103 protein-coding genes, 1 tRNA gene, 2 pseudogenes and 1 riboswitch (2 of these 107 cut by a window edge) are annotated in these 113,944 nt (G+C 68.3%); of the genes and pseudogenes, 50 read left to right on the top strand and 56 right to left on the bottom strand.

Going from position 1 to position 113,944, the window contains the following annotated elements:
• Positions 1-528, top strand: partial view of a LysR family transcriptional regulator gene (locus DIE16_RS10775; protein WP_124522973.1) — the 3' portion only. Its footprint begins 357 nt before the window's first position; the window shows 528 of its 885 coding nt (coding positions 358-885); its start codon lies off the left edge, out of view; the stop codon is at positions 526-528.
• A 13-nt stretch (positions 529-541) separates the two neighbouring features.
• Here DIE16_RS10775 and DIE16_RS10770 read toward each other — a convergent pair whose 3' ends face one another.
• The 8 genes from DIE16_RS10770 to DIE16_RS10735 form a co-directional block, all read right to left on the bottom strand.
• Positions 542-1,651, bottom strand: coding sequence for an ABC transporter ATP-binding protein (locus tag DIE16_RS10770; RefSeq protein WP_124570672.1), 1,110 nt, complete (start codon positions 1,649-1,651; stop codon positions 542-544).
• A gap of 62 nt (positions 1,652-1,713) precedes the next feature.
• On the bottom strand, positions 1,714-2,442 hold the full coding sequence (locus DIE16_RS10765) for an HAD family phosphatase (RefSeq protein ID WP_124522969.1): 729 nt from the start codon (positions 2,440-2,442) through the stop codon (positions 1,714-1,716).
• On the bottom strand, positions 2,439-3,290 hold the full coding sequence (locus DIE16_RS10760; protein WP_124486945.1) for a carbohydrate ABC transporter permease: 852 nt from the start codon (positions 3,288-3,290) through the stop codon (positions 2,439-2,441). The genes DIE16_RS10765 and DIE16_RS10760 overlap by 4 nt, the downstream gene beginning before the upstream one ends.
• Positions 3,287-4,234 carry a carbohydrate ABC transporter permease gene (locus DIE16_RS10755; protein ID WP_044844473.1) on the bottom strand — a complete coding sequence of 316 codons (948 nt, stop codon included), beginning with the start codon at positions 4,232-4,234 and terminating at the stop codon, positions 3,287-3,289. The genes DIE16_RS10760 and DIE16_RS10755 overlap by 4 nt, the downstream gene beginning before the upstream one ends.
• 102 nt (positions 4,235-4,336) lie before the next feature.
• The gene (locus DIE16_RS10750) at positions 4,337-5,662 is read right to left on the bottom strand and encodes a sugar ABC transporter substrate-binding protein (protein WP_124892261.1); all 1,326 of its coding nucleotides are present in this window, start codon (positions 5,660-5,662) and stop codon (positions 4,337-4,339) included.
• 89 nt (positions 5,663-5,751) lie between these two features.
• Positions 5,752-7,104: a D-tagatose-bisphosphate aldolase, class II, non-catalytic subunit gene (locus DIE16_RS10745; protein WP_124892260.1), complete on the bottom strand. Its 1,353-nt coding sequence runs from the start codon at positions 7,102-7,104 to the stop codon at positions 5,752-5,754.
• Positions 7,092-8,048, bottom strand: a complete 957-nt coding sequence (locus DIE16_RS10740) for a sugar kinase (protein WP_185733728.1) — start codon at positions 8,046-8,048, stop codon at positions 7,092-7,094. The genes DIE16_RS10745 and DIE16_RS10740 overlap by 13 nt, the downstream gene beginning before the upstream one ends.
• A gap of 72 nt (positions 8,049-8,120) precedes the next feature.
• Entirely contained in the window at positions 8,121-8,897 is a 777-nt protein-coding gene (locus DIE16_RS10735; RefSeq protein ID WP_124486942.1) for an L-iditol 2-dehydrogenase, read from the bottom strand.
• A gap of 328 nt (positions 8,898-9,225) precedes the next feature.
• Between DIE16_RS10735 and DIE16_RS10730 the strand changes: the two genes are divergently transcribed.
• The 5 genes from DIE16_RS10730 to DIE16_RS10705 all read left to right on the top strand — a co-directional run bounded on the left by DIE16_RS10730 (position 9,226) and on the right by DIE16_RS10705 (position 12,809).
• The gene (locus DIE16_RS10730; protein ID WP_014896195.1) at positions 9,226-9,687 is read left to right on the top strand and encodes a Fur family transcriptional regulator; all 462 of its coding nucleotides are present in this window, start codon (positions 9,226-9,228) and stop codon (positions 9,685-9,687) included.
• A 48-nt stretch (positions 9,688-9,735) separates the two neighbouring features.
• Positions 9,736-10,650 (top strand): metal ABC transporter solute-binding protein, Zn/Mn family, encoded by a 915-nt coding sequence (locus tag DIE16_RS10725; RefSeq protein WP_124892259.1) that lies wholly within the window; start codon positions 9,736-9,738, stop codon positions 10,648-10,650.
• Between the two features lie 13 nt (positions 10,651-10,663).
• Positions 10,664-11,557, top strand: coding sequence for an ABC transporter ATP-binding protein (locus DIE16_RS10720; protein ID WP_124892258.1), 894 nt, complete (start codon positions 10,664-10,666; stop codon positions 11,555-11,557).
• Positions 11,550-12,335: a metal ABC transporter permease gene (locus tag DIE16_RS10715; RefSeq protein WP_044844479.1), complete on the top strand. Its 786-nt coding sequence runs from the start codon at positions 11,550-11,552 to the stop codon at positions 12,333-12,335. The genes DIE16_RS10720 and DIE16_RS10715 overlap by 8 nt, the downstream gene beginning before the upstream one ends.
• Before the next feature lie 195 nt (positions 12,336-12,530).
• Complete coding sequence (locus DIE16_RS10705) at positions 12,531-12,809, top strand: hypothetical protein (RefSeq protein WP_124892257.1); 279 nt, start codon at positions 12,531-12,533, stop codon at positions 12,807-12,809.
• A gap of 28 nt (positions 12,810-12,837) precedes the next feature.
• Here DIE16_RS10705 and fghA read toward each other — a convergent pair whose 3' ends face one another.
• Positions 12,838-13,686, bottom strand: coding sequence for an S-formylglutathione hydrolase (fghA, locus tag DIE16_RS10700; protein ID WP_124892256.1), 849 nt, complete (start codon positions 13,684-13,686; stop codon positions 12,838-12,840).
• Positions 13,687-13,943: 257 nt separating this feature from the next.
• The gene (locus DIE16_RS10690) at positions 13,944-15,395 is read right to left on the bottom strand and encodes a xylulokinase (protein ID WP_124892255.1); all 1,452 of its coding nucleotides are present in this window, start codon (positions 15,393-15,395) and stop codon (positions 13,944-13,946) included.
• Positions 15,396-15,844: 449 nt separating this feature from the next.
• Here DIE16_RS10690 and DIE16_RS10685 point away from each other — a divergent pair, with 449 nt between their 5' ends.
• Positions 15,845-17,221 carry a nucleobase:cation symporter-2 family protein gene (locus tag DIE16_RS10685; protein WP_185500334.1) on the top strand — a complete coding sequence of 459 codons (1,377 nt, stop codon included), beginning with the start codon at positions 15,845-15,847 and terminating at the stop codon, positions 17,219-17,221.
• A gap of 258 nt (positions 17,222-17,479) precedes the next feature.
• On the opposite strand, the gene DIE16_RS10680 is transcribed toward DIE16_RS10685, so the two are convergent.
• Genes DIE16_RS10680 through DIE16_RS10670 form a run of 3 tightly spaced genes read right to left on the bottom strand, consistent with a single transcriptional unit; the run spans position 17,480 to position 23,496 of the window.
• On the bottom strand, positions 17,480-19,003 hold the full coding sequence (locus tag DIE16_RS10680) for an efflux transporter outer membrane subunit (protein WP_044844485.1): 1,524 nt from the start codon (positions 19,001-19,003) through the stop codon (positions 17,480-17,482).
• The gene (gene bpeB, locus DIE16_RS10675) at positions 19,003-22,203 is read right to left on the bottom strand and encodes an efflux RND transporter permease BpeB (RefSeq protein WP_044844486.1); all 3,201 of its coding nucleotides are present in this window, start codon (positions 22,201-22,203) and stop codon (positions 19,003-19,005) included. Before bpeB ends, DIE16_RS10680 begins: the two co-directional genes overlap by 1 nt.
• A gap of 15 nt (positions 22,204-22,218) precedes the next feature.
• The gene (locus tag DIE16_RS10670; protein ID WP_124486935.1) at positions 22,219-23,496 is read right to left on the bottom strand and encodes an efflux RND transporter periplasmic adaptor subunit; all 1,278 of its coding nucleotides are present in this window, start codon (positions 23,494-23,496) and stop codon (positions 22,219-22,221) included.
• A 398-nt stretch (positions 23,497-23,894) separates the two neighbouring features.
• Here DIE16_RS10670 and DIE16_RS10665 point away from each other — a divergent pair, with 398 nt between their 5' ends.
• Positions 23,895-24,536 (top strand): TetR family transcriptional regulator, encoded by a 642-nt coding sequence (locus DIE16_RS10665; protein WP_124486934.1) that lies wholly within the window; start codon positions 23,895-23,897, stop codon positions 24,534-24,536.
• A 5-nt stretch (positions 24,537-24,541) separates the two neighbouring features.
• Here the strand turns inward: DIE16_RS10665 and DIE16_RS10660 are convergent, their stop codons facing one another.
• Positions 24,542-25,195 (bottom strand): cysteine hydrolase family protein, encoded by a 654-nt coding sequence (locus DIE16_RS10660; RefSeq protein ID WP_124666045.1) that lies wholly within the window; start codon positions 25,193-25,195, stop codon positions 24,542-24,544.
• 152 nt (positions 25,196-25,347) lie between these two features.
• On the opposite strand from DIE16_RS10660, the gene DIE16_RS10655 reads away from it, so the two are divergent.
• Entirely contained in the window at positions 25,348-26,349 is a 1,002-nt protein-coding gene (locus tag DIE16_RS10655) for a helix-turn-helix domain-containing protein (protein ID WP_124521101.1), read from the top strand.
• Between the two features lie 62 nt (positions 26,350-26,411).
• On the opposite strand, the gene DIE16_RS10650 is transcribed toward DIE16_RS10655, so the two are convergent.
• The 6 genes from DIE16_RS10650 to DIE16_RS10625 all read right to left on the bottom strand — a co-directional run bounded on the left by DIE16_RS10650 (position 26,412) and on the right by DIE16_RS10625 (position 31,797).
• A complete protein-coding gene (locus DIE16_RS10650; RefSeq protein WP_124892254.1) occupies positions 26,412-27,122 on the bottom strand; it encodes a CoxG family protein in 711 nt (236 codons plus the stop codon).
• A gap of 28 nt (positions 27,123-27,150) precedes the next feature.
• On the bottom strand, positions 27,151-27,510 hold the full coding sequence (locus DIE16_RS10645; protein WP_044844491.1) for a DUF427 domain-containing protein: 360 nt from the start codon (positions 27,508-27,510) through the stop codon (positions 27,151-27,153).
• Positions 27,511-27,648: 138 nt separating this feature from the next.
• Positions 27,649-28,086: a carboxypeptidase-like regulatory domain-containing protein gene (locus tag DIE16_RS10640; protein WP_124521097.1), complete on the bottom strand. Its 438-nt coding sequence runs from the start codon at positions 28,084-28,086 to the stop codon at positions 27,649-27,651.
• Between the two features lie 93 nt (positions 28,087-28,179).
• Positions 28,180-29,664 (bottom strand): DegQ family serine endoprotease, encoded by a 1,485-nt coding sequence (locus DIE16_RS10635; RefSeq protein ID WP_044844493.1) that lies wholly within the window; start codon positions 29,662-29,664, stop codon positions 28,180-28,182.
• Between the two features lie 120 nt (positions 29,665-29,784).
• On the bottom strand, positions 29,785-31,131 hold the full coding sequence (locus DIE16_RS10630) for an ATP-binding protein (protein WP_124570686.1): 1,347 nt from the start codon (positions 31,129-31,131) through the stop codon (positions 29,785-29,787).
• Positions 31,132-31,134: 3 nt separating this feature from the next.
• Positions 31,135-31,797: a response regulator gene (locus tag DIE16_RS10625; RefSeq protein WP_044844495.1), complete on the bottom strand. Its 663-nt coding sequence runs from the start codon at positions 31,795-31,797 to the stop codon at positions 31,135-31,137.
• A 183-nt stretch (positions 31,798-31,980) separates the two neighbouring features.
• Between DIE16_RS10625 and dacB the strand changes: the two genes are divergently transcribed.
• The 3 genes from dacB to DIE16_RS10610 all read left to right on the top strand — a co-directional run bounded on the left by dacB (position 31,981) and on the right by DIE16_RS10610 (position 36,113).
• Entirely contained in the window at positions 31,981-33,516 is a 1,536-nt protein-coding gene (dacB, locus tag DIE16_RS10620) for a D-alanyl-D-alanine carboxypeptidase/D-alanyl-D-alanine-endopeptidase (protein ID WP_124892253.1), read from the top strand.
• A gap of 441 nt (positions 33,517-33,957) precedes the next feature.
• Positions 33,958-34,872: a sterol desaturase family protein gene (locus DIE16_RS10615; RefSeq protein ID WP_124892252.1), complete on the top strand. Its 915-nt coding sequence runs from the start codon at positions 33,958-33,960 to the stop codon at positions 34,870-34,872.
• A gap of 95 nt (positions 34,873-34,967) precedes the next feature.
• The gene (locus DIE16_RS10610) at positions 34,968-36,113 is read left to right on the top strand and encodes an SGNH/GDSL hydrolase family protein (RefSeq protein WP_124892251.1); all 1,146 of its coding nucleotides are present in this window, start codon (positions 34,968-34,970) and stop codon (positions 36,111-36,113) included.
• A 91-nt stretch (positions 36,114-36,204) separates the two neighbouring features.
• Here DIE16_RS10610 and DIE16_RS10605 read toward each other — a convergent pair whose 3' ends face one another.
• The 6 genes from DIE16_RS10605 to pyk all read right to left on the bottom strand — a co-directional run bounded on the left by DIE16_RS10605 (position 36,205) and on the right by pyk (position 43,001).
• Positions 36,205-37,233: an L-threonylcarbamoyladenylate synthase gene (locus tag DIE16_RS10605; RefSeq protein WP_044844499.1), complete on the bottom strand. Its 1,029-nt coding sequence runs from the start codon at positions 37,231-37,233 to the stop codon at positions 36,205-36,207.
• Positions 37,234-37,244: 11 nt separating this feature from the next.
• Positions 37,245-38,438 (bottom strand): 5-(carboxyamino)imidazole ribonucleotide synthase, encoded by a 1,194-nt coding sequence (locus DIE16_RS10600; protein ID WP_044844500.1) that lies wholly within the window; start codon positions 38,436-38,438, stop codon positions 37,245-37,247.
• Between the two features lie 88 nt (positions 38,439-38,526).
• Positions 38,527-39,048 (bottom strand): 5-(carboxyamino)imidazole ribonucleotide mutase, encoded by a 522-nt coding sequence (gene purE / locus DIE16_RS10595; protein WP_044844501.1) that lies wholly within the window; start codon positions 39,046-39,048, stop codon positions 38,527-38,529.
• 17 nt (positions 39,049-39,065) lie between these two features.
• A complete protein-coding gene (locus DIE16_RS10590; RefSeq protein ID WP_124521093.1) occupies positions 39,066-39,956 on the bottom strand; it encodes a phosphoribosylaminoimidazolesuccinocarboxamide synthase in 891 nt (296 codons plus the stop codon).
• Between the two features lie 231 nt (positions 39,957-40,187).
• Complete coding sequence (gene fba / locus DIE16_RS10585) at positions 40,188-41,252, bottom strand: class II fructose-bisphosphate aldolase (protein ID WP_044844503.1); 1,065 nt, start codon at positions 41,250-41,252, stop codon at positions 40,188-40,190.
• A gap of 312 nt (positions 41,253-41,564) precedes the next feature.
• Positions 41,565-43,001 carry a pyruvate kinase gene (gene pyk, locus DIE16_RS10580; protein ID WP_044844504.1) on the bottom strand — a complete coding sequence of 479 codons (1,437 nt, stop codon included), beginning with the start codon at positions 42,999-43,001 and terminating at the stop codon, positions 41,565-41,567.
• Here pyk and DIE16_RS37060 point away from each other — a divergent pair.
• Positions 43,000-43,128: a hypothetical protein gene (locus tag DIE16_RS37060; RefSeq protein WP_257773798.1), complete on the top strand. Its 129-nt coding sequence runs from the start codon at positions 43,000-43,002 to the stop codon at positions 43,126-43,128. The two genes, pyk and DIE16_RS37060, sit on opposite strands and share 2 nt — an antisense overlap.
• 157 nt (positions 43,129-43,285) lie before the next feature.
• Here the strand turns inward: DIE16_RS37060 and DIE16_RS10575 are convergent, their stop codons facing one another.
• The 3 genes from DIE16_RS10575 to DIE16_RS10565 form a co-directional block, all read right to left on the bottom strand.
• On the bottom strand, positions 43,286-44,482 hold the full coding sequence (locus DIE16_RS10575) for a phosphoglycerate kinase (protein WP_124521091.1): 1,197 nt from the start codon (positions 44,480-44,482) through the stop codon (positions 43,286-43,288).
• 289 nt (positions 44,483-44,771) lie between these two features.
• The gene (locus DIE16_RS10570; protein ID WP_124486924.1) at positions 44,772-45,095 is read right to left on the bottom strand and encodes an AzlD domain-containing protein; all 324 of its coding nucleotides are present in this window, start codon (positions 45,093-45,095) and stop codon (positions 44,772-44,774) included.
• Positions 45,092-45,847 carry an AzlC family ABC transporter permease gene (locus tag DIE16_RS10565; RefSeq protein WP_124486923.1) on the bottom strand — a complete coding sequence of 252 codons (756 nt, stop codon included), beginning with the start codon at positions 45,845-45,847 and terminating at the stop codon, positions 45,092-45,094. The genes DIE16_RS10570 and DIE16_RS10565 overlap by 4 nt, the downstream gene beginning before the upstream one ends.
• 207 nt (positions 45,848-46,054) lie before the next feature.
• Between DIE16_RS10565 and DIE16_RS10560 the strand changes: the two genes are divergently transcribed.
• The 6 genes from DIE16_RS10560 to DIE16_RS10535 all read left to right on the top strand — a co-directional run bounded on the left by DIE16_RS10560 (position 46,055) and on the right by DIE16_RS10535 (position 50,633).
• Positions 46,055-46,978 (top strand): branched-chain amino acid transaminase, encoded by a 924-nt coding sequence (locus tag DIE16_RS10560; protein WP_047898927.1) that lies wholly within the window; start codon positions 46,055-46,057, stop codon positions 46,976-46,978.
• A gap of 50 nt (positions 46,979-47,028) precedes the next feature.
• Positions 47,029-47,223: a zinc-finger domain-containing protein gene (locus DIE16_RS10555; protein ID WP_006749970.1), complete on the top strand. Its 195-nt coding sequence runs from the start codon at positions 47,029-47,031 to the stop codon at positions 47,221-47,223.
• Positions 47,224-47,364: 141 nt separating this feature from the next.
• Positions 47,365-48,402 (top strand): lipopolysaccharide heptosyltransferase II, encoded by a 1,038-nt coding sequence (waaF, locus tag DIE16_RS10550; protein ID WP_044844509.1) that lies wholly within the window; start codon positions 47,365-47,367, stop codon positions 48,400-48,402.
• 115 nt (positions 48,403-48,517) lie between these two features.
• Positions 48,518-48,964, top strand: a complete 447-nt coding sequence (locus tag DIE16_RS10545) for a nuclear transport factor 2 family protein (protein WP_006749968.1) — start codon at positions 48,518-48,520, stop codon at positions 48,962-48,964.
• Between the two features lie 33 nt (positions 48,965-48,997).
• Entirely contained in the window at positions 48,998-50,035 is a 1,038-nt protein-coding gene (locus tag DIE16_RS10540; protein ID WP_044844510.1) for a hydrolase, read from the top strand.
• Positions 50,028-50,633 carry a DUF2946 family protein gene (locus tag DIE16_RS10535; RefSeq protein WP_044844511.1) on the top strand — a complete coding sequence of 202 codons (606 nt, stop codon included), beginning with the start codon at positions 50,028-50,030 and terminating at the stop codon, positions 50,631-50,633. The genes DIE16_RS10540 and DIE16_RS10535 overlap by 8 nt, the downstream gene beginning before the upstream one ends.
• Positions 50,634-50,663: 30 nt before the next feature.
• On the opposite strand, the gene DIE16_RS10530 is transcribed toward DIE16_RS10535, so the two are convergent.
• On the bottom strand, positions 50,664-52,364 hold the full coding sequence (locus tag DIE16_RS10530; protein ID WP_124892250.1) for a M48 family metalloprotease: 1,701 nt from the start codon (positions 52,362-52,364) through the stop codon (positions 50,664-50,666).
• Positions 52,365-52,639: 275 nt separating this feature from the next.
• On the opposite strand from DIE16_RS10530, the gene moaC reads away from it, so the two are divergent.
• The 4 genes from moaC to DIE16_RS10510 all read left to right on the top strand — a co-directional run bounded on the left by moaC (position 52,640) and on the right by DIE16_RS10510 (position 58,268).
• Positions 52,640-53,128, top strand: coding sequence for a cyclic pyranopterin monophosphate synthase MoaC (moaC, locus tag DIE16_RS10525; RefSeq protein WP_044844513.1), 489 nt, complete (start codon positions 52,640-52,642; stop codon positions 53,126-53,128).
• A 215-nt stretch (positions 53,129-53,343) separates the two neighbouring features.
• Positions 53,344-56,031: a type VI secretion system Vgr family protein gene (locus tag DIE16_RS10520; protein ID WP_124892249.1), complete on the top strand. Its 2,688-nt coding sequence runs from the start codon at positions 53,344-53,346 to the stop codon at positions 56,029-56,031.
• Positions 56,024-57,004: a hypothetical protein gene (locus DIE16_RS10515; protein ID WP_044844515.1), complete on the top strand. Its 981-nt coding sequence runs from the start codon at positions 56,024-56,026 to the stop codon at positions 57,002-57,004. The genes DIE16_RS10520 and DIE16_RS10515 overlap by 8 nt, the downstream gene beginning before the upstream one ends.
• Positions 57,005-57,083: 79 nt before the next feature.
• Positions 57,084-58,268: a glycosyl hydrolase gene (locus DIE16_RS10510; protein WP_124570717.1), complete on the top strand. Its 1,185-nt coding sequence runs from the start codon at positions 57,084-57,086 to the stop codon at positions 58,266-58,268.
• 122 nt (positions 58,269-58,390) lie between these two features.
• Here DIE16_RS10510 and DIE16_RS37055 read toward each other — a convergent pair whose 3' ends face one another.
• The 9 genes from DIE16_RS37055 to recA all read right to left on the bottom strand — a co-directional run bounded on the left by DIE16_RS37055 (position 58,391) and on the right by recA (position 67,552).
• Complete coding sequence (locus DIE16_RS37055; RefSeq protein ID WP_260434371.1) at positions 58,391-59,161, bottom strand: TonB family protein; 771 nt, start codon at positions 59,159-59,161, stop codon at positions 58,391-58,393.
• Entirely contained in the window at positions 59,158-60,936 is a 1,779-nt protein-coding gene (locus tag DIE16_RS10500) for a Wzy polymerase domain-containing protein (protein ID WP_124521083.1), read from the bottom strand. The genes DIE16_RS37055 and DIE16_RS10500 overlap by 4 nt, the downstream gene beginning before the upstream one ends.
• A gap of 171 nt (positions 60,937-61,107) precedes the next feature.
• Positions 61,108-61,704, bottom strand: a complete 597-nt coding sequence (locus DIE16_RS10495; RefSeq protein WP_044844519.1) for a pilin — start codon at positions 61,702-61,704, stop codon at positions 61,108-61,110.
• Positions 61,705-61,801: 97 nt separating this feature from the next.
• Complete coding sequence (locus DIE16_RS10490; RefSeq protein WP_044844520.1) at positions 61,802-62,506, bottom strand: TerC family protein; 705 nt, start codon at positions 62,504-62,506, stop codon at positions 61,802-61,804.
• Between the two features lie 166 nt (positions 62,507-62,672).
• Entirely contained in the window at positions 62,673-63,554 is an 882-nt protein-coding gene (gene sucD, locus DIE16_RS10485; protein WP_006477916.1) for a succinate--CoA ligase subunit alpha, read from the bottom strand.
• A gap of 68 nt (positions 63,555-63,622) precedes the next feature.
• Positions 63,623-64,789, bottom strand: a complete 1,167-nt coding sequence (sucC, locus tag DIE16_RS10480) for an ADP-forming succinate--CoA ligase subunit beta (protein ID WP_006755512.1) — start codon at positions 64,787-64,789, stop codon at positions 63,623-63,625.
• A gap of 68 nt (positions 64,790-64,857) precedes the next feature.
• A complete protein-coding gene (locus DIE16_RS10475) occupies positions 64,858-65,466 on the bottom strand; it encodes a DUF2889 domain-containing protein (RefSeq protein ID WP_044844521.1) in 609 nt (202 codons plus the stop codon).
• Between the two features lie 146 nt (positions 65,467-65,612).
• Positions 65,613-66,482: a recombination regulator RecX gene (recX, locus tag DIE16_RS10470; protein WP_124486917.1), complete on the bottom strand. Its 870-nt coding sequence runs from the start codon at positions 66,480-66,482 to the stop codon at positions 65,613-65,615.
• Positions 66,482-67,552, bottom strand: coding sequence for a recombinase RecA (gene recA / locus DIE16_RS10465; protein WP_044844523.1), 1,071 nt, complete (start codon positions 67,550-67,552; stop codon positions 66,482-66,484). The genes recX and recA overlap by 1 nt, the downstream gene beginning before the upstream one ends.
• A gap of 190 nt (positions 67,553-67,742) precedes the next feature.
• On the opposite strand from recA, the gene DIE16_RS10460 reads away from it, so the two are divergent.
• The 5 genes from DIE16_RS10460 (at position 67,743) to DIE16_RS10440 (ending at position 73,268) form a co-directional block, all read left to right on the top strand.
• A complete protein-coding gene (locus tag DIE16_RS10460) occupies positions 67,743-68,471 on the top strand; it encodes a response regulator transcription factor (protein WP_124486916.1) in 729 nt (242 codons plus the stop codon).
• Positions 68,472-68,488: 17 nt separating this feature from the next.
• Complete coding sequence (locus tag DIE16_RS10455; RefSeq protein WP_124486915.1) at positions 68,489-70,042, top strand: sensor histidine kinase; 1,554 nt, start codon at positions 68,489-68,491, stop codon at positions 70,040-70,042.
• 238 nt (positions 70,043-70,280) lie between these two features.
• A complete protein-coding gene (locus tag DIE16_RS10450; protein ID WP_124486914.1) occupies positions 70,281-71,939 on the top strand; it encodes an MFS transporter in 1,659 nt (552 codons plus the stop codon).
• A 124-nt stretch (positions 71,940-72,063) separates the two neighbouring features.
• Positions 72,064-72,140: transfer RNA gene (locus DIE16_RS10445), tRNA-Met, on the top strand.
• 417 nt (positions 72,141-72,557) lie between these two features.
• Positions 72,558-73,268 carry a hypothetical protein gene (locus tag DIE16_RS10440; RefSeq protein ID WP_124522792.1) on the top strand — a complete coding sequence of 237 codons (711 nt, stop codon included), beginning with the start codon at positions 72,558-72,560 and terminating at the stop codon, positions 73,266-73,268.
• Between the two features lie 110 nt (positions 73,269-73,378).
• Here DIE16_RS10440 and DIE16_RS10435 read toward each other — a convergent pair whose 3' ends face one another.
• Together DIE16_RS10435 and DIE16_RS10430 are read right to left on the bottom strand one after the other, a co-directional pair.
• A complete protein-coding gene (locus tag DIE16_RS10435) occupies positions 73,379-74,353 on the bottom strand; it encodes a LysR family transcriptional regulator (protein ID WP_044844527.1) in 975 nt (324 codons plus the stop codon).
• Between the two features lie 197 nt (positions 74,354-74,550).
• Positions 74,551-75,519, bottom strand: coding sequence for a GlxA family transcriptional regulator (locus DIE16_RS10430; protein ID WP_124892248.1), 969 nt, complete (start codon positions 75,517-75,519; stop codon positions 74,551-74,553).
• Positions 75,520-75,635: 116 nt separating this feature from the next.
• Here DIE16_RS10430 and DIE16_RS10425 point away from each other — a divergent pair, with 116 nt between their 5' ends.
• Positions 75,636-76,319, top strand: coding sequence for a DJ-1/PfpI family protein (locus DIE16_RS10425; RefSeq protein WP_124521073.1), 684 nt, complete (start codon positions 75,636-75,638; stop codon positions 76,317-76,319).
• Positions 76,320-76,401: 82 nt separating this feature from the next.
• Positions 76,402-76,713, top strand: a complete 312-nt coding sequence (locus DIE16_RS10420) for a cupin (protein WP_124486910.1) — start codon at positions 76,402-76,404, stop codon at positions 76,711-76,713.
• Between the two features lie 43 nt (positions 76,714-76,756).
• On the opposite strand, the gene DIE16_RS10415 is transcribed toward DIE16_RS10420, so the two are convergent.
• From DIE16_RS10415 to DIE16_RS10400, 4 genes are all read right to left on the bottom strand, one after another.
• A complete protein-coding gene (locus tag DIE16_RS10415; protein ID WP_044844531.1) occupies positions 76,757-77,041 on the bottom strand; it encodes a PAAR domain-containing protein in 285 nt (94 codons plus the stop codon).
• Between the two features lie 127 nt (positions 77,042-77,168).
• A complete protein-coding gene (locus DIE16_RS10410) occupies positions 77,169-78,371 on the bottom strand; it encodes a porin (protein WP_124570694.1) in 1,203 nt (400 codons plus the stop codon).
• A 114-nt stretch (positions 78,372-78,485) separates the two neighbouring features.
• A complete protein-coding gene (locus DIE16_RS10405; RefSeq protein ID WP_124892247.1) occupies positions 78,486-79,958 on the bottom strand; it encodes an amidase in 1,473 nt (490 codons plus the stop codon).
• 28 nt (positions 79,959-79,986) lie between these two features.
• On the bottom strand, positions 79,987-81,303 hold the full coding sequence (locus tag DIE16_RS10400) for an MFS transporter (protein WP_124892246.1): 1,317 nt from the start codon (positions 81,301-81,303) through the stop codon (positions 79,987-79,989).
• Positions 81,304-81,502: 199 nt separating this feature from the next.
• On the opposite strand from DIE16_RS10400, the gene DIE16_RS10395 reads away from it, so the two are divergent.
• Both DIE16_RS10395 and DIE16_RS10390 read left to right on the top strand, forming a co-directional pair.
• On the top strand, positions 81,503-82,420 hold the full coding sequence (locus tag DIE16_RS10395) for a LysR substrate-binding domain-containing protein (RefSeq protein ID WP_124486906.1): 918 nt from the start codon (positions 81,503-81,505) through the stop codon (positions 82,418-82,420).
• Positions 82,419-82,739 (top strand): annotated as a pseudogene (locus DIE16_RS10390) (LysR substrate-binding domain-containing protein); the annotation flags it as partial. The gene DIE16_RS10395 and the pseudogene DIE16_RS10390, both read left to right, overlap by 2 nt.
• A gap of 225 nt (positions 82,740-82,964) precedes the next feature.
• Here the strand turns inward: DIE16_RS10390 and DIE16_RS10385 are convergent.
• Positions 82,965-83,357, bottom strand: a complete 393-nt coding sequence (locus tag DIE16_RS10385) for an MAPEG family protein (protein ID WP_124521067.1) — start codon at positions 83,355-83,357, stop codon at positions 82,965-82,967.
• A 420-nt stretch (positions 83,358-83,777) separates the two neighbouring features.
• Between DIE16_RS10385 and DIE16_RS10380 the strand changes: the two genes are divergently transcribed.
• Positions 83,778-86,876 carry a transglycosylase domain-containing protein gene (locus DIE16_RS10380; protein WP_124486904.1) on the top strand — a complete coding sequence of 1,033 codons (3,099 nt, stop codon included), beginning with the start codon at positions 83,778-83,780 and terminating at the stop codon, positions 86,874-86,876.
• Between the two features lie 34 nt (positions 86,877-86,910).
• Here DIE16_RS10380 and DIE16_RS10375 read toward each other — a convergent pair whose 3' ends face one another.
• A complete protein-coding gene (locus tag DIE16_RS10375) occupies positions 86,911-87,258 on the bottom strand; it encodes a GFA family protein (protein ID WP_124486903.1) in 348 nt (115 codons plus the stop codon).
• 152 nt (positions 87,259-87,410) lie between these two features.
• Here DIE16_RS10375 and DIE16_RS10370 point away from each other — a divergent pair, with 152 nt between their 5' ends.
• Positions 87,411-87,656: a DUF1272 domain-containing protein gene (locus tag DIE16_RS10370; RefSeq protein ID WP_044844539.1), complete on the top strand. Its 246-nt coding sequence runs from the start codon at positions 87,411-87,413 to the stop codon at positions 87,654-87,656.
• Between the two features lie 27 nt (positions 87,657-87,683).
• Here the strand turns inward: DIE16_RS10370 and DIE16_RS10365 are convergent, their stop codons facing one another.
• Complete coding sequence (locus DIE16_RS10365; RefSeq protein ID WP_260426203.1) at positions 87,684-88,403, bottom strand: FadR/GntR family transcriptional regulator; 720 nt, start codon at positions 88,401-88,403, stop codon at positions 87,684-87,686.
• Positions 88,404-88,522: 119 nt separating this feature from the next.
• Here DIE16_RS10365 and dgoD point away from each other — a divergent pair, with 119 nt between their 5' ends.
• Complete coding sequence (gene dgoD / locus DIE16_RS10360; RefSeq protein ID WP_044844540.1) at positions 88,523-89,671, top strand: galactonate dehydratase; 1,149 nt, start codon at positions 88,523-88,525, stop codon at positions 89,669-89,671.
• Between the two features lie 139 nt (positions 89,672-89,810).
• Here the strand turns inward: dgoD and DIE16_RS10355 are convergent, their stop codons facing one another.
• Positions 89,811-90,743 (bottom strand): CopD family protein, encoded by a 933-nt coding sequence (locus DIE16_RS10355; RefSeq protein ID WP_124486900.1) that lies wholly within the window; start codon positions 90,741-90,743, stop codon positions 89,811-89,813.
• 377 nt (positions 90,744-91,120) lie between these two features.
• Here DIE16_RS10355 and DIE16_RS10350 point away from each other — a divergent pair, with 377 nt between their 5' ends.
• The 3 genes and pseudogenes from DIE16_RS10350 to DIE16_RS10340 all read left to right on the top strand — a co-directional run bounded on the left by DIE16_RS10350 (position 91,121) and on the right by DIE16_RS10340 (position 94,726).
• Positions 91,121-91,885, top strand: a complete 765-nt coding sequence (locus DIE16_RS10350; protein WP_044844542.1) for a c-type cytochrome — start codon at positions 91,121-91,123, stop codon at positions 91,883-91,885.
• Between the two features lie 19 nt (positions 91,886-91,904).
• Positions 91,905-93,197, top strand: a pseudogene (locus DIE16_RS10345) (c-type cytochrome); the annotation flags it as partial.
• 74 nt (positions 93,198-93,271) lie between these two features.
• Positions 93,272-94,726: a DEAD/DEAH box helicase gene (locus DIE16_RS10340; protein WP_124892245.1), complete on the top strand. Its 1,455-nt coding sequence runs from the start codon at positions 93,272-93,274 to the stop codon at positions 94,724-94,726.
• Here DIE16_RS10340 and DIE16_RS10335 read toward each other — a convergent pair.
• The 3 genes from DIE16_RS10335 to DIE16_RS10325 form a co-directional block, all read right to left on the bottom strand.
• Positions 94,720-95,229 (bottom strand): hypothetical protein, encoded by a 510-nt coding sequence (locus DIE16_RS10335; protein WP_044846780.1) that lies wholly within the window; start codon positions 95,227-95,229, stop codon positions 94,720-94,722. The genes DIE16_RS10340 and DIE16_RS10335 overlap by 7 nt on opposite strands.
• A 68-nt stretch (positions 95,230-95,297) precedes the next feature.
• Complete coding sequence (locus DIE16_RS10330) at positions 95,298-96,125, bottom strand: ferritin-like domain-containing protein (protein WP_044846781.1); 828 nt, start codon at positions 96,123-96,125, stop codon at positions 95,298-95,300.
• A 314-nt stretch (positions 96,126-96,439) separates the two neighbouring features.
• The gene (locus tag DIE16_RS10325) at positions 96,440-98,080 is read right to left on the bottom strand and encodes a gamma-glutamyltransferase family protein (protein ID WP_124892244.1); all 1,641 of its coding nucleotides are present in this window, start codon (positions 98,078-98,080) and stop codon (positions 96,440-96,442) included.
• A gap of 223 nt (positions 98,081-98,303) precedes the next feature.
• On the opposite strand from DIE16_RS10325, the gene DIE16_RS10320 reads away from it, so the two are divergent.
• Together DIE16_RS10320 and DIE16_RS10315 are read left to right on the top strand one after the other, a co-directional pair.
• A complete protein-coding gene (locus DIE16_RS10320; RefSeq protein ID WP_044846783.1) occupies positions 98,304-99,083 on the top strand; it encodes a DeoR/GlpR family DNA-binding transcription regulator in 780 nt (259 codons plus the stop codon).
• A 315-nt stretch (positions 99,084-99,398) separates the two neighbouring features.
• The gene (locus DIE16_RS10315) at positions 99,399-99,596 is read left to right on the top strand and encodes a hypothetical protein (protein WP_044846784.1); all 198 of its coding nucleotides are present in this window, start codon (positions 99,399-99,401) and stop codon (positions 99,594-99,596) included.
• Positions 99,597-99,687: 91 nt separating this feature from the next.
• Here the strand turns inward: DIE16_RS10315 and DIE16_RS10310 are convergent, their stop codons facing one another.
• Positions 99,688-100,056 (bottom strand): hypothetical protein, encoded by a 369-nt coding sequence (locus DIE16_RS10310; RefSeq protein ID WP_044846785.1) that lies wholly within the window; start codon positions 100,054-100,056, stop codon positions 99,688-99,690.
• 162 nt (positions 100,057-100,218) lie between these two features.
• Here DIE16_RS10310 and glpD point away from each other — a divergent pair, with 162 nt between their 5' ends.
• From glpD to DIE16_RS10290, 4 genes are all read left to right on the top strand, one after another.
• Entirely contained in the window at positions 100,219-101,742 is a 1,524-nt protein-coding gene (gene glpD / locus DIE16_RS10305; RefSeq protein ID WP_124892243.1) for a glycerol-3-phosphate dehydrogenase, read from the top strand.
• Positions 101,743-101,847: 105 nt separating this feature from the next.
• Positions 101,848-103,350 carry a glycerol kinase GlpK gene (gene glpK / locus DIE16_RS10300; RefSeq protein ID WP_124486895.1) on the top strand — a complete coding sequence of 501 codons (1,503 nt, stop codon included), beginning with the start codon at positions 101,848-101,850 and terminating at the stop codon, positions 103,348-103,350.
• A gap of 96 nt (positions 103,351-103,446) precedes the next feature.
• Positions 103,447-104,163 carry an MIP/aquaporin family protein gene (locus tag DIE16_RS10295; protein ID WP_044846788.1) on the top strand — a complete coding sequence of 239 codons (717 nt, stop codon included), beginning with the start codon at positions 103,447-103,449 and terminating at the stop codon, positions 104,161-104,163.
• A gap of 283 nt (positions 104,164-104,446) precedes the next feature.
• Complete coding sequence (locus DIE16_RS10290; RefSeq protein WP_124488633.1) at positions 104,447-105,133, top strand: HAD family phosphatase; 687 nt, start codon at positions 104,447-104,449, stop codon at positions 105,131-105,133.
• A 90-nt stretch (positions 105,134-105,223) separates the two neighbouring features.
• On the opposite strand, the gene ribB is transcribed toward DIE16_RS10290, so the two are convergent.
• The 3 genes from ribB to DIE16_RS10275 form a co-directional block, all read right to left on the bottom strand.
• Positions 105,224-105,934 carry a 3,4-dihydroxy-2-butanone-4-phosphate synthase gene (gene ribB, locus DIE16_RS10285; RefSeq protein ID WP_124488632.1) on the bottom strand — a complete coding sequence of 237 codons (711 nt, stop codon included), beginning with the start codon at positions 105,932-105,934 and terminating at the stop codon, positions 105,224-105,226.
• Between the two features lie 118 nt (positions 105,935-106,052).
• Positions 106,053-106,201, bottom strand: a riboswitch (FMN riboswitch).
• A 188-nt stretch (positions 106,202-106,389) separates the two neighbouring features.
• Complete coding sequence (locus tag DIE16_RS10280) at positions 106,390-107,073, bottom strand: helix-turn-helix domain-containing protein (protein WP_044846799.1); 684 nt, start codon at positions 107,071-107,073, stop codon at positions 106,390-106,392.
• A gap of 217 nt (positions 107,074-107,290) precedes the next feature.
• Positions 107,291-108,466, bottom strand: a complete 1,176-nt coding sequence (locus DIE16_RS10275; RefSeq protein ID WP_124488631.1) for an MFS transporter — start codon at positions 108,464-108,466, stop codon at positions 107,291-107,293.
• Between the two features lie 147 nt (positions 108,467-108,613).
• Here DIE16_RS10275 and DIE16_RS10270 point away from each other — a divergent pair, with 147 nt between their 5' ends.
• The 6 genes from DIE16_RS10270 to DIE16_RS36570 all read left to right on the top strand — a co-directional run.
• Positions 108,614-109,546 (top strand): LysR family transcriptional regulator, encoded by a 933-nt coding sequence (locus tag DIE16_RS10270; RefSeq protein ID WP_044846801.1) that lies wholly within the window; start codon positions 108,614-108,616, stop codon positions 109,544-109,546.
• 273 nt (positions 109,547-109,819) lie between these two features.
• Positions 109,820-111,193: a tRNA (N6-isopentenyl adenosine(37)-C2)-methylthiotransferase MiaB gene (gene miaB / locus DIE16_RS10265; RefSeq protein WP_124488630.1), complete on the top strand. Its 1,374-nt coding sequence runs from the start codon at positions 109,820-109,822 to the stop codon at positions 111,191-111,193.
• A gap of 33 nt (positions 111,194-111,226) precedes the next feature.
• Positions 111,227-112,273, top strand: coding sequence for a PhoH family protein (locus DIE16_RS10260; protein ID WP_124488629.1), 1,047 nt, complete (start codon positions 111,227-111,229; stop codon positions 112,271-112,273).
• Between the two features lie 152 nt (positions 112,274-112,425).
• On the top strand, positions 112,426-113,211 hold the full coding sequence (gene ybeY / locus DIE16_RS10255; protein ID WP_124892242.1) for an rRNA maturation RNase YbeY: 786 nt from the start codon (positions 112,426-112,428) through the stop codon (positions 113,209-113,211).
• A 14-nt stretch (positions 113,212-113,225) separates the two neighbouring features.
• Complete coding sequence (locus DIE16_RS10250; RefSeq protein ID WP_124488627.1) at positions 113,226-113,858, top strand: gamma-glutamylcyclotransferase; 633 nt, start codon at positions 113,226-113,228, stop codon at positions 113,856-113,858.
• 67 nt (positions 113,859-113,925) lie between these two features.
• A protein-coding gene (locus DIE16_RS36570) for a hypothetical protein (protein WP_185735459.1) crosses the window boundary here: on the top strand, positions 113,926-113,944 show its start. Its footprint extends 131 nt past the window's final position; only the first 19 of its 150 coding nucleotides appear in the window; the start codon lies at positions 113,926-113,928; the stop codon falls past the right edge of the window.

Below are 113,944 nucleotides of genomic sequence, written 5' to 3'. Positions count from 1 at the left end.
GAACTCGACATCGATTTCAGCGACCGCCTCGTCGACGTCGTCGAGGAAGGCTTCGACGCCGTGCTGCGCACCGGCCAGCCGACGGATTCACGGCTGTCGTCGCGGCTGCTCCGCCATTTCCGCCAGCACCTCGTCGCGTCGCCCGACTACCTCGCGCGGCACGGCACGCCGCGCACGCCGGCCGATCTCGCGCAGCATCGCTGCCTGCACTACCGCTTTCCGAGCAGCGGCAAGCTCGAGACCTGGCCGCTGCGCGTGCCGCATGCGAGTACGCCGCCCGAGGTGCCGGTCGCGATGGTCAGCAACAGCGCGGAAGCGCGCCTGTGCTTCACGCTGCGCGGGCTCGGCATCGCGTGCCTGCCCGAGTTCTTCGTGCGCGACGCGCTCGACGACGGCACGTTGTGCGCGGTGCTCGACGAACACGTCGCGAGCTGCACGCCGATCTACGTCCTGTGGCCGTCAGGCCGCCATCCGACGCCGAAACTGCGCGCCTTCGTCGATTACATGGCCGACCACCTGCGGCTCTGACCGGCGCGCGCCCTCACGCCGCCTTCGCGTGCGCGCTCAAGCGCCGGAACGCCTGGCCTTGCTCGTCGAACAGGTGGCAGTGCTCGGCCTGCGCATGCACGTGCAGCGCCTCGCCGGTGCGGTACGTGTCGAGCGGCGGAATCCGCGCGATCAGCCCGTCCGGCGCGACCGCCGACTCCGCATACAGGTACGCGGCATCGCCGAGCGATTCGACGGCCATCGTCCGCGCGGCCACGCCGGTCTCCGCCTGCCCCACCATCAGATGCTCGGGCCGCACGCCGACGGTCACCGCCGCGCCGCGCAGCAGTCCGGCCGCCTCGACCGCGACGCGCTGCGTCTCGCCGCTGCCGAAGCGCACCAGCACGCCGGCCGCGTCGACCGACTCGACGGTGCCTTTCAGGAAGTTCATCTTCGGCGAGCCGATGAAGCCCGCGACGAACTGGTTGGCCGGCGCGTGGTACAGCGCGTTCGGCGTGCCGACCTGCTGCACCGCGCCGCCCGACAGCACGACGATCTTGTCGGCGAGCGTCATCGCCTCGACCTGGTCGTGCGTCACGTAGATCATCGTGGTCTTCAGCTCGTCGTGCAGCCGCGCGAATTCCAGCCGCATCTTCACGCGCAGCGCCGCGTCGAGGTTCGACAACGGCTCGTCGAACAGGAACACCTTCGGCTTGCGCGTGATCGCGCGGCCGATCGCGACGCGCTGCCGCTGGCCGCCCGACAGCTGCTTCGGCTTGCGGTCGAGCAGGTGGTCGATGTGCAGGATCTTCGCGGCCTGCTTCACCGCCTGGTCGATCTCGGGCTTCTTCGCGCCGGCGAGCTTCAGGCCGAACGCCATGTTGTCGTACAGCGTCATGTGCGGGTACAGCGCATACGACTGGAACACCATCGCGATGCCGCGCTTCGCGCTCGGCACGTCGTTGACCTTCGCGCCGTCGATCAGCAGTTCGCCGCTCGAGATGTCCTCGAGCCCGGCGATCATCCGCATCAGCGTGGATTTGCCGCAGCCGCTCGGCCCGACGAACACGACGAATTCGCCGTCGGCGATGTCGAGGTTCACGTTGCGCAGCACTTCGGTGTCGTCGTAGCGCTTCGCGATGTTGCGCAGGAGCACGCTTGCCATGGTCTGTCTCCGTTCGTTCGTGATGCGCCGCGTTGAAGGCGGCGCGCATTCGTTCCTGGTTGCTAGCCCGGCAGCACCGCGCCAGTCGCCTGCCAGCGCGCGACGTAGCCGGGCAGCTCGTGCATGTCGTCGAATACGTGACGCGCGCCGATCCCGCGCAACGCGTCGATCTGCGCGGCCGACGCATGCCCGCCGCCGACGAAGCCGAGCACGGTCATGCCGGCCGCGGCGGCCGCGGTGATGCCGGTCACGCTGTCCTCGACGACGAGGCACTGCGCGGGCACCGCGCCGAGCGCACGCGCGGCCGCGAGATACACGTCGGGCGCCGGCTTCGGCCTCGCCACGGCGTCCGCGCAGAACAGCCGGTCGCCGAAGAAGCGCGCGAGGCCGGTGCGCGCGAGCGCCGCCTCGACGTACGCGCGGTAGCTGTTGCTCGCGCACGCGGTCGTCAGGTTGAGCGCCGCGAGGGCCTTGTCGATGCCGTCGACCATCGGCGCGTTGACGGCCGCCGCCTCGACCGCGCGGCGGATCGCGTCGACGTCGCCGGCCGACAGCGTGCGGCCGACGGCCTCGCCCGCGCCGGCCAGCACGCGCTCGATGCGCAGCCCGAGCAGCGGCATCACCGCCGGCCGCGCGTCGACACCCGGCCAGCGCGCATCGAGCTCGCGCACGATCACGTCGGCGGCGACGGCCTCGCTGTCGATCAGCACGCCGTCGCAGTCGCAGATCAGCACGTTCATCCCGTGACCGAACGCGCGTTCGCCGGCCGCACCTTCGCCGGTAGCGCTCATTTGACCGCCCCGAACGTGAGCCCGCGCACGAGCTGCTTCTGCGACAGCCAGCCGACGATCAGGATCGGCGCGACCGCGAGCAGGGAAGCCGCGGACAGCTTCGCCCAGAACAGCCCCTCGGGGCTCGAGTACGACGCGATGAACACGGTCAGCGGCGCGGCGTTCGAGCTCGACAGGTTGATGCTCCAGAACGCCTCGTTCCACGACAGGATCACGAGCAGCAGCGCGGTGGACGCGAGCCCCGGCAGCGCCATCGGCATCAGCAGGTAGACGATCTCCTGCCACGTCGACGCGCCGTCGATGCGCCCCGCTTCGAGGATGTCCTTCGGGATCTCGTTGAAGTACGTGAAGGTCATCCACACCGCGATCGGCAGGTTGATCAGCGTGTACACGATCACGAGGCCCGACACGGTATCGAGCAGCCCCGCGTTCTTCCACAGCAGGTAGATCGGCACGAGCACGCCGACCGACGGCATCATCTTGGTCGACAGCATCCACAGCAGCACCTTCTGCGTGCGGTGGTTCGGGAAGAACGCCATGGCGTAGGCCGCCGGCACCGCGAGCAGCAGCGAGATCACCGTGACGCCGGCCGAGATCAGCACCGAGTTCCACGCGAACGAGAAGTAGTTGCTGCGCGCGAACACCTCGCGGAAGCTGTCGAGCGTCGGCATGAAGAACAGCGTCGACGCATACGCCTGCTGCTCGGTCTTGAACGCGGTGATCGCCATCCAGAAGATCGGGAAGAACAGCAGCAGCGCGAGCAGCCACGCGAGCGCACCGGGCAGCGCGCGCCGCACGAGGTCGAATGCAGCCGGCGCGCGCCGGCCTTCCAAAGTCAGGTCGCTCATTTCTCGTACTCCCCCTTCAGGTTGCGCGCGAGCATCCGCACCAGGAAGAACGACACGACGTTCGCGACCACGACGGCGATGATCCCGCCCGCGGATGCGAGGCCGACGTCGAACTGCTGCAGGCCGAGCGCATAGATCAGGTACGACAGGTTGGTCGTCGCATCGCCCGGGCCGCCGCCCGTCGTCGTGTAGATCTCCGCGAAGATCGACAGCAGGAAGATCGTCTCCATCATCACGACCACGGCGATCGCGCGCTTCAGGTGCGGCAGCGTGATGTAGAAGAACATCGCGATCGGGCCCGCGCCGTCGATGCGCGCGGCTTCCTTCTGCTCCTGGTCGAGCGACTGGATCGCGGTGAACAGGATCAGGAACGCGAACGGCAGCCACTGCCACGCGACGATGATGATCACGGCGGTGAGCGGATAATCGGCGAACCAGTCGATCGGCGTCATCCCGAGCGCGCGCATCGCGTTCGCGACGAGCCCGTACACCGGATGCAGGATCATGTTCTTCCAGATCAGCGCGGCGACCGTCGGCATCACGAAGAACGGCGCGATCGCGAGCAGGCGGGCCACGCCTTGCCCGTAGAATTTGCGGTCGAACAGCACGGCCATCAGCACGCCGCCGACCACGGTGATCGCGAGCACCGCGCCGATCAGCACGAGCGTGTGCCAGATCGCGGGCAGGAACGACGGATCGGTCGCGAGGAAGCGGTAGTTATCGATCCCGGCGAAGCCCTTCACGTCCGGGTTCAGCAGGTTGTAGCGCGAGAACGAATACCAGATCGTCATCGCGAGCGGGATCGACATCCACAGCAGCAGCACCGCGACGGACGGCGACACGAGCCAGCTGGCGCCGCCGCGCGCGCGGCGCGGCGCGCCCGGCGGCGACGATGCGTCGCCGACCGGCGACGCGTGGCTCAGGGGAAGACGCAAATGACGCATGATCGGAGTCCCTCCGGTTGAGACGCGGGCACGAACGGCCGGCCCGCCTTGCTGCATCGGCGACGCGCACCGTGCGCGGCGGCGCGCACGGTGCCAGCCGCGTTACTTCTTGTAGCCGGCCTGCCGGACCGCGCGGTCGGCCGCCGCCTGCCCGGCGGCGAGCGCCTGGTCGACCGTCATCTGGCCGGCCACCGCACCCGCGATCGCCTGCCCGACCACCGTGCCGAACGACTGGAATTCAGGAATCCCGACGTACTGCACACCCGTGTACGGCACCTTCTTCAGCGACGGATCGCTCGGGTCGGCCGTCTCGATCGCCTTCAGCACGAAGTCCGAGAACGGCGCGGCGGCCTTGTACTCGGCGCGCTGGTAGGTCGACGTGCGGGTGCCCGGCGGCACCGACGCCCAGCCTTCGTCCTTGCCGACCATCTCGATGTACTGCTTCGACGTCGCCCATGCGATGAACTTGCGCGCGGCGTCCTGTTGCTTCGACGTCTTCGGCACGGCCAGCGCCCACGCCCACAGCCAGTGCGAGCCCTTCGGCGTGGCGGCGACCGGCGCGGCGGCGAAGCCGATCCGGTCGGCGACCTGCGACTGCTGTTTGTTATAGAGCATCCCGGCCGCGACCGTCGCGTCGATCCACATCGCGCACTTGCCCGACGCGGTCAGGGTCAGGTTCTCGTTGAAGCCGTTCGAGCTCGCTCCCGGCGGGCCGTCCTTCTTCAGCAGGTTCACGTAGAAGCCGATCGCCTTCTTCCATTCCGGCGACGTGAGCTGCGCGTTCCAGTTGTCGTCGAACCAGCGCCCGCCGAACGTGTTCACGACCGTCGACACGTACGCCATGTTCTCGCCCCAGCCGGCCTTGCCGCGCAGGCAGATGCCGTAGGTGCCCTTCGCCTTGTCGGTGAGCTTGTCCGCGAACTCGGCGATCTGGTCGTAGGTCGGCTGGTCGGGCATCTTGAGCCCCTTCGCCGCGAACAGGTCCTTGCGGTAGAACGTCATCGAGCTCTCGACGTAGAACGGCAGCGCATACAGCTGGCCGTTGTACGACAGGCTGTCGCGCGCGGTCTTCACGATGTCGTTCAGGTCGTAGTCGGCGGGCAGCCCCGTGATCGGCGCGAGCCAGCCGCGCTTGCCCCACTGCGGCGTCTCGTAGGTGCCGATCGCCATCACGTCGAACTGGCCGCTGCCGGTCGTGATGTCGGTGGTCGCGCGCTGGCGCAGCACGTTCTCCTCGAGGATCACCCAGTTCAGCTTGATATCCGGGTTCGCCTTCTCGAACGCCGGCGACAGCTTCTTCAACTCGATCATGTCCGGGTTGTTCAGCGTCGCGATCGTCAGCGTGCCGGCGGACGCCGCGCACGCGGCCGTCGCGAGCGCGGCCCCGGCGAAGCAGCGTACGGCGGCATCGAGCATCTTTCGTTGCATGGCATGTCTCCTGTGATTGTTCGAACTGTCGTCGGTGTTGCGTATTGCGTATTGCGTGTGTCGCGTTGCTGCACTTCCTTCGCGGCCCGTCACGCCGGCCGCTGCATCCCGCACGCGCGCGCATAGTGCGCGATCACGTCGCGTATCCGGTGGCGCACCCAGGCGCGCGGCTCCTTCGCGAGGCCGCCCGCGCGGCACGCCGCGTACACGTCCGGCAGCCACTGCGCGACGAGCGTTTCGGGCACCGGCTGGCGAGCGAGGTTGTCGAACAACTGCTCGACCGCCGCCGCGACGGCCGGCTGCAGCCAGTAGTAGCGGATCCGGTCGCTGTAGCTGAACTGGCGCGCGAGCCGCTGCTCGGTCTCGTCGCCGCGGTAATACGGCGCCCAGTGCTCGGGCTGCGCGCGCATCGCGGCGTCGACCACGTCGCGCAACCGCGAGCGCTGCGCGCCGTCGCCGATCAGCGCGTCCTCGATGAAGGTGAGCGCGAACAGCGCCTCGCGCAGCGCGAAGGTCAGCGCGGGGCCGACCTTCAGCACCGCGAAGTGGTCGCGCACGAGCTCGGCGAGCGCGCCTTCGGTCTGGTAGTCGGTCGAATGCGCTTCGAACACGAGGCGCGGCGTGCGCAGGATGCTTGCACCGAGCGATGCGGCCTTCGCGCTGTCGTAGTCGAGCACGTGGCGATCGTCGAAATCGACGCCCGGCTGCGCGACGATCGCGACCACGCGCGTCCATGCGTCGTCGAGCCCGGCCGCCGCGAATGCGCTGCGATGCGCGTCGAGCGTCGCCGCGATGCTGTCGCTGCGCGTGACCGCGATCCGCGCGATCGCATCGCCGGCTGCGTCGCCGGCCACTTCGCCGCCCGGCGTCGGCACCTCGGTGCCGATCACGTAGACGGGCGCGACGCCGGCGCGCGCCGCCGCGTCTTCGGCCGCGCGGCACAGCCCGGCCGCGCGCGCGGCGATCGTCCGGTCGTCGAGCCGCGCCGGATCGTCCGCGCACGCCATGCTCGCATCGAGGTGGATCTTCTCGAACCCGGCTTCGACATACGCGGCGACCATCGCCGCCGCTTCGCGCATCGCGTCGGCCGCGCGGCGGTGCCGCCACGGGTTCGGTCCCAGATGGTCGCCGCCGAGCACCAGCGCCGACGGCGCGAGCCCGCAGCGCTGCGCGATCGCATCGACGTCGCGCCGGAAATCGGCGGGCGTCATGCCCGTATAGCCGCCGAGATGGTTCACCTGGTTGCAGGTCGCCTCGATCAGGAGCGGCGAGCCGTCCGTGCGCGCGGCCTCGCACGCGGCCTCCAGCACGAGCCGGTGCGCGCTGCAGACCGAATAGATGCCGCGCTGCGCCTGCGCGCGGTTCGCGTCGAAGATCATCCGCAGCACGGCGCCGGCGTGCGCGCTGCGCGGGCGTTCGGCAGTGGAAGTCAGGCCGGGCATGCGACACCTCGTTCGGTCAGGAAGCGGTCGATCTCGGCCGCGCTGCTGTTGCCCTCCATCGGGCCGCGCCGCGTGACCGCGATCGCGCCGGCCGCGTTCGCGCGGCGCAGTGCGACGTCGATCGGCAGGCCGGTGACGAGACTCGCGACCAGCGTGCCGCCGAAGCAGTCGCCGGCGCCGGTCGGGTCGCGTTCGTCGACGGGATAAGCCGGCGCGTCGACGCGGCTCGCGCGGTCGAACGCCACGCTGCCGGCCGCGCCGCGCTTGAGCACGACGCGTTCGAGCAGCGGATGCGTCGCGAGCAGCCCGGCGATCGCGCGCTCGGCCGGCTGCGGCCCGCAGAAGAACGGCAGGTCGGCCTCGCTCGGCAGGAACAGGTGGCACGCGGCGAGCAGCGTGTCGAGCGCCGCGCGCATCGGGCGGAAGCTCAGCATCTCGGGCCGCACGTTCGGGTCGAACGACACCTTCGCGCCGGCGCGCGCCGCCTCGATCACGCCGCGCTGGACCGCCGCGATCGCCGATTCGCTCGTCAGCGACGAGCCCATCACGTGGAAATAGCGGCAGCCGTCGAACATCGCGGTGTCGACGTCGGATGCGGCGACGCACGCGGCCGCGCTGGTCGACAGGCTGAACACGAAGCTGCGCGAACCGTCGTCGCGATACGCGACGAACGCGGTGCCGGTCGGACGTGCGACGCGACGGATGCGCGCGACGTCGACGCCATCGCGCTCGAGCCGCGCGACGATCGCGTCGCCGAACGCGTCGCGGCCGACGCAGCCCGCATACGCGACGCGCACGCCGAGCCGCGCGGCCTGGTCGGCGAAGATCGCCGGCGCGCCGCTCGGGAACGGGCCCGCGAACAGGCCCGGCACGTCGAAGCCCTGGCCGCGCTCGGCGGCGACGAATTCGGCCAGCAGTTCGCCGGCAACCACGATCTCCGCCATCATGCGTGTCCTCGTGCGGCGGCGGCCGCGCGCGGCACGAACGCCAGGGGTAAGCGTGCGAGCGGCGCCACTTCAGCTCATCCAGTTGCCGCCGTCGACGTTCAGCGTCTGGGCGGTGATGTAGTCGGCGTCGGCCGACGCGAGGAACAGCGCGGCGCCCGTCAGGTCGCCCGGCACGCCCATCCGCCCGAGCGGCACGGCAACGCCTACGAGCCGCTTCTTCTCGCCGAGCGGCCGGTTCTCGTAGCGCGCGAACAACGCATCGACCTGCTCCCACATCGGCGTGTCGACCACGCCCGGCGCGATGCCGTTCACGTTGATCCGGTGCGGTGCGAGCGCGAGCGCGGCCGACTGCGTATAGCTGATCACCGCGGCCTTGGTCGCGCAGTAGTGCGAAACGAGTGCCTCGCCGCGACGCCCCGCCTGCGATGACATGTTGACGATCTTGCCGCCGCGGCCCTGCTCGACCATCCGCTGCGCGACCGCCTGCATCAGGAAGAACAGCCCTTTCACGTTGACCGCGAACAGCCGGTCGAACACGTCCCAGGATTCGTCGAGGAGCGGGCGCATGTCGAACAGCGCCGCGTTGTTGAACAGGATGTCGACGCCGCCGAAGCGCTCGACCGCGGTCGCGACGATGCGCGCGATGTCGTCGCGGCGCGTGACGTCCGCGGTAACGGCCACCGCCCGGCCGGGATTTTGCTCGATCAGCCGCGCGAGCGAGCCGCTCGGCGGCTTCACGTCGACCAGCACGCAGCGCGCGCCCTCGTCCAGATAGCGTTGCGCGACCGCTTCGCCGATACCGCTTGCCGCGCCCGTCAGGATCGCGACCTTGTCTGCCAGTCTCACTGGTTGTCTCCGGTTCGTTCTGCTGCACGAAGGCCGCGAGGTGAGCGAACGCTCGCCGGCCGATCAATTGCTCTGTTGTTGATCGAATGATCGGATACGCGATTCATGCTGTCAAGGCGACACGGCGGCTTTCGATGATGCGCTGCGGCACGGCCGCGCCGTGCGCCGGCCGGCGACCCGCGCCCGGCAAGGCGCGGCGGGCTGGGTGCGGCGCGGCTGAAACGGCGCTGAAGGGGACAGAGCGCGTGCATCGGCAGGAATTCGGGCTGCACGGCATGGAGATACGTTATATCATCGCGATACTTCGTTTCATTGCCTGCTTCACGCCATGGCCACCTCATCGCCCATCGACGCCCGGCTGTCCCGGGCCGACGCATTCGCCGCCGAGCACGGGCTCGCGTGGACGCCGCTGCGCCGCCAGGTCTACGAACGCGTGCTGGCCGCGCAGCGCCCGATCGGCGCGTACGACCTGCTCGCCGAGCTCGAGCCCCAACGCGGCCGCGTGCCGCCCACGACCGTCTATCGCGCGCTGGATTTCCTCGTCGAGCACGGCTTCATCCACCGGATCGAATCGAAGAACGCGTTCTTCGCGTGCTGCGAGATCGGCGTGCCGCACGAAGGCCAGTTCCTGATCTGCGATTCGTGCGGCGAGACCGTCGAGATCCCGGGCAGCGACCTCGCGAAACAGTTGTCCGCGAGCGAGCCCGCGCACGGGTTCGAAGTCCACCACCAGGTCGTCGAGCTGAACGGCCTGTGCGGGCACTGCAAGGGCAAGCCCGCGCAACGCTGACACCGCACCGCGCGGCGCACGGCGCCGCCCCTTCCAATGAGGAGTTCCATGTCCATTGCCCTGAAGCGCGCGCCGCGGCGCGCCCTGCCGCTTGCCCGCCTGCTGGCCGCTGCTGCTGCCGCGCTGTCGATCGCGGCGCCCGCGTTCGCGCAGGCCGCGACCGTCAACGTGGTCGCCGCCGAGAATTTCTATGGCGACGTCGCGTCGCAGATCGGCGGCCGCCATGTCGCGGTAACCAGCATCCTCAGCAGTCCCGACCAGGATCCGCACCTGTTCGAAGCGAGCCCGAAGACCGCGCGCGCGCTGCAGCACGCGCAGGTCGTGATCTACAACGGGGCGAACTACGACCCGTGGATGGCCAAGCTGCTGTCCGCATCGAAGCAGGCCAGGCGCGCGACGATCGTCGTCGCGGATCTCGTCGGCAAGAAGGCCGGCGACAACCCGCACCTGTGGTACGACCCGGCGACCATGCCGGCCGCGGCGCGCGCGATCGCGGCCGAGCTCGGCCGGGCCGACCCGGCGAACAAGGCCGACTACGACGCGAACCTGCAGAAGTTCGTCGCGTCGCTGAAGCCGATCGACGACAAGGTCGCCGCGCTGCGCGCGCAGTACAAGGGCGTGCCGGTGACGGCCACCGAGCCGGTGTTCGGCTACATGTCGGATGCGATCGGCCTCGACATGCGCAACCAGCGCTTCCAGCTCGCGACGATGAACGACACCGAAGCCAGCGCGCAGGACGTCGCCGCGTTCGAGAACGACCTGCGCAAGAAGCAGGTGCGCGTGCTGATCTACAACAGCCAGGCCGAAGCGCCGATGACCAAGCGCCTGCTGAAGGTCGCGCGCGACGGCGGCGTGCCGAGCGTCAGCGTCACCGAGACGCAGCCGGCCGGCAAGACCTTCCAGCAATGGATGGCCGGCCAGCTCGACGCGCTCGCGGCCGCGCTTTCCGCCAGCAAGAAATGATTCACGCTACGACATGACCGCCACTCCCCACGCACTCGCACTCGATCGCGTCACGCTCGAACTGGGCGGACGCACGATCCTGCGCAACGTGAGCTTCTCGATCGAACCCGGCGAATTCGTCGGCGTGCTCGGGCCGAACGGCGCGGGCAAGACGACGCTGATGCGCGCGGTGCTCGGCCTCGTGCCCGTCACGGGTGGCACGCTGTCGGTCGGCGGCGTGCCGGTCGTGCGCGGCAACGCGTCGATCGGCTACATGCCGCAGATCAGAAGCGGCCTCGCGAATCGCCGGATGCGCGGCTACGACTTCGTCGCGATGGCCGCCGACGGCCACCGCTGGGGGCTGCCGCACACGAACGCCGCGACGCGGCGCGACGTCGACCGCGTGCTCGACCTCGTCGGCGGCCCGACACTCGCGCGCCGGCCGCTGTCGGAACTGTCGGGCGGCGAGCGGCAGCGCCTGCTGCTCGCGCAGTGCCTGCTCGGCAGCCCGAAGCTGCTGCTGCTCGACGAGCCGCTGATCAGCCTCGACCCGAACCACCAGCGCGGCGTCGTCGAACTCGTGCGCAACGTCCAGCGCGAGCTCGGCATCACCGTGCTGTTTTCCGCGCACGAACTGAATCCGCTGCTGAACGCGCTCGACCGCGTGCTGTATCTCGGCAACGGCGTCGCGGCGCTCGGCACCGTCGACGAGGTGATCACGAAACCCGTGCTGTCGCGCCTGTACGGCTCGCCGATCGACGTGATGCGCGTGAACGGCAGGATCTTCGTGATGTCGGGCGACGTCGAAATCGAGAAGCACGATCACGAACACGAGGACGACGACGGCCACTCGCACGGCGGCGGCGATCACGATCACGGTCACCACCACCACGGACACGCTCATCCCGGGCATTCGCACGATGTTTGAATACGACTTCATGATCAACGCGTTCGCCGCGTCGGGGATCGTCGCGGTGCTCGCGGGCATCGTCGGCTACTTCCTGGTGCTGCGCGGACAAACCTTCGCCGGCCACGCGCTGTCGCACGTCGGCTTCACCGGCGCGACCGGCGCGGTGCTGCTCGGCATCTCGCCGATCTGGGGGATGGTCGGCTTCACGCTCGCGGCCGGGATCGGGATGGGCGCGCTCGGCGAACGGCTCGCGGGCCGCGACGTCGCGATCGGCGTAATCCTGTCGGGCGCGCTCGGCTTCGGGCTGCTGTTCCTGCATTTCTACACGTCGTTCGCGACGCAGGTCACCGCGCTGCTGTTCGGCAACGTGCTCGCGGTCAGCCACGATACGCTCGCGGTGCTGGCCGGCATCGGCGCGGTGAGCCTCGTCGCGCTCGCGCTGATCGCGCGGCCGCTGCTGTTCGCGTCGCTGCAGCCCGAGCTGGCCGAAGCCAAGGGCGTGTCGCTGCGCACGGTGTCGATGCTGTTCCTCGCGGTGTGCGCGCTCGCAGTGGCCGCGGCGACGCAGATCGTCGGCGTGCTGCTCGTGTTCACGCTGCTGGTCGGGCCGGCCGCGGCCGCGCAGAACGTGTCGACGCGGCTGTCGACCGGCGTGCTGCTCGCCGCGCTGTTCGCGCTGTTCGAAGCGTGGGCCGGGATCGCGCTTGCGTATCACACCGACTGGCCGACGAGTTTCTGGATCACCGCGCTGTCCGCGCTCGTGTATGGGGCGAGCCTGTTGCGGCGACGCACATGACGTTCAGCCGGCGCTCGACAGGGTGCGCAATCGCGCATGTCGGCACGCCCCCAAAGGCGTGCAGGGAATCAGCAGGGGATGCGTGACCATCGAATCGACGATCGATTACGCGCGACTGAGAAACTTGCTGACCGCGCAGAAGCCGGTTCCGATCCCCGGCCCCTCCGTGCGTGCGTACGGCACGATTACAGTCAAATGAAGCGAGCCGCGTACCGAGCCGCGGTGACCGCTTGGGCACTCGTGGCATCCGTGTCGCTTGCACGGCTGTGCCTCACTCACGAGTCGTTCGCACTGCCGATACCCGAGCGCGCGTGGGCTTGGCTCGTCACGCATGTTCCCGGATTCTGGGACGGCGAGTCGGGCGATGATCTCGTCATCGTCGTGCATTTGCTGATAGCGCTTGCGGTCGTGATACCGGTGACCTGGCTCGCCTTGCGCACGCTGCGAAAGTGGAAGCGCCGCGCCACTCGCTGATGGCGGATGGCGCGGCCGGTTTATCGCACTAACGTGCCAGCACCCGCGCATGATGCGCGACGTGATCGGCGATGAACGTCGAGATGAAGTAGTAACCGTGGTCGTAGCCCGCATGGCGGCGCAGCGTCAGCGGCTGGCCGGCTTTCGCGCACGCGGCTTCGAACACGTCGGGGTTCAGCTGGTTCGCGAGGAACTGGTCGGCGAGGCCCTGGTCGACGAGGATGCCGTCCGCGAACTTCGGCGCATCCGCGCGCGCGACGAGCTCGCTTGCGTCGTGCTCTTTCCATGCTTCGCGGTCGGCACCCAGATAACCCGAGAACGCCTTCTCGCCCCACGGGCAGCGCGTCGGCGCGGCGATCGGCGCGAACGCCGACGCCGACCGGTACAGGTCGGGGTGACGCAGCGCGAGCGTCAGCGCGCCGTGTCCGCCCATCGAGTGGCCGAAGATCCCGAGCCGCGCTCCGTCGATCGGCAGCTCGGCCGCGACGAGTTCGCGCAGCTCGCCCGTCACGTAGGACTCCATCCGGTAATGCGTCGACCACGGTGCTTGCGTCGCGTCGACATAGAAACCCGCGCCGACGCCGAAATCCCACGCCTCCGACTCGCCCGGCACACCCGCGCCGCGCGGGCTCGTGTCGGGCATCACGAGCGCGAGGCCGTGCTGTGCCGCGTACTGCTGCGCGCCGCCCTTGATCGCGAACGTCTCCTCGGTGCAGGTGAGCCCCGCGAGATAGAACAGCGCCGGCACGCGGCCGTGCGCCGCCTGCGGCGGCAGGTACACCGAGAACTTCATCGGCAGGCCGATCGCCTTCGAATCGTGGCGATAGAAGCGTTGCTCGCCACCGTGGCAAGCATGCGAAGAAACGAGTTCGAGCATGGGGTTCCCTTCCGTTCAATACAGCACGATCGGGCGAATCGATTCGCCCTTCTTCATCGGGTCGACGCCGTCGTCGAGCATCTCGCGCGGCAGCGCGTGCGTGATCAGGTCGCGCCGTGCCGCGCGACACGGCAAAGCCGTATCGTGTCCGGCATGATCTCCGATCCCGCTGCCCGGCGCGCGCGGGAAACGGCCGCCGGCTTGCCGCGAGGCGTCACCGTGGTCGCAACAGGACAATCCAGGACAAGTGCCCGAGTTTAAACGCCGCTCGAGAACCACGCATTCGTTCGCGCATACAGATCGATGAAACGCGCATGGCGGGCGGCCAGCGCGCGATCGTCGCGCGGCGCGGCGACGGGCGACGCAGCCGGCGCCAGCGTGCGCAGCGCGTCGTCGCGCCAGTGTCCGATCGCGACGCCGGCGAGCAGCGCGGCACCGCGCGTCGCGGCGTTCGGGCAATCGACCGCGTCCAGCGACGCGCCGAGCGCATCCGCGAGCAACTGGCGCCAGCGCGGATCGACCGAGCCGCCGCCGGCGAGGCGCAGCGCCGTCACCGGATCGGCCGGGTTCGCAGCGCGGATCGCATCGAGCCCCGCGCGCAGCCCGAACGCGACGCCTTCGAATGCGGCGCGCATCATCGCGCCGCGCGTGTCGCCGAGCCCGAGCCCGAGCCAGCCGCCGCGCGCGTCGGGATTCATCCACGGCGAGCGCTCGCCCGTCAGGTACGGCAGGAAGCACAGCCGCTCGGACGCCGGCTGCGCGAACGCGTCGTCGTACGCATCCGCCCAGCCCGGATAGCCGAGCCAGCCGCGCACGGCTTCGAGCGCGAGCCCGACGTTCTGCATCGCGGCCATCGTGTAATAACCGTCGCCGGCTGCCGCGCGATAGCGGTGCAGCCCGCGCCGCGCGGGCGGCAGCGCATCCGCGAGCACGACGATCTGGCCGCCGCTGCCGGTGGTCAGCAGCGCGTCGCCGGCCGCGACGAGCCCGCTGCCGAGCGCCGCGCACGCGGTATCGGCCGCCCCCGTCGCCAGCGGCACGCCGGCCGGCAGCCCGAGTGCCGCCGCGGCCTTCGCATCGAGCACGCCGCAGCGCGCGCCCGACGCCCGCACCGGCGCGAACCGGTCGAGCGGCAGGCCCAGCGACTCGATCAGCGCCGTATCCCATGCGCCGTCCGGCGTCGCGAGCGCGGTCGCGCACGCGTCGCTCGGATCGGCCACGACCTCGCCGCCCAGCGCCACGCGCAGCCAGTCCTTCGGCTGCACGGCCCAGCGTGCGGCCCGCAGCGCCTGCGGTTCGTGTGCGGCCAGCCAGCGCAACAGCGGCCCCGCCATGCCGGGCGCGACGGGATTCGGTGCGACGGGCAAACCGGCGACGGGCCAATCCGCCGCGTCCGCTTCGCGCACCGCGCGCGTATCGGGCCACAACAGCGCGGGCCGCACCGGCTGCCCGGCCGCGTCGATCAGCACGACGCCATGCATCTGGCCGGAGAAGCCGATCGCGGCGACCTGCGCGCGCTCGCCGGCCGGCAGCCGCGCGGCGGCCCGCACGAGCGCCTGCCACCAGACGTCGGGCGCGATTTCGGCCCAGCCGGGCTGCGGCGACGACAACGCATAGGGTTCGCTCGCCACCGCGCGCTCGATGCCATCGGCATCGAGCGTGACGAGTTTGACGGAGCCGGTGCCGAGGTCGATTCCGAGCAGGCGCATGACGGGATGGCGTAGTCGAGTGGACGGATATCGATGATAGCGGGATCGCGCCATGCGCCCCGATTTTTGCGACGCTTTCGGCCGCGCGGCGACGCGAAAACACGGCCGTGAACGACCGGCTTCGCCGGGCCGCACCTTGCCCGCCAAAACAGCCGCTCGCGGGTTAACCCGGCGCGATCTTGCGCCGGTCGTTTTTGCCACTATGCCGCGGTCGCGATACACACCATAAAGCGGCCGATATTTGACATGGGGGTCCGCACTATTTTGTAGGGCTATAAAACCGGGGAACCTCACTCCAGCGGCAGTTTCCCGATGATCGACACCCTGTTTCATGCCGACCAGGCATATCGAACCAGCAAAGAACGGAATAGAACCCAGCGCTCTTGTTGCGATGTGGCATTCCGCATAACTTCGTACCACCCCGAAAACAAGATCATGGAGTGAGACAGATGCAATCGAACACGGTCCATCCGTGCGATGAGGTGCTGCCGACCGGCAAGCTTGTAACGCTTGGTCTCCAGCACGTCCTCGTCATGTACGCCGGCGCCGTCGCCGTGCCGCTTATCGTCGGCGGCGCGCTGAAGCTGCCGAAAGACCAGATCGCGTTCCTGATCAGCGCCGATCTGTTTTCGTGCGGCATCGCCACGCTGATCCAGACGCTCGGCCTGTGGATCTTCGGGATCCGCCTGCCCGTCATCATGGGCTGCACGTTCGCGGCCGTCGGCCCGATGATCGCGATCGGCACCAACCCCGGCCTCGGCATTCTCGACGTCTTCGGCTCGACCATCGCGGCCGGCATCATCGGCATCGTGCTCGCGCCGATGATCGGCAAGCTGTTGCGGTTCTTCCCGCCGGTCGTGGTCGGCACCGTGATCGCGGTGATCGGGCTGTCGCTGATGGAAGTCGGGATCAACTGGGCAGCCGGCGGCGTCGGCAACCCCGAATACGGCAGCCCCGTCTACCTCGGCCTGTCGCTGCTCGTGCTCACGCTGATCCTGCTGATCAACAAGTACGGCCGCGGCTTCCTCGCGAACATCTCGGTGCTGCTCGGCATCGTCGCCGGCTTCGTGATCGCGTTCGCGATCGGCCGCGTGAATACCGACGGCGTCGCGCACGCACCGTGGGTCGGCTTCGTGATGCCGTTCCACTTCGGCCTGCCGCACTTCGACCCGCTGTCGATCGCGACGATGGTCACGGTGATGTTCGTCACGTTCATCGAATCGACCGGCATGTTCCTCGCGGTCGGCGACATGGTCGATCGTCCGGTCAACCAGGACCGCCTCGTGCGCGGCCTGCGCGTCGACGGCCTCGGCACGCTGATCGGCGGCATCTTCAACTCGTTCCCGCATACGTCGTTCTCGCAGAACGTCGGCCTGATCGGCGTGACGGGCGTGAAGAGCCGGTTCGTCTGCGCGACGGGCGGCGTGATCCTGGTGCTGCTCGGCCTGTTCCCGAAGATGGCGCAGGTCGTCGCGTCGGTGCCGCCGTTCGTGCTCGGCGGCGCGGGCATCGTGATGTTCGGGATGGTGGCCGCGAACGGCATCAAGGTGCTGTCGAAGGTCGACTTCGTGAACAACTCGCACAACCTGTTCATCGTCGCCGTGAGCGTCGGCATGGGCCTCGTGCCGGTCGTGTCGCCGCACTTCTTCTCGAAGCTGCCGCCCGCGCTCGCCCCGATCCTGCATAGCGGCATCCTGCTCGCGTCGGCCACCGCCGTGATCCTGAACGTCGTGTTCAACGGCGTGAAGGGCGAGAAAGACGCGCGTTGCGAGATCCGCCGCGCAGGGCACGACTTCGACGGACGCCCGGCCGACGTGCATCACTGATCGGTCCGACCCGGACGCGCCGAAGGACGGCGCGATACGGTAAAGGAAAAACGCCACGGCTTGCCGTGGCGTTGTGCTTTGCGGCGAGTGATTGAGCGACGATAGCGGAGGTGCCGGTGATGACGATCTGCGGTCGCGGCCAACCGAACCGGCCGCACAAAAAAAACGCCACGGACCTTCGTCCGTGGCGTTGTCGCATCCCGGGGACCGCGACTTCGGCGAACCGGCGCGGTCGCCCGCTCCTGCCCGCCGTCGCGCTTACCCGTTCGTCGCTGCCGCCGACGCAGCGGCCGGAGCAGCCGCCTTGTCGTAGTCGACCGTCTCGTCCGGTGCGCGCGGCGTCTCGCCCGCGTGCTGGATCCAGCCGCCACCCAGTGCGCGGTACAGCGTGACGAGGTTCGTCCAGCGTGCCAGACGCGCGCTGATCAGCGACTGCTGTGCCGAGTACAGGTCGGTCTGCGCGGTCAGCACCGACAGGTAGCTGTCGACACCGTTCTTGTAGCGCAGGTCCGACAGGTCGAAGCGACGCTGCTGCGCGTGCTCGTTGCGCTCGAGCGCGGCGATCTGCTGGTCGTACGTGCCGCGTGCGGCCAGCCCGTCCGACACTTCGCGGAACGCCGACTGGATCGCCTTCTCGTAGTTGGCGATCTCGATGCGCTTCTGCACGTTCGCGAGGTTCAGGTTCGCGATGTTCTGCCCGCCTTCGAAGATCGGCATCGTGATCTGCGGCGCGAACGACCACGCCGCGGTGCCGGCCTTGAACAGGCCGCCGAGCGTCGGGCTGCCGGTGCCGAACGCGCCCGTCAGCGAGATGCGCGGGAAGAACGCCGCACGCGCCGCGCCGATGTTCGCGTTCGCGGCCAGCAGCGTCTGCTCGGCCTGCATCACGTCCGGACGACGCGTCAGCAGGTCGGACGGCAGACCGGCCGGCACGTCCGTCAGCAGGTTCTGCGCGTCGAGCGGCATGCCCGCCGGCAGATCGTCCGGCAGCGGCTCGCCGATCAGCAGCACCAGCGCGTTCAGTGCCTGTGCACGCGCGCGCGCCTGCGCCTGCTGGTTCGCGAGCGCCGTCTCGACGACCGTCTGCGCCTGACGCAGCTCGAGCTCGGAGCCCGTGCCGTTGTCGAACTGCAGCTTGGTCAGGTCGTAGGACGCCTGGGCCGACTTCAGCGTGTTTTCCGTGACCTGCAGCAGGTCGTCGGTCGACAGCAGCGTCAGGTACTGATCCGCCACCTGCGACACCAGCGAGATCTCGGCGGCCTGCCGTGCGTACGACGTCGACAGGTACTGCGCGAGCGCCTGGTCCTTCAGGCTCTGCACGCGACCGAACAGATCGAGTTCCCACGACGCGGAAACGCCGACGTTGTAGGCCCGCGAGATATACGGCGCACCCGTCTGCGACAGGCCCTGCGGCACGCGCTGGATGCTGCCCGTGCCCGTGCCGTCGAGCGTCGGGAACAGGCCCGCGCGCGTGATCTGGTACTGCGCGCGCGCCGCCTCGATGTTCAGCACCGACACGCGCAGGTCGCGGTTGTTCTTCAGCGCGATCTCGATCAGCCGCTGCAGGCGCGGATCGACGAAGAATTCGCGCCAGCCGATGGCGGTCGCCGCCTGGCCGTTCGCGCTGCGCGCGCCGGCAGCGCCCGGCTGCGTCGCATAGACGCCGCCGGCCGGGTACGCCTGCGCGACGGGCGCGTCGGGCCGCGTGTAGTGCGGCGCCATCGTGCAGCCCGTGGCCAGCAGCGCGACCGCGATTGCAGTCAAAGCGTGTTTTTGCATCATCACTGTCCCTTGTTGCCTTCGTCGCCGTTGCCCGGCTTCTCTTCGTGGTGCGAGTGCTCCTGAGCCAGACGCAGCGCCTGGTCGACGTCTTCCTTCTCGCCGCTGAAGATCGCGCGGATCTTCACGAAGAACATCGGGATCATGAAGATCGCGAGGAACGTCGCCGTGATCATCCCGCCGATCACGCCGGTACCGATCGCGTGCTGGCTGGCCGAACCCGCGCCGTTGCTGATCGCGAGCGGCATCACGCCGAGAATGAACGCGAGCGACGTCATCAGGATCGGACGCAGCCGCAGGCGCGCGGCTTCCAGCGCGGCCTCGATCGGCCCCATCTTCTCCGTCATCTGCAGTTCGCGCGCGAATTCGACGATCAGGATCGCGTTCTTCGCGGACAAGCCCACCGTGGTCAGCAGGCCGACCTGGAAGAACACGTCGTTCTCGAGGCCGCGCATCGTCGCCGCGAGCAGTGCGCCGACCACGCCGAGCGGCACCACCATGATCACCGAGAACGGGATCGACCAGCTTTCATACAGTGCCGCGAGACACAGGAACACGACGAGGATCGAGATCGCGTACAGGATCGGCGCCTGCGAGCCGGACTGGATTTCCTGGAACGACAGGCCGGTCCACGAATAGCCGATACCGACCGGCAGCTTCTTCGCGAGCCCTTCCATCGCGGTCATCGCCTGACCGGTCGATTTGCCCGGTGCGGCCTGACCCTGGATTTCCATCGCCGACACGCCGTTGTAACGCTCGAGCTTCGGCGAACCGTACGTCCAGTGACCGGTCGCGAACGCGCTGAACGGCACCATCCCGCCCGACCCGTTGCGCACGTACCAGATGTTCATGTCCTCCGGCGTCATCCGGAACGGCGCATCCGACTGCACGTACACCTTCTTGATCCGGCCGTCGGTGTCGAGGAAGTTGTTCACGTACTTCGACGCCCACGCGATCGAGAACGTCTGGTCGATCGCATCCGCCGTCACGCCGAGCGCATTCGCCTTCTCGCGATCGATGTCGACCTTGTACTGCGGCGTATCGTTCAGCCCGTTCGGACGCACGCCCTGCAGCGTCGGATCCTTCGAGGCCATCCCGAGCAGCTGGTTACGTGCGGCCATCAGCGCGTCGTGGCCGAGACCGGCGTTGTCCGTCAGCTCGAAGTCGAAGCCGGCGGCGGTGCCGAGTTCCGGAATCGACGGCGGGTTGAACGGGATCACGATCGCGTCCTTGTAGCCCGAATAGCGCCCGAACATCCGGCCGATCAGCGCCTGGACCTTCTGGTTCGCGTGCTGGCGCTGCGAGTAGTCCTTCAGGCGCACGAACACGAGACCCGAGTTCTGGCCGCGGCCGGCGAAGCTGAAGCCGTTGACCGTGAACGCCGATTCGACGATTTCCTTCTCGTCCTTCAGCAGGTAGTCGGAAATGTTCGCGAGCGTCTTCGCGGTCGTTTCCTGCGTCGAGCCCGACGGCGTCTGCACGATCACGAACATCAGGCCCTGGTCTTCATCGGGCAGGAACGACTTCGGCAGGCGCACGAACAGCAGGCCGACCGCGACGATCACGACCAGGTAGATGATCAGCCAGCGGCCCGAGCGCTTGATCACGTGGTGCACGCCGACGTGGTACTTGTCGCGGCTGTTGTTGAACGTGCGGTTGAACCAGCCGAAGAAGCCCTTCTTCTCTTCGTGATGGCCCTGCGGGATCGGCTTGAGGATCGTCGCGCACAGGGCGGGCGTCAGAATCAACGCGACCAGCACCGACAGCACCATCGCCGACACGATCGTCAGCGAGAACTGACGATAGATCGCACCGACCGACCCGCCGGAGAACGCGACCGGCACGAACACCGCCGACAGCACGAGCGCGACGCCGACGAGTGCGCCGGTGATCTGGCCCATCGCCTTGCGGGTCGCCTCCTTCGGCGACAGCCCCTCTTCCGCCATCACGCGCTCGACGTTCTCCACCACCACGATCGCATCGTCCACCAGCAGGCCGATCGCGAGCACGAGGCCGAACATCGACAGCGTGTTGATCGAGAAGCCCACCAGCGACATGATCGCGAACGTGCCGAGCAGCACGACCGGCACCGCGATCGTCGGGATGATCGTCGCCCGCAGGTTCTGCAGGAACAGATACATCACGAGGAACACGAGCACGATACCTTCGAGCAGCGTCTTGACCACTTCCTCGATCGACAGCTTCACGAACGGCGTCGTGTCGTACGGGTACTTCACGACGAGGCCGTGCGGGAAGAACGGTGCGAGCTCGTCGATCTTCGCGCGCACGGCCTTCGCGGTCGCGAGCGCGTTCGCGTTGGTCGCGAGCTGGATACCGAGTGCCGCGGTCGGCTGACCGTTGTACTTCGTGTCGAAGTTGTAGTTTTCGCCGCCGAGGCCGATCTGCGCGACGTCCTTCAGGCGCACCTGCGAGCCGTCCTGGTTGACCTTCAGCAGGATGTTGCCGAACTGCTCGGGCGTCTGCAGCAGCGTCGATTCGGTGATCGTCGCCTGCAGCACGGTGCCCGGCTTGGCCGGCGTGCCGCCGATCTGGCCGCCCGCGATCTGCACGTTCTGCGCGGTGATCGCGCTCGTCACGTCGACCGGCGTGAGGCCGTAGTTCGTCAGGCGGGTCGGGTCGAGCCAGATCCGCATCGCGTACTGCGAGCCGAACAGCGTCACGGTACCGACGCCGTTCAACCGGCTGATCGGATCCTTCACGTGCGACGCCACGAAGTTCGCGAGGTCGTACTTGTTCATGCTGCCGTCTTCGGAGTTGAAGGCGAGCACCAGCAGGAAGCTGCTGCTCGACTTCGTCACCGACAGACCGAGCTGCTGCACGACCTGCGGCAGAACCGGCGTCGCGAGCGACAGCTTGTTCTGCACCTGGACCTGTGCGATGTCGGCGTTGGTGCCCGGCGCGAACGTCAGCGTGATCGTGGCGTTGCCCGAGTCGTCACTCGTCGACGACATGTACAGGAAGTTGTCGAGACCGCTCATCTGCTGCTCGATCACCTGCGTCACCGTGTCTTCCACCGTCTTCGCGGAAGCGCCCGGGTAGTTCGCGGTGATCTGGATCGATGGCGGCGCGATCGTCGGATACTGCGCGATCGGCAGCGTGAAGATCGCCGCAACCCCGGCCAGCATCAGGATGATGGCGATCACCCACGCGAAGATCGGGCGATCGATAAAAAACTTTGCCATGAAACAGGCTCCCTGTTATTGCGCGCTCGAAGCAGCGGCGGCGCTCGCCGGCGCTGCGCCCGATGCGGCGGCGCCGGACGCGGCGGCGGCGCCGGAACCGGCGGCAGCCGGCGCGGCGGTGGCAGCGGCGACACCCGATGCGGCACCGGCCGCCGGTGCGAGTTGTGCCTCCACCGACTTCACGGTCGCGCCCGGACGCACCTTCTCGCCCCCCTGCACGATCACGTGGTCGCCCGCCTGCAGACCGCCTTCGACGATCCAGTCCTGGCCGCGCATGCCCGCCGTCTTCAGCGGACGCGGCTCGACCTTGTTGCTCGCGTTCACCACCATCGCGATCGCCTGGCCCTTCTGGTCATGCGTGACGCCGATCTGCGGCACCAGGAACGCGTTCTCGTTCACGCCTTCCTCGATCCGTGCGCGCACGAACATCCCCGGCAGCAGCACGCGGCCCGGGTTCGGGAAGACCGCGCGGATCGTCACCGAGCCGGTGGCCTGGTCGACCGTCACGTCGGAGAACTGCAGCTTGCCGGCTTCGGAGTACGTCTTGCCGTCTTCCAGGATCAGCGACACCTTCGCCGCGCCCGGGCCGCTCGTCTTCAGGCGGCCGCTCTGCACGTCCTGGCGCAGCTTCAGCCCGTCGAGGCTCGACTGCGTCAGGTCGACATAGACCGGATCGAGCTGCTGCACCGTCGACATCAGCGTCGCCTGGCTCGCCTGCACGTACGCGCCCGGCGTCACCTGCGAAATGCCGACGCGGCCGGTGATCGGCGAGACCACATCCGTGTAGCCGAGATTGATCTGCGCGGTGTCGACCGCTGCCTTGCCGGCCGCGACGTCCGCCGCGGCCTGCCCTTGGGTGGCCACCGCGTTGTCGTAGTCCTGCTTGCTGACCGCGTTCGCGGCCACCAGCACCTTGTAGCGCGCGACCAGCGCGTTCTGCGTGACGAGGTTCGCCTGCGCCTTCGCGAGCGTCGCCTTCGCGCTGTTCAATGCAGCGAGGTACGGCGCCGGATCGATCTTGTACAGACGCTGGCCGGCCTTGACGTCGGTGCCTTCGGTGAATTCACGGCGCAGCACGATGCCGTCGACCCGCGCGCGGACCTGCGCAACGAGGAATGCGCTGGTACGGCCCGGCAGTTCGCTGTAGACCGGCACGGCTTGCGGCTGGACGGTGACGACGCCGACTTCCGGCGTTTGCGGCGGCGGTGCCGATTCTTTTTTTCCGCATGCAGCCAGGAAAACCGCGGCTGCCGCGACAGTGATCAAGCGGTATGGAACCCGTTCGACGCGCATGGAGCGACCTCTGTGTGTAACCAATGGAATGAGTGCGGCGCACGGACGGAGCGCCACACGGATGCGCCTCGCGGCGCAGATCGAACACCTGAATTACTGGACTACTGGATACAGCAAGTCGGCACGAGACCTCCATGCCGACGAGATGCCGCGAACTGCGGACTGGTACTTTGGCGGGAATCAGCAGAGTGGGATATTAACTGATTGCCACTTTGGTCATTCGATCGTAGGGTGGTATTGTATATACATTCACGAATGTATGTAAAAAGCCCGCTCGTCCGTCGCCAACCGCCAAGTCTTACGAATTATTACCAGTCGCAAGCATAGCCCGTCCGCACAGCCGCGACGAGGGTTACGGACCCTATATTCACCTACGATCGATCCATTCAGGCCTGCACATGGTCAGACGCACCAAGGAGGAGGCGCTCGAGACGCGCAACCGCATTCTCGACGCCGCCGAACACGTGTTCTTCGAGAAGGGCGTGTCGCACACGTCGCTCGCGGACATCGCCCATCACGCCGGCGTGACGCGCGGCGCGATCTACTGGCATTTCGCGAACAAGAGCGAGCTGTTCGACGCGATGTTCGACCGCGTGTTCCTGCCGATCGACGAACTCAAGCGGATGCCGCTCGATGCGCCCGGCGGCAATCCGCTGGAGAAGATCCGCAAGATCCTGATCTGGTGCCTGCTCGGCGTGCAGCGCGACTCGCAGTTGCGGCGCGTGTTCAGCATCCTGTTCATGAAGTGCGAGTACGTCGCGGACATGGAGCCGCTGCTGCAGCGCAACCGCGCGGGGATGAGCGAGGCGCTGCACGCGATCGATGCCGATCTCGCGGGCGCCGTGCGGCTCAAGCTGCTGCCCGAGCGGCTCGACACGTGGCGCGCGACGCTGATGCTGCACACGCTCGTCAGCGGTTTCGTGCGCGACATGCTGATGCTGCCCGACGAGATCGACGCCGAGCAGCACGCGGAACAGCTCGTCGACGGCTGCTTCGACATGATGCGTTACAGCCCGGCGATGCTGAAGACGGGCGACTGACCGGCTCAGGCCGCCTTCGCGCGTTGCGCGCGGGCCCGCCGGTTCGACGCGGCCACCGAATCGCGCGTCGGCATCGCCGCGCCGCCGAGTCCCGCGATCCATGCGTCGGTCGACATCACGGCCGCGAAATTCGACTGGAACACCACCGTGTACGCGCGGTGAATCTCTTCGGCGCTCGCCGCGCCCGCTTCGTTCTCGTACGGCAACGCGCCGGTCGCGTCCGCCAGGTATTCGACGGCGAGCCCCGCGTGGGCCGCGTGATAGACCGTCGACGCATTGCAGTTGTGCGTCATGTAGCCGGCGACCGCGAGCGTATCGATGCCGTGCGCGTCGAGCCACGCGGCGAGATCGGTGCCGGCGAACGAACTGGCCTGCGCCTTCACGATGAGGTGCGCATACGGCCGGTCGGCGACGACCGGATGCAGCGCGACACCGTCGGTGCCCGGTGCGAAGATCGGCGCGCCCGCCGGCGCGACGTGCTGGACGACGATCACCGGCACGCCGGCCGCGTGCGCGGCGTCGATCGCGCGGCCGATGTTCGCCAGCGACGCGTCGACGGGCGGATATTCGATCGGCAGGTTGCCGGTCACGTATTCGTTCTGGACATCGATCACGATCAGGGCACGGCGGGAAGCGGAAGACGATACGGCGTTCGACATGGCAGGCTCCGGGTTCGGCCGCGCCGCCCCGCTCCGGAACGGGGCGGACAGCAGCGCGATGCGATGCATTGTCGGATTGCATCGCGCCGGCGGACAGTGGCCCGATAGCCATTCTTCGATAGAATCGGGCCATCGCCACCCCGGAGCCCGTCATGCGCGCCGCTGCGTCGTCCGTTGCCCCCGCCTCAACCGTCGTCGCCGTGATCGCGTACGACGGCATCAGCCCGTTCCACCTGTCGGTGCCGTCCGTCGTGTTCGGCAAGGAGCGCGATGCGGCCGCGATGCCCGCGTTCGAGTGCCGCGTGTGCTCGGCCGAGCGCGGCCCGCTGTCGACGACGGGCGGCTTCACGATCACCGCGCCTTACGGGCTCGACGCGCTCGACGACGCGGACATCGTGATCGTGCCGGCATGGCGCGATCCCGACGAAGCGCCGCCGGACGTGCTGGTCGATGCGGTACGCGCGGCCGCCGCGCGCGGCGCGCAGGTGGTCGGCCTGTGCCTCGGCGCGTACGTGCTCGCCGCGGCCGGGCTGCTCGACGGGCGCCCGGCCACGACACACTGGGCGTGGGCCGACGACTTCGCGCAGCGCTTTCCGCGCGTGAAGCTCGACCCCGACGTGCTGTACGTCGACGACGGCAACCTGATGACGTCGGCCGGCACGGCCGCAGGGCTCGACTGCTGCCTGCACGTCGTGCGGCGGCGCTTCGGCTCGGACGCCGCGAACCGGATCGCGCGGCGTCTCGTGATCCCGCCGCACCGCCAGGGCGGCCAGGCGCAATACGTGCCGCAGCCGGTCGCCGCGCATCCGCGCGACGCGCGCCTCGCGGGCCTGCTCGACTGGGTGCGCGCGCATCTCGACGTCGCGCACAGTGTGGATTCGCTCGCCGAACGCGTGCTGATGAGCCGGCGCACCTTCACGCGCCACTTCCGCCAGGCGACGGGCACGACCGTCACCGCGTGGCTGCAGGCCGAGCGGCTCACGCGCGCGCAGCATCTGCTGGAAACCACCGGACAATCGATCGACGCGATCGCGCAAGCGGCCGGCTACGGCTCGAGCGTGTCGCTGCGCCAGCATTTCGCGGGCGCGCTCGGCACGTCGCCGTCGGCATATCGGCGGGAATTTCGCGGCGCCGGGCCCGACGCCCGACGCTAGCGGCGGCCGCGCCGCCGACGAACGGCCGGACAATGAGGCAGCGCGGCGGCGCGCGCAGGCGCTCAGGTGCCGTTGATCCAGCGCGCCGCGTACAGCAGCAGCGCCACGAACACGACGATCGCGGCCCACGCCCAGACGGGCAGCGGGCCCGATTCGCGATGATGCACGGCGCTCGCGGCGCGGCCGCCGAGCGCGCCGCCGAGGCGCGGCGGCAGCGGACGCTTCGCCGCGGCCATCAGCGACGCCGGCCGCAGGAACACATGCTGGCGACGCTGCGGGCTCGAGCGCGCGCGGTTCGGCACGAGACCGTGCTTCGCCTGCACGACCGCGCAGAATTCGCGGAAGAAATCGTCCGTCCACTCGTGCAGCGCGTTCTCGATCTGCCGCGCCGGCAGCTCGGCGAGCGGCCCGCTCGCCGTCGCCCACACCAGGTATTCGATGCACGTCGCGGCCGTGTCGTCATCGTCCGGCCGCAGCACGAGCTCGACCTGCCCGCGCAGCGCGCCGAGGCCGTCGGCCCGCGCCTTGAAGTTGAGCACGCGGCGCGGCTGCCCTTCCGCGTCGCCCTGCTCGCTCGCCGAATGCGCACGCACGTCGTAGCGCGCGCGCAGCGGGCCGAGCGGCACCGTGATGGTCAGCGCGAACTCGCCGCGCGCGAGCTTCACGAACGATTCGCAATGGTCGAAGCTCGCCCGCAGCAGCGCGAGATCCTCGAGCGCCGCCCGCACGACGGCCGGCGCGAGCGGTACGCGTAACGTGTCGTTCAGTTCCATGATGCCTCCCCGATGAACACGCGCCGCATCAGGACGTCTCGACGAGACTGTCGACCCGTGCGACGTCGAAGGCGACGTAGTGCGCAAGCGCGGACGCGGTCGCCCCCGGTTCCTCGTAACTCCATGCGGCGTTCTCGATCACGCCGTCTTCGGTCTGCAGGTCGAAATACACGGCCCGGCCCCTCAGCGGACAGTCCGTCGTGACGCTCGACTTCACGAGCCGGTGCATGTTCACGTCGCCGCGCGGCAGGTAATGGATATCCGGCAGGCCCGTTTCGCGCACGGTCAGCGCGCCGTGCGAATCGGCATACGTGATGCCGCGATGGATCACGCGCACGCGATGGCGGTTCGGCACGATTTCGAGGCGAGGATCGGCGGCATCGGACATCGTTTCTCCTCCGGGCGGCGGTCCCGGCGCGCAAGCCGCGGGCCGGAAACGAAAAAGCCACGGCACAAGTGCCGTGGCCTTCATTATGGGCGAAACTGGGCCCGATTGCGCGGCCCGGCCGGGCCTGCGCGCGACGCGCTACTGCGCACTCCACTGGAACGCGACCTTCGCGCCGCCCTTCGCGCCGACCGTGACCGCGCGCGATTCGTCGCTGCCCTGGTACGACGCGTGCACGGTGTAGCGCCCCGGCGGCAGCTTCACGAGCATGTACGGCCCGCGCGCGTCCGTCGCCAGCAGCTCGGTGCCCTTGCCGTCGACGATCCGCACATGGACGTCGGCCAGGTATTCGCCGCCCTTGCCGGTGAACCGCAGCGCCAGCGGCCACGCCGCCTCGTTACTCTCGAATGCCGTCGATTGATCCTTGCCGATGCCGCCCGACACGTAGCTGACATCGCCCTGCTGGCTCGCCGCGGGCAAGCCGTCCGATTGCGCGTACGCGCCGGGCACGGCGGCGGCGAAGCCGGCGGCCAGCGCCGCCGCGACGGCAAATCGGGACACGTTGCGTAGATATTGCATGGCTCCCTCCTTTCGGGTCGGAACACAGCACCACGGGCCGAACGCCGGCGACGCCCGTCGGGGCCGGCCAGGCCGGCCCGCAACGGCCGCCGGTCAGCTCAGGTCGACCGGCACGAAGATCTGTGCATTATCCCGCTGGATCAGGAGAGCAAGACTGTTGCCTGCTCCCTTGACCGCGTCGCGCAACTGCTCGGGGCTCGTGACCGGGCGGCCGTTGACCGCGAGGATCACGTCGCCGGGCTGGATGCCCGCGCTGGCTGCCGGCCCACCGGCCTGCTGCACGATCAGCCCGTGCGACAGGTTGGCGGCACTGCGCTCCTGCGGCGTGAGCGGACGCACCGCGACGCCGAGGCGCCCCTGCTCGACGGGGCCGCCGTCGTTCGATGCCAGCTTTGCGTCGGTCATCGCGCCGAGCGTCACGCTGATCGACTTCGTCGACTTGTCGCGCCACACCTGCAGGTCGGCCTTCGAGCCCGGCTTCAGGTTCGCGATCTGCGCGGGCAGCGACGTGGAATCGGCCACCGGCGAGCCGTTGACCGCGAGGATCACGTCGCCCGGCTGCAGGCCGGCCTTCGCGGCCGGGCCATTCGGGTCGACCGAGCTGACGAGCGCGCCGTCCGGTTTCTGCAGTCCGAACGAGCTCGCGAGCGTCTGGTTGAGCCCCTGCACGGCGACGCCGAGGCGGCCGCGGCTCACGTGGCCGGTCTTCACGAGTTCGTCCTTGACCTTGATCGCCTCGTTGATCGGGATCGCGAACGACAGGCCCTGGAAGCCGCCCGTCTGCGAGTAGATCATCGAGTTGATGCCGATCACCTCGCCCTGCAGGTTGAACAGCGGGCCGCCCGAGTTGCCGGGGTTCACCGGCACGTCGGTCTGGATGAACGGCGTGTAGTTCTCGTCGGGCAGCGCGCGCGATTTCGCGCTGATGATGCCGGACGTGACCGTGTTGTCGAAGCCGTACGGCGAACCGATCGCGACGACCCACTGGCCGACCTTGCTCTGTGCCGGGTCACCGATCTTCACGGTCGGCAGGCCGCTCGCGTCGATCTTCAGCACCGCCACGTCGGACTGCTTGTCGGCGCCGACGACCTTCGCCTTGTACTCGCGCTTGTCGGTCAGCTTGACCGTAACGACGTTCGCGCCGTCGATCACGTGCGCATTGGTGAGGATGTACCCGTCCGAGCTGACGATGAATCCCGACCCGAGGCTCGCGCTCGGCTGGTCGTCCGGCTGCGTGTCGCCGCCCATGCCCGGCACCTGGCCGTAGAAGTGCTTGAAGAACTGGTAGAACGGATCGCTCGGATCCATCGGCAGCTGCGGCTGCGGCACGCGCCGCGACACCTGCTTCACGACGTGCTTCGCGCTGATGTTCACGACCGCCGGGCCGTAGGTTTCGACCAGCCCGGAGAAATCGGGAATGCCGGTCTTCGCCGCGGCCTCGGCCGGCATCAGCGCGGCGGCCTGCGCGGGCGTGATGATCTGCGGATCGGCGCGGCGGGTGCCCGCGACATAACCGGCGGACAGGGCGGCCGCCACGGCGACCGCGACGGCGCCGCGCGCAAGGAATCGGGTGTTCATCGTAGGACCTCCTCGTTGTTAGGACGCAGCGTAACGACGCTGACTTAAAGGAGGCTTAATCGACCTTAAGCGGGGCTTAGGCCGCCGCTACCGCGCGGCGCCCGCGCGGTGTGCCGTTCGTCATACGGATTCGGACGCCTGCGGCGCCGGCTGCGGCAGCTCGGCATCGCGGAACACGACGCTCACGAGCAGGCCGCCCGCGGCCGCGTCGCCGAGCGTCACGGTCGCGCCCTGCTGAGCCGCCACGCGCTTGACGATCGCGAGCCCCAGCCCGCTGCCCGACACGTCGGCCCGCGCCCGCGCGGAGCTGTCGCGGTAGAAGCGGTCGAACACGCGCTCGCGCTCTTCGGCCGGGATGCCGGGGCCGCTGTCGCCGATCTGCACGCACGCGCGGCCGGCCGCGTCGCGCGTCAGCGACACGTCGATGCGGCCGCCGTCCGGCGTGTACTTCACCGCGTTGTCGAGCAGGTTGCCGAACATCACGCGCAGCGCGCCGACGTCCGCGACGACGGTCGCCGCGCGCGTCTCCTCGAAGCCGAGATCGATGCTGTGCCGTTGCGCGAGTGGTGCATGCGCGGCCACGCATTCGACCAGCAGCGCCTGCAGGTCGACCGGCTCGCGCATCGTCGCGCCGTCCGGTTCGGCGCGCGCCAGCGCGAGCAGTTGCTCGGCGAGGCGCGTCGCGCGCGTGACGCCGTCCTGCAGATCGGCGAGCGCCTCGCGGCGCGAAGTGTCGTCCTTCGCGCGCGCGACGAGCTGCGCCTGGATCTGCACGGCCGCGAGCGGCGTGCGCAGCTCGTGCGCGGCATCGGCGACGAAGGCCTTCTGCGTGTCGAGCGCGGCCGCGAGCCGCGCGAGCAGCCCGTTCAGCGCGCGCACAAGCGGCTGCACCTCGAGCGGCAGGCGCGCATCGGGCAACGGATCGAGCGCTTCCGGCCGGCGCGCCTCGACCGCGCGCGTGAGGCGCTCGAGCGGCGCGAGCCCTTGCCCGACGATCATCCAGACCGCCGCGCCGAGAAACGGCAGCAGCACGATCAGCGGCCACAGCGTGCGCAGCGCGACGTTCGCCGCGAGCCGGTTGCGCACCGACAGCGGCTGCGCGAGCTGCACGACGTTGTCGCCGACGATCGCGCCGTACACGCGCCATTCGCCGCGATCGGTGCGCTCGGTCGAGAAGCCGAGTTCCGCGCGCGGCGCGATCGGCGCGCGCGGATGCGAGAAGTACATCAGCACGCCGTTGCGGTTCCAGATCTGGATCACGATGCCTTCGTCGCCGTTGGTGCGCGAACCGAACACCTGCGAAAACGGCTCGGACGGCAGCGCCGCGGCGATTTCCTGCAGCTGGTAGTCGAACAGCTCGTTCGCTTCGGCGAGCGCCTGCCGGTAGATCAGCCAGCCCGCGGCGCCCACGCCCGCGACGACGATCGCGAGCAGCCAGATCAGTAGTTGATGACGAATCGACCGCACGCGTCAGCTTTCCTTGACGACCATGTAGCCGAGCCCGCGCACGTTGCGGATCAGGTCCGAGCCGAGCTTCTTGCGCAGCGCGTGGATGTAGACCTCGACCGTGTTGCTGCCGATCTCCTCGCCCCAGCCGTACATCTTTTCCTCGAGCTGGCTTTTCGACAGCACCGCGCCGGGCCGCGCGAGCAGCGCCTCGAGCAGCGCGAACTCGCGCGCGGACAGCGCGACGGGCGCGCCGTCGAGCGTCACCTGGTGCGACGCGGGGTCGAGCGTCAGCGCGCCGTGGCGGATCAGCGACTCGCTGCGCCCGGCCTGGCGGCGGATCAGCGCGCGCATCCGCGCGCCCAGTTCGTCGAGGTCGAACGGCTTGACGAGGTAGTCGTCGGCGCCCGCGTCGAGCCCCTTCACGCGATCGGCCACCGCATCGCGCGCGGTGACGATCAGCACCGGCAGCGACTGCCCGCGCGCGCGCAGCGTGCGCAGCACGTCGATGCCGTCGCGCTTCGGCAGGCCGAGGTCGAGCAGCAGCAGGTCGTACGTCTCGCCGCCGAGCGCCGTGAGCGCGGCGTCGCCGTCCTGCACCCAGTCGACCGCGAAGCCGTCGGCGCGCAACGCCTTGCGTACGCCCTCGGCGATCATTCGATCGTCTTCAACAAGCAGAATCCGCATCGGAACCGGAACCCATCTGACGAGTAAGACATGGCGACCATTGTAGCGCCGCGAATCGGGTGCGCCGCCTGCAATGCAACAGAAAGGCGGATTGCAAGGGGCGTGTGCGCACTTGTCTCTACAATGTGCGCTCCGGCGCCGCGCGCGCCCTGCCCGAGCCCGATGCTTTTCCCGTATTCGCCCATGCCGATTTCCGATTTTTCCGCCCGGTTCGCCCCCCGCGCCCGCCCCTTCCTGCGTGCGGCCGCCGTCGTCGCCACCTGCACGGCCCTTGCGTTCGCACCGTCCGCCCAGGCCCGCAAGAAGTCCCACAAGGAAGCGCGCAAGACCGCCGTGGTGTCGCCCGCCGAGCGGGCGGCCGGCCTGCCGGCGTCCGTGCTCGTCGCACTGCAGCGCGCGAAGGTGCCGGCCTCGGCGATGAGCGTCGTCGTCGAGCGCGTCGGCGATCCCGAGCCGCTGATCGCGTGGAACGCGAGCCGGCCGATGATGCCGGCGTCGACGATGAAGCTCGTCACGACCTTCTCGGGGCTGTCGATCCTCGGCCCCGACTTCCGCTGGCGCACCACCGCGTACGCGGACGGCCCGGTCGATCCGGACGGCACGCTGCAGGGCAACCTCTACATCAAGGGCACCGGCGATCCGAAGCTCGTACCGGAGGAACTGATCGACCTCGTCGACAAGATCCGCAAGGCGGGCATCAAGCGCGTGGCCGGCGGCCTCGTGCTCGACAAGAGCTATTTTGCCGCGTCGACACGCGACCTGCCGTCGTTCGACGACGACGTGAGCGCGCCGTACAACGTCGGCCCCGATCCGCTGTTGTATGCGTTCAAGGCCGTGTCGTTCACGGTGACGCCGGGCGACGACGGCAAGATCGCCGTCGACGTGCTGCCGCCGCTCGCGAACCTGTCGATCGACAACCAGCTGGTCGAAGGCACCGGGTCGTGCGGCGCGGCGGCCGCGGCCGCGCGTCCGACGTTGTCGGCGGCCGGCGGCGGCATCATGACCGCCTCGTTCGCCGGCGACTATCCGCTGCGCTGCGGCGCGCACACCACGAACCTCGCGATCCTCGATCACACGACGTTCTTCGCACGCGGCTTCCTCGCGCTGTGGCAGCAGGACGGCGGCACGATCGCGGGCCCCGTCAGCGAAGGCAAGGTGCCGACCACCGCGCGGCCGCTCGCGGTCCATCACAGCCCCGTGCTCGGCAGCATCGTCTACGACATCAACAAGTTCAGCAACAACGTGATGGCGCGCAACCTGTTCCTGACGATCGGCGCGGTCGCCGGCAAGCCGCCCGCGACGCCCGAGCAGTCGAGCCGCGCGATTCGCGCGTTCCTGCAGAAGAGCGGGATCGCGATGCCCGATCTCGACCTCGAGAACGGCTCGGGCCTGTCGCGCGAAGAACACGTGAGCGCGCAGTCGCTCGCCGCGCTGCTGCAGGCCGCGAACGCGAGCCCCGTCGCGCAGGCGTTCATCGATTCGCTGCCGATCGCCGGCATCGACGGCACGATGAAGAACCGTCTCACCAACGCCGGCGTGCTCGGCAACGCGCACATCAAGACCGGCACGCTGCGCGACGTGCGCGCGATCGCGGGCTACGTCGCGGGCGCCGACGGGCAGAGCTACATCGTCGTCAGTTTCATCAACGACGATCGAGCCGAAGGCGCGCGTGCCGCGCACGACACGCTGCTCGAATGGATCTACGCGGGCGCGCACTGACGACGCACGCGCCGCGAAGCGGCGCACGCATGCCGCGCTGCCGGCTTGCGTCGATCGCGGGCGGCGCCACATGTCGGGGCGCCCCGCACCCCGGGCGTTCTCGCCGCGCGGTTTGAAACGGTCCCGGCCGCCGGCGCGCCGCGCAGCGCCCGCCAGCCGTGCCCATGAAACGGGGCCGCACCGCGCGGCCCCGTTCCGCATGGCTTCCGTAGAAACCCTGTCCTCAAGAAAACGCCGGGCCGCCCCCAGGTTTTCCGCCCCGCACGACGCCCCCTCGGCGGCCTGGCGCGAAGCGACCGGTTTGGGCCGCTCAGAGGGAACCCTCTACGCTGCCCCCTCGCCTAGCGCGTGCCGATTGCGTAGGCTGTTGGCCTGACCGATATCTACAACGGGCCATACGCCCGGCCTCACGGCTTGCAGGGGAAAGGAGGAGACACGTCCATGCGATTCGACGTCGAATTGCTTCTGCTCGCGCTGGCGCCCGTCTTCCTGCTCTGCATCGCGTGGGAGGCCTGGCACCTCGCCCGCACGCGCGCGCAGGATCATCTCTATGCGTGGCGCGACACGCTGTGCAATGCGGCGCTCGCGCTGATGCACCAGGCCGCCGACAAGCTCGCGTGGCTGTTCGTGATCCCCGTTTATGCGTACTGCTACGCACATTTCCGGCTGTTCACGTGGCACGACGGCTGGCTGTCGTTCGCCGTGCTGTTCGTCGGCCAGGATCTCCTCTACTACGGGTTCCATCGCGCGAGCCATCGCGTGCGCTGGCTGTGGGCCGCGCACGTCGTGCACCACTCGTCCGAGCGGATGAATTTCTCGACCGCGTTCCGGCAGAGCCTGATGTATCCCGTCGCGGGCATGTGGGCGTTCTGGCTGCCGCTCGCGTTCCTCGGCTTTCCGCCTCAGCAGATCGTCGGCGTCGTGCTGATCAACCTCGCGTTCCAGTTCTTCGTGCACACGCAGGCGATCGGCAAGCTCGGCTGGCTCGAATACGTGCTCAACACGCCGTCGATCCATCGCGCGCACCATGCACGCAACCCGCGCTACATCGACCGCAATTACGCAGGTGTGCTCGTGATCTGGGATCGCCTGTTCGGCAGCTACGTCGAGGAGTCGCCCGACGATCCGCCGCAATTCGGAATCGTCGAGCCGCTCGGCTCGAACAACCCGCTCGTCGCGACGTTTCACGAGTGGGTGTCGATGGCGGCCGACGCGTTGCGCGTCCGTGGATGGCGCAACAAGCTGTGCGCGATTTTCGGCCCGCCCGAATGGGCGAGCGCTTATCATGCGCAGATCGCCGAGGCCGCAAACCACGATCCGCGCACCACGCCGCTCGCGGCCGTGCGCGACCAATAAACCGCTTCAGCCAACGGCCGCCGCGCAACCAGTACCTGAGGAGACGCGCGGCAGATGCACAATACATCGGGCCATATCTACGAGGAGATCGAACGATGCAGTCACAACGACAATTCCCGTCACGCAGCCGCCAACGCCTGCTGCGCACCGCGCAGGTCGCGATCGCGGGCGCCGCGCTCGCCTTGCTCGCCGCATGCGGCGGCGGTGACGACAACAACAGCAGCAGCGCGTCGAACACGCCGCCGTCCGGCGTGAAGATGCAGGTCGTGTCGTTCGGCGACAGCCTGTCGGACGCCGGCACCTACTCGCAGATCAAGCTCGGCTTCGGCGGCGGCCGCTTCACGACCAACCCCGGCCAGGTGTGGACCCAGGATGTCGCGCAGTACTACGGCGACACGCTGCAGCCCGCGAACCAGGGCGGCTTCGGCATTCCGCTGCAGGCGACGGGCGGCCTCGGCTATGCACAGGGCGGCTCGCGCGTGACGCTGCAGCCGGGCATCGGCCACGCGGACGCGAGCGTGCCGAACGCCGACTACGCGCAGGCGACCACGACGCCGATCGCCGATCAGGTCAAGCAGTACCTGACGCAGCACGGCAGCTTCAACGCCGGCCAGATCGTGCTGGTCAACGGCGGCGCGAACGACATCTTCTACCAGGCGCAGGTCGCGCAGGCGCAAGGCAACACGCCGGCCGCGCAACTCGCGGCGGCGCAGGCGATCGGCCTGGCCGCGCAGCAGCTCGGCGGGATCGTCCAGCAGATCGTCGCGGCGGGCGCGGCGCACGTGTACGTGTCGAACGTGCCGGACATCGGCGGCACGCCGCTCGCGCTGCAGGGCGGCGCGCAGACGCAGGCCGCGTTCACGCAACTGTCCGGGCTGTTCAACAAGACGCTCGCCGGCACGCTGGCTGCGCTGAAGGTCGACACGACGAAGGTCGCGCTGCTCGACACGTTCACGTGGCAGGACGGCATCGCGGCCAACTACCAGGCGAACGGCTTCAGCGTGTCGAACACCGACACCGCGTGCAACCTGAAGGCGATGGTCGCGGCCGCGACGCAGTACGGCGTCGCGAACGCGACCGCATTCGGCTCGTCGCTGTTCTGCTCGCCGCAGACCTACACGGTCCCGAACGCGGACCAGACCTACATGTTCGCCGACACGGTCCACCCGACGACGCGCCTGCACGCGCTGTTCGCACAGTTCGTGGAGAAGCAGATCGCGGCTTCGGGCGTCGGCAAATAAGCCGCCCGCCACGCGCGCAAACAATAACGCCCGACCGGTTCGCCGGTCGGGCGTTGTTTCATTCCGGAGCGGACGGCGTCGGAAAGCCGCGTCAGTCGCGCGCTTCGAACGCCGCGGCCGCACGACCGAGACGATCGTTGACCGCGATCCACTCGACGGTCTCGGGCAGCTTCTCGACGAGAATGCGGGCGACCTGCGCACGATCGAGCGCGCGCAGCATCCCGTACAGATCGCGCGCATATGCCTGCGGATCTTCCGGCGCCGCGACGAAATGCACGCCGTCGGCCTGCGCCCAGCGTCCCGCGCGCGACGCGCGCGCGACGAGCGCGACGCGTTCGCCGTCGGTCTGCGCGGCCGCGAGCAGCGGCTCGAGCGCGTCGAACGGCAGCAGCGCGAGCGGCGTGCGCGGCGCGTAATGCGCCTTCAGCGTGCCGGACGCGCGCGGCGCGGTCGCATCGCTGCCGTCGGGCAGGCGCGGCGCGCGGCCGAGCACGTCGGCGATCTGCTGCGGCGTCACGTGGCCCGGGCGCAGCAGCGCCGGAAAACCGCGCGACAGGTCGAGGATCGTCGATTCGATGCCGACTTCCGACGGACCGCCGTCGAGCACGTGCACGGTGTCGCCGAATTCTTCGCGCACATGTTGAGCGGTGGTCGGGCTCACGTGGCCGAAGCGGTTCGCGGACGGCGCGGCGACGCCGCCGTGGCCGCCGCGCCGCGCGCTGAATGCGGCCAGCAGCGCCTGCGCGACCGGATGCGACGGACAGCGCAGGCCGACCGAATCCTGGCCGCCGCTCACGGCATCCGGAATGCGCGCATGACGCTTCAGGATCAGCGTCAGCGGGCCCGGCCAGAATGCATCGATCAGCGCCTGTGCATCGGCCGGCAGGTCGTCGGCCCAGTAGCCCGGGTCGCCGCCGGGCGGCAGATGCACGATCACCGGATGGTTCGCCGGCCGCCCTTTCGCCGCATAGATGCGCGCGACGGCCTCGGGATTCGCCGCGTCGCCGCCGAGCCCGTACACGGTTTCGGTCGGGAATGCGACGAGTTGCCCCGCGTCGAGCAGCGCGGCAGCCGCGTCGATCTGCGCGGGCGTCACGGTGTTCGGGAGATCGATGGACATCGGCCGGTGCCTCAGTCGAGCGGCACGCGCAGCAGCTGCGCGCACGCGGTGGCCGCGGCAACCGCGTCGTCGCGCGTCTCGGCCGTGAAGTTCACGTGACCCATCTTGCGGCCGACGCGCGCTTCTTCCTTGCCGTACAGGTGCAGGTGCGCGGCCGGCATCGCGGCGACCGTGTCCCACGGTGGCGTGACGGCCTCGGCCGCACCGTTCGGGAACCACACGTCGCCGAGGATGTTCAGCATCGCCGCCGGCGAGTGCTGGCGCGGGTTGCCGAGCGGCATGCGCGTCATCGCGCGCACCTGCTGCTCGAACTGGCTCGTTGCGCACGCATCGACCGTGTAGTGGCCGGAGTTGTGCGGGCGCGGCGCCATTTCGTTCGCGACGAACGAGCCGTCTTCCAGCACGAAGAATTCGACGCACAGCACGCCGACGTAGCCGAGCGTATCGGCGATCCGCACGGCTGCCTGCTGCGCCTCCTCGACGCGCGCGGCATCGGCGGCCGGCGCCGGCACGACCGTCAGCGCGAGGATGCCGTTGTGATGCACGTTCTGCGCGAGCGGGAACGCGGCCGAGCGGCCGTCCGCGCCGCGCGCGATCAGCGCGGACACTTCGTATTTCAGCGGCAGGCGCTTCTCGAGCACGCACGGCACGCCGCCGAGCGACGCATGCGCGTCGCGCGCTTCCCGCGCTGTGCTCACGCGCACCTGGCCCTTGCCGTCGTAGCCGAGGCGCGCCGTCTTCAGGATGCCCGGCAGCACCGCGTCGAGCGCGGCATCGTCGAGCGCGGCGAGTGCCGCCGCCGATTCGATCACGACGTGCGGCGCGACCGGCACGCCCGACGCCTCGATGAAACGCTTCTCCGCGATCCGGTCCTGTGCGACCGCGACGCAGCGGCCGGCCGGCGCGACGAACGTCGTGCGCGCGAGGAAATCGAGGCTCGCGGCCGGCACGTTCTCGAATTCCGTCGACACGGCATCGCACAGTTCGGCCAGTTCGGCGAGCGCGGCTTCGTCGTCGTAGGCCGCGCGCAGGTGACGGTCGGCGACCGCGCCGGCGGGGCTCGTCGGATCGGGATCGAGCACGGCGACGCGATAGCCCATCGACTGGGCGGCAAAGCAGAACATGCGGCCGAGCTGGCCGCCGCCGACCATGCCCAGCCACGCGCCGGGCAGGATCGGGGAAACGGAATCAGGAGTTGCGGTCATGTCAGTGGTCGGTCGCAGCGGGCAACGCCCGCCGCAGTGGGGAGGATCAGGCGGCCGCTGGCATCGCAGTGCGGCCGCCGGTGCGCCGTCACGCGAGCGGCGGCAGCACCATTGCGTGCGCGGCTTCGTTCTGGCGCACGCGGAACGCGGCGAGCCGGTTCGCGTAGTCGACCGAGTTGCCGGACAGGATCGACACCGCGAACAGCGCGGCATTCGCGGCGCCGGCCTCGCCGATCGCGAACGTCGCGACCGGCACGCCCTTCGGCATCTGCACGATCGAGTGCAGCGAATCGACGCCCTTCAGGTACTTGCTCGCGACCGGCACGCCGAGCACCGGCACCGTGGTTTTCGCGGCCAGCATGCCGGGCAGGTGCGCGGCACCGCCGGCGCCCGCGATGATCGCGCGCAGCCCGCGCTCGCGCGCCTTCTCCGCGTAGTCGAACATTTCGTCGGGCATCCGGTGCGCGGACACGACCTTCGCTTCGTACGGCACGCCGAATTCCTGCAGGATCGCGACCGCGTTCTTCATCACGTCCCAGTCGGAACTCGAACCCATCAGCACGCCGACGAGCGGCGCGCTGTGCGTGTGGGCAGTCTGGACTTCACTCATTTCGTGCGTTCCTTCGTTCAGGCGAGCGGCTGGCCGGTGATGCGCTCGAGCGCTTCCTGGTACTTCGCGGCCGTCTTCTCGACGACGTCGGCCGGCAATGCCGGTGCCGGCGCGGTCTTGCCCCACGGCTGCGCCTCGAGCCAGTCGCGCACGAACTGCTTGTCGAACGACGGCGGGTTGGTGCCGACCTGGTACTGATCGGCCGGCCAGAAGCGCGACGAATCGGCCGTCAGCACTTCGTCCATCAGGTACAGCTTGCCGTGGTTGTCGAGGCCGAATTCGAACTTCGTGTCGGCGATGATGATGCCGCGCGTCGCCGCGTAGTCGGCTGCTTCCTTGTACAGGCGGATCGAGATGTCGCGGATCGTCGCGGCCAGCTCGGTGCCGATGCGGCGCTCGGTTTCCTCGAACGTGATGTTCTCGTCGTGCTCGCCGAGCTCGGCCTTCGCGGCCGGCGTGAAGATCGGCTCGGGCAGCTTCTGCGCGTTCTGCAGGCCTTCCGGCAGCTTGACGCCGCACACGGCGCCCGACGCCTGGTATTCCTTCCAGCCGCTGCCGGCCAGGTAGCCGCGCACGACCGCCTCGATCATGATCGGCTCGAGGCGCTTGACGACCACGGCGCGGCCCTTGACCTGCTCGACCTCGTCGGCCGCGACGACCGCTTCCGGCGTGTCGCCCGTCAGGTGGTTCGGCACGATGTGCGCGAGCTTGTCGAACCAGAAGTTCGCCATCTGGTTCAGCACGCGGCCCTTGTTCGGAATCGGCTCGCCCATGATCACGTCGAATGCCGACAGGCGATCGGTCGTGACGATCAGGAGCTTGTCGTTGCCGACCGCGTAGTTGTCGCGGACCTTGCCGCGACCGAGGAGCGGCAGCGAGCGGAGCGTGGATTCGTAAAGGGTAGACATCGTCTTTTCGCAGATAAGGAGCCAAACAAAAAGGGAAACGCCGTTCCCCGCGGCAGGCGGGAACGGCGGTCTTGCAATGCGTCGGCGAACCGCCGGGAGATCACGCCCGTCGGTTGCCGGCCGGCCCTTGTTCGGCCGGACGGAACGGCTGCCGGAGCCGGATCCGATCCGGCCCCAAGGCAGTCAGCCCCGGCCCGGCGCGAAACCGGGCGGGGCAATCGTACTACAGTCTCAGCGCACGACCTGCGCGAGCGCGCCGGACTTGTACTGTTCGGCGATCTTGTCGAGCGACACCGGCTTGATCTTCGCGGCCTGGCCTTCGCAGCCGAACGCGAGGTAGCGGTCGACGCAGACCTGCTTCGCCGCTTCGCGCGCGGGCTTCAGGTAATCGCGCGGATCGAACTTGCCCGGGTTCTCGAACAGGTAGCGGCGGATCGCGCCGGTGATCGCGAGACGCAGGTCGGTGTCGATGTTGATCTTGCGCACGCCGTGCTTGATGCCTTCCTGGATTTCCTCGACCGGCACGCCGTAGGTTTCCTTCATGTCGCCGCCGAATTCGCGGATCTCGGCCAGCAGTTCCTGCGGCACCGACGACGAACCGTGCATCACGAGGTGCGTGTTCGGGATGCGTGCGTGGATTTCCTTGATGCGCTGGATCGACAGGATGTCGCCCGTCGGCTTCTTCGAGAACTTGTACGCGCCGTGCGAGGTACCGATCGCGATCGCGAGCGCGTCGCACTGCGTGAGCTTCACGAAGTCGGCGGCCTGCTCCGGATCGGTCAGCAGCTGCTCGCGGGTCATCGTGCCTTCCGCGCCGTGGCCGTCTTCCTTGTCGCCCTTCATCGTCTCGAGCGAGCCCAGCACGCCGAGTTCGGCTTCGACCGTCACGCCGATCGAGTGCGCCATCTCGACAACCTTGCGCGACACGTCGACGTTGTATTCGTACGAGGCGACCGTCTTGCCGTCGGCTTCGAGCGAACCGTCCATCATCACGCTGGTGAAACCGCTGCGGATCGCGGCCGTACAGACCGCCGGCGACTGGCCGTGATCCTGGTGCATCACGACCGGGATGTGCGGATACGACTCGACCGCCGCTTCGATCAGGTGGCGCAGGAACGGCTCGCCCGCGTACTTACGCGCACCGGCCGATGCCTGCATGATCACGGGCGCGCCGACCTGGTCCGCTGCCGCCATGATCGCCTGGACCTGCTCCAGGTTGTTCACGTTGAAGGCCGGCAGGCCGTAACCGTGCTCTGCCGCGTGGTCCAGCAATTGACGCATTGATACGAGAGGCATTGTGGAACTCCTTGGAATGAAAACCGGTGCGCCCTGACGCCGGCGCGGCGCTCGCTCCCCGTCGAATCCGGGGCGGCACGGCGCGGCTGAGCGTCGAATAGCCGCATTTTATCGCGAAGCGCCTCCGATTCCGACCGCCCGGTGGCGCGTACTCGCATTTTGTTACCTTCGCACGGCACAATGCGGCCAAAAAACAGAAAAAAAGCCGCGCGGGGCATCGAACCCCGCGCGGCTTTCGTCGAATAAACGGTGCCCGATCAGTTCGGGCGGCCGTCGGACCGGTCGACGGACCGGCCCGGTGCACGCCGGCGCTCAATAATGTTCGCCGACCCGCACGATCTTCAGCGTGTTGGTGCCGCCCGCCTGCCCCATCGGCTCGCCGACGGTCAGCACGACCATGTCGCCGTGCTGCACGTAGCCCTGCTTGACGACGATCTCGAGCGCCGCCTGCAGCGCCGAGTCGCGATCGCTGTTGAAGTCGACGTGCAGCGGCGTCACGTTGCGGTACAGCGCCATCGTGCGCTCGCTGCCGACGCGCGGCGTCAGCGCGAAGATCGGCACGTGCGTGTAGTGACGCGACATCCACAGCGCGGTCGCGCCCGATTCGGTCAGCGCGACGATCGCCTTCGCACCCAGGTGATAGGCGGTAAACAACGCGCCCATCGCGATCGACTGGTCGATCCGCGTGAACGTGCGGTCGAGGAAATCCTTGTCGAGTTCGACGTGTTCCGACTTTTCCGCCTCGACGCACACGGCCGCCATCGTCTCGATCGTGACGACCGGGTACTTGCCGGCGGCCGTCTCGGCCGACAGCATCACCGCGTCGGTGCCGTCGAGCACCGCGTTCGCGACGTCCGACACTTCCGCGCGGGTCGGCACGGGCGCGTGGATCATCGATTCCATCATCTGCGTCGCGGTGATCACGAGCTTGTTCGACTCGCGCGCCATCCGGATCATGCGCTTCTGCAGCGCCGGCACGGCCGCGTTGCCGACTTCCACCGCGAGGTCGCCGCGCGCGACCATGATGCCGTCGGACGCGTCGAGGATGCTCTGCAGCGCCGGAATCGCCTCCGCGCGCTCGATCTTCGCGATCATCTTCGGCTTGATGCCGTACGGCGCGCCCGCGATGTTCGCGAGCTGGCGCGCCATTTCCATGTCGGTCGCGTTCTTCGGGAACGACACCGCGACGAGATCCGCGCCGAGCGACATCGCCGTGCGGATGTCTTCCATGTCCTTCGCGGTCAGCGCGGGCGCCGACAGGCCGCCGCCCTGGCGGTTGATCCCCTTGTTGTTCGACAGCTCGCCGCCCACCTTGACGATCGTGTGAATCTCGTCGCCGAGCACGCGCTCGACGGTCAGCACGATCAGGCCGTCGTTCAGCAGCAGCAGGTCGCCCGGCTTCAGGTCGCGCGGCAGCTCCTTGTAGTCGAGGCCGACCCGCTCGTCGTTGCCGAGCTCGCAGCCCGCGTCGAGGATGAAGGCCTGACCCGGCACGAGCGTCGTCTTGCCGTTCTCGAACTTGCCGACGCGGATCTTCGGGCCCTGGAGGTCGGCCATGATCGCGATCTCGCGGCCGACCCTGCGGGCGGCCTCGCGCACCATCTCGGCGCGCTGGCGGTGATCGTCGGCCGTGCCGTGCGAAAAATTGAGCCGCACGACGTCGAGGCCCGCCTGCATCATCTGCAGCAGAATCTCCGGCGAACTGGAAGCCGGGCCGATCGTGGCGACTATCTTGGTGGCGCGCTGCATGAAACTCCTCATCTGGATCAAGGTGGATGCGCTGGGTGAAACGCTGCGAGAGCCGGAATCGGCGAGCCCAGCGGCGGCCGTTCCGGGGGGCGTGCCGGTGCTTGCGCCCGGCATCGCTTTGTTCTGAATCTCGTGGTGCTGCATGGCCGCGTCGCCGGCGGCCGCCGGTGCGCGCGGGGTGGAGTTCGCCCGCGCGGGCGCGCGTTTGCGCTTGCCCGCGCCGGCCGGCTGCTCCGCTTTCGCGGAGCGCGCGGCCTTCGTCACCCCTGCGCGCGCCACCACGCTCAGGCCGCCCGCGTTTCGAGCACTTCCACGGCCGGCAGCTTCTTCCCCTCGAGGAACTCGAGGAAGGCGCCGCCGCCCGTCGAGATGTAGCTGACCTGGTCGTGGATGCCGTACTTCGCGATGGCCGCGAGCGTGTCGCCGCCGCCCGCGATCGAGAACGCGGACGATTTGGCGATCGCTTCGGCGAGCGTCTTGGTGCCGTTGCCGAACTGGTCGAACTCGAACACGCCGACCGGGCCGTTCCACACGATCGTGCCGGCCTTCTCGAGCTGGCTGGCGAGCGCGCGGGCCGTATCCGGGCCGATGTCGAGGATCATGTCGTCCGCTTCGATGTCGGCGACCTGCTTCACCGTGGCTGCTGCCGTCGGCGAGAATTCCTTGGCGGTGACGACGTCGCTCGGGATCGGCACCGACGCGCCGCGCTCGCGCGCCTCGTCGATGATCGCCTTCGCCTCGGCGACGAGATCGGCTTCCGCGAGCGACTTGCCGATCGACAGGCCGGCCGCAAGCATGAACGTGTTCGCGATGCCGCCGCCGACGATCAGCTGGTCGACCTTGCCGGCCAGCGACTTGAGAATGGTCAGCTTGGTCGACACCTTGGAACCGGCGACGATCGCGACCAGCGGACGCGCCGGGTTGCCGAGCGCCTTGCCGAGCGCGTCGAGTTCGGCGGCCAGCAGCGGGCCCGCGCATGCGACGGGCGCGTACTTCGCGATCCCGTGGGTGGTCGCTTCCGCGCGGTGCGCGGTGCCGAACGCGTCGTTCACGTACACGTCGCAGAGCTTCGCCATCTTCTGGGCGAGCTCGTCCGAATTCTTCTTCTCGCCCTTGTTCACGCGGCAGTTCTCGAGCAGCACGACCTGGCCCGGCGCGACGTTCACGCCGTTCTCGACCCAGTTCGAGACGAGCGGCACGTCGCGGCCGAGCAGTTCGGCGAGTCGCTTCGCGACCGGCGCGAGCGAGTCTTCCGGCTTGAATTCGCCTTCGGTCGGACGACCGAGGTGCGACGTGACCATCACGGCCGCGCCGGCGTCGAGCGCGGCCTGGATGGCCGGCACGGACGCGCGCACGCGCGTGTCTTCGGTGATGTTGCCTTGATCGTCCTGCGGGACGTTCAGGTCGGCGCGGATGAACACCCGCTTGCCGGCGAGCTGGCCGGCGGCGATCAGGTCGGTAAGACGCTTGACTTGGCTCATGTTGAACAGATTGAAGTAGTGGATGGGGAAAGGGGGTTCACGCTGGACGTGCGCGGGCTGCCGCGAAAGGGCGCCGGATGCGGCCGTGGCTGGCGGTTCGCATGACGCGCACGGGTAAAAAATCTCGAACGGGCATTCTAGCCGATCCATCCGGCAGACTGACCCGTGCGGCGGCGAATTCCGCCTATTTGGGATCGCGCGTGGCCATCGACACATTGCCGCAACGCAGCAATGCGCGCGCGCCAGCGGCCGGCCCCGGCCGGCCCCGGCCGGCCGGCGCGGCGATTCGTCAGAAGATCAGGCGCAGCACGGTGAAGACGAGCATCCCGATGACGATCGTACCGAGCATGCTGCGCCGCCACAAGAACCAGCCGAGGCCGGCGAGCGCCGCGTAGAACGGGTGATTGGACAGCGCGAACGACAGCCCGGCCGGCGTTTCGAGCACGTCGGGCAGCACGACCGCGACGAGCGCGGCGGCCGGCGCGTAGCGCAGCGCGCGCTGGGCGCGCTCGGGCAGCACGGTGCGTTCGCCGCCGAGCAGGAACAGCGCGCGCGTGACGGCCGTGACGACCGTCATCCCGACGATGACGATCCAGATCTCGGTCGCGCTCATTCGATCTCCTTCTCGTGCACGGTTTCGGTACGGATGCGCCGCCAGTCGGCCCGTTCGACGAAGAAATCGGCCATGCTGCCCGCCGCGAGCGCGGCCAGCACCGCGATCGGCAGCGCGAGCCGGTACGGCAGGTCGAACGCGACGAGCGACACGATGCCGGCGACCGCGACGGCCGCGAGCGTCGAGCGGTTCGCGACCGCCGACACCATGATCGGGATCAGCGCGAGCGTGCCGGCCAGCTCCAGCCCCCAGCTCGCGGGAACGAAGCTCGCGAGCAGGATGCCGGCGAGCGACGACGCCTGCCACGACGCCCAGCTCGCGAGCGCCATCCCCCAGAAATACGCCTCCTTGCCCGGCACGTGGCCGTTCGCGAAGCCCTGTTTCTGGAACAGCAGGTAGATCACGTCGCCGTTGAAATAGCCGATCGCGAGGCGCCGCCACAGCGGCAGGTAGGAAAAATGGGGAGCAAGCCCGGCGCTGAAGATCACGAAGCGCAGGTTGACCATCGTGGCCGTGAGCAGGATCGTCCAGATCGGCAGCTTCGCGACGAGGAGCGGCAGCACCGCGAGCTGCGACGAGCCCGCGTAGACGAAGATCGACATCGCGCTCGCCTGCCCGAGCGTCATCACCGACTTGCTCATCGCGACGCCGGTGACGAGCCCCCAGGACAGGATCGCCATCAGGGTCGGGGAATAGTCGCGCGCGCCCTGGATCAGCGCGAAGCGGTCGGTGGCGGACAATCGAGCGAGCATGGGAAAGCGGGCCGCAGCGGGCGGTTCGTCCGGGCTCCGGCGTCTCCCGCCGGCACGGCCCGTCGTCATTGGAATCGGTGCCGGACGATTATAGCCCCGGCCCTCGGCCGACCGACCGGCTCGACGCCAAATGACGCTAAAATATGCGTCTTTCCGGCTCAACGCTGCACACAACCCGCAGCACCTCACCGCTTCCAGGAGAATCCTATGTCAATGGCCGACCGCGACGGCAAGATCTGGATGGACGGCAAGCTGATCGACTGGCGCGACGCCAAGATCCACGTCCTGACCCATACGCTGCACTACGGCATGGGCGTCTTCGAGGGCGTGCGTGCGTACAAGACGGCCGACGGCAGCACCGCGATCTTCCGTCTGCGCGAGCACACCAAACGTCTGCTGAATTCGGCGAAGATCTTCCAGATGGACGTGCCGTTCGACCGGGAAACGCTCGAAGCCGCGCAGCTCGAAGTCGTGCGCGAGAACAAGCTCGAGTCGTGCTACCTGCGCCCGATCATCTGGGTCGGCTCGGAAAAGCTCGGCGTGTCGGCGAAGGGCAACACGATCCACGTCGCGATCGCCGCATGGCCGTGGGGCGCGTACCTCGGCGAGGAAGGCCTCGCGAAGGGCATCCGCGTGAAGACGTCGTCGTTCACGCGCCACCACGTGAACGTGTCGATGGTGCGCGCGAAGGCGTCGGGCTGGTACGTGAACTCGATCCTCGCGAACCAGGAAGCGACCGCCGACGGCTACGACGAAGCGCTGCTGCTCGACGTCGACGGCTACGTGTCGGAAGGCTCCGGCGAGAACTTCTTCCTGGTGAACAACGGCAAGCTGTACACGCCCGACCTGTCGTCGTGCCTCGACGGCATCACGCGCGACACGGTCATCACGCTCGCGAAGGACGCCGGCATCGAGGTGATCGAGAAGCGCATCACGCGCGACGAGGTCTACACGGCCGACGAGGCGTTCTTCACGGGCACGGCCGCCGAAGTCACGCCGATCCGCGAACTCGACAACCGCACGATCGGCAGCGGCGCGCGCGGCCCGGTCACGGAAAAGCTCCAGTCGGCGTTTTTCGATATCGTGTCGGGCAAGAACGCGAAGTACGCGCACTGGCTGACGAAGGTCTGAGTGCGCTGCGCCACCGACCGCCCCACAAAAGAGTGATAAGAGAAAGTCTCATGAGCGAAATCAAGGAAATGCCGCTGGTCGAGCTGACGGCCAAGGATCTCCCCGCCTACTGCCCGAACCCGGCCATGGCGCGCTGGAGCGCGCACCCGCGCGTGTTCATCGACGTCTCGCACGGCGAGGCGCGCTGCCCGTACTGCGGCACGCGCTACAAGCTGCGCGACGGCGAGGTGGTCAAGGGCCACTGAGCCCCGGCTGGCCGGGCCCGCGGGCCCGCCGCACGCAAGGCGGCGCAGCCGGAATCCCGGCGCGCCGCCCTTTTCCTGTTCTGACAACCCGAACGCGGTGCCTGTGCGCCGTGCTTCATTACGACATCGGAAGTCGACCTGATGCGTCGAGCGCTGGTTATCGCACCGAACTGGATCGGTGACGCATTGATGGCGCAGCCGCTTTTTGCGCTGCTGAAGAAGCTCCATCCCCGCATCGCGATCGATGCCGTCGCGCCCACCTGGGTCGCGCCCGTGCTCGAGCGGATGCCCGAGATCCACGATGTCTACGCGACCGACCTCGCGCACGGCAAGCTGCAGCTGCTGCGCCGCTGGCAGCTCGCGAGCGACCTGCGCGACGTCGGCTACGACGCGGCGTACGTGCTGCCGAATTCGCTGAAGTCCGCGGTGATCCCGTGGCTCGCGAACATCCCGCTGCGGATCGGCTACACGGGCGAGCATCGCTACGGCCTGCTGAACGTGCGGCACGCGAACCCGGACAAATCGGCCGAGCGAGCGCCGATGACGACCCACTACGCGGCGCTCGCGTATGCGCCGGGCGCGAAGCTGCCCGAGTCGATGAAGACGCTGCCCGCGCCGCGCCTCGACGCCGACCTGAACGAGACGGCGCGCGTGTCCGCGCGTTTCAATCTCGATACGCGCAAGCCGCTCGTCGTGTTCTGCCCCGGCGCGGAATACGGCCCGGCCAAGCGCTGGCCGCCCGAGCATTTCGCGACGCTCGCGACGATCGTCCACCAGTCGTTCCCGTACACGCAGATCGTCGCGCTCGGCTCGCAGAAGGATGCCGCCGCCGCGCAGGCGATCGCCGACCACGCGCCGAACGTGCGCAACCTGTGCGGGCAGACGTCGCTGTCCGAGGCATGTGCGCTGATCGCGCGCGCGAACGCGGTCGTGACCAACGATTCGGGGCTGATGCACGTCGCGGCCGCCTTGCGCCGGCCGCTCGTCGCGCTGTATGGATCGACCGATCCGCGCCACACTCCTCCGCTGTCGGACCTGGCGAAGGTACAATGGCTGCATCTCGAATGCAGTCCCTGCTTCGAACGCGAGTGCCCGCTCGGCCATCTGAAGTGCCTGCGCGAACTCGGTCCCGAGCAGGTATTCGGCGATTTGCGCGGCATGCTCGTCGGGCAGCGCTGACCCTGGCCGGCAGCGTCGCACGACGCGCCGGGCAATCCGATTCACCGGTGTACGGCGGCTCCATCCGGACCGCCGTGCTGAATACGGCGCGCGACGCGCGCGAGAGATAACCCCGATGCCACGTTTTGCCCGCCTTTTCGAAGCCGCTGCCGATACGCTGAACGCCTACTACCAGGCCGTCGCCGATGCCAATCTCGACGCGCTGCTGGGGTTGTGGATCGACGAGGACTTCGCCAGCTGCGTCTGGGCCGACGGCGAGCATCTGCACGGCCTCGACCAGATCCGCAGCGGGCTGGCCAACCGGCTCGCGACGCGCCCCGTGACGATCGAACCGCTCGACATCCGCGTATACGACAGCCTCGGCACCGTCGTCTACACGATCGCCGAAGCGCATCAGCAGGCCGACCTGACGGCCGAACCCGACATGGTTTTCGCCACGTACGTGATGATTCACGAACGCGGCGAGTGGCGCATCGCGCATATTCACGCGAGCCCGATTCCCGAACAAGCGGCCGGACAATTCGCCGCGAAGATCCGTCACGGGCAGGGTCCGCTGCACTGACGAAGAACGAAGCAACGCATTAGCGGGGCGATCATGAGTACGGCTTCTCCGCCCACCTCGCCGCTGACCGGGGCCCCGGCCCCCGACGACGATTCACTGCGCTATCGCGCACCGCGCTGGCTGCCGAACAGCCATGCCCAAACCATCGTGCCCGCGCTGTTCGCACGGCGTCCGGCGGTCGCGTACCGACGCGAGCGATGGGAAACCCCCGACCACGACTTCATCGATCTCGACTGGGTCGCGCATCTCGACAGTGCCGCGCCGCCGCCCGACGCGCCGCTGTTCGTGCTGTTCCACGGCCTCGAAGGCAGTTCCGGCTCGCACTACGCGCTGGCAATGATGGCCGCCGCGCGCGCGAAGGGCTGGCACGCGGTCGTCCCGCACTTTCGCAGCTGCAGCGGCGAGCTCAACCGGCAACCGCGCTTCTACCATCTCGCCGACAGCGCCGAGGTCGACTGGATCCTGCGCCGGCTCGCCGCGCGGCATCGCGGGCCGATCGTCGCGGCCGGCGTGTCGCTCGGCGGCAACGTGCTGCTGCGCTGGCTCGGCGAGCACCGCAGCGACACGTCGATCGTGCACGCGGCCGCCGCGATCTCGACGCCGATCGACGTGCACGCGGGCGGCCGCGCGCTGTCGCAGGGCTTCGCGATGGTCTATACGCGCAGCTTCCTGAAGACGCTGAAACGCAAGGCGCTCGCGAAGCTCGACCAGTATCCGGGGCTGTTCGACCGCGACGCGATGCTGCGGGCCGTGACGATGCGCGACTTCGACGAAGTCGTGACCGCACCGCTGCACGGCTTCGCCGACGCCGACGACTACTGGACCCAGGCCACGACGCGCCCGCTGCTGCCCGCGATCGACGTGCCCACCCTGATCCTCAACGCCCGCAACGATCCGTTCCTGCCCGAATCCGCGCTGCCGAGTGCCGCCGACGTGTCGCCGGCCGTCGAGCTCGACCAGCCGGCGGACGGCGGCCATGCGGGATTCATGACCGGGCCGTTCCCCGGCCGCCTCGACTGGCTGTCGGCGCGGGTGTTCGGCTATTGCTCGAAATTCGTCGACCATGGATGACATCGTCAGGCAGGCCCTCGCCAAGTGGCCGAACGTGCCGCACTGCACCGGCTGGCTGTTGCTCGACCGGCGCGGCGAATGGCGGCTGCGCGACGACGCCGCGCAGGCCGCCGGCGAGCTCGGCTCGCCGGTCCGGCATGCGGCGCTGAACGCGTTCATCGGGCGCAACTACGAATGCGATGCGCACGGCCAGTGGTTCTTCCAGAACGGGCCGCAACGCGTGTACGTCGAGCTCGCCTATACGCCGTGGGTCGTGCGCCTGGCCGAGCGCGACGGGCAGCTCACGCTGGCCGACCAGACCGGCGCGCCGTTCGAGCCGGACGCCGCGTGGCTCGACGATGCGGGCGGCGTGCTGTTGCGCGCGCCCGGCACGCCGCCGCGCATCGCGGCGTTGCACGACCACGACCTCGGCCTGTTCGCCGATCACGCGGACTTCGACGCGACGCCGCCCGTGCTGCGCTGGCGCGACGGGCGCACGCTGCCGCTCGGCAGTCTCGCCCGTGCCGACGTGCCGGCGACGTTCGGCTTCGTCGCGAGTCCCGCGCAGCGGGCGCACGATACGTCGGGCGCGCCGAACGGCGGCAGCACCGGAAGCTGAAGCGCAAGCGCCCTGCCCGTCTGACGGCCGTCATCCGCGGCCGTTCTTCTCGTCCTCGCGCTCTTCCTTGTAGCGCGCCTCGAATTCCAGCAGCCGCGCGCCGATGATCGACTGGTCGTAGAACGACACGCCCTTCGCGTCGCGCGCCTCCTTCAGCTGGCGAATCGCCGACGGCCACGCGCCGTCGAGCGCCAGCTTCTCCGCGAGCGCGCGGCGCCGCGCGAGCACGTCGCCACGGCCGTCGCTCGCCTTCGCGAGGTAATCCCACCAGTCCGGCTGCTCGGGGTCCGCCTGCGCCTGGGTGCGCGCGAGCGCCTGTGCGTCGGCGAAGCGGCGTGCGGCGATCAGCGCCTGCAGGTGCGCGACGATCGCCGCATGCGACGCCGGCCAGCGCCGCTGCGCGAGCGCCGCGAGCCGCACCGCGTCGTCGGTCCGTCCCGCGCGGCGGGCGATGTCGGCCGCAAGCACGTCGAGGCTCGGCGAACTCGTCGCCGGATCGTCCGCGCGCCGCTCGCGCGCGTCGAACGCGGCGCGCGCCGACGCGAGCGCCTTGTCGGCCGCATCGTACTGGCCGAGCAGCGTGTTCGCGAGCGCGATCCCGTACGCGTTCGCCGCGACGTTCGGTGCCGTCCGATCGTCGAGCTCGAGCTGCATCCGGCGCGCCTCGGCCGCGATGTCGTTCGGCGCGCGGTTCTGCAGAATGCGCAACCGCGCGCGCACGAAGCCATATTCGGCCGACTGGTGCGGCTGCCGATACGGCGCGCGGCGTGCGCGATCCTCCATGTCGGCGATCCGCTCGCCCGTCAGCGGGTGCGTGCGCGCATAGGCCGGCACGCCCGCGTCGCCCATCGACGTGCGCTCGAGCCGTTCGAAGAAGCCCGGCATCCCGTACGGGTCGTAGCCGGCACCGGCGAGCAGCTGGAACCCGACGCGGTCGGCTTCGCGCTCGGCCGACCGCGAGAAGCGCAGCTGGTTGTCGACCGCATAGGCCTGCCCGCCCATCGCGATCGCGCTGCCGAGATCGCCGCTGCGCGCGAGCACGCCTGCCAGCACGCCGAGCAGCATCGTCGCGAGCGCGGTGTAGCCGGTCTTCTCGTTCGCGCCGATCATCCGCGCGATGTGCCGCTGCAGCACGTGGCCCATCTCGTGGCCGACCACCGATGCGAGTTCGGATTCCGTCTGCGTCGTGACGACCAGCCCGCTGTTGATGCCGATGAAGCCGCCCGGCATCGAGAACGCGTTGATCTGCGGATCGCGCACCGGGAACAGTTCGAAGTCCGGCATGTAGCCGCCGATGTAGCGCGCCGCCGCAGCCGCCGCGAGCCGCTTCGCGATCGCGTTCAGGTAATCGCGTGCGAGCCAGTCGTCGAGATAGTCCGGATCGCGCCGCACCTCGCGCATCACGCGCTCGCCGAGACGGCGTTCGGCCTGCGGCGTGAGCGAACCGCCGGAGCCGTCGCCGAGGTCGGGCAGCTCCAGCGTGCGCAGCGGCGCGCGCAGGCTCGCGCCGGGCGCGGGCGCGGACGCGCCGTCCGCGCCGGCAAACCGGCTTTCCGCGCCGCCGTAGGTGCCGAACACGCCGGTCGCGATGCCCGACGGCACCGTGGAGATCGACGGCGAGGCGCCGGTCGCCGGCTCTAGCGGCAGCGCGGAGGTGCGCTGTGCATGGCCGCTCGGCGGCAGCACGAGCGCCGCCGACAGCAGCACGGCAAGCAACTGTTTGACACGCATGGCAGGATGAAAGCGACGCCGCACCGCGCGCCGGGCGCGCATTGCGGCGTGTGGTCTGAATATTCGGGTCATTGTACCGGCGACATCGCAACTGTCCCGTGCGGCAAGTGCGCCATCTGCGCGCCCGGTGCCGCGAAGGCCACTGCTATGATAGGCGCCCGTTGAAACGTTGGATCGGATCGGGGTGCAGAGAGGGATTCGGCGCCCCAGCCGGTCACGAAGCAGGATCGGGTGACGTGCTCGCGCGCGCGCACGCCGTTCCACTGGAGCAAGACATGTCAGGACTGACCCATTTCGACGCTGCCGGCCACGCCCACATGGTCGACGTCGGCGGCAAGCAGGAAACGCAACGCATCGCGATCGCGCGCGGCACGATCCGGATGCTGCCGGCGACCTTCGCGCTGATCCGCGACGGCAAGGCGAAGAAAGGCGACGTGCTCGGCGTCGCGCGGATCGCCGCGATCCAGGGCGCGAAGCGCACCGCCGACCTCATTCCGCTGTGTCACCCGCTCGCGCTGACGCGCGTGGCCGTCGACTTCGAACTCGACGATGCGCTGCCGGGCGTGCACTGCGTCGCGCAGGTCGAGACGTTCGGGCGGACCGGCGTCGAGATGGAAGCGCTGACGGCCGTGCAGGTCGGGTTGCTCACCGTGTACGACATGTGCAAGGCGGTGGATCGCGGGATGGTGATCACCGAGGTGAGCGTCAGGGAGAAGCGCGGCGGGAAGTCGGGGGACTGGAAGGCGGAGGATGTCGCGGGCTGAGCGGCCCGGGCCTGGTCGATCCGGCCTGAACCACCCACGCCCGACCATTGCCCGACCGGATGACGTGCACGCCCTGCCCCGTCAGGCCGATGCGCCGACCGCATTTGAAATGTCGTTGAAAGGCAAATTCGAGATAGCTGGCGTTTATCTCATACAATTGGCGGATTCCGCACGGGAGAGCGTGCGACCCAGCACAAAAAAAGCGAGCACGGGTGATGAATTCGCAAGCATTGAGAAACGCACGGCTGGCCGGGCCGATCCAGGACGAACGACTCGTCCAGCTAGAGACGCCGCTCGGCCCTGACGTCCTGCTGCCCCATCGCATCAAGGGACGCTCCCGGCTCGGGCGTCATTTCGAGTTCACCGTCGACGCCGTGTCGGTGTCCGACGACATCGAGCTCAAGAAGCTGATCGCACAGCCCGTCACGCTGCGAATCCAGCAGGCCGACAAGTCGTACGCGCCGCACCACGGGTACGTGCACGCTGCCCGCCGGCTCGGGTCGGACAGCGGCCTCACGCACTACCAGATCGTCTTCGCGTCATTCCTGCACTTCCTGAAGTTCCGCCGCGACCAGCGCATCTGGCAGGACAAACCCGCCGACGAGATCATCGCCGACGTCCTGAACCAGCACCCGCAAGCCAGGGGCTGCTTCGAATTCAGGCTCTACCAGCCGCTGCCGTCCCGCTCGTTCTGCATGCAATACGAGCACGACTGGAACTTCGTGCACCGCCTGCTGGAATCGGAAGGCCTGTACGGTTTCTGGGAGCAGGCGCAAGACGGCAAGTCGCACACGCTCGTCGTCGTCGACCGGATCGACGCGCTGCCCGCGCTGTCGCCGCCGACCGTGCGCTTTCATCACGCCGGCGCACGCGACGAGGCCGACACGCTCGTCCAGTTCTCCGGCACGCGCACGCTGCGCAGCGTCGAGCGTACGACGCGCACGTTCGACTACAAGCAGCCGCCCACCGCGTCGAATCCGAAGGCGACTCATCTGCCGACGATCGCGAACCAGGGCGACCTGCCGCAGCAGCTCGAAGTCTACGAATACACCGGCGCCTACACGTACCCCGAACAGTCTCGCGGCGACCATCTGTCGAAGCTCTGGATGGAGCAGCAGGAGTCGCTTGCGAAGCGTTTTCACGGCATCGGCGGCGTCCGGCGCATGGATGCGGGACGCACGTTCGAGCTCGCCGATCACCCCGAACACGACAAGGACGACGCGGGCCAGCGCCGCTTCGCGGTGATCGAGACGGCCTGGCTGATCGCCAACAACCTGCCCGTCGCCGACCGACAGGCCGGGTTCCCGCACAGCCTGCAGGCCGACATCGGCGCGCTCGTGCGAGCCGGCGGCACGGATCTGTCGTACGTCCGGCATCCGGACGGCAGCGAGGGTATTTTCCAGGTCAGCATCGAGGCGCAGCGCACGACGGTGCCGTTCCGCAGCCCATTCGAGCACGCGAAACCGCCGATGCATCTGCAATCCGCGATCGTCGTCGCACCGCAGGGCGAAGAAGTCCACACCGACGCGCTCAACCGGGTCAAGGTCCGATTCCATTGGGATCGCCTGAACGACGGCGACGAGAAGGCGTCGTGCTGGCTGCGTGCCACGGCATCGGATTCCGGAAACGGCTATGGCGCCGTTCATCCGCATCGCAGCGGCGAGGAAGTGCTGGTCGACTTCCTCGGCGGCGACTGCGATCGTCCGATCATCGTCGGCAAGGTCTACAACGGTGCGACGAGCCCGCAATGGCACAGCAACGGCATCCTGTCCGGTTACCGGTCGAAGGAATATGCGGGTGCCGGCTACAACCAGCTGGTGCTCGACGACGCGACGTCGCAGAACCGCGTACACCTGTACAGCAGCCAGGCCAACACGCACCTGCACCTGGGCTACCTGATCGACCACACGGGCAACGATCGCGGCAGCTATCTCGGCAACGGCTTCGACCTGCGCTCGGATGCATACGGCGCGGTGCGCGCGAACCGCGGGCTGTACGTCACGACGCACCCGAAGCAGCCGGCAAGCCAGCCGCTCGACGTGAAGGAAACGCAACAGCAGCTCGTCCGCGCGGAAGGCCTGATGGAAACGATGTCGGAGGTCAGCGCGCAGCATCAGGGGGAGTCGCTCGACCCCGGCCACACGGCGCTGAAGCAGTTCAGCGATGCGACGCAGAACAGCGTGAGCGGCAGCACCGCGGGCGGCAGGACCGCCGGCGGCGGCACCGGCACGGCCAACGCGTTCAAGGAGCCCGTGATGCTGTTCGGCAGCCCGGCCGGCATCGCGCTGTCGACGCAGCAGTCCGTGCAGTTCGCCGCGGACCGGCACGTCAACCTCGTCAGCGGACAAAGCACGCACGTCGCGGCCGGCAAGTCGCTGATCGCGAGCGTCCTCGACCGGATCAGCCTGTTCGCGCAGAACGCAGGCATGAAGCTGTTCGCCGGCAAGGGCAAGGTGGAAATCCAGGCGCAGGCGGACAACATCGAACTGACCGCGCAGAAGGCGCTGAAACTGGTGGCGGCCACGCAGTCGATCGAAGGCGCGGCAGCGAAAGAAATCCTGCTGACTTCCGGCGGCGCCTACATCCGCATCGCGGACGGCAACATCGAGGTGCACGCGCCCGGCAAGATCGACATCAAGGGTGCGCAGCACCTGTTCAACGGCCCCACGCACCTGTCGCAAACCATGCCGACGCTGCCGAACTCGAGCGGCAACTACGACCAGGCGTTCATCGCGCACTGGGCCGGCACCGACATTCCGGTCGCGAATACGCGATACCAGATGTTCTCGAACGGCACGCTGATCTCGGAAGGCGTCACCAACGCGGCAGGCGAGACCGGGCTCACGCAGAGCCACGTGCCGCACGACGTCGTCGTCAAGTTCTTGGGGAAATCGAATGGCTGACGTGCAACAGAAGGACAACGTGCTGGGTACCGGCGCGGGGATGCTGACGCCGACGGGGTACAAGGATCGGCCGAAGGTGGCGATCAATATCTGCGACAAGCATGTGACGCCGGCGGCGGATTCCATCGTTGGTACTTGCCCGTTCTACTACCTGCCGCTTCACGGCGAATACTGGGAAACGGTAGAGAAGGTCAGCGTGTCGAGCGCATGGGAGACCGTGAAGAAATTCGCAACGTCATGGGATCCGTGGAAAGACAAGAAAGTCGTCCATGAACTGCTGCATCGGCGAGAGGAACTGATCAAACCGAAAAGCACCGATTCGGACTGGTCCCGCCACGGTAATTTCATGATGCGCCATATCGGGTGCGGGCATAAGCCGCCCGATTACTATGTGAGTTACGGCTACTACTATTGCTCGGATTACGGCGCCAATCTCTATCCCGCCCTCACGATAAAAGGAAAGAAATGGCTGGATAACGCGCGCTGGTGGCTTCAGAAATACATCGAGATCGGGCTGTATCAGAACATGCAGGGAAACCAGATCGCATTCAATAGCGCGAAACCGGGAAACGGCAAGCTCTCGATGCAGGTGAAGCGATACGAACTGGAACTGGACAAGGGCGGAGATACGTTCAAGACCTTCGCCTTTGTCACTCACCCATTGGCGTATCTGGACGGAGGGCTGGCCGGCCTGCCGGTCTCGGATCTCATCAAGATCGGCAGGCGGCCGAACATCGAGGAATGGGCCGACGGGCGCACGCGCAAACAGGCAATCGACGCGGGCATTCCCGTCGCCAAGGCAAAGGCGCGCGAATGGAGCAAGGACGCGGTCGACAAAGCCCGCGAGTGGGGCTCGGACGCCACCGACAAGGCGCGCGAGTGGGGTTCGGACGCCGCCGACAAGGCACGCGAGTGGGGTTCGGATGCGGCCGACGAAGTTAATCGCGCGCTCGAACGTTTGCTGAAAAAGTGACATGCGAAAACACAAGCGCTGGAAATGGATCGCCGGTGGCCTCGTTGCCCTGGCCATTGCAACATACGGGTACGTAAATATGACGACGGGCTGGGAGACGATTTCGACAAGCTTCATGCGGGACGACGCGCCGTATGGCGGCGGCAACTTCCGCATCAAGGGCAACGACGTGATGAGCGTCAAGCTCGCCAATCCCGAAGTGACGTTCAAGCCGCAGGCCGAATCGAACGAGCCGCAGCGGCCCGAGCCGACCGAAGCATGGATGAACGACACCGGCGAGTTGCTGAACCGCATGACGATCAGCTTCTTCCGCGGCACGATCGACGGCGGGATGAAGCGCCATTTCCAGCAGGTTGGCCAGGAGGCCGCCTGGTGGTACTCGCCGGACTGGACCGTTCAGTTCATCAGCACGTCATGGATGAACTACAAGGCTCCCGAGGCGCACGGCGGCAACGCGCCGCAAACCACCAGGCTGTGGAAATCGAGCAATGGCGGCCAGACATGGTCGCAACTTCAATGGCCCGAAAACCGGAACATCGGCCGCCTGCTCTTTCTCGATCCGCAGCGTGGCTACGCGGCCGGCTGGGGCCCCCGCATATGGCGGACCGCGGACGGCGGAAACACGTGGCAGGCGATCGACGTGCCGGCCGATGCCCACAGCGGCAGCGACACGCGCCAGGATTTCAATGCAATCAGCCTCGGCCCGGACGGGGTTCTGCGGATCGCCTACTACGTCGCACAGACTGCCGAAGCGCCGGGTCACAGCGTGGTCGATCGGCTCGACTGGGGGCAGCACGCATTCGTGACGGATACCGTGCTGCCAGGCCAGGTCGTCACTGCGCTCGACACCACGCCACCCACGCCGGGATCAGGGTCACGTTATTCGTTGTACACGCTGTCGCATCTCGACAAGCCGCAAAACGGCGAGGGTCCCGACAACGGCCGCCGGACGGGCGCCATTTCCACGTGGACGAACGACCATCCCGAGGCCGTGCAGCAACTGCGCACGTTCGACGAGAAGCTCACGCTCGACAGCATGAGCATCGGTCGCAACGGCCTCCTGCTCGTCTATGCGACCGATCCGAACTCCGGAAGCGGCGGCACCGGCGGCGGCGCACCGGTCGACCTGACGTTCAGCAGCACCGACGCCGGCAAATCGTGGAATAAAACGACCGACAAGACCGCACAGGGCGGCTACTTCGACGCGCAGACCAACACGCTGTACTGGCTGCATGCCTATACGCTGAAGAAACGGACCTTCTGAAGCGCGCACCGGAAGCCTCGGTGGCCGGCCCTCGCTGCGGCTGCGCAATCGCGAGCCGCAGCGAACTGTCTCGCGTACGACGGCCCTGGCCGCACACGCATCAGCGGCCACGGTGCCTCGCGTCACTCGCCGCGACGCGGCTCGAACACGAACGGTTGCGTGAGCAGGAACGGATTCGCGGTTGCGCCGGTCTGCGCGCAGGTCGCATGCGTCATCGCGTCGACGGCCGCGCGGTCTGCCGCGGCATTGCGGCTGCTGGTCGTCACGGTGACGTTCTGGGCTTCGCCCGAGGTCGTCATCAGCGCGCGCACGAGCACGGTGACGGGACGCGTGAGCGGCTTCGCGCCATCCGGGTAGACGGCGCGCGGAATGCGGCAGGTCAGCTTGCTTTCCTGCGACGACGACAGCATCGCGCAGCCGGAAAGCAGCACGGCGACGACAGGCAGGATCAGGATGGTCGAGCGAAGAGCCATGGTCGAATATCGTTCTTGAGTACTGTTGCGGACGATTGCCGCGCCGGCCGACATCGTCCGGCCGCATCGCGTGCATCGCCCCGCGCCGCGGCCATCGGACCGGCGCCCCGTTGCGGCCGCACGACCGACGGTTGCCCGGTCGCGATCCTGCTGCGCGGGTTCCCGGAAATCCGGGGGCAGCGTTCGTGCCGGCAGCCCGCTCCGGGCGGCCATGCACGCGAACGCTTTCGCGCATTGTGCACGCGCCGCCTCGCGCGTGGCGGCGATTTGACAATGGTTGACGCGAATCGCGCCGTATCCGGCGGGCATCCATTCTTCGCGGGAAGCAATCGCCGCACCGTCCCGGGCCGCCATCGCTCCCCTGCTCCACCGCAATCCGACCGACGCCGGGATTCCCCGCCCGGCGCCGCGCGGCGTCACTCCGAATCGTCGTCCGAGTCGTCGTCGTCCGCGTCGGCCGGGACTTCTCCGTACTTCGCGACCACCGCCGCCTTGAACGCCTTCAGCGCCGGCTGCTGGTCGCACAGCTTGTACAGCAACCCAAGCTGCTGCGGCCAATCCTTCAACTCCTTCGCGAACACATGCAGGCGCGCAACCGTATCGAACGCGTCGGCGTCGCGGCCGGCCAGCGCCTGCAGCGCCGCATAGCGGCGCAGCACCGTCTCGCCGGGCAGCAGCGCGATCGCGCGCTCGTGCGCGATGAGCTTGAGCGGCAGGTTGTCCGGCGAAATCGTCAGCAGCGTGGCCGCGCCGTAATCGCCCCACGCGCCGAACAGCAGCGACGGCGCGTCGCGGTACTGCGCGGCCGGTTCGCTGCCGTAGTACAGCACTTCCGCGCGCTGGTAGTCGCGCAGCACGGGCACTGCCGCCAGCACGCCGCCGACCGACAGCACCGCGAACAACCCGAACGCCGCGCGGCCCGGCAGGATACGCAGCGGCTTCACGTCGAGCAGGCCGATCACGAACATCGCCGGCAGCAGGAAGAACATGTATTGCTGCGGATATTCGACGAGCGCATGCATCAGCAGGATGCCGATCAGCGCGAGGCCGAACACCCGCGTGCTCGACTGCGGCGCGCGCACCGCGCGCACGAACCACGTCACGAGCGCGACGACGAGCACGCCGAGGCCGACGAGGCCGGACTTCGCGAGCAGGTCGATGAAGATGTCGTGCGAGTTGTTCGCGATCTCGACACCGCCGAGCGTACGCACGAGCGCGAACTGGTGCGACGGGAATTCGCCCCAGCCGACGCCGAGCAACGGATGCTCGCGGAACATCGCAAGCCCGTACTTCCACAGCGCGAGGCGCGGCGCGATCTGCCCCGCGTCGCGCATCCGGTCGGCCGCCGACTCGGCGAGCCCCAGGTGGAAGTGCACGTTGGCCCAGCGCACCGCGACGTTCACCGCGACGAAGATCACCGCGAGCGCGACCGGCATCAGCCATGCGCGGCGGTTGCCCGGCGCGCGGCGCGACTCGAGCCATGCCATCCAGAAACCCGCGACGACCAGCACCGCGACCTGCAGCCACGGGCCGCGCGACACCGTCAGCGCGAGCCCGACCGACAGCGCGATCGACAGCGCGAGCCACGCCCATGCCGCGAGCCGGCGCGTCTGCGCCAGATACAGCGCGCCCGCGAGCGCGAACGCGATGTAGGTCGCCAGGTGGTTCGCCTGCGCCATGTTGCCGTACGGGCGGCGATCGACCGCGATGTTGTACACGACGACGAACGGCGACACCGCGGACTCGAGATGGAACAGCTGAACGATCTGGCTCGCGACCGCGAACACCCCGCCGACGAGCAGCGCGCCGGACATCATTCGCGCGACGGCTTCGGCGAGCCCCTCGCGCGCGAGCGTGTAGCCGGCCTGCATCGCGACCAGCGCGGCGGCCAGATAGCCGACCGCCAGCCAGTTCATCGACGGCACCTTCAGCGGCATCAGCGCGACCTGCGCGATCAGCACCGCCGCGAACCCGAGCGGCGCGACGAACGCGGCCGGCGCGGCGAACGGCTCGGCCGGGCGGCCCGTGCGCGCGAGCAGGACGACGGAGAGCCCCACCAGCAGATACAGCACCAGCGCGGCAAATTCTGAATAGAAGGTTGGAATCGGATACGTGTGATTCGTGATCGAGTACGGCACGATCAGGGCGACAGCCAGCGCAACGAGCGGCAACGAACGGGAAAAAGTAGAAGGCATGAGCGAACCGGATGTCAGCAACCGGCGCACTATACAAAACTTTCCCCGCTCTGTGCGGGCCCGTCGCACCGTCACCCGACGCGGCGCGACCGGTGCGACCGGCGCAACCCGCCGGCACGGCGGGCGCCGTGCCGTGCACGCGGCCCCGCACTGGCCGGCATGCCCCCGCCCCTACGCGCGGCATTCCGCCGGCGCATATTTCGCGGGCAACGTCGCGGCCTCCGCCGGTAGCGGGCCCGCGCCCGGCGCCGGGAGCGACGACGCAGCCTTGCCGGCGGCAAAGCACTCCCATGCGATCGCCCCGGCCTGCATCGTGCCCTTTTTCAGCGGTACGCGCGCGGTCGGCGTATCGGCCTTGTCCGGCGCGGACGGCACGAGGACGAGCGTATTCGCGCCGGCCGCGGCGACGCGGGCGGTAAACGCCACCGTGATCTGGCCCGTGTCGCCGTCGATGACGACGGATTCGACGTTGCGGGTGGCGGCCGGCGGGCTGTAGCCGCCGTCGAGGCCCGCGCCGCTCGCGGCATTGTCGGCGACCGCGAGCCGCGCGGACGACGCGAGCGCGAGCCCCTCGCCGACGCGCGAGCGCGCGAGGTAATCCTGGTACGCGGGAATCGCGTAGGCCGCGATCACGCCGACGATCGCGAGCACGATCATCAGTTCGATCAGCGTGAAGCCGGCCGGCCGCCAGCGCGGCGCCGGCCGGCGCGCGCGCCGCAGATCGGCGGCGATGCGACGGAAGAGGGAAACGGAAAAGGCTTCGAACATGACTGGCTCCGGAAACGAAAAACGCCTGCCGGATCAGGCAGGCGTTTCGATCGTAGCCAGCGGGCCGCGGCCCCGGCAGTCGGCCGGACGGCCAACGTCAATGCGCGCGCGGGACGCCGCGGCGGCGCCGGAGCGCGTAACCCGCGGTGACGACGAACAGCGCGCCGGCGATGCTCGCGCCGTAGATCGCGGCCTGCGTATCGAGTACCGGCCAGCGGTCGCCGACCGGGTCGTGCACCATCAGCCCGCCGGCGATCCAGCCCAGCAGCCCGGCGCCCAGCGCGACGACGACCGGAAAGCGGTCGAGCAGCTTCAGCACCAGCGTGCTGCCCCACACGATGATCGGCACGCTGACGACGAGCCCGAAGATCACCAGCGCCAGCCGGTGCGACGGATCGGCCTGCTCGGCCGCGCCGGCGATCGCGATCACGTTGTCGAGGCTCATCACGGCGTCGGCGATCACGATCGTCTTCACCGCGTCCCACAGCCGGTCGGCCGGCTTCACGTTGTCGTGCGCATCGGCGTCCGGCGCCATCAGCTTGACGCCGATCCACAGCAGCAGCAGGCCGCCGCCGAACTTCAGGAACGGCACGTCGAGCAGCACGACCGCGAATGCGATCAGCGCGACCCGCAGCAGGATCGCGCCGGCCGTGCCCCACACGACGCCGCGCAGCCGCTGGTTGGCGGGCAGGTTGCGGCATGCGAGCGCGATCACGACCGCGTTGTCGCCGCCGAGGAGAATGTCGATGATGACGATCTGAAACACCGCGCCCCAGTGGAGCGACGTCAGGAATTCAAGCATGAGCAGTATCGGGTGATCGGGTGCGGGGCAACGGCTGTCGAACAGGCGGCCCGGGTCAATGCCGGGACATGCATCGCGCAGCCCCGGGGCTTACAAATTCATTGCGCGAGCATAACAAAAAACGCCGGCGAAGCCGGCGTTTTTTGCAGGACGAACCACGCGGAAATTACAGCGCCTTCTTCAGCAGGCGACCCATTTCCGACGGGTTGCGCGTGACGGTGATGCCGCACGCTTCCATGATTTCCAGCTTCGCTTCGGCCGTATCCGCACCGCCCGAGATCAGCGCGCCGGCGTGGCCCATGCGCTTGCCCGGAGGCGCCGTGACGCCAGCGATGAAGCCGACGACCGGCTTCTTCATGTTGTCCTTGATCCACTCGGCGGCATTGGCTTCGTCCGGACCGCCGATTTCGCCGATCATCACGACCGCATCCGTATCCGGATCGTCGTTGAACATCTTCATCACGTCGATGTGCTTCAGACCGTTGATCGGGTCGCCGCCGATACCGACTGCCGACGACTGGCCGAGGCCCAGTGCCGTCAGCTGCGCAACCGCTTCATACGTCAGCGTGCCCGAACGCGACACGACGCCGATGCGGCCCTTGCGGTGGATGTGACCCGGCATGATGCCGATCTTCAGTTCGTCCGGCGTGATCGTGCCCGGGCAGTTCGGCCCGAGCAGCAGCGTCTTGCGGCCTTCGCGACGCATGCGGTCCTTCACTTCGATCATGTCGCGAACCGGAATGCCTTCCGTGATGCAGATCGCGAGATCGAGGTCGGCTTCGACCGCTTCCCAGATCGCAGCAGCAGCACCTGCCGGCGGAACGTAGATGACCGACACGGTCGCGCCGGTTTCGGCCTTCGCTTCCTTGACGCTCGCGTAGATCGGAATGCCTTCGAAATCTTCGCCGGCCTTCTTCGGGTTCACGCCCGCGACGAATGCTTCGCGGCCGTTTGCGTATTCACGGCAGGCGCGCGTGTGGAATTGACCGGTCTTGCCGGTAATGCCCTGCGTGATGACCTTCGTGTCCTTGTTGATCAGAATCGACATGTATTTTGACCTCTGTTCGATTGGCGTCGCGTGCAAACCGCGCCGCCATACCTATTCATTGAGCGCGCTTACTTGCCTGCGGCAGCCGCGACAACCTTCTGCGCAGCCTCTTCCATGCTGTCAGCCGAGATGATCGGCAGGCCCGAATCGGCCAGCATCTTCTTGCCGAGGTCTTCGTTCGTGCCCTTCATGCGCACGACGAGCGGCACGTTCAGGTTCACGGCCTTCGAACCGGCGATCACGCCTTCCGCGATCACGTCGCAGCGCATGATGCCGCCGAAGATGTTCACGAGGATCGCCTTCAGGTCCGGGTTCTTCAGCATCAGCTTGAACGCTTCCGTGACCTTCTCGGTCGTCGCGCCACCGCCGACGTCCAGGAAGTTCGCCGGCTCGCCGCCGAACAGCTTGATCGTGTCCATCGTCGCCATCGCGAGGCCTGCGCCGTTCACGAGGCAGCCGATGTTGCCGTCGAGCGAGATGTACGCGAGGTCGAACTTCGACGCTTCGATTTCAGCCGGATCTTCTTCGTCCAGGTCGCGGTACGCGACGATTTCCGGGTGACGGAACAGCGCGTTCGAGTCGAAGTTGAACTTCGCGTCGAGTGCGATGACCTTGCCGTCGCCGGAGACGTTCAGCGGGTTGATTTCAGCCAGCGATGCGTCGGTTTCCCAGAATGCCTTGTACAGGCCTTGCAGGATCGCGCGCGCTTGCGGAATCGATGCGGCCGGCACGCCGATCTTCGCGGCGAGGTCGTCGGCCTGCGCGTCGAGCAGGCCCGTCGACGGCTCGACGATGACCTTGTGGATCAGTTCCGGGTGCTTTTCGGCAACTTCCTCGATGTCCATGCCGCCTTCGCTCGAACCCATCAGAACGATCTTCTGCGAGATGCGGTCGACGACGAGGCTGACATACAGTTCCTGCTTGATGTCGGCGCCTTCTTCGATCATCAGGCGGTTGACCTTCTGGCCTTCCGGACCGGTCTGGTGCGTGACGAGCTGCATGCCGAGGATCTGGTTCGCGTATTCGCGGACCTGCTCGATCGACTTCGCCACCTTCACGCCGCCGCCCTTGCCACGGCCACCCGCGTGAATCTGAGCCTTCACGACCCAAACCGGGCCACCGAGCTCTTCTGCCACCTTGACGGCCTCGTCAACCGAGAACGCCGGCTTGCCGCGCGGTACCGCGACTCCGAATTTCCGCAGGATTTCCTTACCCTGGTACTCGTGAATCTTCATGCGTGATTCCCTTCAGTCTGAGAGTTGGATGAAATGTCGCTTAAGACGCTTCTTCGAATGATTTCCGTTCATTCCTTCGTGCTGCCCTCACCGGGCAGATCCGGCCGAAGCGGGCCGTACCACCGCGGGTAGTACTGCCGCACGACCTCGCCGTCGAACCGCAATGCCCGGCAGCGGCCGAGCTGGAAAGGCGGCTCGACATGCTCGCCGTCATGGTCCGGCCCTTCGCCGCCCTCTTCGCGCACGTTCCACACGTCACCGGCGAACGCCTGGATCGCTGCCGTCGGCAGCACGGCGCACAGTTCGGTCAGATGGGAACAGCCCGCGACGCCGGCGAGCAGCCGGTTCGCGTTGCGGCGGAAATTGCGGAAGAGGTTGAGCCCGATGAGGGCCCGATAGGCGGGAGGGGCGGATTGACAGTGACCGGGATAGGGAACCCACTCCGAAGACGCTTCGGCGTCGACGACATTGAGGTCACGATCGATGGTCACGCGCAGCCAGAGTTCGTGGATCGGCAGGCCCTGGGGCCGGATGCCCGACGCAAGCGCGACATCGCGCGGCTTGTGGTCGGTCAGGCAGGCTTCGATGTCCCACAAGCCGTCGTCGCGCTCGTAGGCTTCCGCTCGGATTGCGCGTCGATGTCGCAACTGACGGGGCACGGGCTCGGATAGCGGCATGCTGGAGGTTGAGGCCGAAGAGGAAAACCCGTGGATTTTAGCATATTGGGTATTTGAGGCATCCGGCCGCGACGGCGGGTATTCCCGCCTGTCCGGAAACGGTTGCATTGCAGCAAAATCGCGCGCAGCGCGCGCGACCGAAGCGGTCAGTCGTCGATCGGGAAATCGTCGCCGACCTTCAGCAACTTCACGATGGTCGCGCTCGAAAAGCCGCGCGCGGCAAGGAAGCGCGCCTGCTTCGCGCGCTCGGCGGGCGTTTGCGGCAGTGCACCGAATTTCTTGCGCCAGACGGCCTGCGCGCGGGTCCACTCGGTCTCGCGCAACTGCGCATTCACTTCCTCGACGAGGTTGTCGCCGACCGCATGGCGCTTCAGTTCGCTGACGATGCGTGCGACGCCGACGCGCGATGCGCGGCGATGCACGAGGCTCTCGGCAAAGCGTGCATCGGACAGCCAGCCTTCCTGTTCCAGCGCATCGAGCACCGGCTCGACCGATTCGTCCTCGCCGACGTACGGCGCGAGCTTGCGCGCGAGTTCGGCGCGGCTGTATTCGCGCCGTGACAGATAGCCGAGTGCGCGGCCCTTCAGCGAACGTGGCGGTTTCGACGACTTGCGCCCGGTGGCGCCGGCCTCGTCGCCGGAAGCAGCGCTGCCTGAACCGCCGGCCGCACGGCGTGTGCGACGCGGATGCTGGCTGCTGCGCGTATACACATCTTCCTTGACCGACGCCGCCGCATCGGCTGCGCGCTCGCCCGGGAAACCGACACCGGACACGCGACGGCGCGACCGGTCGTGCGCGTCGAACGATTCGTCGTCGTCGAACGGATCGACCGGTGCGGTGATCTCAAACGAAACGAGGGCATCGTCGGATGCCCTCGTCGCGGTGCGGTGCGCGGACTGACTGCCCGCGCCCCGCCGGTCGGCACCCGAGGACGCGGCTCGCCGGCCGGAGCGGCCCGCCGTGTCGGGCGCGTCGCTCGGGTCCGGTTCGCCAGCGTGACCTCGGCGCCCGACCATCACTCTTCTTCGTCCATCGCCTCGGCTTCGTCGACTACGCCATCGGGCATCGCGGCAACGCCGAGCGACTCGCGAATGCGGTTTTCGATCTCGCGGGCGATTTCCGGGTTCTCGCGCAGGAATTCACGCGCGTTGTCCTTGCCCTGGCCGATCTTCTCGCCGTTGTAGCTGTACCAGGCGCCGGCCTTGTCGACGATCTTCGCCTGCACGCCGAGATCGATGATCTCGCCCTGGCGCGAAATGCCTTCGCCGTACAGGATGTCGAAGATCGCTTCGCGGAACGGCGGCGACACCTTGTTCTTGACGACCTTCACGCGGGTTTCGTTGCCGATCACCTCGTCGTTCTTCTTGATCGAGCCGATCCGGCGGATATCCAGACGCACCGACGAGTAGAACTTCAGCGCGTTGCCGCCCGTCGTGGTTTCCGGGTTGCCGAACATCACGCCGATCTTCATCCGGATCTGGTTGATGAAGATCACGAGGCAGTTCGTGCGCTTGATCGTGCCGGTCAGCTTGCGCAGCGCCTGCGACATCAGGCGAGCCTGCAGGCCCGGCAGCGAATCGCCCATCTCGCCTTCGATTTCCGCCTTCGGCACGAGCGCCGCGACCGAGTCGATGACGATCATGTCGATCGAGCCCGAGCGCACCAGCGCGTCGGTGATTTCGAGCGCCTGCTCGCCGGTGTCCGGCTGCGAGATCAGCAGCTCCGGCACGTTCACGCCGAGCTTCGCTGCATATTGGACGTCGAGCGCGTGCTCGGCGTCGATGAACGCTGCGGTGCCGCCCAGCTTCTGCAGCTCGGCGATGACCTGCAGCGTGAGCGTGGTTTTACCCGACGATTCCGGACCGTAGATCTCGACCACCCGGCCGCGCGGCAGACCGCCGACGCCGAGCGCGATATCGAGACCCAGCGAGCCCGTGGAGACGACCTGGATGTCTTCGGCCGCTTCGCCGTCGCCCATCCGCATGATCGACCCTTTGCCGAACTGCTTCTCGATCTGCGCGAGTGCGGCCGCCAGCGCCTTGCTCTTCTCGGCGGTCATCCCGGAGCCCTTCTTGCTATCTTCCATGAATCGTCCTTTGCTATGATGAGCAGCGTCTGTCAGAGGCGCGCCCGCTTTCAAGCGCTGCCCACGAATGCAGACACTGTATAAAAAAACAGTGTTTTATGCAAGCCCGCAATGCAGGCTGCGTTGTACACGGATAACTTCGGAGACAGCCGCGCCGGCGCGCACGCCCCGCCGGCCATCGGTCAGCAACATGCGAATTCTCATCGCCGAAGACGACAGCATACTCGCGGACGGCCTCACCCGGTCACTCCGCCAATCGGGCTATGCGGTCGACCACGTGAAGAACGGCATCGAGGCCGATACCGCGCTGTCGATGCAGTCCTTCGACCTGCTGATCCTCGATCTCGGGCTGCCCAAGATGTCCGGGCTCGACGTGCTGAAGCGCCTGCGCGCGCGCAATTCCAACCTCCCCGTGCTGATCCTGACCGCCGCCGACAGCGTCGACGAGCGCGTGAAGGGGCTCGACCTCGGCGCGGACGACTACATGGCCAAGCCGTTCGCGCTCAACGAGCTCGAGGCGCGCGTGCGCGCGCTGACCCGGCGCGGCGCGGGCGGCGGCCCGACCGTCGTGCGCCACGGCTCGCTCGCGTTCGACCAGGTCGGCCGCATCGCGTATGCGAACGAACGCGTGCTCGATCTGTCCGCGCGCGAACTCGGACTGCTCGAGGTGCTGCTGCAGCGCATCGGCCGGCTCGTGTCGAAGGAGCAGCTCGTCGACCATCTGTGCGAATGGGGCGAGGAAGTCAGCAACAACGCGATCGAAGTGTACGTGCACCGGCTGCGCAAGAAGATCGAGCCGAGCGGCGTGCGGATTTCCACCGTGCGCGGCCTCGGCTACTGCCTCGAGAAAGTCGCGCCCGCGGCGCCAGCCGACCCGGCCGCGCCCCAGCCCGCGGCGGCCGGCACGCCGCTGCGCTGAACCCGGCCGTCGCCGCGATGGCCACGCCGGCCCATTCCCGCCATCCGACCGGCGAGCCATCGTCCGCCGCCGACGCCGTGCGCGACGCGCGCTACGAGAACCCGTTCGCGCCGCCCGACGAAACCGATACGCCCGAGGCCGCGCGCCCGCGCTCGCTGTTCGGCGAAATCCTCGACTGGATGCTCGCGCCGCTCCTGCTGCTGTGGCCGATGAGCATCGCCGTCACCTATCTCGTCGCGAAAACGATCGCGAACGGCCCGTTCGACCGCGCGCTCGAGACCAACGCGTACGTGCTCGCGCGGCAGATCCATCCGGTCAACGGCGTCGCCGAGCTGACGCTGCCGCAGCAGACGCGCGACTTCCTGCGCGCGGACAACGTCGACAGCGTTTACTTCCAGGTGCTCGGCACGCGCGGCGAGCTGGTCGCGGGCGAGGCCGACATGCCGCTGCCGCGCGACGAGGACCGCCCGCCGCCGGGCGTCGTCGTGTTCCGCGACGACCTGCTGCGCGGCAACGACGTGCGCGTCGCGTATACGACCGTCGCGCTGCCGGAGTCGAGCAGCACGCAGCCCGTGCTCGTGCAGGTCGGCGAGACGCTCGACAAGCGCAACGCGCTCGCGAACGACATCATCAAGGGCGTGATCCTGCCGCAATTCGTGATCCTGCCGCTCGCGATCCTGCTCGTGTGGTTCGGGCTGTCGCGCGGGCTCGCGCCGCTCAACGCGCTGCAGGCGCACATCCGCGCGCGGCGGCCCGACGACCTGTCGCCCGTCGAGGCGCAGCGCGCGCCGCCCGAGATCGAGCCGCTCGTCACGTCGTTCAACGACCTGCTCGCGCGCCTCGAACAGAACATGGCGCTGCAGAAGCGCTTCATCGCCGACGCCGCGCACCAGATGAAGACGCCGCTCGCGGGGCTGCGCACGCAGGCCGAGTTCGCGTTGCGCCATCCCGTGCCGCCCGACGTCCAACGTTCGCTCGAGCAGATCGCGACGAGCTCCGAGCAGGCCGCCCGGCTCGTCACACAGTTGCTCGCGCTCGCGCGCGCCGAGAACCGCGCGAGCGGGCTGACCTTCGAGCCGGTCGAGATCGGGGCGCTCGCGCGCCGCACGGTGCGCGACTGGGTGCAGGCCGCGCTCGCGAAGCGCATGGACCTCGGCTACGAAGGCCCGGAGGACGACACGCCGCTCGACGTCGACGGCAATCCCGTGATGCTGCGCGAGATGCTCGGCAACCTGGTCGACAACGCGATCCGCTACACGCCCGAAGGCGGCCGCATCACGGTGCGCGTGCGGGCCGAGCCTGCGGCGCGGCGCGTGCATCTCGAAGTGGAGGATACGGGCCCCGGCATCCCGGCCGGCGAACGCGAGCGCGTGGTCGAGCGCTTCTACCGGATCCTCGGCCGCGAAGGCGACGGCAGCGGCCTCGGGCTCGCGATCGTGCGCGAGATCGCCGCGCAGCACGGCGGCACGCTGACGCTCGACGATCACGTCTATCAGAGCGCACCGCGCCTCGCTGGCACGCTCGTGCGCGTCAGCCTGCCGTTGTCGGACACCGCCGCGGATCGATCCTGATACGGGCGGATCCGAACCGCATACCGCCGCATACGCGCCTCGATCGCATCGAAACCGGCGTTTTACCGCCCTGCCGCGACACGATGGGGGCACGAAACGGCCGATTCGGCGCGGGTTAACGTGCAGTCGTTTTGCGCCCGCGAGTCAGTGCGCCGTAAGTTTCCGTGCCAATAATCGTCGACAGGCCCGCCCACCCAAGGCGGCCACACATCTATATCAAGGGACTTGGAGACGATTCATGGCAACGTTAGGCGGGCAAATTTCGCACTCGCCGATGACGGGCGAAGAGAAGAAGGTGATCTTCGCGTCGTCGCTCGGCACCGTGTTCGAGTGGTACGACTTTTACCTGGCCGGCTCACTCGCGGCCTACATCAGCAAGAGCTTCTTCTCCGGAGTCAATCCGACCGCGGCATTCATCTTCACGCTGCTCGGCTTCGCGGCCGGGTTCGCCGTGCGTCCGTTCGGCGCGATCGTGTTCGGCCGGCTCGGCGACCTCGTCGGCCGCAAGCACACGTTCCTCGTGACGATCGTGATCATGGGCATCTCGACCTTCGTGGTCGGCTTCCTGCCCGGCTACGCATCGATCGGCATCGCGGCGCCGGTGATCTTCATCGCGATGCGGCTGCTGCAGGGCCTCGCGCTCGGCGGCGAGTACGGCGGCGCGGCGACCTACGTCGCCGAGCATGCGCCGGCGAACCGCCGCGGCTTCTACACCGCGTGGATCCAGACGACCGCGACGCTCGGCCTGTTCCTGTCGCTGCTCGTGATCCTCGGCGTGCGCACCTTCATCGGCGAGGAAGCGTTCGGCAGCTGGGGCTGGCGCGTGCCGTTCGTCGCATCGATCGCGCTGCTCGCGGTGTCGGTGTGGATCCGGCTGCAGCTGAACGAATCGCCGGTGTTCCTGCGCATCAAGGCGGAAGGCAAGACGTCGAAGGCGCCGCTGACCGAAGCGTTCGGCCAGTGGAAGAACCTGAAGCTCGTGATCCTCGCGCTCGTCGGCCTGACCGCCGGCCAGGCCGTCGTGTGGTACACGGGCCAGTTCTACGCGCTGTTCTTCCTCACGCAGACGCTGAAGGTCGACGGCGCCAGCGCGAACATCCTGATCGCGATCGCCCTCCTGATCGGCACGCCGTTCTTCCTGTTCTTCGGCTCGCTGTCGGACAAGATCGGCCGCAAGCCGATCATCCTCGCGGGCTGCCTGATCGCGGCGCTCACCTACTTCCCGCTGTTCAAGGCGCTTACGCACTACGCGAACCCGCAACTCGAACTCGCGACGCAGAAGGCGCCGATCACGGTCCTCGCCGATCCGGCCGCCTGCTCGTTCCAGTTCAACCCGGTGGGCACGTCGAAGTTCACGAACTCGTGCGACATCGCGAAGAGCGCGCTCGCGAAGGCCGGCCTGAACTACGAGAACGTCGCGGCACCGGCTGGCACGACCGCGCAGATCAAGGTCGGCGATACGGTGATCCCCGCGTATGACGGCAAGGCGGCCGACGCGAAGGCGCAAGGCGCGGCGTTCGACAAGACGCTCGCGTCGACGCTGAAGGCGGCCGGCTACCCGGCCAAGGCCGACCCGGCGCAGCTCAACTGGCCGATGACGATCGTGATCCTGACGATCCTCGTGATCTACGTGACGATGGTCTACGGCCCGATCGCGGCGATGCTGGTCGAGATGTTCCCGACGCGGATCCGCTATACGTCGATGTCGCTGCCGTATCACATCGGCAACGGCTGGTTCGGCGGCTTCCTGCCGGCGACCGCATTCGCGATCGTCGCGGCGAAGGGCAACATCTACTCGGGGCTCTGGTATCCGATCGTGATCGCGCTGGCCACGTTCGTGATCGGTGTGCTGTTCGTCAAGGAGACGAAGGACTCCAATATCTACGCGCAGGATTGAGGTCGGGTAGCGGGCGGCCACCCCGCCCGCTACACTGCCCGAACGGGCCGCCGGCAACTTTTTTCAGGGAAGACGAAAAAAGGTGTTGACAGCCCGGCGGCACATCAGCATAATTCAAGTCTTCGGCGAATTAGCTCAGTCGGTTAGAGCGACGGAATCATAATCCGCAGGTCCGGGGTTCGAGTCCCTGATTCGCCACCAAATGCGAAAAGCCGCTGTTCCGCAAGGATCAGCGGCTTTTTTCATTGCTCCGCGATCCGCGCGCGGCATCCATCGCCCTCCAGCCGACCACGCGGCGCCACGCACGCGACATCCAGCATCCGGTTCGCCCGAGTCGCGCATAGGCACGAGCGACCTCCGTCCTCCTCCTGCCAACCGAAATCCAGCGCCATTCATCACGCCGGGCCCATCCGTTCGGCCTCGCGAATCATCGTCGTCGACTACGTGCGTTACAGTGCGGTTCGAACGCCGAGCACCGACGGGCTCGCGGCCATCCCGATTTGATTCGAACCGAGGCAATCGGATCCGGTCGGCAACACAGATAACAACAATCCCATGACTGAACACAACGAATCGAAGCACGACCAGTCCGTTCGACGTACGCGAAAACCGTGGCTGGTGGCGGGCGTCGCGATCGCGGTCGCCGCATTTTTCGGCGCGCGCTTCATGACGACGCGAGACGATCTGGACAAGCGCACGATCGACGACATCCTGAAAGTCGCGCTCGCGGACAAGAACACCGCGCCAACGGACGCCTGCGTCGGCCTGGCCGGCGCCGAACTACCCGCGGACGTGAACGCGAAGGAATTGCTGAGAGTCGACGGTGTGGTGAGAAAGGACGTGCAGGCGTTGATCAACCGTGGCCTGATTACCGTGAAATTCAACGCGGGCCGGGGCAAGCCGACGATCAGAAATCCGGACTACGAGCCGCATGACACGAATGTCCCGCTGAGCCATATCGAGCTCACGCCGGCCGGCAAGGCGTTCTATCGGTACAGGGAATTCGAGAGCAAGGACGCGTCCGCTCCCGGCGGGAGTGTCCTGTACATGATCAATTTGTTCTGCGCGCACGTGACCTACGGCGGCGTCGAGAAATTCATCGAGCCGATGAAGAATCCGTTCGACGACAATCCGCACCTGGTTTCGTGGGTCAACTTCCTGTGGAAACCGGATCAGCATGCCACGCCGTGGCTGGCAGACCCGGACCTCATGGACTCCCTGTCGTTCTACCCCGAAAAGGATGGCTGGGCGCACAAGGGGATTCTCATCGAACGGGACGACAACGGACACTGGGCGCTCGGCGACAATCCGTACGCGATCCGCTGGTAGACGCACCATTGCGCGGCACGGCTCACCAGCCTGACGACCGATGAAGACGAGACGAGGCGTTCACGACCTCACTCATCTTCATCGTCAACGCCCGGCAGCGTACCGCCGCCCTAAGCGACCACCGCCCCGCGCTGGGCGTCGGGCACCTCCGCCCGCACCTTCCCCCGCCAGTTCTCGCCGCCCTCCAGCGCCGGCGTCGACTCGAACAGCTCCGCGATCCAGTCCGCGAACACGCGAACCTTCTGCGACAGATGCCGGTTGTGCGGATACACGATCGAGATCGGCTTGGGCTTCGGATTGCAATCGGGCAGCACCTCGACCAGCGTGCCGTCGCGCAGGTTCGGCAGCACCATGAACAGCGTCGGCTGGATCATCCCGAACCCTTCGACCCCGCACGTCACGTACGCATCCGAATCGTTCACGGTGACACTGCCGTTCATCCGCACCTCGACCGGCTTGCCCTCGATCATGAACACCCACGGAATCGCCCGCGCGCCGTGGCTCGCGCGGAAATTCACCGCATGATGGTCCGCCAGGTCGGCGATCTCCTGCGGCTCGCCGTGACGCGCGAGATAGTCGGGCGACGCGCAGGTCACACGCTTGAGCATGCCGATCCGCCGCGCGACCATCGACGAATCTTCTAGCGGCCCGACCCGGATCATGCAGTCGATACCCTCCTCGACCGGATCCACGTAGCGGTCCGCCAGGCCGAGGTCGAGCGTGATGTCCGGATAGCGCTGCCGGAAGATCGACAGCGCCGGCAGCACGACGCGCCGCCCGAGCGAACTCGGCATGTGGACGCGCAGCACGCCGCTCGGCTTGCGGTTGCCGGTCTGGAAACTCGCGTCGGCTTCCGCGATCTCCGAGATGATCTTCACGCAGTGCTCGTAATACGCGGCGCCCTCCGGCGTCAGCGACAGCCGGCGCGTCGTCCGGTGCATCAGGCGCACGCCGAGCAGCGCCTCGAGATTCTGGATGATGGTCGTGACCGACGCGCGCGGCATCGCGAGCGTGTCGGCCGCGCGCGTGAAGCTGTTCGCGTCGACCACGCGGGTGAAAACTTCCATTGCCTGGATGCGGTCCATGCTGCGCCCCCTTCGAATCGCCAACGGAACAGAATAAAGCGCGCAACGCGCGCGGCACAAGCCCCCGCCCATTGTTCTCCTCGCCCGAATAGTCGCAGCGTTTCGGACTGGAAAGTGATCGCGATTCGCGCAGTTCCGAACGTCGACGGCTCCGTCCCCGGTTGCCACGCGCGGCATGCTCGCCGCGCACCGGCACGTTATCGCACGAACCGCTCGCGATAGCCCTGCGGCGACACGCCGAGCACGCGCACGAAACTGCGCCGCAGCGTCTCTTCCGAACCGAAGCCGCACCGCGTGGCGATCCGTTTGACGGGCCACGCGGTTTCGCCGAGCAAGCGCTGCGCGGCCTCGACGCGAATCTGTTCGACCGCGCGCGCGGGCGTGCGGCCGGTCCCCGCGCGGTAGTGCCGCACGAAGCTGCGTTCGCTCATGCTGACGCGCTCGGCGAGCGCCGGCACCGACAGGTCGGCCGTCAGGTGCTCGGCGATCCACGCATGCAGTTCGCCGAAACGGTCGTCGGTGCGCTGCATCGACAGCATCGCGCTGAACTGCGCCTGCCCGCCCGGCCGCTTCAGGAACACGACGAGTTCGCGCGCGGCATCGAGCGCGACCGCCCGCCCGAGATCCTCCTCGACCAGCGCGAGCGCGAGATCGATGCCGGCCGTCACGCCGGCCGACGTCCACAGCGCGCCTTCGCGGATGAAGATCGGATCGGGCTCGACGCGCACGTTCGGATAGCGCGCGGCGAATTCGTCGCAGCGCGCCCAGTGCGTGACCGCGCGCCGCCCGTCGAGCAGGCCGGCCTCGGCGAGCAGGAACGCACCGGTGCAGACCGACGCGACACGTCGCGCGCGCTGCGCCTGCTGCCGGACCCAGCGCACCGTGCGCGCATCGCGCGACGCGGCCAGCACGCCCTTGCCGCCGGCCACGATCACCGTGTCGGGCCGCCCGGCCGAGCGCAGCGAATCGGCCATCACGACGAGCCCCGACGACGTCTCGACCGGCCCCGCCTCGGCGGCCACGACGCGCGGCGCATACGGCGCGGGCCGGCCGCGCTCCTGCGCGAGTTCGTTGACGGAGGCGAACACCTGCAGCGGCCCGGTCACGTCGAGCAACTGCGCACGGGGGAACGCGAGGATCAGGATCGAGCGCGGAGCGGCTGGCATGGCGATTGGCTGAAAACGTGGGCGATCTGGCAATTTCGCCAAACACTACGCGCCTAGAATCGATCTGTCCATCGTGCGCCGGCCGCGGCGCCGCCCCTTCCCTTCGGAGTGTTCGCATGACCCTGCATATCGGCTTTCTCGTGTTTCCGGGTGTCCAGCAACTCGATCTCACCGGCCCGCACGACGTGCTCGCATCGCTGCCCGACGCGGCGGTTCATCTGGTCTGGAAATCGCGCGACACCGTCGCGTCGAGCAGCGGCCTCGCGCTCGCGCCGACCTGCACGTTCGACGACTGCCCGCCGCTCGACGTCATGTGCGTGCCCGGCGGAATCGGGATCAACGAGCTGCTGCTCGATGCCGAAACGATCGCGTTCGTGCAGCAGCGCGCGGCCGCCGCGCGCTACGTGACGTCGGTCTGCACGGGCGCGCTGCTGCTCGGCGTGGCCGGCCTGCTGCGCGGCCGCCGCGCGACGACGCACTGGGCGTTTCATGCGCTGCTCGCGCCGCTCGGTGCGGTGCCCGTGCGCGAACGCGTGGTGCGCGACGGCAACCTGATCACCGGCGGCGGCGTGACGGCCGGCATCGACTTCGCGTTGACGATCACCGCCGAACTGGTCGGCGACGAAGAGGCGCAGGCGATCCAGCTCGCGCTCGAATATGCGCCCGCGCCGCCGTTCGATGCAGGCTCGCCGGATACCGCGCCGGCATCGGTCCTGAAGCGCGTGACCGAGCGTTCGGCTGCGGGGCTCGAGAAGCGGAAGCAGACGATCGACGCGGCCTTGCGCGCGATGTCGCGCTGATCCCCGGTACACGGAAACCGGCGCGCGGACGTGCAGCCTGCCCGCGCTCCGCAGCCTTCACATTCACGGACCGGACCTACCGATGAACATCATCCGCAGCACCGCCTTCACCGCACAGCGCGCATGGGGCGCGCTGGACATCGCGAACCTGAACGGCATCACGGTCCGCCTGCACTGGACCGATCAGCCGTACCGGTGGCACGTGAACGACGGCGAGGAAGTCTTTGCGGTGCTCGACGGCCGCGTCGAGATGCGTTACCGCGAAGCAGGCATCGAGCACGCGACGGTGCTCGAAACGGGAGACGTCTTTCATGCGACGGTCGGCACCGAACACGTCGCGCATCCGCTCGGAGAAGCGCGCATTCTGGTGATCGAGACCGCAGGCAGCGTCTGACGACGGGCGGCGCGCCGCGCGCGTCGCACGGAGTCGACGGGCATCAGCCCGAGATGGTGCCCGTCCCCTGCGACGGGATCAGCTTCGGCTGCGGCGCGCACAGGCACTGGCACAGGTCGTGTTCGAGCGCGACGACCTTGCCCATCACGGTCATCGTCCGCTCGCCGCCATCGGAGACGATCACCCCCTGGGTCTTGCACGCGGCGCAGAACACCGGCGCGCCGAGATAGGCAAGCTCGCGGCCGTCGAACGACGAATTGGCGATCCCGTCGAGCACGACGCCGCCGTGATCGGTCGTGTCGCCCTTCAGAATGAATTTGCGGCTCATGGTTCGGCTCTCCCTCGGAAACGCCGCGCAGCGCGGCGTCGGGCCGCGTGCGGGCAGTCGGTATCCGCCCGTCGGTCGCGGGCGTTTCGCGAGGATATCACCGCGCAGCCGCTCGCCGTCTCCCTGATCAGAACTTGTGGCGCATGCCGATCCGCGCCTGGAACTGCCGGTCGTTCGCGGAGGCGCCGGGGCCGTTGATCGCCGCGACCGCCGCATGCCCGGTCGAGTCGGTGCCCGACGCACGCTGGAACACGGCGCTCACGTAGACGTCGGTGCGCTTCGACAGGAAATAGTCGAGCCCCGCGGCAACCTGGTGATACGTCGCGCCGTCGCGGCCGTCCACGCCGCCGCCGCGCGTGTAGTCGTACGCCACGCCGCCGAACAGGTAAGGCGTGAACTGATAGCGCACGCTCGCCTCGGCGTCGTTGAACACCGCGTTGCCGGACACGCCACCCGGATTCGGGCCGGACGACAGATCGCCGAGCTGGCGAAACGACGTGTTCGTGTACATCGCGCCGAGCGTCACCGCGCCGATCGCATAGGTGCCGCCGAGCGCAACGACCTGCAACGTGCGCGCCGACGCATAGCCCGAATACACCGGCGACAGCATGTTGTTGCCCGGCACGCCGCCCACGGTCGGCGCGGGGCTGCCGGTCGTGCCGAAGAACGACACGTTCGGATTGCGCGCATTCAGGTAGCCGGCCGCCACCGCGAGCGGCCCGCGCGTGTAGCCGGCCGTGGCCGACCACACCTGGTTGCGCGTCGTCGCGCCCGCCACGCCGCCGACCCCGTACATCGCGGCGACGCGCAACCCGCCGTAGTCGTTGCTGGTGAACTTGATCGCGTCGTTGGTCGAGTTCGCGTTGTTCACGTTGTCGAGGTCGCCGGGGTGCGCGACCATGTAGCCGCCGAACAGCGCAGCGGCCTCGAGCGGGCCGAGGAAGTCGACGTTGGTGTCGTACTGCCGCCCGAGCGTGACGGTGCCGAGCGGTCCCGACAGCCCGACGAACGCCTTCTTGCCGAAGATCAGCCCGCCCTGCCCGAGCTTGCCGGTGCTCGGATCGAACCCGTTCTCGAGCGTGAAGACGGCCTTCAGCCCGCCGCCGAGATCCTCGCTGCCACGCAGCCCCCAGCGGCTCGCCTGCTGCACGCCGCCGAGCATCCGCAGCGCGGGCTTGCCGCTTGCCACGCCGTTCGCGCCGGTCACCGCGACGTTGCTCGAGTAAGTCAGCCCTTCATCGATAATGCCGTACAGCGTGACGCTGCTCTGTGCGTGCGCCGCACCCGCGATCAGCGCGACGCCCGCGCCTGCCAACAGCCGTTGTTTCATCGAGAGATCTCCATTGCGCGGGTCGAATGGCCAAACGCTGGCGTGCGCGCCCCCCGCAGGCGCGCGGCCTGCCGGCACGGACCGGAACGGTCCGCTATCAGCCGGGAAAAGTGGTCAGCGCAGCGCGTCGGCGACGACGGGCGGCAGCGTCCGGCGACGGCCGGCCGCGACTTCGTACGCATGGCCGAACTGGAGCACGCCCCAGTCGTCGCGGTAGCGGCCGACGATCTGCATGCCGATCGGCAAGCCGGTCGCGGAGAAACCGCACGGCACGGACAGGATCGGCGCCTCGGTCGACGACAGCAGCCAGCACACGCGCATCCAGTCGATGTAGGTCGTGTTCGCGATACCGCGCACATCGGCGGGCACGCGCAGCGCGGCGTCGAACGGCATCACCTGCGTCGTCGGCAGCAGGTAGAACGCATAGCGCTGCATGAACGCACGCATCCGGTCGAACAGCCGTGTCTTGCGCACGAACATGCGGCCGAGATCCGCGGCCGAGAGCGACCGATGCAGCCGGTATTCGTCGAGGAGTTCGGGCTTCAGCGCGGCACGCTGCCGTTCGTCGAAGCCGTCGACCAGCGTGCCGATCATCCAGGCACGCTCGATGCGGAATACTTCTTCGGCATCCGAAAGATCGGGATCGTCGAATTCGACTTCGCAGCCGAGCGACGCAAACACGCGCGCCTGCGCATCGACGGCGCGCCGGATCTCCGGATCGATCGGCACGCCGGGCAAGCCGCGCGACATCGCGATGCGCGTGCCGCGGAAATCGCGTTCGAGCGGCTGCGCGAAGCGCGCGCCCGGCTCCGCGATTTCAGTCGCGGTTTCGCCGCTCGGCCCGGCGATCGCGGACAGCAGCAGCGCGGTGTCGGCGACGTCGCGCGCCATCGGCCCGTCGACGCCGAGCGTCGCCCAGCCGTTCAGGTCCGGCGCGCGCGGCACGCGGCCCGGCGACGGCCGCAGCCCGACCACGCTGTTCCACGCGGCCGGGTTGCGCAGCGAGCCGCCCATGTCGCTGCCGCACGCGAGCGGATTCATCCCGCAGGCGAGCGCCGCGGCAGCGCCGCCGCTGCTGCCGCCCGCGGAACGCGTCAGGTCCCACGGGTTGCGGGTCGCGCCGAACACCGCGTTGAACGTATGCGAGCCGGCGCCGAATTCCGGCGTGTTCGACTTGCCGATCATCAGCGCGCCGGCACTCGCGCAGCGGCGCACGATCAGCGCGTCGTGCCGCGGCACGTGATCGGCGAACAGCGGCGAGCCGAAGGTCGTGCGCACGCCGCGCGTCGCGGTCAGGTCCTTCTGCGACACCGGCAGCCCGTGCAGCGGCCCCAACCATTCGCCGCGCGCCCAGCGTGCGTCGATCTCGCGTGCGCGGGCACGCAGCGCATCGGGATCGACGACAGTGACGAGCGCGTTCACGCGCGGGTTGACCGTCGCGATGCGCGCGAGATGCGCATCGAGCAGGTCGCACGCGCTGATCTGCCGCGCCTTCAGCAGATCGAGCATGGTGCGTGCGGGCAGGTCGCACAGGTCGCCGGCGGCGACGTCGGCCGGCGACGACGAAAACGAAACGGTGGTGGTCATGGGGCGAATGGAAGAAAAGGAAGATCGGTCAGTCATCCTGATCGCTTCGATCGGACGCAAACGCGAGCGCGACGAGCGACAGCACGCCGCAGACGATCACGTACCACGCCGGCGCGGCCGGATTGCCGGTTGCCCCGATCAGCCAGGTGACGATGAACTGCGCGAAGCCGCCGAAGATCGACACGCCGCCCGCATACGCGATCGACAGCGCGGTCGCCCGCGTGCTCTTCGGAAACAGCTCCGCGAGGATCACGCCGTTCGCGCCGGCATTGATCGAGTGCAGCGCGGCGAGCAGCATCACGACCGCGTACATCGTCGCGATCGACGGCACCGCGCGGATCAGCCAGAAGCCCGGCAGGATCAGCACGGTCAGCGCGACACGCGTCCACAGTGCGACGCGCTTGCTGCCGGTGCGGTCCGACAGCCGTCCGCCGATCGGCGCGGCGACGAACATCACCGCACCGGACAGGATTCCGCACCACAGCGCGGTATCCATCGGCAGGTGCAGCACGCGGATCGCGTACGTCGACATGTAATAGAGGACGATGAAGTGCGCCGCGGTGCCGCCGACCACGAGGCCGAGCGCGGTCAGCACGGCGCCGCCGTCGCGCCGCAGCACGGTGCCGAGTACCGCGGACGAGCGCCGCGCGGCCGCGGCCGGCGCGTGCTGCTCGATCGCATTGAAGCGCGCGCGCAGATACAGGCCGACCGGCGCGATCAGCACACCGGCGAGGAACGGCACGCGCCAGCCCCACGATTCGAGCGCGGCGGGGGCGAGGAAATGCGACAGCAGGAAGCCGACGAACGAGCCGGCCAGCGCCGCGGCGCCCTGGCTCGCGAACTGCCAGCTCGTGTAGTAGCCGCGCTCGCCGGGCGGCGCGCGTTCGGCGAGCAGCGACGTCGACACGCCGACCTCGCCGCCGGCCGAAAAGCCCTGCAGCAGCCTGGCGAGCACGACCAGCACGGGCGCCGCGATGCCGATCTGCGCATAGGTCGGCAGAATGCCGATCATCCCGGTGCCGAGCGCCATCGTGACGAGCGTGAGGTTCATCGCCGGCACGCGGCCGAAGCGGTCGGCCACGAGCCCGATCACGACGCCGCCGACCGGCCGCGCGATGAAGCCGACGCCGAACGTCGCGACCGACATCAGCAATTGCTGCTGCGCGGACGCGGCCGGAAAGAACAGTTTGCCGAGCAGCACCGCGAAAAAGCTGAACACGGTGAGATCGAAGAATTCGAGGCCGTTGCCGATCGTGATCGCGACGATCAGCTGGCGATTGGACGGGGATGCGGCAACGTCGCCGACATGCCCGCCGAACATGCTGTCCGCTCGGGGCGCCTTCATGTAGATGAGTCTCCGTACTGGTTATGCGGGTCTGGTGCGCGGCCCGTTCGACGGCCTGCGCATGCAGTCTAGGCATTCAAAATACGCAGCCCGGAGCGACATTTTCCGATCGTGATAACGCCCGGTTATCGCGTGCTTTTCGCGCGCCGCCGCGGTGTAGGATGCGAAGGTCGCCACTGCCGCCGCGCCCTGCCACGCCGTGAAACACCACCAGCTCCGGGCGCTTGCCGCCATCGCCGAACACGGCAGCCTGCGCGCCGCCGCGCGCGCGATCCACCTGTCGCAGCCCGCGCTCACGAAGGCGATCCGCGAACTCGAGCAGGACCTCGGCGTGCCGCTCGTCACGCGCAACGCGCGCGGCGCGCAGCTCACGCGCTTCGGGCAGGCCGTCTATGCGCGTGCGCGCCTGATCCTCGCGGAGATGCAGCACGCGCGCGACGACGTGATCCAGCTTTCAGGCGGCAAGGAAGGCGCGCTCGCGTGCGCGCTGACGCCGCTGATGTCGCTCGGTTTCCTGCCGGCCGCGCTCGACGCGTTTCGGCAGCGGATGCCGACGATCCGCCTCGACGTGCGCGAAGGCTTTCTCGACACGGCGCTGCCGCGCCTGCGCGACGGCTCGCTCGACTTCGTGATCGCGATCGTCGATGCGACGCGGCTGTCACCCGAATTCACGTTCCGGCCGCTGCTCGAATCGGAGCTGATCCTGATGACGCGCGCGAGCAATCCGCTGCGCCACTGCACGTCGCTCGCGCAGCTGCAGGATGCGCAGTGGGTGCTGAACACGTCGCCGGAAAGCATCGGCCGGCTGCTGCAGAACGTGTTCGTCGCGCACGGCTACCGGGCGCCGCAGCCGATCGTCGAATGCACCTCGTTCAGCGCGGCGTTCTCGCTGTCGGTGCACACCGACACCGTGTCGTGCGTGCCGAAGCATTTCATGGAAGTCGACTGGATCCGGGAGCGGATGGTCACGATCAACGTGAAGGAGACGATTCCGACCGTGTCGGCCGGCGTGCTGACGCGCCGCGACGCGCTCAACACGGTCGCGTGCGACTACCTGATCCACTGCTTCGTCGAGGCCGTGCGGCGGCACGATCCCGCGAAGCTTCTGTGGCGATAGCGACGCCGGTCATCTGTACCTCGCCCAGATCCGGCACGTAATCGAGGAAATCGACCGCGTCGAGGAAACGATCGCGTCGATGCACCACGAGCCCAACAACATCGGGCTGATCCGCAACTGGGCGCTCGCCGGCATGGGCATCGCGGTGCTGCCGGACTTCCTCGCCGCACCGGATCTCGCCGCCGGCCGGCTGCGCGAACTGCTCGCCGACTATCGGCTCGAGGAACTCGAGATGAACGTCGTATACCCGAGCCGGCGCCATTTTCCTCGCAACGCGCGGCTTTTCATCGATCACCTGATCGATCATTTCGTCAGGTGAATGAAAGGCTGTAATCACGCGCCATTTTTACCAACGCCGGCGTCGCCGTACGACCAGCGCCTCGGTTATTCGATGCTTCCCGCATTCCAGCAGCAGCTGCTCGCGCGCGGTTTCGTCATCGGCAAGCAGGTGCGCGATTCGGGCGTGCGACCAGCTGATCCACTGCTTCGTCGAGGCCGTGCGGCGGCACGATCCCGCGAAGCTGCCATGGCGACAGCGGCCTGCTCAGACGAACAGCGCGACGCATAGCGCGGCGCCGCACAGATACGTGCCGAGCGCGCCGATGAAACGCAGGGGATTCGGCCTCGCCATGGTCGGCCATGCGAGCAATCCGATCACGAGCAGGCAGCGGCACACGGTTGCCGCGACGATCAACGAGACGATCGCGCGCGATGGGTCGTGTGCGCCGAAATAGAGAAACAGCACCGCGAGAAACGGTGCGTATTCGGCCGTGTTGCCATGCGCGCGCACGATCTTGTGCAATCCGTCGGTCGGATCGGACGCACACCCGGAATTGGTGGTACGCCGGAAGCGCGTGACGGACACGACCAGGCCGAGCCCGAACAGCATCAACCCCAGGATCGCCGTGCAAACGAGCGCGACGGGATGAATCGACATGGCACCCCCGGCGAAAACGGACATGCGCCGCATATCCGGCGATCGTACCTGCGGCCCGTGCATCCGGCTATCTCGGAAACGCGTAGCTTCGTCGCGCATCGCGCCATGACTTCGGCAATACGATCGGACCCGATTTGTCGCGATTTCGCAATGCACAAGGCCGGTGCATAAAACGATCGGCGCGATCGGCACGGCCACCCTCGTCGCCGTTGACACACGCGGGCACGCGAGCGGAACGCGCAAACGTTACGTCACGGCGACACGCGCCACCCTACCACCGGCCGGTTCCCGCATGTCACAGGCATGCGCGTTGCGCCGACGCATCTCGGTAGTGAACCACCCTTGGCAGCCCGCTGCGGAGGACTACACTAATCCTTAATGGGGTGCGGCCGGAGCCTGCGCCTTCAGGGAGACGCCGCCATGAATCGGCCGCTGAATCGCATCCTGCCGCGCGTGACCGGGAGTGCATCGGTCTGGACGTGGATCAAGTGGTCCTTGCTCGCCGCGCTGGTGATCGCGGTGGCGATCATCGCCCGGCTCGTGATGACCGAGTTCGAGACGTCGCGCCTGCAGGCGCGCTACCTGTCCGAGCTCACCCGCGACATCGGCTATACCGTCGAGGCGGGCGCGAGCGATCACATCCGCTTCCCCGTCAACGGGCCGTACGACCAGCGCCTCGGCTATTCGCTGCTTCCCGCGTTCCAGCAACATCTGCTCGCGCGCGGCTTCGTCATCGGCAAGCAGGCGCGCGATTCGGAACGGATGCTGTCGCTCGCCGATCGCGGCCTGTTCCTGCCTTACGAAGAGAAAGACCAGGCCGGGCTGATGCTGTTCGACTCGACCGGCTCGCCGCTGTTCGCGACCGTGTTCCCGCAACGCGTGTACGCCGACTTCGACACGGTGCCGCGCGTCGTCGCCGATTCGCTGCTGTTCATCGAGGATCGCTACCTGCTCGACGCGAACCAGCCGAACCGCAACCCGGCGATCGACTGGGGCCGCTTCGGCCGCGCGCTCGCCGACCAGGCGCTGCACGTCGTCAACCGTCATCAGGCACGCCCAGGTGGCAGCACGCTCGCGACGCAAATCGAGAAGTTCCGCCATTCGCCGGACGGCCGCACCGCGACGCCGCCGGAGAAGCTGCGGCAGATCGCGTCCGCGTCGATCCTCGCCTACATGAACGGCCCGCAGACGATGCTCGCGCGCCGCGCGATCGTCGTGCGCTACCTGAACTCGGTACCGCTCGCCGCGCGGCCGCACGTGGGAGAAATCACCGGCATCGGCGACGGTCTCGCCGCGTGGTACGGCCGCGACTTCAACGACGTGAACCGCATCCTGTCCGCGCCGACGACCGGCGACAACGTCGACGAACAGGGCAAGACGTTCCGCGAAGTGCTGTCGCTGATCATCGCGCAGCGCGCGCCGTCGTACTTCCTGAATCGCGGCTATCCGGCGCTGCAGAAGCTGACCGACAGCTACCTGCGGCTCCTGTCGAACGGCGGCGTGATCTCGCCCGCGCTGCGCGATGCGGCGCTTGCCGCGCAGATCGAACGCAGCGCGCCGCCGGCCGCCGCGCACGTGCAGTCGTTCGTGTCGCGCAAGGCCGTGTCGTCCGCGCGCGCGTCGCTGCTGTCGGCACTCGGGATCAGCGACCTGTACCAGCTCGACCAGCTCGACCTGGAAGCCACCAGCACGCTCGACAACGGCGTGCAGCAGGCGGTCGCCGAACGGCTCGCGAAGGCGTCGACCCGCGACGGCGCGCAGGCCGCCGGCCTGTACGGCTTCGAGATGCTCGCGCCGAAGGACGACCCGTCGCACCTCACGTACAGCTTCACGCTGTACGAGCATCGCAACGGCGCGAACATGCTGCGCGTGCAGACCGACAGCGTGAACCAGCCGTTCGACGTGAACCGCGGCGGCCGCATCAACCTCGGCTCGACCGCGAAGCTGCGCACGCTGATCACCTACCTGCAGATCGTCTCCGACCTGCATGCGCGCTACGGCAACCTGTCGAACGCGCAACTCGCGAAAGTGAAGCCCGACCCGCTCGACGGGCTGTCGCACTGGGCGCTCGACTACCTGTCGCATACGCGCGACCGCTCGCTGCAGGCGATGCTCGACGCGTCGGTCGAACGCAAGTACTCGGCGAGCCCCGACGTGTTCTACACGGGCGGCGGCGCGCAGGTGTTCTCGAACTTCGAGAAATCGGACAACGGCCGCATCCTGACGCTGCATACGGCGTTCGAGCACTCCGTCAACCTCGTGTTCGTGCGGCTGATGCGCGACATCGTCCATTACGAGATGCTGCAGGCGGCCGGCCCGTCGTCGTCGTGGCTCGACGATCCGGCGCAGCGCAAGCATTACCTCGAGCAGTTCGTCGACGGCGAAAGCCAGGTCTACGTGAAGCGCTACTACACGCGCTATGCGGGCAAGGCGCCCGACGATGCGCTCGCGCTGCTGCTGCAGACCGTGCGCAAGTCGCCGCCGAAGATCGCGACGGTGCTGCGCAGCGTCGCGCCGAACGAATCGCTCGCGTGGTTCGATGCGCAGATGCGCGCGCAGCTGAAAGGCACGCCGGCCGCGACGCTGTCGGACGACGATCTCGCCGCGCTCTACGCGAAATACGCGATCGACCGCTTCAACCTCAACGATCGCGGCTATATCGCGAGCGTCCACCCACTCGCGCTGTGGACGCTCAACTACCTGCGCGCCCACCCGAACGCGTCGCTCGCCGAGGTCCGGCGCGACAGCCGCGATGCGCGCTTCTACACGTACTCGTGGCTGTACAAGACGCGCTACCACGCGACCCAGGACCGGCGCATCCGCCGCATGGTCGAGCTGCGCGCGTATGCGGAAATCACGAAGGCGTGGCGCGCGCTCGGCTACCCGTTCGAGGAAGTCACGCCGTCCTACGCGGCCGCGATCGGCGCATCGGGCGACCAGCCCGACGCGCTCGCGAAACTGATCGGCCTGATCGCGACCGGCGGCCGAAAGGCGCCGACCGAGACGATCACGCGCCTCGACTTCGCGAAGGGCACGCCGTACGAAACGCGCTTCGTGCGCGCGGCCGCGCAGCCGCAGCCGATGCTGTCGCCGGAGATCGTCAACGTGGCGCGCACGCTGCTGCGCGACGTCGTGCTGAACGGCACGGCGCGGCGCCTGTCGGGCGGCTTCACGCTGCCCGACGGCAAGACGCTGCAGGTCTACGGCAAGACCGGGACGGGCGACCAGCGCTTCAATGTCTACGCGCGCGGCGCGCGGCTGATCGAGTCGCGCAAGGTCAATCGCAGCGGCACGTTCGTGTTCGTGCTCGGCGACCGCTTCTTCGGCGTGCTGACGGCGACCGCGCACGAGCCTTACGCGGCGCGCTACGACTTCACGAGCGCGATGGCCGTGCAGTTGCTGAAGTCGATGGCGCCGGCGCTCGCGCCGCTGATCGAACGCCCGGCCGCGGCCGGCACGCGCACGACGGGCCCCGCGCCGCAGGCGGAAACGCCGGCGCCGCAGGTCGAGCCGTCCTGACGGCGGCCCGCGCGCTCATGCAACGACGCGCCGCTCAGTGCGAGCGGCCGTCGTAGTGCGTGACGGGCAGCGCATCGAGATCGACATCCTCGAGGCATCGCACGTTGATCGCGGCCATCGCCGTGCCGTCCGGATGGGTCCCCTCGGCGAACGTGTGGATCCCGCAGCGCTTGCAGAAGCGATGGCGGATCACGTGCTTGTTGAACAGGTAGGTGGCGAGATTGTCGTCGGGCGTGAGGAGCGTCATGTGATCGCGCGGCACGAACCACATCAGCGCGCCCTTGCGCCGGCAGATCGAGCAGTTGCAGGCCATCACGCCCTGCAGGTCGCCTTCCGCCTCGAACTTCACGTCGCCGCAATGACAGCTTCCGTGATAAAGCATGGTCGTCTCCCGGGGCGGCCCGTGCGCGTCGGCGGTATCCGGGCGGACACCGTTGGCCAGGCCAGTCCAAACGCGTACAGTAGCGCTCGCATGCGCCGCACGCAACGTCCGGCGGCGCCCGTCCCGACCCTCTCCGACCAAGGAAAATCGTCATGCTCGAACTGCGCCCCGGCTGCGAATGCTGCGACAAGGACCTGCCGCCCGATTCGGCGGAGGCGCGCATCTGTACGTTCGAATGCACCTTCTGCGCGACCTGCGCCGACGACGTGCTGAAGGGCCGCTGCCCGAACTGCGGCGGCGACCTGGTCGCGCGTCCGCGGCGGCCGGCGAGCCTGCTCGCGAAGTACCCGCCATCGACGCAACGCATCGTCAAGCCGGGCGGCTGCGCGAACGCCTGACGGCGCCGCACCGCCCGTCCCTTTCCGTCACGCCATCTCGATCCGCGCGCGCGTCACCGCGAGCAGCGACGCCATCGCGCGGCGCGCGCCGTCCTCGTCGCGCACGCGGATCGCATCGCTGACGGCAACGTGCTCGGCGAGCGATGCGTTGTAGACGTGCGCCCGGCGCGCGTTCAGATGCAGCTGTGCCTCGAGCGTGCGATCGATCAGCGCGCCGAGCGGCACCAGCAGTTCGTTGCCACCGGCCTCCAGCACGCTCAGGTGAAAACGCAGGTCAGCACGCACCCACTCGTCGACGTTGCGCGCGGCGGCCATCGCGCGCGCCGCGCCATCGATCGCATCGAACGCTTCGGGCGTATGCGTGCGAGCAGCCAGCGCGGCTGCATGCGGCTCGATCATCTCGCGCATTTCCTGCAGCTTCAGCGCGAACGCGAGCGGCGGCGCGACGCGCGCGTACCAGTCGAGCAGGTCGGCGTCGAGCAGGTTCCATGCGCGGCGCGGCCGCACGCGCGTGCCGACCTTCGGCCGCGATTCGACCAGTCCCTTCGACGTCAGCGTGCGCAGCGCCTCGCGCAGCACCGTGCGGCTCACCCCGAACATCGCCATCAGGTCCGGCTCGCGCGGCAGCAGCGACTCGGGCGGATAGTCGCCCCGCAGGATCGCCGTCGCCAGCCGGAAGGCCGTCTGTCCATGCAGGTCGCGTTGAATGATCGTTCTCCGGTGATGGGCAACGCCGCGGCTGCCCACTATCTGCACAATAGTGCTATTAATACTATTTTTTAACGCGCTACGCTAGGATCGTCGTCACGTACTCGACCGGCGCCGCGTCCGCACGTCCGCGCCGGTCCACCCTGGAGACAAGCGACATGAAAATCACCCGCCTCGAAACCTTCGTCGTCCCGCCGCGCTGGCTGTTCCTCAAGATCGAGACCGACGAGGGCATCGTCGGCTGGGGCGAGCCGATCGTCGAGGGCCGCGCACACACGGTCGAGGCCGCGGTGCAGGAACTCGCCGACTACCTGGTCGGCCGCGACCCGCTGCTGATCGAGGATCACTGGCAGGTGATGTACCGCGCCGGCTTCTACCGCGGCGGCCCGATCACGATGAGCGCGATCGCGGGCGTCGACCAGGCGTTGTGGGACATCAAGGGCAAGCATCACGGCGTGCCCGTGCATGCACTGCTCGGCGGCCAGGTGCGCGAGCGCATCAAGGTGTATTCGTGGATCGGCGGCGACCGGCCGAGCGACGTCGCGAACAATGCGCGCGCAGTGGTCGAGCGCGGCTTCAAGGCGGTGAAGATGAACGGCTCCGAAGAGCTGCAGATCGTCGACACCTACGACAAGGTCGAGCAGGTGATCGCGAACGTCGCGGCGGTGCGCGACGCGGTCGGCCCGCACGTCGGGATCGGCGTCGACTTCCACGGCCGCGTGCACAAGCCGATGGCGAAGGTGCTCGCGAAGGAGCTCGATCCGTACAAGCTGATGTTCATCGAGGAGCCGGTGCTGTCGGAGAACGCCGAGGCGCTGCGCGACATCGTCAACCAGACCAACACGCCGATCGCGCTCGGCGAGCGGCTCTACTCGCGCTGGGACTTCAAGCACATCCTCGCGGGCGGCTACGTCGACATCATCCAGCCCGACGCGTCGCACGCGGGCGGCATCACCGAGTGCCGCAAGATCGCGACGCTCGCGGAAAGCTACGACGTCGCGCTCGCGCTGCACTGCCCGCTCGGCCCGATCGCGCTGGCCGCATGCCTGCAGCTCGACGCGGTCAGCTACAACGCGTTCATCCAGGAACAGAGCCTCGGCATCCACTACAACCAGGGCAACGACCTGCTCGACTACCTGCGCAACCCCGAGGTGTTCCGCTACGAGGACGGCTTCGTCGCGATCCCGCAGGGCCCGGGGCTCGGCATCGACGTCAACGAGGAGAAGGTGCGCGAGATGGCGAAGACGGGCCACCGCTGGCGCAACCCGGTGTGGCGCCACGCGGACGGCAGCGTCGCCGAGTGGTGATGCCGAGGTGAGATGAGACGCGTTGCGCGGCGGGCATGCCGCGCATCGGCTTCGAGACGGCCGCCCGGCAGGCGGCCGTTCTTGCATCCGCAGCACGCGGCGCGCGGGCACCCGGCCCTGCGCCGCGCCGAGCCGGCCGTCAGCCGAGCGCCGCGAACCCCGGCACGCAGGACGCCAGCACGGCGGCCGCGACGAACACGCCGATCATCGTCAGCGCCTCGAGATGCAGGATGTTGCGGAACGTGTGCGCATCCTCGGTCGACGCGGTACGGCGCAGGCGCGGCAGCGCGGAGAAGCGGTTCAACCCGCCGAGCACGAGCGCGAGCGCGACGAGCAACAGCTTGAGCAGCAGCACGCGCCCCCACGTGCTGCCGTCGAGCGGCGCGAGCGCGCCGCCGAGCCCGCGCAGTGCATTGAGCACGCCCGTGCCGAGCACGAAGACGACCGCGATCACCGACGTACGCGACAGGTGCTGGCCGATCCGGATCAGCGCGCCGCGCGCGACCGACGAGCCGAGCACCGGCAGCACCGCGAGCCCGCCCGCGAGCACGAGGCCGCCCCACACCGCGGTGGCGAGCAGGTGCAGCGTCTGCACGCCGACCGCCGCGGACAGCAGGCCGGTATCGGCCGCATGGCCGAGCGACGCCTTGCCGCCCGCGACCACGATCACCGCGAGCCACAGCACCGCGTGCGCGACCGGGCCGTCCGGCTTCGCGAGCGCGACGATCGCGAGCGCCACGGCGCCGGCGAACGCGACGCTCCACGCGAAGCCCGCGTGGGTCTGCGCGAGCATGACGGGAATCGCGGCGAACGCACCGCCGAGCCCCGCGCCGCTCATCGCCGCGGCTTCGTACACGAGCCAGCCGAGATCGGCGAGCACGAGCGCGAGCGCCGCCGCGACCAGCGAATGTTGCGCGCGCAGCCATGCGGGATGCGACGGCGCGACGACCGGCCGCGCGCCGTCCTTGCCGAGCCACGCCTTGAGCAGCGCCGAGCCGACCGCCATCGCGAACGTCGCGTCCATCAATGCCGCCAGCGCGACCTGCCCGATCCACAAGCTGTCTATCCTCATCGCGCGCATCCTCCCGGGAACGGCCGGCCGGCGGCGCGGCGGCAAGTGGAACGACAGCGGGAAGACGGCAACGGCACGGTAAGGAACGTCATCGATGAATCCGGAAACGGGAGAAATGACTGGATCTGCGGCGGAGGCGGCGCCGCGCGACCCGCGAGTGTACGGTCTTCGATGGTCAAAGCGCACGCCGGTTCACACGATGCGTGCAGATAGCGCGTCAAATTGTCGCAAGTCGTAAACAGGCAGGAACCGATGACCTTTTGCCAAATAGCCGTCATTACCCATCGATGATAGAATGCCGCGTCGCAGCAGCCCGGCTGTCCTGCCGTCCATGCGCCGAGCCGATCGTAGCCCGGACAGGTCCCCGACGAATAAACATGGAGTCTCGTGTGTCTTCAAGACGCCTCTTCCGTCCGTTGCTTGCCGTTCTCCTGATCGGTGGCGCGGGCCTTATGAGCGCTGCCCAAGCGCAGACCAAGCCCACGGAGCAAGCGCACGCCCAGCAGGCGCCGCTCAAGGCACCCGATACGATGGCCGAGCGTGTGCGCGGCTGTACCGCATGTCACGGCGTTCACGGCCAGGGCACGGACAACGACTATTTCCCGCGTCTTGCCGGCAAGCCGGCGGAGTACCTGTACAACCAGCTCGTCAACTTCCGTGATGGCCGGCGCAAGTACCCGCCGATGAACTATCTGCTGACCTACCTGAACGACGATTACCTGAAGGAAATCGCCGAGCACTTCTCGGCCGAACGTCCGCCGTACCCGACGCCGGCCAAGCCGACGCTGCCGGCTGCCACGCTCGCGCGCGGCAAGCAGCTCGTCACGCAAGGCGATCCGTCGCGCAAGCTGCCGGCCTGCGTGGCCTGCCACGGCGCAGGGCTGACCGGCATGCAGCCGGCGATCCCGGGCCTCGTCGGCCTGCACGCCGATTACCTGAGCGCACAGCTCGGCGCATGGCGCTCGGGCAACCGCCACGCGAAGGCACCGGATTGCATGCACGACATCGCCGCGAAGCTTTCCGACGAAGACGTGACGGCCGTGACCGCATGGCTCGCCGCGCAACCGGCGCCCGCCAACCCCGTGCCGGCACCGGCGCGTTCGATGAAGACTCCGCTCGCCTGCGGCAGCGAACCGCAATAAGGCAAGGGAGACAGACACAATGAAACGCAAGTCCCTGTTTGCACTCTCGGCTGTCGCGATCGTCGCGGCCGCCGCCCTCGTGCCGGTCCTGTGGCCGGGCAACGACACGCTGCACGGCGCTGCCGCCGTCGCGGCCACGCCGGCCGACCAGGCCGCGCTGATCAAGAAGGGCGAATACCTCGCGCGCGTCGGCGACTGTATCGCGTGCCACACCGTGCGCGGCGGCAAGTCGTTCGCGGGCGGCCTGCCGATGGCGACGCCGTTCGGCACGATGTACACGCCGAACATCACGCCGGACGACAAGGACGGCATCGGCAAGTGGACGTCGGACGACTTCTACCGCGCGATGCACACCGGCCGTTCGAAGGACGGCAGCCTGCTCTACCCGGGCTTCCCGTTCGCGAGCTACACGAAGGTCACGCGCGCCGACTCGGACGCGATCTACGCGTACCTGCGTTCGGTCCCGCCGGTCTCGGTGCCGAGCCGTCCGCACGAACTGAAGTTCCCGTTCAACAACCGCAACCTGCTGATCGGCTGGCGCACGCTGTTCTTCAAGGAAGGCGAGTACAAGCCGGATCCGACCAAGTCGGTCGAATGGAACCGCGGCGCGTACCTCGTCGAAGGCCTCGGCCACTGCTCGATGTGCCACACGTCGATCAACATGATGGGCGGCCCGGTGAACTCGGCAGCCTTCGCGGGCGGCCTGATCCCGCTGCAGAACTGGTATGCGCCGTCGCTGACGAACGACAAGGAACTCGGCCTCGGCGACTGGCACGTGCAGGAGCTGTCGGACCTGCTGCAGGCCGGCGTGTCGAACAAGGGTGCGGTGTTCGGCCCGATGGCCGACGTCGTGCACAACAGCCTGCAGTACATGAGCGACGAAGATACGCGCGCGATGTCGACGTACCTGAAGTCGATCCCGCAGAAGGCTGAAGCGCCGAAGAACATGCAGTACGAGCCGTCGAAGCAGTTCGGCAACACGCTGTTCGACCAGGGCAAGAAGATCTACGCGGACAACTGCGCGACCTGCCACGCCGAAACCGGCGCGGGCAAGCCGCCGGCGTATCCGCCGCTCGCGGGCAACCATTCGATCGTGATGGAATCGGCGGTCAACCCGATCCGCATGGTGCTGAATGGCGGCTATCCGCCGAGCACGTTCAAGAATCCGCGTCCGTACGGGATGCCGCCGTTCGCACAGTCGCTGTCGAACCAGGAAGTCGCGGCAGTCGTCACGTATATCCGGATGTCGTGGGGCAACAACGGTACGCCGATCTCGCCGCAACAGGTGAGCGACCTGCGTTCCGCGCCCCTTTGCTTTTTTGCGACGCCGTTCCCCGCGCTGGCCGCGCGAGGCGCCGCCGATCATAAAACTCAAGAGTGGTATCTATGTCTTTCGAATCTCTCGGCCTGGCCGAACCGCTTGTCAAGGCGGTCAACGAGCTCGGCTACACGTCGCCGACGCCCATCCAGCAGCAGGCGATCCCTGCCGTCCTCGGCGGCGGCGACCTGCTCGCCGGCGCACAGACCGGCACCGGCAAGACCGCCGGCTTCACGCTGCCGATCCTGCAGCGCCTGCATACGTTCTACGCCGAGCATCGCGGCGCGAAGCGCGCGGTGCGCGCGCTGATCCTCACGCCGACGCGCGAACTCGCCGCCCAGGTCGAGGAAAGCGTGCGCGCGTACAGCAAGTACCTGAAGCTGCGCTCGACCGTGATGTTCGGCGGCGTCAGCATCAATCCGCAGATCGATGCGCTCAAGCGCGGCGTCGACATCGTCGTCGCGACGCCGGGGCGTCTGCTCGATCACATGCAGCAGAAGACGATCGACCTGTCGGATCTCGACATCCTCGTGCTCGACGAAGCCGACCGGATGCTCGACATGGGCTTCATCCACGACATCAAGCGCGTGCTCGCGAAGCTGCCGCCGCAGCGCCAGAACCTGCTGTTCTCGGCGACCTTCTCCGACGAGATCAAGTCGCTCGCCGACAACCTGCTCGATTCGCCGGCGCTGATCGAAGTCGCGCGCCGCAACACCACCGCGGAAAGCGTCGCGCAGAAGATCCACCCGGTCGACCGCGATCGCAAGCGCGAGCTGCTCACGCACCTGATCCGCGAACACAACTGGTTCCAGGTGCTCGTGTTCACGCGCACCAAGCACGGCGCGAACCGGCTCGCCGAGCAGCTGACGAAGGACGGTATCAGCGCGATGGCGATCCACGGCAACAAGAGCCAGTCGGCCCGCACGCGCGCGCTCGCGGAATTCAAGAACAGCACGCTGCAGGTGCTGGTCGCGACCGACATCGCCGCGCGCGGGATCGACATCGACCAGTTGCCGCACGTCGTCAACTTCGACCTGCCGAACGTGCCGGAAGATTACGTGCACCGGATCGGCCGCACGGGCCGTGCAGGCGCGACCGGCGAAGCCGTGTCGCTCGTGTGTGTCGACGAGAAGCAGCTGCTGCGCGACATCGAGCGGCTGATCAAGCGCGAGATTCCGCAGGAAGTGATCGCGGGCTTCGAACCCGATCCGACCGCGAAGCCGGAGCCGATCCAGCAACGCCGCGGCCAGCAGCCGCGCGGCGGCAACGGCGGCGGCGGTGGCGGCGGTGGCGGCAATCGCCAGCCGCGTGCAGGCGGCTCGGGCCAGCCGGCCGCGAAGCGCGACGGCAATGCGCAGCCGAAGGCCGCGAAGGCGGCCAAGCCGCGCGCGGCCGGCGGTGCGAGCGGCAACGCCGGCGGTGGCGGCCGCCCGTCAGGCGGCAACGGCGCGCGTCCCGCGAACGGCAACGCCGCGCACGCGAACCGCAACCGTTCGTCGCGCAGCGGCCAGCGCGGTCACTGAAGCCGCGCGGCCGCGCGCCGCAGGTGCTCGACCTGGCGCTGCCAGCGCGCGAGCACCTCGGCGCGCGCCTCCCCTTCCAGCGCAAACGTGACGCCGGTCGCGAGACGCGCATAGCCGACCCGCTGCGCATCGCCGTGCGCGATCGTCGCAGCGAATCCGGCAAGGCCCCCGAAGTCCCCTTCGAGCGGCTCGATCCTCAGTTGTGCCTGAAAGAATGCGCCGTCCGCGACGAGCGTCAACGCGGCCGCGCGCCGTTGCGTCAGCGCACGCGCCGCGCGCGATTGCGGCCAGAGCGCGAGCAGCAGCGTATGCGCGTCGCGCGCGTGGATCTCGCCGACGCTGAGCAGCGTCGTGCGCAGCTGGCCGTCGTCGGTCGCGACGATCAGCGATGCGGCGAAGTCGGCATGGCGTTCGAGCGCGGTGCCGTCGAACAGCGCAACGACGGCCGGCGGCCACGCGTCGAACGTCCATTGTTCGAGCGCGTGGCGATGGGAATCGGTCATGATGGCGGCCCCGGTGAAAAGCAGATGATGATCGCGCAGCATACGCGCGCCGGACCGCGCGGTGACGATCAGCGCATGAACACGTGCCGCGTGATCTTCGTCAGCGGATAGTGGACGCTCGGCTGGATCTTCGCGGGCAGGTCGAGCGGCTTGAGCAGCATCTTCACGCACATGTCGGCCGACAGGTTGCGCCGCACGAGCGAGCTGATGCGCGCGGCACGCTCGCGGTTGTATTGACTGTCGCCGACGCGATCCGGGTAGCGGACTGCGAACACGTGGCGCAGCGCGATCTCGGAATCCTCGTTCTTGATTTCCATCACGCGGCGCATCAGCGCGCCGAGCACCGCGAGACGGCCGTTGCCTTCGAGCTTGTTGTACTTCTTGAAGAACTTGAAGAAGTGCTTGTAGTGACGCACTTCGTCCGAGCGGATGTTGTCGGTGATTTCCTTCAGCACCGGCTCGTCCGAGCATTCGTTGATCGCGCGATAGAGCGTGGCCGTGCCCGTCTCGACGACGCAGCGCGCGACCATCTCGAGCGCGCGGGTCTTCTCGAACGCGTCGACCGAGCAGGTCTTCGAATACTCGGCGAAGAAATTCGCGAACGCGGTGTCCCAGTCGAACTCCGGCCATACGTGCGCGATATACGCCTTCAGCGCGCGCCCGTGCTGCAGTTCCTCGTGCTCCCACGCATTGTTGAGCCACGCGGACACTTCCGGATCGTCGTTGAAGAACTCGCTCAGGTTGCTCGTGTAGAGATCCGAGCCGCTTTCGATGAACGACGACGCGCACAGCAACAGCAGCAGATCCTCGTTCGCGGCGGCGCGCTGACGATCGATCCGGTTCAGGTCGATGTCCTCGATACGCCACGGCATGACATGCGTCGTTTCAGTAGGCATGGTGATGCGCTCCCAGTCGTCGCGCGGCCGGCCGGCCCATCTCTTCGCACAGGCCCGGCGTGCCCGCAGGCGACGTTTTGCTTGCATTTATTAGTGGATTGGTCCGGCCGAACCATGCTGGCATCTTAGCCGGACTTTTATGTTCGTGCTTCAAAGCACTGACCATGCCCGTCGCGCGCAGTTCCGCCGCGCATGTTGCGGTTCGTTAGATGAGTTGTTCGAACCGGTTGCGCGCGTGCGACGGCATGCGCTGCATCCAGGCAAAACGGGCGGCCATCCGGCCGCCCGTCGGGCACAACGCTGGAAGCGTTCCGTCAGAAACCGGCCGCAAGACCATCGCGGCGGCTGTCGCTCGCGGCCACGTAGCCGCGGTCGGGATCGTCGCGATCGAGACGCCACACAAACTGCCCCGAACCGAAATCCATGTAAGGATCGTCGATCGACTTGATCGTATGGCCGCGCGCGGCGAGCCCGTCGACCGTCTCGCGCTTCATCGTCGACTCGACGTCGAGCGTGAAGTCGCGATTGACCTTCCAGCGCGGCGCGTCGCAGGCGGCCTGCGGCTGCTGCCCGTAGCCGAGCATGCGCACGACGGTCTGCAGGTGGCCCTGCGGCTGCATGTCGCCGCCCATCACGCCGAAGCTCATCACGGCCTCGCTGCGGCCGTCGACTTCCTCGGTGACGAACGCGGGGATGATCGTATGGAACGGCCGCTTGCCGCCCGCGACGACGTTCGGCGACGCCGGGTCCATCGAGAAGCCGTGCCCGCGGTTCTGCAGGGCAATGCCGGTACCGGGCACGACGAGCCCCGAACCGAAGCCCATGTAGTTCGACTGAATGAAGCTCACCATCATCCCGCGCTCGTCCGCCGCGGACAGGTAGATCGTGCCGCCCGACTGCGGGCGGCCGGCAGCGAAGTGCGTCGCGCGCGCGCGATCGATCAGCTTCGCGCGTTCCGCGAGATACACATCGTCGAGCATCTGCGCGGGCGTCACGTCCATCGCGCGCGGATCGGCGACGTAGCGATAGACGTCCGCGAACGCGAGCTTCATCGCCTCGATCTGCAGGTGCTGCGAGTCGACCGAATCGACCGGCCATTCGCTCAGGCCAGCCTGCTCGGCGATCCCGAGCGCGATCAGCGCGGCGATGCCCTGCCCGTTCGGCGGGATCTCGTGAATCGTATGACGGCCGAAGCGCTTGCCGATCGGCTCGACCCATTCCGGCCGGTACGCGCGCAGGTCGGCTTCGGTCAGCGCGCCGCCGCCTTCGCGCGCGAACGCCGCGAGCTGCGCGGCGAGCGCGCCTTCGTAGAACGCGCGCGGGCCGTCGTTCGCGAGCGTGCGCAGCGTCTGCGCGTGGCCCGGCAGGCACATGCGCTCGCCGACGTGCGGCGCGCGCCCGCGCGGCATGAAGGTGTCGGCGAAACCCGGCAGTCCCTGCAGTTCGGGCACCGCGGCCGCCCATTTGTGCGCGACGATCGGCGACACCGCATAGCCGCGCTCGGCGATCTCGATCGCCGGCTCGAGCAGATCCGCGAACGGCAGCGAGCCGAACTTCGCATGCAGCGCTTCCCAGCCCGCGATCACGCCCGGCACCGTGACGGTGTCCCAGCCGCGCGTCGGCTTGTTCGCGATGCCGTGCGCGTCCTCGCCGTGGCGCTTGCGGAAATAGTCGGGACTCCATGCGGCCGGCGCGACGCCCGACGCATTCAGCCCGGACAGCCGCCCGCCGTCCCACACGAGCGCGAACGCATCGCCGCCGAGCCCGCACGACACGGGCTCGACCACCGTGATCGCGGCCGCGGCGGCCAGCGCCGCATCGACGGCATTGCCACCCTTCCACAGCATCCGCAGCCCGGCCTGCGCGGCGAGCGGGTGCGACGTCGACACGACGTTGCGCGCGAATACCGGGATGCGGGTCGTCGGATACGGGTTGTGCCAGTTGAAGCCAGTCATCGGTTCCACCTCGTCGAAAGCTGAATGAACGCGCCGGACGCACGACCGGCATGCGCGGACAGTCCGCCATTGCAGCGCGATCCGCGCGATCGCACAAATTCATTTGTCACATGAATCCATGTACTTTCCGCATGAATTCCGGGCGGTGATGCGCCGCAGGCCGGTCGAACGCCCTTCCCGCCCTTACAATACCCGCTCCGCCTCACGATCCGACCGCCGAGCCATGACCCGAGATCCCCGCCTCACCCTCAACGCGCGCCAGCAGGAACTGCTCGAATGGGTGCAGCGCGACGGCTTCGTGACCGTCGACGATCTCGCCGCGCACTTCGCGGTCACGCCGCAGACGATCCGCCGCGACGTGAACTGGCTCGCCGACCTGAACCTGCTGCGCCGCTACCACGGCGGCGCGAGCCTGCCGACCAGCTCGGAGAACGTGTCGTACACCGCGCGCCAGCGGATGTTCCATGACGAGAAGCGGCGCATCGCGGCGCTCGCCGCGTCGCACATCCCCGACCAGGCGTCGCTGTTCATCAATCTCGGCACCACGACCGAGGAAGTTGCGCGCGCACTGAATCGTCATCACGGGCTGCACGTGATCACGAACAACCTGAACGTCGCGTCGATGATGAGCGGCTATCCCGACTGCGAGGTGCTGATCACGGGCGGCATCGTGCGGCCGTGGGACAAGGGCATCGTCGGCGAGCTCGCGATCGACTTCATCCGCCAGTTCAAGGTCGACTACGCGATCATCGGCACGTCGGCGATCGAAGCCGACGGCACGCTGCGCGACTTCGACACGCGCGAGGTGCGCGTGGCCGAGGCGATCATGCAGCATGCGCGCACGGTCTACCTCGTCGCCGATCATTCGAAGGTCGGCCGTCCGGCGCTGGTGCGCCAGGGCCACCTGAGCCAGGTTCATGCACTCTTCACCGACAAGCCACTGCCGCCGGAGATGGCCGACGCGGTGGCGAACGCGGGCACCCAGGTGTACGTCGCGGAATGACCCCGCGGAATGACCCGCGCGATGCTGCACCGCACCTGAAACTTCAAGTGAAATCAAGAAGTTGGCGCGCCCGCTGAACCGCTAGCGGTTTGCGTGCCTGTCAAACTGAAAATTAACGGGGCACGATTTGTCGTTGCCCGCGCGCTCGACTAGACTCCAGTTCCCCGGCCCGTTCGCGCGATCCGCCCGTGCCAAGGCGTGTGCGAATCCGAAGGCCGGCGAATACAGCTTTCCCCCCAAGCCATACCCCGCCGGGTATCGCGCAGCGGCGTTTGCGCCGGCTGCGCGGGCAAACCGATTGCCATGGAGAGAACGATGCTGAGTCCGCATGAATTCGCCACGCTACTGCTTGTGAAGGATGCCCCCGATCATGGGGACATGGATCGCGATGAACTCGACGCGCTGCTCGAACAGCAGCTCGTGCGGCTGGAAGGGCTGGGATCGGGACGCAAATACTGCGTGACCGAAACCGGCGACGCCGCGTTGCGATCCATCAAATGCCGCTATTCCTGAAGTCCCGCTGTTCCTGACTTGAGCGCGCCGGCCGGATTTCCGGCCGCGCCGCTTTTCCCGCGCTTTTCCCGCCTCCCGCAGCGCTCCGGCGTCAGCCGCCGCGCAGCGTCGGATCGACCGCGGCCCGCCAGCTGACGGCCTGCGCGCGCGCGCCGTTGAAATACGCGACCCATCCGGCGCGCCCCGCCGCGTCGGGCGCCGCATAGTGCGCCGAAAGTTCGTTTACGAACGCGCAATAGTTCGCCTGCGTCAGCCCGCGATACCGTTTCGCCACATACGCGTCGTACAGCGTCGAATAGACCGGCTGCGCGTCCGCGCCCCAGTCGCGCGCGGTGCCGCCGCACGACGTCTGCAGGTCGACGAACGACGGCGCCCGCCAGTTGCCGGCAAGCGGCGGCGTGCCGGCGCTGCATCCTGCCAGGACGACGGCGCACGCGCCGGCCCACATCCCAATACGCATGATTCACCTCGCGAAACGGTCGATTGCGCCAGTATCGTCCGGGATCGCGCCACGCGCTACTGGCCCCGCTTTTTCGAACTTTACTTTTTCGATTTCGTTCGTTAAATTTCGAATTCGAACATTTCATGTTCGCCCATTTCCATCAGACGATAAGGACAGCAGGTGACCCAACCGAATCGCTACGATCTGCTCGTCGTCGGCGGCGGCATCAACGGCGCCGGCATTGCGCGCGATGCGGCCGGCCGCGGCCTGTCGGTCCTGCTCTGCGAGCAGGATGACCTCGCGTCGCACACGTCGTCGTCCAGCACGAAGCTGATTCACGGCGGCCTGCGCTACCTCGAATACAACGAATTCGGACTCGTCCGCAAAGCGCTGCAGGAGCGTGAGACGCTGCTGCGCGCGGCGCCGCACATCATGTGGCCGCTGCGCTTCGTGATGCCGCACATGCCGAACCTGCGGCCGGCCTGGCTGATCCGCATCGGCCTGTTCCTCTACGATCACCTCGCGAAGCGCGAACTGCTGCCCGGCTCCCGCGGCATCGACATGCGCCGCCATGCGGCCGGCGCGCCGCTGATCGACTCGATCAAGCGCGGCTTCGTGTATTCGGACGGCTGGGTCGACGACGCGCGCCTCGTCGTGCTGAACGCGCTCGATGCGAAGGAGCGCGGCGCCGAGGTCCTCACGCGCACGAAACTCGTGTCGGCGGAACGCCACGGCGACGAATGGGAAGCGCGGCTGCGGCACGCGGACGGCTCGATCCGCGTCGTGCGCGCGCGCGCGGTCGCGAACGCAGCCGGCCCGTGGGTCGGCGAAGTGCTGCACGGCGCGCTCGGTCGCGGCGCGCAGCACAGCGTGCGGCTCGTGAAGGGCAGCCACATCATCACGCGGCGCCTGTTCGATCACGACCACGCATACATCTTCCAGAACCCGGACAAGCGGATCATCTTCGCGATTCCGTACGAGCACGACTTCACGCTGATCGGCACGACCGACGTCGAATACACGAACGATCCCGCGAAGGTCGCGATCGATCGCGACGAGACGCAGTATCTGTGCGATTCGATCAACCGCTACTTCAAGCGCAAGATCTCGCCGGCCGACGTGCACTGGACCTATTCGGGCGTGCGCCCGCTGCTGGAAGACGAAAACGCGGCGAACGCGTCGGCCGTCACGCGCGACTATCGCCTCGAGATGGACGACGGCGCCGGCGCGCCGCTGCTGTCGGTGTTCGGCGGCAAGATCACGACGTTCCGCAAGCTCGCGGAGGAAGCCGCCGACCTGCTGTGTCGCGCGCTCGGCCGCGACGCGAAGACCTGGACGGCCGGCGCGCCGCTGCCGGGCGGCGACATCGCGAACGCGAAGTTCGACGTGTTCGCCGACGCATTCGCGAAACGCCATCCGTGGCTGCCCGCCGCGCTTGCGCGCCGCTATGCGCGCGCGTACGGCACGCGCGCGGAACGCGTGGTGGACGGCGCGACGTCGCTCGCCGACCTCGGCGCCGAGATCGCCCCGGGCATCCACGACGCCGAACTGCGCTACCTGCGCGACGTCGAATGGGCGACCTGCGCGCAGGACGTGCTGTGGCGCCGCTCGAAGCTCGGCCTGCACGTGGCGCCGGGCACGCTCGACGCGGTGACGGCCGCGGTCGATGCGTGGTTCGCCGCCGCGCACGCGCCGCACGCGTGATCCGTTTGCAGTTGCAGTTGCCTGACCGACGTTGATTCACCGACGCGCCGCGTAACATGCGGCGCGCATCACAACTACGCCAATCCACGGATGGAGATGAGAGACATGCAGGATCAGTACATCCTCGCGCTTGACCAGGGCACGACGAGCTCCCGCGCAATGCTGTTCGATCGCCAGGGCAACATCGTATCGATCGCCCAGAAGGAATTCGAACAGATCTACCCGCAACCCGGCTGGGTCGAGCACGACCCGCAGGAAATCTGGTCGACGCAGGCGGGTGTCGCCGCCGAAGCCGTCACGCGCACCGGCCTGAACGGCACGTCGATCGCCGCGATCGGCATCACCAATCAGCGCGAGACGACGATCGTCTGGGATCGCGAGACGGGCCAGCCCGTCTACAACGCGATCGTGTGGCAGGACCGCCGCACCGCCGACTTCTGCGATTCGCTGAAAGCACAGGGCCTCGAGGCGAAGGTGCGCGCGAAGACCGGCCTGCCGATCGACTCGTACTTCTCCGCGACCAAGATCCGCTGGATCCTCGACAACGTGCCGGGCGCGCGCGACAAGGCGCGCCAGGGCAAGCTCGCGTTCGGCACCGTCGACAGCTGGCTCGTGTGGAACTTCACGAAGCACGAGCTGCACGTGACCGACGTGACGAACGCGTCGCGCACGATGCTGTTCAACATCCACACGCGCGAGTGGGACAGCGAGCTGCTCGAGCTGCTCGACATCCCGCGCAGCATGCTGCCGGAAGTGAAGGCGTCGTCGGAAATCTACGGCCATACGAAAACCACGGTGTTCGCGTCGAAGATCCCGCTCGCGGGGATCGCCGGCGACCAGCACGCGGCGCTGTTCGGCCAGATGTGCACGACGTCGGGCATGGTGAAGAACACCTACGGCACCGGCTGCTTCCTGATGATGAACACCGGCGACAAGCCGATCGAGTCGAAGAACAACCTCGTCACGACGATCGCGTGGCAGATCGGCGACGACGTGCAGTACGCGCTCGAAGGCAGCATCTTCATCGCGGGCGCGGTCGTGCAGTGGCTGCGCGACGGTGTCGGCATCATCAAGACGGCCGCTGAGATCGAAGCGCTCGCCGCGAGCGTGCCGCATACCGACGGCGTCTATCTCGTGCCGGCGTTCGCGGGCCTCGGCGCGCCGCACTGGAACGCACGGGCGCGCGGTTCGGTGTTCGGCGTCACGCGCGGCACCACGTCCGCGCATCTCGCGCGCGCGGCGCTCGATGCGATCGCCTATCAGTCGCTCGACGTGCTGGCCGCGATGGAAGCCGACTCGGGCATCAGCATCGGCGAGCTGCGCGTCGACGGCGGCGCGAGCGCGAACGACCTGCTGATGCAGTTCCAGGCCGACCTGCTCGGCGTCGACGCGGTGCGCCCGCAGATCACCGAGACGACCGCGCTCGGCGCAGCCTACCTCGCGGGCCTCGCGATCGGCTACTGGAAGAACCTCGACGAAGTGCGCAGCCAGTGGCAGCTCGATCGCCGCTTCTCGCCGTCGATGCCGAAGGAGCAGGTCGAGCGCTGCATGGCCGGCTGGCAACGCGCGGTGCGCGCCGCGAAGGCGTGGGCCGACGACGTGCAGTAAGCACCGCGGCAGAAATCACAAGAACTCCGAACGAAATACAACAACACCGGCGGACCGCGCAACGCGCGAGTCCGCCGCGACCTACGAGAGACAAACATGTCACCTTATATTGCAGAATTCATCGGCACCGCCATTCTCGTGCTGCTCGGCAACGGCGCGGTCGCCAACGTGCTGCTGGCGAAGACCAAGGGCAAGGGCGCGGACCTGATCGTGATCGTGATGGGCTGGGCGATGGCCGTGTTCGTCGCCGTCTACGTGACCGCATCGTTCAGCGGCGCGCACCTGAACCCGATCGTCACGATCAGCCTCGCGCTCGCGGGCAAGTTCGCGTGGTCGAAGGTCGGCGGCTACATCCTCGCGCAGATGCTCGGCGGGATGGCGGGCGCCTTGCTCGTGTGGCTCGCGTATCGCCAGCACTTCGCGAAGGAAGTCGATGCGGACCTGAAGCTCGCGGTGTTCTGCACGGCGCCCGCGATCCGCAGCACCACGCACAATGTGCTGACCGAAGCGATCTGCACGTTCGTGCTGATCCTCGGCGTGCTGTATCTCGCGTCGCCGCAGGTCGGCCTCGGCGCGCTCGACGCGCTGCCGGTCGGCCTGCTCGTGCTCGGCATCGGCATCTCGCTCGGCGGGCCGACCGGTTATGCGATGAGCCCGGCGCGCGACCTGTCGCCGCGCCTGATGCATGCGCTGCTGCCGATCCCCGGCAAGCGCGACAGCGACTGGCGCTATGCGTGGGTGCCGGTGATCGGCCCGCTGCTCGGCGGCGCCGCGGCGGCCGGCCTGTATCTGCGCCTGCACGCGATGGCCTGAGCGCGCCGTCATTCGACCTCGAGCCTGCGCGCGGCACGGCCTGCCGCGCGCTTCCGGCCACTCACTTCGTCGCGCGATCGTCGCTTCGCCGGCACCGCGCATCGGCCGTGGCCGATACCGGACGACTTCGACGCCGGGACCACGCTTCGCGACACGCAAGGGCTCGCGGGTCGGAACGGTGATCGACGACGAGTCCGCCGCGCTCGCGCCGCACGGCGCAGCCGCGAAAGCACGTATCATGGCGGCATGATCGGCGTCGCCGACACCCCGCTTCTTCACCATCATGCTCGATCACCTTATCTGCGACTGCGACGGCGTGCTCGTCGACAGCGAAGTCATTGCCGACCGCGTGCTGCTCGAAACGCTGTCCGCCACCTTCCCGCACCTCGATTTCGAAGCCGCCGCGAAGTCCGCGTTCGGCCAGCAGACGTCGCGCTTTCTCGCGGGGCTCGAAGCGCATTTCGGCATCCGGATGCCGGACAACTTCATCGAGACCGTCGAGCGCAACATCGAAACCGGTCTCGCGCAATCGCTCGCGCCGATCACCGGCGTGCGCGACGCGTTGCTGAAGGTCGGCCTGCCGGCCGCGGTGGTGTCGAACAGCCGGCTCGTGCGCGTGCGCAGCTCGCTGAAGCGCGCGTCGCTCACCGAAATCTTCGGCGAGCGCGTGTTCAGCTCCGAGCAGGTCGCGCGGCCGAAGCCCTACCCCGACGTGTACCTGCATGCGGCGCGCACGCTTGGCGTCGCGCCGGCGCGCTGCATCGTCGTCGAGGACAGCGTGTCGGGCCTGAACGCCGCGCGCGCGGCGGGCATGAAGACGATCGCGTTCGTCGGCGCGAGCCACATCCCCGACAACTACGCGGACGCGCTGCGCGCGATGGGCATCACGCGGATCATGCGGAGGATGGATGAACTGCCGGCGCTCGTCGCGGCCGGCCTGCGCGGCGAATTCGGCGACGTGCAGTCCTGACCGACCGCCGCGCCGGAGCGACATCACCGGCGTGCGGCTCGCTGCGCACGCCGTACCGCGGGCGCCACGGTGCGCCCGCCATGCCGGCCCTCAGGCCGGCTCGCAGCAGCGCTCGCGCGCGGCCGCCAGCGCTTCGCGGAATTCGACGAGTTCCGCGATCGTCAGCATCGGCAGCCCGTGCTGCTGCGCGAAACGCTCGACGTCGTCGCCGCGCGTCATCGTGCCGTCGGGATTCATCAGCTCGCACAGCACGCCCGCCGGCTTCAGCCCCGCGAGGATCGACAGGTCGACCGTCCCTTCGGTGTGGCCGCGGCGCGCCAGCACGCCGCCCGGTTGCGCGCGCAACGGAAACACGTGGCCGGGGCGCACGATGTCGTACGGCTTCGCATCGTCGGCGATCGCCGCGCGGATCGTCGTCACGCGGTCGGCCGCGGACACGCCGGTATGCACGCCTTCGCGCGCCTCGATCGACACGGTGAACGCGGTGCCGTTGCGGCTCTCGTTGGTCTGCACCATCGGCGGCAGCTCGAGCGCGCGGACCTTGTCGTCGGTCAGGCACAGGCACACGATGCCGCTGCACTCGCGGATCAGGAGCGCCATCGTCTCGGGCGTGATGCGTTCGGCGGCGACGATCAGGTCGGCCTCGTTTTCTCGGTCGTGATCGTCCTGCAACACGACCGCGCGGCCCGCGCGCAACGCGTCGAGCGCGGCGGCGATGCGCGGCGGCACCGGTTCGGAATCCAGCAACGGGAGATCGGCAAAGGCGTCGGCAGGTGCCGACGAAACGGACTTGAAGGACATGTGAAACGCTCCTCGCGATTACGATTTGGGCGAAAAACGTTTCAGGGCATTGCAAACAGACAGAACGACAACCCGCTTCGCACGGACGGCAAAGCGGCCCTGACGGACATGACTATCTGCACATCTTCTCTCATCCGGACTATGACCGTCGGCTCTGGCATTCGACCAGATCTGCTGACCCCGCGCAAATGCGCGGGCGCTCGCGGGCTCGCCGGCTTTCGCCAGCCTACCGCCGGTGGGGAATTTCGCCCCGCCCTGAAGACGCACTGATTACCGGCCCGGGGATCTCCCCGTGGAACGGCCGGCCAAGCATACATCAGCTGCGCGCACCGCGCAGCGAACCACACCTAAAACCTTACTGACGACGCCGTCTAACGGCATCGTCCGAACGGCCGACACCGGGCCTGCGCGCGTCCCGATGGAACCGGCGCCGGCCCGGCGACCCGCCCGCGCGCTCAGCCGGCCGCGTGCGCGGCGTCGGGCACGAGCCAGCGCGGCGGCACCTCGGGGCTCACCGTCACGCGGAACGCGCGCGCCTCGCTGTCGCCGGGATTGCGCAGGCTGTACGGCTGGTCGGCGTCGAACACGATTGCGTCGCCGGTCGCGAGCAACTGGCGGCGATCGTGCACGCTGACTTCGAGCGTGCCCTCGCTGACGACCAGGTTGACCGTCGTGCCGGGCGCGCGGCGCGTGCCGGGCTCCGTGTGCAGCGGCGCGATCCGCAGCTCGTGGAACTCGGCCGCGGCCGGTTCGCCTTCCGGATACAGCGCGCGCGCCGAGAAGCGGCCGTTCGAGCTGACGACGCGCGCCGCGCGCTCGGCCGCCAGGTGCTCGAAGCCGTTCACCGCGTGACGGCGCAGGAATGCGGCGACCGATACCTTGAGCGCCGCGGCGATCTTGCAGAGCACCTTGATCGACGGCACGCTGCGCGCGGATTCGATCTGCGCGAGCATCGCGCGCGACACGCCGGACAGCCGCGCGAGCGCATCGAGCGACAGCTGCCGCTCGGCGCGCAGGCGCGCGAGGTTCACGCCGACGACCTGCTCGAGGACGTCGAGCGACGCGGACGTCCGCGCGTCGACGGCATTGCCGGATTCGAAGGAAGACACGTCGCGCACCAGCGCAAGGGGTGAAGACATAGCATGGCCTCCGGGCCGCCGCGCGGCCCTGCGAATGGGGTAAGCCTGAATCGGAATCGGGTTGCGCCACGAACGGCGCGTATCGAGACGCTATCACCCGGCCCCGACCCGGCAAACGAAGTTATCTTCACACCGTTATCAGCATCGCGGAGGAATGCGTTTCTCGCGAACCTTTTCCTGTCGCCATAGCGCCGGTGCACTGCCGCCCGATGCACCGTCAATGCGCGGCCGGTGCGGCGCCGCGCGCCGGCGCGCGCGCATCGAGCCGCATCGCGAGCCACGTGACGACGAGCGCCGCGAACGTCACCGCGACGGCGACCCACGGCAGCGCGTCGAGCGCGAAGCCGTGCCCCAGCGCGAGGCCGCCGAGCCACGCGCCGGCGGCATTACCGACGTTGAACGCGCCGATGTTCAGCGTCGACGCGAGATGCGGCGCGCTCGCGGCCTTCTCGACGACGCGCGCCTGCAGCGGCGGCACCGTCGCGAACGCGGCGATTCCCCACACGAACACGGTCACCGCGGCCGCGACCGGCAGATGGCTCGTCTTCGCGAACACGGCCATCACGGCCATCAGCGCGACCAGGATCGCGATCAGCGACGGCATCAGCGCGCGATCGGCGAGCTTGCCGCCGAGCGTGTTGCCGACCGTCAGCCCCGCGCCGAACAGCACGAGGATCAACGCGACCGCGCGTGGCGAATAGCCGGTGACGGTTTCGAGGATCGGCGCGATATACGTGAACACGACGAACACGCCGCCGAAACCGAGCACGGTCATCAGCAGCGCGAGCCAGACCTGCGGCTCCTTCAGCACGCGCACTTCGTGGCCGAGGCCGACGGGCCCGCTGTCGTGGCGGTTCGGCACCAGCAGCGCGACGCCGCCGAGCGACAGCACGCCGAGCGCGGCGACGATCCAGAACGACGCGCGCCAGCCGAGCAGCTGGCCGACGAACGTGCCGAACGGCACGCCGAGCACGTTCGACAGCGTGAGGCCCGTGAACATCAGCGCGATCGCGCTCGCGCGCTTGTCGGCCGGCACGAGCGACGCGGCGACCACGGCGCCGATCCCGAAGAACGAGCCGTGCGCGAACGACGTGACGACGCGCGCGACCATCAGCATCGCGTAGCCGGACGCGGTCGCGCACAGCACGTTGCCGACGATGAAGATCGCCATCAGCAGCTGCAGCGCGGCCTTGCGCGGCATGCGGCTCGTCAGCACCGCGAGCAGCGGCGCGCCGGCCGCGACGCCGAGCGCGTAGCCGGTGACCAGCAGCCCGGCCGACGGCAGCGACACGGCGAGGTCGTGCGCGACTTCGGGCAACAGGCCCATGATGATGAATTCGGTGGTGCCGATGGCGAAGGCGCTGATCGCGAGCGCCAGGAGCGGAATGGGCATGACGTTCTCCGAAAGGGCGGCGGACGCGGCGCCCGGTCGGTGCCGCACCGCACAAAAGGCGGGATCTGCGCGCATTGTCCCGAATACGCCTATCTTTGATAATTGGCGTGGCATTTGAACCATTTTCAAAAATTTCTGGAAAATCCGATGGATCGACTGGGCGACATCCGGCTGTTCGTCGAGGCGGCCGAACTGGGCAGCCTGTCCGCGGCCGGGCGCAAGCTGAACCTCACGCCGGCCGCCGCGAGCGCGCGCCTTGCGAAGCTCGAGGCGAAGGTCGCGACGCGGCTGTTCGAGCGCTCCACGCGGCAGCTGCGGCTCACCGACGAAGGCCGGCTCTACCTGAACTGCTGCCGGCAGGCGCTGCAGGCGCTCGACGACGCGCATGCGCTGCTGCAGGAAGGCCGCAACGTGGTGGCCGGCAAGGTGCGGTTGTCGTCGACGTCCGATTTCGGCCGCAACCAGCTGCTCGACTGGCTCGACGAATTCACCACGCTGCACCCGGGCGTCACGTTCTCGCTGACGGCGTCCGATTCGGCGTCGAACCTGTGGCAGGACGAGATCGACCTCGCAATCCGCTTCGCCGCCCCGCCCGACGGCGCGCTGATCGCGCGCCGGCTCGCCGCGAACCGGCGCGTGCTGTGCGCGGCGCCGTCGTTCGTCGAGCGCCACGGCGTGCCGGCCGACCCGCACGATCTGGCCCGCTTTCCCTGCAACGTGATCACGATCGCGTCGGGCCCGATGAACACGTGGCGCTTCACGCGCGGCGACGAGGTGCAGACCCACACGGTGCCGGTGTCGACCGCGTTCGAGACCAACGACGGCGGCTTGACCCGCGAATGGACGCTGCGCGGCCACGGCATCGCGCTGAAGTCGCTGTGGGACATCGCCGACGACGTGCGCGCCGGCCGGCTGCGCGTGCTGCTGCCCGACTGGCGGCACCAGGACGCGCCGCTGCACGCGATCTATCACAGCAAGCGCTACATGGCGCCGCGCGTGCGCGTGCTGCTCGACTTCCTCGCCGAACGCTTCGCGCGCGAGGAAGCGGCGCTGGACGACCTGCTGAACGCGTGCCGCTGACGGCCGCCGCGCCGTCATATCAGGGTCGGAATGCAACGAAAGGCGTCGCGCGGCCGCAACCCGCCGCCCGCCCGGCACGGCGCGTAAAGCTATAATGGAGGGCTTTCCCGACGGCTTTTCATGCGTTCACGCGTTGCGCGAGAGGCTCGCCCGACGCGCGCTGCGCGCCCCGGTCCGCCACGCGGCACCGGCACGCGCCGCTGCATCGCAGCAGCCGTCCCGATTCACCCTTGACGACGCCCCCAGGTCAACCACTGCGAACGGCGAATCCCCATGACCAAGAAAGTTTACGTAAAGACCTTCGGCTGCCAGATGAACGAGTACGACTCGGACAAGATGGTGGACGTGCTCAATGCGGCCGAAGGCCTCGAAAAGACCGATACCCCGGAAGACGCGGACATCATCCTGTTCAACACGTGCTCGGTGCGTGAGAAGGCGCAGGAAAAGGTGTTCTCCGATCTCGGCCGCGTGCGCGAGCTGAAGGAAGCGAAGCCGGACCTGCTGATCGGCGTCGGCGGCTGCGTCGCCAGCCAGGAAGGCGCGTCGATCGTGTCGCGCGCGCCGTACGTCGACCTCGTGTTCGGCCCGCAAACCTTGCACCGCCTGCCTCAGATGATCGACGCGCGCCGCGAGAGCGGCCGCGCGCAGGTCGACATCTCGTTCCCGGAAATCGAGAAGTTCGACCACCTGCCGCCCGCGCGCGTCGAGGGCCCGAGCGCGTTCGTGTCGATCATGGAAGGCTGCTCGAAGTACTGCAGCTACTGCGTCGTGCCGTACACGCGCGGCGATGAAGTGTCGCGCCCGCTCGACGACGTGCTGACCGAAGTGGCCGGCCTCGCCGACCAGGGCGTGCGCGAAGTCACGCTGCTCGGCCAGAACGTGAACGCCTACCGCGGCGCGCTGGCGGCCGGCTCGTCCGAAATCGCCGATTTCGCGACGCTGATCGAATACGTCGCCGACATCCCCGGCATCGAACGGATCCGCTACACGACGTCTCATCCGAAGGAATTCACGCAGCGCCTGATCGACACCTACGCGAAGGTGCCGAAGCTCGTGAGCCACCTGCACCTGCCGGTCCAGCACGGCTCCGACCGCATCCTGATGGCGATGAAGCGCGGCTACACGGTGCTGGAATACAAGTCGGTGATCCGCAAGCTGCGCGCGATCCGCCCGGACCTGTCGCTGTCGACCGACATGATCGTCGGCTTCCCCGGCGAGACCGAAGAGGATTTCGACAAGATGATGGCGCTCGTGCACGAGATGAGCTACGACACCAGCTTCTCGTTCATCTACAGCCCGCGCCCCGGCACGCCGGCCGCGAACCTGCACGACGACACGCCGCGCGAGGTCAAGCTCAAACGCCTGCAACATCTGCAGGCGACCATCGAGGAAAACGTCGCGCGCATCAGCCAGTCGATGGTCGGGAAGGTTGAGCGGATCCTCGTCGAGGGCCCGTCGCGCAAGGATCCGAACGAACTGTCGGGCCGCACCGAGAACAACCGGGTCGTGAATTTCCCGGCGCCGCTCGCGTCGCACCCGCGCCTGATCGGCCAGATGATCGACGTGAAGATCAACCATGCGTACCCGCACTCGCTGCGCGGCGAGCTGCTGCTCGTGAGCGACGACGCGAGCGCGGCCACCCACTGACCGACTGACGTTCCACAGGAGCCCGACGCTACTTTGAAGACCGTCCAAGCACTGGAATTCACCGCGCCGCGCGACGACAACGCGCGCCTCGCCAACCTCTGCGGCCCGCTCGACGAGAACCTGCGGCAGATCGAACAGGCGCTCGACGTCACGCTCGCGCGGCGCGGCCACCGGATCACGATCCGCGGCCGCGGCGCGAAGCTCGCGCTCGCGGCGCTCGAGAACTTCTACAACCGCGCGCGCGATCCGCTGTCGGTGGACGATATCCAGCTCGCGCTGGTCGAAGTGCGCCACACGTCCGGCAACGGCCGCCAGGACACGCTCGACGTGCGCTTTCGCGGCGATCCGGACCATCCGTTCGACGAGCCCGTCGCGCAGCTCGACGCGGAAATGCCGGACGAAGAACCCGCGCCGAAGCTCTACACGCGGCGCGCCGACCTGCGCGGCCGCACGCCCGCGCAGCGCGAATACCTGAAGCAGATCCTGCAGCACGACGTGACGTTCGGCATCGGGCCGGCCGGCACCGGCAAGACCTACCTCGCGGTCGCGTGCGCGGTCGATGCGCTCGAGCGCGACCAGGTCAAGCGAATCGTGCTGACGCGCCCGGCCGTCGAGGCCGGCGAGCGGCTCGGCTTCCTGCCGGGCGATCTCGCGCAGAAGGTCGACCCGTACCTGCGGCCGCTGTACGACGCGCTGTACGACCTGCTCGGCTTCGACAAGACCGCGAAGATGTTCGAGCGCCAGATGATCGAGATCGCGCCGCTCGCCTACATGCGCGGCCGCACGCTGAACCACGCGTTCATCATCCTCGACGAGGCGCAGAACACGACGCCCGAGCAGATGAAGATGTTCCTCACGCGGATCGGTTTCGGCTCGAAGGCCGTCGTCACCGGCGACACGAGCCAGGTCGATCTGCCGCGCGGGCACAAGAGCGGCCTCGTCGAGGCGCAGCAGGTGCTCGGCGGCGTGCGCGGCATCGCGCTCACGCGCTTCACGAGCGCCGACGTCGTGCGCCATCCGCTCGTCGCGCGCATCGTCGAGGCGTACGACGACTTCCACGCGCAGCACAAGGACGCGTAGGAAGCCGGCTGCGCCAGCGCGCCGCACCGGCCGACGGCCCGGCCCGCCCGACGGCGCGCCGGGCATTTTTTCGCCCGCGCGCGGCCGGTTCGAATTCGGGAGCGATCGGCCGTTTGGTGTATCCTCAACGCGTTCCAATCGCCGCACCCGTCATGAAATCTTCCCGTTCTCGCAAGTCCGGGCGCGACCAGTCCGCCGCGCCCGATTCCCCGCGTCTTTCGCTGTTCGATGCGAAGGGCAAGGCCCGGACCGTCAACGCGCAAGGGCTTCGAATCGACTTCCCGGACGGCCGCAGCCTGATGTTCGACCTGTCGGGCAGCTCGGGCGAGGCAGCCGTCGCGATCGTCGCGCAGCACAACGATCCGGCGATGCGCGCGAAGCTCGCGCTGCAGCCCGAGCACTACGACAGCGTGACGCTGCACGTGGGTGCCGAACCCGCGCCGCGCGACGAGGAAATCGCGGAAATGGCAGACGAGCTGCGCGAGCTGGAGCTCGACCTGTCCGTGCAGTACGGTGACGAGATCACCGCCGACATCCGCAAGACGCTGCCGAAACGCAAGCTGATCGCCGAATGGCTCGAGCCGGCGCTGTTCGCGAACGCGCAGCTCACCGTGCGCTTCGTCGGCGAGGAAGAAGGCCGCACGCTGAACGCCGGCTACCGCCACAAGGACTACCCGACCAACGTGCTGACCTTCGCGTACGACCCGGCGCCCGACGGCACCGTGATCGGCGACCTCGTGCTGTGCTGCCCGGTCGTCGAGAAGGAAGCGCACGAACAGGGCAAGCCGCTCGTCGCCCATTACGCGCACCTGCTGGTGCACGGCGCGCTGCACGCGCAGGGCTACGATCACGAGACGAGCGACGAGGACGCCGCCGAAATGGAAGCGCTCGAAGTCGACATCCTCGCGAAGCTGGGCTTCCCGAACCCGTACCAGTAAAAGCCGTCCGCACCATGCACCACGCCGCGATGCTGCCGCCCGCCTACCCGCCGTCGATCGGCGAGGGACGGCTGCTGACGGAAGACGAACTCGCGGCGTCGCTCGCGCACACGATGCGCGACTGGGACGGCCGGCAGGATCTCTGGCTGTTCGGCTATGGCTCGCTGATCTGGAACCCCGGGCTGCCGACCATCGCCGCCGTGCGCGGCAAGGTGCACGGCTACCATCGCGGGCTCTACCTGTGGTCGCGCGTGAACCGCGGCACGCCCGAACGTCCGGGCCTCGTGCTCGCGCTCGATCGCGGCGGCTCGTGCTCGGGCATCGCGTTCCGGCTCGCGGGCCCGACCGCGCAGCCGCATCTCGAGACGTTGTGGAAACGCGAAATGCCGATGGGGTCGTACCGGCCCGCGTGGCTGCCGTGCACGCTCGAGACCGGCGAACGCGTGAACGCGCTGGCATTCGTGATGCGCCGCGACGTGCCCACCTACACCGGCAAGCTGACCGACCCCGTCGTGAAGGAAGTGTTCAGCTGCGCGGCCGGCCGCTACGGCACGACGCTCGACTACGTGAGCCGCACCGTGGACGCGCTGCGCGCGAGCGGCATCCCCGACCGCGCGCTGGAAGGGCTGCTCGCGCGATGCCGGTGATGCCCGACCGGCCGGCTTGCGCCACACCGGCCGCCGCCCCCGTGCGTTCGAAGGAGAATCCGCGCCGATGAACCCGTCACGCAGAT

Source organism: Burkholderia sp. Bp9090 (assembly GCF_003857985.1).
GTDB lineage: Bacteria > Pseudomonadota > Gammaproteobacteria > Burkholderiales > Burkholderiaceae > Burkholderia.
Note: the sequence above shows the minus strand (reverse complement) of the source record. Positions and strands in the feature narration are given on the sequence as shown.

Bases quoted from the DNA above. Each gene is read 5' to 3' on its own strand.
- DIE16_RS10380 (WP_124486904.1), top strand. From the start codon at position 83,778: ATGAATCGGCCGCTGAATCGCATCCTGCCGCGCGTGACCGGGAGTGCA.
- DIE16_RS10330 (WP_044846781.1), bottom strand. From the start codon at position 96,125: ATGCCTACTGAAACGACGCATGTCATGCCGTGGCGTATCGAGGACATC.
- DIE16_RS10520 (WP_124892249.1), top strand. From the start codon at position 53,344: ATGAATTCGCAAGCATTGAGAAACGCACGGCTGGCCGGGCCGATCCAG.
- DIE16_RS10540 (WP_044844510.1), top strand. From the start codon at position 48,998: ATGAGTACGGCTTCTCCGCCCACCTCGCCGCTGACCGGGGCCCCGGCC.
- DIE16_RS10320 (WP_044846783.1), top strand. From the start codon at position 98,304: ATGACCCGAGATCCCCGCCTCACCCTCAACGCGCGCCAGCAGGAACTG.
- DIE16_RS10275 (WP_124488631.1), bottom strand. From the start codon at position 108,466: ATGCCCATTCCGCTCCTGGCGCTCGCGATCAGCGCCTTCGCCATCGGC.
- DIE16_RS10690 (WP_124892255.1), bottom strand. From the start codon at position 15,395: ATGCGCCTGCTCGGAATCGACCTCGGCACCGGCTCCGTCAAACTCGTC.
- pyk (WP_044844504.1), bottom strand. From the start codon at position 43,001: ATGCAGCGCGCCACCAAGATAGTCGCCACGATCGGCCCGGCTTCCAGT.
- dacB (WP_124892253.1), top strand. From the start codon at position 31,981: ATGCCGATTTCCGATTTTTCCGCCCGGTTCGCCCCCCGCGCCCGCCCC.
- DIE16_RS10625 (WP_044844495.1), bottom strand. From the start codon at position 31,797: ATGCGGATTCTGCTTGTTGAAGACGATCGAATGATCGCCGAGGGCGTA.
- bpeB (WP_044844486.1), bottom strand. From the start codon at position 22,203: ATGGCAAAGTTTTTTATCGATCGCCCGATCTTCGCGTGGGTGATCGCC.
- DIE16_RS10680 (WP_044844485.1), bottom strand. From the start codon at position 19,003: ATGATGCAAAAACACGCTTTGACTGCAATCGCGGTCGCGCTGCTGGCC.
- fba (WP_044844503.1), bottom strand. From the start codon at position 41,252: ATGCCTCTCGTATCAATGCGTCAATTGCTGGACCACGCGGCAGAGCAC.
- DIE16_RS10410 (WP_124570694.1), bottom strand. From the start codon at position 78,371: ATGAAACAACGGCTGTTGGCAGGCGCGGGCGTCGCGCTGATCGCGGGT.
- DIE16_RS10310 (WP_044846785.1), bottom strand. From the start codon at position 100,056: ATGCGTATTGGGATGTGGGCCGGCGCGTGCGCCGTCGTCCTGGCAGGA.
- miaB (WP_124488630.1), top strand. From the start codon at position 109,820: ATGACCAAGAAAGTTTACGTAAAGACCTTCGGCTGCCAGATGAACGAG.
- DIE16_RS10745 (WP_124892260.1), bottom strand. From the start codon at position 7,104: ATGCCCGGCCTGACTTCCACTGCCGAACGCCCGCGCAGCGCGCACGCC.
- DIE16_RS10270 (WP_044846801.1), top strand. From the start codon at position 108,614: ATGGATCGACTGGGCGACATCCGGCTGTTCGTCGAGGCGGCCGAACTG.
- DIE16_RS10685 (WP_185500334.1), top strand. From the start codon at position 15,845: ATGCAATCGAACACGGTCCATCCGTGCGATGAGGTGCTGCCGACCGGC.
- DIE16_RS10600 (WP_044844500.1), bottom strand. From the start codon at position 38,438: ATGACCGCAACTCCTGATTCCGTTTCCCCGATCCTGCCCGGCGCGTGG.
- DIE16_RS10715 (WP_044844479.1), top strand. From the start codon at position 11,550: ATGTTTGAATACGACTTCATGATCAACGCGTTCGCCGCGTCGGGGATC.
- DIE16_RS10420 (WP_124486910.1), top strand. From the start codon at position 76,402: ATGAACATCATCCGCAGCACCGCCTTCACCGCACAGCGCGCATGGGGC.
- DIE16_RS10660 (WP_124666045.1), bottom strand. From the start codon at position 25,195: ATGTCGAACGCCGTATCGTCTTCCGCTTCCCGCCGTGCCCTGATCGTG.
- DIE16_RS10435 (WP_044844527.1), bottom strand. From the start codon at position 74,353: ATGGACCGCATCCAGGCAATGGAAGTTTTCACCCGCGTGGTCGACGCG.
- DIE16_RS10450 (WP_124486914.1), top strand. From the start codon at position 70,281: ATGGCAACGTTAGGCGGGCAAATTTCGCACTCGCCGATGACGGGCGAA.
- DIE16_RS10605 (WP_044844499.1), bottom strand. From the start codon at position 37,233: ATGTCCATCGATCTCCCGAACACCGTGACGCCCGCGCAGATCGACGCG.
- DIE16_RS10460 (WP_124486916.1), top strand. From the start codon at position 67,743: ATGCGAATTCTCATCGCCGAAGACGACAGCATACTCGCGGACGGCCTC.
- DIE16_RS10335 (WP_044846780.1), bottom strand. From the start codon at position 95,229: ATGACCGATTCCCATCGCCACGCGCTCGAACAATGGACGTTCGACGCG.
- DIE16_RS10455 (WP_124486915.1), top strand. From the start codon at position 68,489: ATGGCCACGCCGGCCCATTCCCGCCATCCGACCGGCGAGCCATCGTCC.
- DIE16_RS10475 (WP_044844521.1), bottom strand. From the start codon at position 65,466: ATGCCGCTATCCGAGCCCGTGCCCCGTCAGTTGCGACATCGACGCGCA.
- DIE16_RS10250 (WP_124488627.1), top strand. From the start codon at position 113,226: ATGCACCACGCCGCGATGCTGCCGCCCGCCTACCCGCCGTCGATCGGC.
- DIE16_RS10375 (WP_124486903.1), bottom strand. From the start codon at position 87,258: ATGCTTTATCACGGAAGCTGTCATTGCGGCGACGTGAAGTTCGAGGCG.
- DIE16_RS10355 (WP_124486900.1), bottom strand. From the start codon at position 90,743: ATGAGGATAGACAGCTTGTGGATCGGGCAGGTCGCGCTGGCGGCATTG.
- glpK (WP_124486895.1), top strand. From the start codon at position 101,848: ATGCAGGATCAGTACATCCTCGCGCTTGACCAGGGCACGACGAGCTCC.
- DIE16_RS10370 (WP_044844539.1), top strand. From the start codon at position 87,411: ATGCTCGAACTGCGCCCCGGCTGCGAATGCTGCGACAAGGACCTGCCG.
- waaF (WP_044844509.1), top strand. From the start codon at position 47,365: ATGCGTCGAGCGCTGGTTATCGCACCGAACTGGATCGGTGACGCATTG.
- ybeY (WP_124892242.1), top strand. From the start codon at position 112,426: ATGAAATCTTCCCGTTCTCGCAAGTCCGGGCGCGACCAGTCCGCCGCG.
- DIE16_RS10590 (WP_124521093.1), bottom strand. From the start codon at position 39,956: ATGTCTACCCTTTACGAATCCACGCTCCGCTCGCTGCCGCTCCTCGGT.
- DIE16_RS10575 (WP_124521091.1), bottom strand. From the start codon at position 44,482: ATGAGCCAAGTCAAGCGTCTTACCGACCTGATCGCCGCCGGCCAGCTC.
- DIE16_RS10720 (WP_124892258.1), top strand. From the start codon at position 10,664: ATGACCGCCACTCCCCACGCACTCGCACTCGATCGCGTCACGCTCGAA.
- DIE16_RS10415 (WP_044844531.1), bottom strand. From the start codon at position 77,041: ATGAGCCGCAAATTCATTCTGAAGGGCGACACGACCGATCACGGCGGC.
- DIE16_RS10610 (WP_124892251.1), top strand. From the start codon at position 34,968: ATGCAGTCACAACGACAATTCCCGTCACGCAGCCGCCAACGCCTGCTG.
- DIE16_RS10730 (WP_014896195.1), top strand. From the start codon at position 9,226: ATGGCCACCTCATCGCCCATCGACGCCCGGCTGTCCCGGGCCGACGCA.
- DIE16_RS10425 (WP_124521073.1), top strand. From the start codon at position 75,636: ATGACCCTGCATATCGGCTTTCTCGTGTTTCCGGGTGTCCAGCAACTC.
- DIE16_RS10750 (WP_124892261.1), bottom strand. From the start codon at position 5,662: ATGCAACGAAAGATGCTCGATGCCGCCGTACGCTGCTTCGCCGGGGCC.
- DIE16_RS10295 (WP_044846788.1), top strand. From the start codon at position 103,447: ATGTCACCTTATATTGCAGAATTCATCGGCACCGCCATTCTCGTGCTG.
- DIE16_RS10725 (WP_124892259.1), top strand. From the start codon at position 9,736: ATGTCCATTGCCCTGAAGCGCGCGCCGCGGCGCGCCCTGCCGCTTGCC.
- fghA (WP_124892256.1), bottom strand. From the start codon at position 13,686: ATGCTCGAACTCGTTTCTTCGCATGCTTGCCACGGTGGCGAGCAACGC.
- DIE16_RS10570 (WP_124486924.1), bottom strand. From the start codon at position 45,095: ATGAGCGCGACCGAGATCTGGATCGTCATCGTCGGGATGACGGTCGTC.
- DIE16_RS10405 (WP_124892247.1), bottom strand. From the start codon at position 79,958: ATGACCACCACCGTTTCGTTTTCGTCGTCGCCGGCCGACGTCGCCGCC.
- DIE16_RS10315 (WP_044846784.1), top strand. From the start codon at position 99,399: ATGCTGAGTCCGCATGAATTCGCCACGCTACTGCTTGTGAAGGATGCC.
- DIE16_RS10325 (WP_124892244.1), bottom strand. From the start codon at position 98,080: ATGACTGGCTTCAACTGGCACAACCCGTATCCGACGACCCGCATCCCG.
- DIE16_RS10545 (WP_006749968.1), top strand. From the start codon at position 48,518: ATGCCACGTTTTGCCCGCCTTTTCGAAGCCGCTGCCGATACGCTGAAC.
- purE (WP_044844501.1), bottom strand. From the start codon at position 39,048: ATGAGTGAAGTCCAGACTGCCCACACGCACAGCGCGCCGCTCGTCGGC.
- DIE16_RS10645 (WP_044844491.1), bottom strand. From the start codon at position 27,510: ATGTCCGATGCCGCCGATCCTCGCCTCGAAATCGTGCCGAACCGCCAT.
- DIE16_RS10515 (WP_044844515.1), top strand. From the start codon at position 56,024: ATGGCTGACGTGCAACAGAAGGACAACGTGCTGGGTACCGGCGCGGGG.
- DIE16_RS10640 (WP_124521097.1), bottom strand. From the start codon at position 28,086: ATGCAATATCTACGCAACGTGTCCCGATTTGCCGTCGCGGCGGCGCTG.
- DIE16_RS10740 (WP_185733728.1), bottom strand. From the start codon at position 8,048: ATGGCGGAGATCGTGGTTGCCGGCGAACTGCTGGCCGAATTCGTCGCC.
- DIE16_RS10670 (WP_124486935.1), bottom strand. From the start codon at position 23,496: ATGCGCGTCGAACGGGTTCCATACCGCTTGATCACTGTCGCGGCAGCC.
- moaC (WP_044844513.1), top strand. From the start codon at position 52,640: ATGTCAGGACTGACCCATTTCGACGCTGCCGGCCACGCCCACATGGTC.
- dgoD (WP_044844540.1), top strand. From the start codon at position 88,523: ATGAAAATCACCCGCCTCGAAACCTTCGTCGTCCCGCCGCGCTGGCTG.
- DIE16_RS10340 (WP_124892245.1), top strand. From the start codon at position 93,272: ATGTCTTTCGAATCTCTCGGCCTGGCCGAACCGCTTGTCAAGGCGGTC.
- recA (WP_044844523.1), bottom strand. From the start codon at position 67,552: ATGGAAGATAGCAAGAAGGGCTCCGGGATGACCGCCGAGAAGAGCAAG.
- DIE16_RS37060 (WP_257773798.1), top strand. From the start codon at position 43,000: ATGAAACTCCTCATCTGGATCAAGGTGGATGCGCTGGGTGAAACGCTG.
- DIE16_RS10535 (WP_044844511.1), top strand. From the start codon at position 50,028: ATGGATGACATCGTCAGGCAGGCCCTCGCCAAGTGGCCGAACGTGCCG.
- DIE16_RS10490 (WP_044844520.1), bottom strand. From the start codon at position 62,506: ATGCTTGAATTCCTGACGTCGCTCCACTGGGGCGCGGTGTTTCAGATC.
- sucC (WP_006755512.1), bottom strand. From the start codon at position 64,789: ATGAAGATTCACGAGTACCAGGGTAAGGAAATCCTGCGGAAATTCGGA.
- DIE16_RS10565 (WP_124486923.1), bottom strand. From the start codon at position 45,847: ATGCTCGCTCGATTGTCCGCCACCGACCGCTTCGCGCTGATCCAGGGC.
- DIE16_RS10635 (WP_044844493.1), bottom strand. From the start codon at position 29,664: ATGAACACCCGATTCCTTGCGCGCGGCGCCGTCGCGGTCGCCGTGGCG.
- DIE16_RS10495 (WP_044844519.1), bottom strand. From the start codon at position 61,704: ATGTTCGAAGCCTTTTCCGTTTCCCTCTTCCGTCGCATCGCCGCCGAT.
- DIE16_RS10530 (WP_124892250.1), bottom strand. From the start codon at position 52,364: ATGCGTGTCAAACAGTTGCTTGCCGTGCTGCTGTCGGCGGCGCTCGTG.
- DIE16_RS10350 (WP_044844542.1), top strand. From the start codon at position 91,121: ATGGAGTCTCGTGTGTCTTCAAGACGCCTCTTCCGTCCGTTGCTTGCC.
- DIE16_RS10770 (WP_124570672.1), bottom strand. From the start codon at position 1,651: ATGGCAAGCGTGCTCCTGCGCAACATCGCGAAGCGCTACGACGACACC.
- DIE16_RS10665 (WP_124486934.1), top strand. From the start codon at position 23,895: ATGGTCAGACGCACCAAGGAGGAGGCGCTCGAGACGCGCAACCGCATT.
- recX (WP_124486917.1), bottom strand. From the start codon at position 66,482: ATGGTCGGGCGCCGAGGTCACGCTGGCGAACCGGACCCGAGCGACGCG.
- DIE16_RS10290 (WP_124488633.1), top strand. From the start codon at position 104,447: ATGCTCGATCACCTTATCTGCGACTGCGACGGCGTGCTCGTCGACAGC.
- DIE16_RS10650 (WP_124892254.1), bottom strand. From the start codon at position 27,122: ATGGAACTGAACGACACGTTACGCGTACCGCTCGCGCCGGCCGTCGTG.
- DIE16_RS10755 (WP_044844473.1), bottom strand. From the start codon at position 4,234: ATGCGTCATTTGCGTCTTCCCCTGAGCCACGCGTCGCCGGTCGGCGAC.
- DIE16_RS10555 (WP_006749970.1), top strand. From the start codon at position 47,029: ATGAGCGAAATCAAGGAAATGCCGCTGGTCGAGCTGACGGCCAAGGAT.
- sucD (WP_006477916.1), bottom strand. From the start codon at position 63,554: ATGTCGATTCTGATCAACAAGGACACGAAGGTCATCACGCAGGGCATT.
- DIE16_RS10615 (WP_124892252.1), top strand. From the start codon at position 33,958: ATGCGATTCGACGTCGAATTGCTTCTGCTCGCGCTGGCGCCCGTCTTC.
- DIE16_RS10385 (WP_124521067.1), bottom strand. From the start codon at position 83,357: ATGTCGATTCATCCCGTCGCGCTCGTTTGCACGGCGATCCTGGGGTTG.
- DIE16_RS10280 (WP_044846799.1), bottom strand. From the start codon at position 107,073: ATGTCTTCACCCCTTGCGCTGGTGCGCGACGTGTCTTCCTTCGAATCC.
- DIE16_RS10400 (WP_124892246.1), bottom strand. From the start codon at position 81,303: ATGAAGGCGCCCCGAGCGGACAGCATGTTCGGCGGGCATGTCGGCGAC.
- DIE16_RS10655 (WP_124521101.1), top strand. From the start codon at position 25,348: ATGCGCGCCGCTGCGTCGTCCGTTGCCCCCGCCTCAACCGTCGTCGCC.
- DIE16_RS10705 (WP_124892257.1), top strand. From the start codon at position 12,531: ATGAAGCGAGCCGCGTACCGAGCCGCGGTGACCGCTTGGGCACTCGTG.
- DIE16_RS10765 (WP_124522969.1), bottom strand. From the start codon at position 2,442: ATGAGCGCTACCGGCGAAGGTGCGGCCGGCGAACGCGCGTTCGGTCAC.
- DIE16_RS10500 (WP_124521083.1), bottom strand. From the start codon at position 60,936: ATGCCTTCTACTTTTTCCCGTTCGTTGCCGCTCGTTGCGCTGGCTGTC.
- DIE16_RS10560 (WP_047898927.1), top strand. From the start codon at position 46,055: ATGTCAATGGCCGACCGCGACGGCAAGATCTGGATGGACGGCAAGCTG.
- DIE16_RS10430 (WP_124892248.1), bottom strand. From the start codon at position 75,519: ATGCCAGCCGCTCCGCGCTCGATCCTGATCCTCGCGTTCCCCCGTGCG.
- DIE16_RS10760 (WP_124486945.1), bottom strand. From the start codon at position 3,290: ATGAGCGACCTGACTTTGGAAGGCCGGCGCGCGCCGGCTGCATTCGAC.
- ribB (WP_124488632.1), bottom strand. From the start codon at position 105,934: ATGTCCTTCAAGTCCGTTTCGTCGGCACCTGCCGACGCCTTTGCCGAT.
- DIE16_RS10510 (WP_124570717.1), top strand. From the start codon at position 57,084: ATGACGACGGGCTGGGAGACGATTTCGACAAGCTTCATGCGGGACGAC.